At 53.9% G+C, this 115,343-nt stretch carries 101 protein-coding genes and 1 tRNA gene (2 of these 102 only partly in view); 47 read left to right on the top strand and 55 right to left on the bottom strand.

Going from position 1 to position 115,343, the window contains the following annotated elements; translation table 11 throughout:
• Positions 1 to 60, top strand: partial view of a hypothetical protein gene (locus K1V27_RS00320; protein WP_258927530.1) — the end only. The gene continues 4,626 nt to the left of window position 1, outside the view; only the last 60 of its 4,686 coding nucleotides appear in the window; its start codon lies off the left edge, out of view; its stop codon occupies positions 58 to 60.
• A 610-nt stretch (positions 61 to 670) separates the two neighbouring features.
• On the opposite strand, the gene K1V27_RS00325 is transcribed toward K1V27_RS00320, so the two are convergent.
• From K1V27_RS00325 to K1V27_RS00380, 12 genes are all read right to left on the bottom strand, one after another.
• The gene (locus tag K1V27_RS00325) at positions 671 to 1,753 is read right to left on the bottom strand and encodes a hypothetical protein (RefSeq protein WP_258927531.1); all 1,083 of its coding nucleotides are present in this window, start codon (positions 1,751 to 1,753) and stop codon (positions 671 to 673) included.
• Entirely contained in the window at positions 1,723 to 2,469 is a 747-nt protein-coding gene (locus K1V27_RS00330) for a histidine phosphatase family protein (protein ID WP_309573987.1), read from the bottom strand. The genes K1V27_RS00325 and K1V27_RS00330 overlap by 31 nt, the downstream gene beginning before the upstream one ends.
• 151 nt (positions 2,470 to 2,620) lie before the next feature.
• Complete coding sequence (locus tag K1V27_RS00335) at positions 2,621 to 3,349, bottom strand: M48 family metallopeptidase (protein WP_258927533.1); 729 nt, start codon at positions 3,347 to 3,349, stop codon at positions 2,621 to 2,623.
• A gap of 482 nt (positions 3,350 to 3,831) precedes the next feature.
• Complete coding sequence (locus tag K1V27_RS00340; RefSeq protein WP_258927534.1) at positions 3,832 to 6,597, bottom strand: DUF499 family protein; 2,766 nt, start codon at positions 6,595 to 6,597, stop codon at positions 3,832 to 3,834.
• Between the two features lie 14 nt (positions 6,598 to 6,611).
• Complete coding sequence (locus K1V27_RS00345; protein WP_258927535.1) at positions 6,612 to 7,568, bottom strand: DUF8426 domain-containing protein; 957 nt, start codon at positions 7,566 to 7,568, stop codon at positions 6,612 to 6,614.
• A gap of 18 nt (positions 7,569 to 7,586) precedes the next feature.
• Complete coding sequence (locus K1V27_RS00350) at positions 7,587 to 11,294, bottom strand: NADAR family anti-phage protein (RefSeq protein ID WP_258927536.1); 3,708 nt, start codon at positions 11,292 to 11,294, stop codon at positions 7,587 to 7,589.
• The gene (locus K1V27_RS00355) at positions 11,294 to 12,343 is read right to left on the bottom strand and encodes a phosphoribosyltransferase-like anti-phage protein (protein WP_258927537.1); all 1,050 of its coding nucleotides are present in this window, start codon (positions 12,341 to 12,343) and stop codon (positions 11,294 to 11,296) included. The genes K1V27_RS00350 and K1V27_RS00355 overlap by 1 nt, the downstream gene beginning before the upstream one ends.
• Positions 12,344 to 12,404: 61 nt before the next feature.
• Entirely contained in the window at positions 12,405 to 13,793 is a 1,389-nt protein-coding gene (locus tag K1V27_RS00360; protein ID WP_258927538.1) for an ATP-binding domain-containing protein, read from the bottom strand.
• Positions 13,794 to 13,795: 2 nt separating this feature from the next.
• A complete protein-coding gene (locus tag K1V27_RS00365; RefSeq protein ID WP_258927539.1) occupies positions 13,796 to 15,607 on the bottom strand; it encodes an ATP-dependent nuclease in 1,812 nt (603 codons plus the stop codon).
• 14 nt (positions 15,608 to 15,621) lie between these two features.
• Positions 15,622 to 18,873 (bottom strand): helicase-related protein, encoded by a 3,252-nt coding sequence (locus tag K1V27_RS00370; protein WP_258927540.1) that lies wholly within the window; start codon positions 18,871 to 18,873, stop codon positions 15,622 to 15,624.
• 407 nt (positions 18,874 to 19,280) lie between these two features.
• A complete protein-coding gene (locus K1V27_RS00375) occupies positions 19,281 to 20,270 on the bottom strand; it encodes a GTP pyrophosphokinase (protein WP_258927541.1) in 990 nt (329 codons plus the stop codon).
• Entirely contained in the window at positions 20,267 to 21,340 is a 1,074-nt protein-coding gene (locus K1V27_RS00380; protein WP_258927542.1) for a nucleoid-associated protein, read from the bottom strand. The genes K1V27_RS00375 and K1V27_RS00380 overlap by 4 nt, the downstream gene beginning before the upstream one ends.
• A 733-nt stretch (positions 21,341 to 22,073) precedes the next feature.
• Between K1V27_RS00380 and K1V27_RS00385 the strand changes: the two genes are divergently transcribed.
• On the top strand, positions 22,074 to 22,616 hold the full coding sequence (locus K1V27_RS00385; protein WP_258927543.1) for an RNA 2'-phosphotransferase: 543 nt from the start codon (positions 22,074 to 22,076) through the stop codon (positions 22,614 to 22,616).
• 99 nt (positions 22,617 to 22,715) lie between these two features.
• Here the strand turns inward: K1V27_RS00385 and dinB are convergent, their stop codons facing one another.
• Complete coding sequence (gene dinB / locus K1V27_RS00390) at positions 22,716 to 23,756, bottom strand: DNA polymerase IV (RefSeq protein WP_258927544.1); 1,041 nt, start codon at positions 23,754 to 23,756, stop codon at positions 22,716 to 22,718.
• A gap of 198 nt (positions 23,757 to 23,954) precedes the next feature.
• Between dinB and K1V27_RS00395 the strand changes: the two genes are divergently transcribed.
• Both K1V27_RS00395 and K1V27_RS00400 read left to right on the top strand, forming a co-directional pair.
• Complete coding sequence (locus tag K1V27_RS00395) at positions 23,955 to 24,278, top strand: helix-turn-helix domain-containing protein (protein WP_258927545.1); 324 nt, start codon at positions 23,955 to 23,957, stop codon at positions 24,276 to 24,278.
• A gap of 625 nt (positions 24,279 to 24,903) precedes the next feature.
• Positions 24,904 to 25,611: a response regulator gene (locus tag K1V27_RS00400; protein ID WP_258927546.1), complete on the top strand. Its 708-nt coding sequence runs from the start codon at positions 24,904 to 24,906 to the stop codon at positions 25,609 to 25,611.
• On the opposite strand, the gene K1V27_RS00405 is transcribed toward K1V27_RS00400, so the two are convergent.
• Positions 25,587 to 26,072, bottom strand: coding sequence for a helix-turn-helix domain-containing protein (locus K1V27_RS00405; protein WP_258927547.1), 486 nt, complete (start codon positions 26,070 to 26,072; stop codon positions 25,587 to 25,589). The two genes, K1V27_RS00400 and K1V27_RS00405, sit on opposite strands and share 25 nt — an antisense overlap.
• Before the next feature lie 274 nt (positions 26,073 to 26,346).
• On the opposite strand from K1V27_RS00405, the gene K1V27_RS00410 reads away from it, so the two are divergent.
• Both K1V27_RS00410 and K1V27_RS00415 read left to right on the top strand, forming a co-directional pair.
• The gene (locus tag K1V27_RS00410) at positions 26,347 to 26,601 is read left to right on the top strand and encodes a UPF0758 domain-containing protein (RefSeq protein ID WP_258927548.1); all 255 of its coding nucleotides are present in this window, start codon (positions 26,347 to 26,349) and stop codon (positions 26,599 to 26,601) included.
• Between the two features lie 29 nt (positions 26,602 to 26,630).
• Positions 26,631 to 26,900, top strand: a complete 270-nt coding sequence (locus K1V27_RS00415; protein WP_258927549.1) for a JAB domain-containing protein — start codon at positions 26,631 to 26,633, stop codon at positions 26,898 to 26,900.
• Positions 26,901 to 27,038: 138 nt separating this feature from the next.
• Here K1V27_RS00415 and K1V27_RS00420 read toward each other — a convergent pair whose 3' ends face one another.
• Positions 27,039 to 27,863, bottom strand: a complete 825-nt coding sequence (locus tag K1V27_RS00420) for a radical SAM protein (RefSeq protein ID WP_258927550.1) — start codon at positions 27,861 to 27,863, stop codon at positions 27,039 to 27,041.
• Between the two features lie 89 nt (positions 27,864 to 27,952).
• Between K1V27_RS00420 and K1V27_RS00425 the strand changes: the two genes are divergently transcribed.
• The 4 genes from K1V27_RS00425 (at position 27,953) to K1V27_RS00440 (ending at position 31,534) form a co-directional block, all read left to right on the top strand.
• Complete coding sequence (locus K1V27_RS00425) at positions 27,953 to 28,846, top strand: DUF362 domain-containing protein (protein ID WP_258927551.1); 894 nt, start codon at positions 27,953 to 27,955, stop codon at positions 28,844 to 28,846.
• A 793-nt stretch (positions 28,847 to 29,639) separates the two neighbouring features.
• A complete protein-coding gene (locus tag K1V27_RS00430) occupies positions 29,640 to 29,852 on the top strand; it encodes a hypothetical protein (protein ID WP_258927552.1) in 213 nt (70 codons plus the stop codon).
• A 150-nt stretch (positions 29,853 to 30,002) separates the two neighbouring features.
• Positions 30,003 to 30,341, top strand: coding sequence for a helix-turn-helix domain-containing protein (locus tag K1V27_RS00435; protein WP_258927553.1), 339 nt, complete (start codon positions 30,003 to 30,005; stop codon positions 30,339 to 30,341).
• Positions 30,341 to 31,534 (top strand): tyrosine-type recombinase/integrase, encoded by a 1,194-nt coding sequence (locus tag K1V27_RS00440; protein WP_258927554.1) that lies wholly within the window; start codon positions 30,341 to 30,343, stop codon positions 31,532 to 31,534. Before K1V27_RS00435 ends, K1V27_RS00440 begins: the two co-directional genes overlap by 1 nt.
• 139 nt (positions 31,535 to 31,673) lie before the next feature.
• Here K1V27_RS00440 and K1V27_RS00445 read toward each other — a convergent pair.
• From K1V27_RS00445 to K1V27_RS00485, 9 genes are all read right to left on the bottom strand, one after another.
• Positions 31,674 to 31,759 (bottom strand) — tRNA-Leu (locus K1V27_RS00445).
• A gap of 48 nt (positions 31,760 to 31,807) precedes the next feature.
• Positions 31,808 to 32,320, bottom strand: a complete 513-nt coding sequence (gene secG, locus K1V27_RS00450; protein WP_258927555.1) for a preprotein translocase subunit SecG — start codon at positions 32,318 to 32,320, stop codon at positions 31,808 to 31,810.
• Between the two features lie 3 nt (positions 32,321 to 32,323).
• Positions 32,324 to 33,100 carry a triose-phosphate isomerase gene (gene tpiA / locus K1V27_RS00455; protein ID WP_258927556.1) on the bottom strand — a complete coding sequence of 259 codons (777 nt, stop codon included), beginning with the start codon at positions 33,098 to 33,100 and terminating at the stop codon, positions 32,324 to 32,326.
• 196 nt (positions 33,101 to 33,296) lie between these two features.
• Positions 33,297 to 34,499, bottom strand: coding sequence for a phosphoglycerate kinase (locus K1V27_RS00460; RefSeq protein WP_258927557.1), 1,203 nt, complete (start codon positions 34,497 to 34,499; stop codon positions 33,297 to 33,299).
• Positions 34,500 to 34,552: 53 nt separating this feature from the next.
• Positions 34,553 to 35,563: a type I glyceraldehyde-3-phosphate dehydrogenase gene (gene gap / locus K1V27_RS00465; RefSeq protein ID WP_258927558.1), complete on the bottom strand. Its 1,011-nt coding sequence runs from the start codon at positions 35,561 to 35,563 to the stop codon at positions 34,553 to 34,555.
• A 200-nt stretch (positions 35,564 to 35,763) separates the two neighbouring features.
• Positions 35,764 to 37,044 (bottom strand): type I glyceraldehyde-3-phosphate dehydrogenase, encoded by a 1,281-nt coding sequence (locus K1V27_RS00470; RefSeq protein ID WP_258927559.1) that lies wholly within the window; start codon positions 37,042 to 37,044, stop codon positions 35,764 to 35,766.
• A 133-nt stretch (positions 37,045 to 37,177) separates the two neighbouring features.
• The gene (locus K1V27_RS00475) at positions 37,178 to 41,455 is read right to left on the bottom strand and encodes a PEP/pyruvate-binding domain-containing protein (RefSeq protein WP_258927560.1); all 4,278 of its coding nucleotides are present in this window, start codon (positions 41,453 to 41,455) and stop codon (positions 37,178 to 37,180) included.
• 120 nt (positions 41,456 to 41,575) lie between these two features.
• The gene (gene rimI, locus K1V27_RS00480) at positions 41,576 to 42,001 is read right to left on the bottom strand and encodes a ribosomal protein S18-alanine N-acetyltransferase (protein WP_258927561.1); all 426 of its coding nucleotides are present in this window, start codon (positions 41,999 to 42,001) and stop codon (positions 41,576 to 41,578) included.
• Positions 42,002 to 42,116: 115 nt separating this feature from the next.
• Positions 42,117 to 42,560, bottom strand: coding sequence for a PTS sugar transporter subunit IIA (locus K1V27_RS00485; RefSeq protein WP_258927562.1), 444 nt, complete (start codon positions 42,558 to 42,560; stop codon positions 42,117 to 42,119).
• Positions 42,561 to 43,069: 509 nt separating this feature from the next.
• On the opposite strand from K1V27_RS00485, the gene K1V27_RS00490 reads away from it, so the two are divergent.
• Positions 43,070 to 43,570, top strand: a complete 501-nt coding sequence (locus K1V27_RS00490; RefSeq protein ID WP_258927563.1) for a hypothetical protein — start codon at positions 43,070 to 43,072, stop codon at positions 43,568 to 43,570.
• A 176-nt stretch (positions 43,571 to 43,746) separates the two neighbouring features.
• On the opposite strand, the gene rapZ is transcribed toward K1V27_RS00490, so the two are convergent.
• From rapZ to pyrG, 10 genes are all read right to left on the bottom strand, one after another.
• Positions 43,747 to 44,619: an RNase adapter RapZ gene (gene rapZ / locus K1V27_RS00495; RefSeq protein WP_258927564.1), complete on the bottom strand. Its 873-nt coding sequence runs from the start codon at positions 44,617 to 44,619 to the stop codon at positions 43,747 to 43,749.
• Positions 44,620 to 44,875: 256 nt separating this feature from the next.
• On the bottom strand, positions 44,876 to 45,337 hold the full coding sequence (locus K1V27_RS00500) for a PTS sugar transporter subunit IIA (protein WP_258927565.1): 462 nt from the start codon (positions 45,335 to 45,337) through the stop codon (positions 44,876 to 44,878).
• Positions 45,338 to 45,497: 160 nt separating this feature from the next.
• Complete coding sequence (gene hpf / locus K1V27_RS00505) at positions 45,498 to 46,040, bottom strand: ribosome hibernation-promoting factor, HPF/YfiA family (protein ID WP_258927566.1); 543 nt, start codon at positions 46,038 to 46,040, stop codon at positions 45,498 to 45,500.
• Positions 46,041 to 46,199: 159 nt separating this feature from the next.
• Complete coding sequence (rpoN, locus tag K1V27_RS00510; protein WP_258927567.1) at positions 46,200 to 47,633, bottom strand: RNA polymerase factor sigma-54; 1,434 nt, start codon at positions 47,631 to 47,633, stop codon at positions 46,200 to 46,202.
• Between the two features lie 19 nt (positions 47,634 to 47,652).
• Positions 47,653 to 48,396 carry an LPS export ABC transporter ATP-binding protein gene (gene lptB, locus K1V27_RS00515; protein WP_258927568.1) on the bottom strand — a complete coding sequence of 248 codons (744 nt, stop codon included), beginning with the start codon at positions 48,394 to 48,396 and terminating at the stop codon, positions 47,653 to 47,655.
• Positions 48,397 to 48,399: 3 nt separating this feature from the next.
• On the bottom strand, positions 48,400 to 49,017 hold the full coding sequence (gene lptA, locus K1V27_RS00520; RefSeq protein WP_258927569.1) for a lipopolysaccharide transport periplasmic protein LptA: 618 nt from the start codon (positions 49,015 to 49,017) through the stop codon (positions 48,400 to 48,402).
• A 133-nt stretch (positions 49,018 to 49,150) separates the two neighbouring features.
• Entirely contained in the window at positions 49,151 to 49,723 is a 573-nt protein-coding gene (lptC, locus tag K1V27_RS00525; RefSeq protein WP_258927570.1) for an LPS export ABC transporter periplasmic protein LptC, read from the bottom strand.
• Positions 49,724 to 49,874: 151 nt separating this feature from the next.
• Entirely contained in the window at positions 49,875 to 50,429 is a 555-nt protein-coding gene (locus K1V27_RS00530) for a KdsC family phosphatase (protein WP_258927571.1), read from the bottom strand.
• A 14-nt stretch (positions 50,430 to 50,443) separates the two neighbouring features.
• On the bottom strand, positions 50,444 to 51,304 hold the full coding sequence (gene kdsA / locus K1V27_RS00535; RefSeq protein WP_258927572.1) for a 3-deoxy-8-phosphooctulonate synthase: 861 nt from the start codon (positions 51,302 to 51,304) through the stop codon (positions 50,444 to 50,446).
• A gap of 10 nt (positions 51,305 to 51,314) precedes the next feature.
• Entirely contained in the window at positions 51,315 to 52,991 is a 1,677-nt protein-coding gene (gene pyrG, locus K1V27_RS00540) for a CTP synthase (protein ID WP_258927573.1), read from the bottom strand.
• 472 nt (positions 52,992 to 53,463) lie between these two features.
• On the opposite strand from pyrG, the gene K1V27_RS00545 reads away from it, so the two are divergent.
• The 8 genes from K1V27_RS00545 (at position 53,464) to K1V27_RS00580 (ending at position 61,689) form a co-directional block, all read left to right on the top strand.
• Positions 53,464 to 54,072: a CBS domain-containing protein gene (locus tag K1V27_RS00545; RefSeq protein WP_258927574.1), complete on the top strand. Its 609-nt coding sequence runs from the start codon at positions 53,464 to 53,466 to the stop codon at positions 54,070 to 54,072.
• Between the two features lie 387 nt (positions 54,073 to 54,459).
• Positions 54,460 to 56,097, top strand: coding sequence for an acetate--CoA ligase (locus K1V27_RS00550; protein WP_258927575.1), 1,638 nt, complete (start codon positions 54,460 to 54,462; stop codon positions 56,095 to 56,097).
• Between the two features lie 121 nt (positions 56,098 to 56,218).
• On the top strand, positions 56,219 to 57,064 hold the full coding sequence (locus K1V27_RS00555; protein WP_258927576.1) for an MBL fold metallo-hydrolase: 846 nt from the start codon (positions 56,219 to 56,221) through the stop codon (positions 57,062 to 57,064).
• A gap of 92 nt (positions 57,065 to 57,156) precedes the next feature.
• On the top strand, positions 57,157 to 58,284 hold the full coding sequence (locus K1V27_RS00560) for an ABC transporter substrate-binding protein (protein WP_258927577.1): 1,128 nt from the start codon (positions 57,157 to 57,159) through the stop codon (positions 58,282 to 58,284).
• Positions 58,285 to 58,309: 25 nt separating this feature from the next.
• Positions 58,310 to 59,188, top strand: coding sequence for a branched-chain amino acid ABC transporter permease (locus K1V27_RS00565; RefSeq protein ID WP_258927578.1), 879 nt, complete (start codon positions 58,310 to 58,312; stop codon positions 59,186 to 59,188).
• Positions 59,189 to 59,242: 54 nt separating this feature from the next.
• The gene (locus K1V27_RS00570) at positions 59,243 to 60,214 is read left to right on the top strand and encodes a branched-chain amino acid ABC transporter permease (RefSeq protein WP_258927579.1); all 972 of its coding nucleotides are present in this window, start codon (positions 59,243 to 59,245) and stop codon (positions 60,212 to 60,214) included.
• Positions 60,184 to 60,939, top strand: coding sequence for an ABC transporter ATP-binding protein (locus K1V27_RS00575; RefSeq protein WP_258927580.1), 756 nt, complete (start codon positions 60,184 to 60,186; stop codon positions 60,937 to 60,939). Before K1V27_RS00570 ends, K1V27_RS00575 begins: the two co-directional genes overlap by 31 nt.
• A 12-nt stretch (positions 60,940 to 60,951) precedes the next feature.
• Positions 60,952 to 61,689, top strand: a complete 738-nt coding sequence (locus tag K1V27_RS00580) for an ABC transporter ATP-binding protein (RefSeq protein WP_258927581.1) — start codon at positions 60,952 to 60,954, stop codon at positions 61,687 to 61,689.
• A gap of 46 nt (positions 61,690 to 61,735) precedes the next feature.
• On the opposite strand, the gene K1V27_RS00585 is transcribed toward K1V27_RS00580, so the two are convergent.
• The 3 genes from K1V27_RS00585 to K1V27_RS00595 all read right to left on the bottom strand — a co-directional run bounded on the left by K1V27_RS00585 (position 61,736) and on the right by K1V27_RS00595 (position 63,452).
• A complete protein-coding gene (locus tag K1V27_RS00585) occupies positions 61,736 to 62,803 on the bottom strand; it encodes a glycosyltransferase family 9 protein (RefSeq protein WP_258927582.1) in 1,068 nt (355 codons plus the stop codon).
• A gap of 79 nt (positions 62,804 to 62,882) precedes the next feature.
• Positions 62,883 to 63,173 carry a hypothetical protein gene (locus tag K1V27_RS00590; RefSeq protein WP_258927583.1) on the bottom strand — a complete coding sequence of 97 codons (291 nt, stop codon included), beginning with the start codon at positions 63,171 to 63,173 and terminating at the stop codon, positions 62,883 to 62,885.
• Between the two features lie 33 nt (positions 63,174 to 63,206).
• Entirely contained in the window at positions 63,207 to 63,452 is a 246-nt protein-coding gene (locus tag K1V27_RS00595) for a KH domain-containing protein (RefSeq protein WP_258927584.1), read from the bottom strand.
• A gap of 393 nt (positions 63,453 to 63,845) precedes the next feature.
• On the opposite strand from K1V27_RS00595, the gene K1V27_RS00600 reads away from it, so the two are divergent.
• The 7 genes from K1V27_RS00600 to metG all read left to right on the top strand — a co-directional run bounded on the left by K1V27_RS00600 (position 63,846) and on the right by metG (position 71,744).
• On the top strand, positions 63,846 to 64,691 hold the full coding sequence (locus K1V27_RS00600; RefSeq protein ID WP_258927585.1) for a YkgJ family cysteine cluster protein: 846 nt from the start codon (positions 63,846 to 63,848) through the stop codon (positions 64,689 to 64,691).
• Positions 64,692 to 64,725: 34 nt separating this feature from the next.
• The gene (locus K1V27_RS00605) at positions 64,726 to 66,300 is read left to right on the top strand and encodes an ASKHA domain-containing protein (RefSeq protein WP_258927586.1); all 1,575 of its coding nucleotides are present in this window, start codon (positions 64,726 to 64,728) and stop codon (positions 66,298 to 66,300) included.
• Between the two features lie 14 nt (positions 66,301 to 66,314).
• Complete coding sequence (locus K1V27_RS00610) at positions 66,315 to 66,677, top strand: FtsB family cell division protein (RefSeq protein WP_258927587.1); 363 nt, start codon at positions 66,315 to 66,317, stop codon at positions 66,675 to 66,677.
• A 131-nt stretch (positions 66,678 to 66,808) separates the two neighbouring features.
• Positions 66,809 to 67,900, top strand: coding sequence for a 3'-5' exoribonuclease YhaM family protein (locus K1V27_RS00615; protein WP_258927588.1), 1,092 nt, complete (start codon positions 66,809 to 66,811; stop codon positions 67,898 to 67,900).
• A gap of 97 nt (positions 67,901 to 67,997) precedes the next feature.
• A complete protein-coding gene (gene holB, locus K1V27_RS00620; RefSeq protein WP_258927589.1) occupies positions 67,998 to 69,032 on the top strand; it encodes a DNA polymerase III subunit delta' in 1,035 nt (344 codons plus the stop codon).
• Positions 68,992 to 69,792 (top strand): PSP1 domain-containing protein, encoded by an 801-nt coding sequence (locus K1V27_RS00625; RefSeq protein ID WP_258927590.1) that lies wholly within the window; start codon positions 68,992 to 68,994, stop codon positions 69,790 to 69,792. Before holB ends, K1V27_RS00625 begins: the two co-directional genes overlap by 41 nt.
• 20 nt (positions 69,793 to 69,812) lie before the next feature.
• Positions 69,813 to 71,744, top strand: coding sequence for a methionine--tRNA ligase (gene metG, locus K1V27_RS00630; protein WP_258927591.1), 1,932 nt, complete (start codon positions 69,813 to 69,815; stop codon positions 71,742 to 71,744).
• Here the strand turns inward: metG and rsmB are convergent, their stop codons facing one another.
• The 4 genes from rsmB to def are packed head-to-tail and all read right to left on the bottom strand — an operon-like array spanning position 71,745 to position 75,406.
• On the bottom strand, positions 71,745 to 73,091 hold the full coding sequence (gene rsmB / locus K1V27_RS00635; protein WP_258927592.1) for a 16S rRNA (cytosine(967)-C(5))-methyltransferase RsmB: 1,347 nt from the start codon (positions 73,089 to 73,091) through the stop codon (positions 71,745 to 71,747).
• Entirely contained in the window at positions 73,088 to 73,900 is an 813-nt protein-coding gene (locus tag K1V27_RS00640; protein WP_258927593.1) for a DUF116 domain-containing protein, read from the bottom strand. Before K1V27_RS00640 ends, rsmB begins: the two co-directional genes overlap by 4 nt.
• A 49-nt stretch (positions 73,901 to 73,949) precedes the next feature.
• On the bottom strand, positions 73,950 to 74,927 hold the full coding sequence (gene fmt / locus K1V27_RS00645) for a methionyl-tRNA formyltransferase (protein WP_258927594.1): 978 nt from the start codon (positions 74,925 to 74,927) through the stop codon (positions 73,950 to 73,952).
• Positions 74,894 to 75,406 carry a peptide deformylase gene (def, locus tag K1V27_RS00650; protein ID WP_258927595.1) on the bottom strand — a complete coding sequence of 171 codons (513 nt, stop codon included), beginning with the start codon at positions 75,404 to 75,406 and terminating at the stop codon, positions 74,894 to 74,896. Before def ends, fmt begins: the two co-directional genes overlap by 34 nt.
• A 390-nt stretch (positions 75,407 to 75,796) precedes the next feature.
• On the opposite strand from def, the gene K1V27_RS00655 reads away from it, so the two are divergent.
• The 16 genes from K1V27_RS00655 to K1V27_RS00730 all read left to right on the top strand — a co-directional run bounded on the left by K1V27_RS00655 (position 75,797) and on the right by K1V27_RS00730 (position 93,228).
• Positions 75,797 to 76,723, top strand: coding sequence for a glycosyltransferase family 2 protein (locus K1V27_RS00655; protein ID WP_258927596.1), 927 nt, complete (start codon positions 75,797 to 75,799; stop codon positions 76,721 to 76,723).
• Positions 76,720 to 77,016 carry a hypothetical protein gene (locus K1V27_RS00660; protein ID WP_258927597.1) on the top strand — a complete coding sequence of 99 codons (297 nt, stop codon included), beginning with the start codon at positions 76,720 to 76,722 and terminating at the stop codon, positions 77,014 to 77,016. The genes K1V27_RS00655 and K1V27_RS00660 overlap by 4 nt, the downstream gene beginning before the upstream one ends.
• Positions 76,983 to 78,182: a glycosyltransferase family 4 protein gene (locus K1V27_RS00665; protein ID WP_258927598.1), complete on the top strand. Its 1,200-nt coding sequence runs from the start codon at positions 76,983 to 76,985 to the stop codon at positions 78,180 to 78,182. The genes K1V27_RS00660 and K1V27_RS00665 overlap by 34 nt, the downstream gene beginning before the upstream one ends.
• Positions 78,183 to 78,190: 8 nt before the next feature.
• Complete coding sequence (locus K1V27_RS00670; protein WP_258927599.1) at positions 78,191 to 78,970, top strand: class I SAM-dependent methyltransferase; 780 nt, start codon at positions 78,191 to 78,193, stop codon at positions 78,968 to 78,970.
• A gap of 104 nt (positions 78,971 to 79,074) precedes the next feature.
• A complete protein-coding gene (locus K1V27_RS00675; protein ID WP_258927600.1) occupies positions 79,075 to 79,623 on the top strand; it encodes a winged helix-turn-helix domain-containing protein in 549 nt (182 codons plus the stop codon).
• 338 nt (positions 79,624 to 79,961) lie between these two features.
• Positions 79,962 to 80,741 carry an ABC transporter permease gene (locus tag K1V27_RS00680; protein WP_258927601.1) on the top strand — a complete coding sequence of 260 codons (780 nt, stop codon included), beginning with the start codon at positions 79,962 to 79,964 and terminating at the stop codon, positions 80,739 to 80,741.
• An 11-nt stretch (positions 80,742 to 80,752) separates the two neighbouring features.
• Entirely contained in the window at positions 80,753 to 82,015 is a 1,263-nt protein-coding gene (locus K1V27_RS00685) for an ABC transporter ATP-binding protein (RefSeq protein WP_258927602.1), read from the top strand.
• A gap of 425 nt (positions 82,016 to 82,440) precedes the next feature.
• Positions 82,441 to 83,778: a B12-binding domain-containing radical SAM protein gene (locus tag K1V27_RS00690; RefSeq protein ID WP_258927603.1), complete on the top strand. Its 1,338-nt coding sequence runs from the start codon at positions 82,441 to 82,443 to the stop codon at positions 83,776 to 83,778.
• Between the two features lie 176 nt (positions 83,779 to 83,954).
• On the top strand, positions 83,955 to 84,908 hold the full coding sequence (locus tag K1V27_RS00695) for a glycosyltransferase (RefSeq protein WP_258928018.1): 954 nt from the start codon (positions 83,955 to 83,957) through the stop codon (positions 84,906 to 84,908).
• Positions 84,901 to 85,881: a glycosyltransferase family 2 protein gene (locus tag K1V27_RS00700; RefSeq protein ID WP_258927604.1), complete on the top strand. Its 981-nt coding sequence runs from the start codon at positions 84,901 to 84,903 to the stop codon at positions 85,879 to 85,881. The genes K1V27_RS00695 and K1V27_RS00700 overlap by 8 nt, the downstream gene beginning before the upstream one ends.
• Positions 85,882 to 86,215: 334 nt before the next feature.
• Positions 86,216 to 87,319 carry a glycoside hydrolase family 99-like domain-containing protein gene (locus K1V27_RS00705; RefSeq protein ID WP_258927605.1) on the top strand — a complete coding sequence of 368 codons (1,104 nt, stop codon included), beginning with the start codon at positions 86,216 to 86,218 and terminating at the stop codon, positions 87,317 to 87,319.
• A 61-nt stretch (positions 87,320 to 87,380) separates the two neighbouring features.
• Positions 87,381 to 88,304: a glycosyltransferase family 2 protein gene (locus K1V27_RS00710; RefSeq protein ID WP_258927606.1), complete on the top strand. Its 924-nt coding sequence runs from the start codon at positions 87,381 to 87,383 to the stop codon at positions 88,302 to 88,304.
• Positions 88,305 to 88,518: 214 nt separating this feature from the next.
• Positions 88,519 to 89,697 (top strand): glycosyltransferase, encoded by a 1,179-nt coding sequence (locus tag K1V27_RS00715; RefSeq protein ID WP_258927607.1) that lies wholly within the window; start codon positions 88,519 to 88,521, stop codon positions 89,695 to 89,697.
• 12 nt (positions 89,698 to 89,709) lie between these two features.
• The gene (locus tag K1V27_RS00720; protein ID WP_258927608.1) at positions 89,710 to 90,630 is read left to right on the top strand and encodes a glycosyltransferase family 2 protein; all 921 of its coding nucleotides are present in this window, start codon (positions 89,710 to 89,712) and stop codon (positions 90,628 to 90,630) included.
• A gap of 79 nt (positions 90,631 to 90,709) precedes the next feature.
• Entirely contained in the window at positions 90,710 to 92,035 is a 1,326-nt protein-coding gene (locus K1V27_RS00725) for a protoporphyrinogen/coproporphyrinogen oxidase (RefSeq protein WP_258927609.1), read from the top strand.
• A gap of 23 nt (positions 92,036 to 92,058) precedes the next feature.
• Complete coding sequence (locus K1V27_RS00730) at positions 92,059 to 93,228, top strand: glycosyltransferase (RefSeq protein WP_258927610.1); 1,170 nt, start codon at positions 92,059 to 92,061, stop codon at positions 93,226 to 93,228.
• Between the two features lie 82 nt (positions 93,229 to 93,310).
• Here K1V27_RS00730 and K1V27_RS00735 read toward each other — a convergent pair whose 3' ends face one another.
• The 3 genes from K1V27_RS00735 to K1V27_RS22600 form a co-directional block, all read right to left on the bottom strand.
• Positions 93,311 to 93,511: a type II toxin-antitoxin system Phd/YefM family antitoxin gene (locus K1V27_RS00735; RefSeq protein WP_258927611.1), complete on the bottom strand. Its 201-nt coding sequence runs from the start codon at positions 93,509 to 93,511 to the stop codon at positions 93,311 to 93,313.
• 158 nt (positions 93,512 to 93,669) lie between these two features.
• A complete protein-coding gene (locus K1V27_RS00740; RefSeq protein WP_258927612.1) occupies positions 93,670 to 95,793 on the bottom strand; it encodes a hypothetical protein in 2,124 nt (707 codons plus the stop codon).
• A 118-nt stretch (positions 95,794 to 95,911) separates the two neighbouring features.
• Complete coding sequence (locus tag K1V27_RS22600) at positions 95,912 to 96,385, bottom strand: pilin (protein ID WP_353740505.1); 474 nt, start codon at positions 96,383 to 96,385, stop codon at positions 95,912 to 95,914.
• A gap of 541 nt (positions 96,386 to 96,926) precedes the next feature.
• Between K1V27_RS22600 and K1V27_RS00750 the strand changes: the two genes are divergently transcribed.
• Positions 96,927 to 97,577: a hypothetical protein gene (locus tag K1V27_RS00750; protein ID WP_258927613.1), complete on the top strand. Its 651-nt coding sequence runs from the start codon at positions 96,927 to 96,929 to the stop codon at positions 97,575 to 97,577.
• Between the two features lie 248 nt (positions 97,578 to 97,825).
• Positions 97,826 to 98,191 carry a GxxExxY protein gene (locus K1V27_RS00755; protein ID WP_258927614.1) on the top strand — a complete coding sequence of 122 codons (366 nt, stop codon included), beginning with the start codon at positions 97,826 to 97,828 and terminating at the stop codon, positions 98,189 to 98,191.
• Positions 98,192 to 98,363: 172 nt separating this feature from the next.
• On the opposite strand, the gene lspA is transcribed toward K1V27_RS00755, so the two are convergent.
• The 7 genes from lspA to pilB all read right to left on the bottom strand — a co-directional run bounded on the left by lspA (position 98,364) and on the right by pilB (position 108,888).
• Complete coding sequence (gene lspA, locus K1V27_RS00760; RefSeq protein WP_258927615.1) at positions 98,364 to 98,849, bottom strand: signal peptidase II; 486 nt, start codon at positions 98,847 to 98,849, stop codon at positions 98,364 to 98,366.
• A 30-nt stretch (positions 98,850 to 98,879) separates the two neighbouring features.
• The gene (gene ileS, locus K1V27_RS00765) at positions 98,880 to 101,666 is read right to left on the bottom strand and encodes an isoleucine--tRNA ligase (RefSeq protein ID WP_258927616.1); all 2,787 of its coding nucleotides are present in this window, start codon (positions 101,664 to 101,666) and stop codon (positions 98,880 to 98,882) included.
• A gap of 349 nt (positions 101,667 to 102,015) precedes the next feature.
• The gene (gene groL / locus K1V27_RS00770) at positions 102,016 to 103,659 is read right to left on the bottom strand and encodes a chaperonin GroEL (protein WP_258927617.1); all 1,644 of its coding nucleotides are present in this window, start codon (positions 103,657 to 103,659) and stop codon (positions 102,016 to 102,018) included.
• A gap of 58 nt (positions 103,660 to 103,717) precedes the next feature.
• Positions 103,718 to 104,008, bottom strand: coding sequence for a co-chaperone GroES (groES, locus tag K1V27_RS00775; RefSeq protein ID WP_258927618.1), 291 nt, complete (start codon positions 104,006 to 104,008; stop codon positions 103,718 to 103,720).
• 116 nt (positions 104,009 to 104,124) lie between these two features.
• Positions 104,125 to 105,879 carry a two-component system sensor histidine kinase NtrB gene (locus K1V27_RS00780; protein ID WP_258927619.1) on the bottom strand — a complete coding sequence of 585 codons (1,755 nt, stop codon included), beginning with the start codon at positions 105,877 to 105,879 and terminating at the stop codon, positions 104,125 to 104,127.
• A gap of 40 nt (positions 105,880 to 105,919) precedes the next feature.
• Positions 105,920 to 107,137, bottom strand: a complete 1,218-nt coding sequence (locus tag K1V27_RS00785; protein WP_258927620.1) for a type II secretion system F family protein — start codon at positions 107,135 to 107,137, stop codon at positions 105,920 to 105,922.
• A gap of 59 nt (positions 107,138 to 107,196) precedes the next feature.
• Positions 107,197 to 108,888: a type IV-A pilus assembly ATPase PilB gene (gene pilB, locus K1V27_RS00790; RefSeq protein WP_258927621.1), complete on the bottom strand. Its 1,692-nt coding sequence runs from the start codon at positions 108,886 to 108,888 to the stop codon at positions 107,197 to 107,199.
• Between the two features lie 161 nt (positions 108,889 to 109,049).
• Here pilB and K1V27_RS00795 point away from each other — a divergent pair, with 161 nt between their 5' ends.
• The 3 genes from K1V27_RS00795 to K1V27_RS00805 all read left to right on the top strand — a co-directional run bounded on the left by K1V27_RS00795 (position 109,050) and on the right by K1V27_RS00805 (position 111,874).
• The gene (locus K1V27_RS00795) at positions 109,050 to 109,292 is read left to right on the top strand and encodes a PxxKW family cysteine-rich protein (protein WP_258928019.1); all 243 of its coding nucleotides are present in this window, start codon (positions 109,050 to 109,052) and stop codon (positions 109,290 to 109,292) included.
• 369 nt (positions 109,293 to 109,661) lie between these two features.
• The gene (locus K1V27_RS00800) at positions 109,662 to 110,870 is read left to right on the top strand and encodes a transketolase C-terminal domain-containing protein (RefSeq protein WP_258927622.1); all 1,209 of its coding nucleotides are present in this window, start codon (positions 109,662 to 109,664) and stop codon (positions 110,868 to 110,870) included.
• Positions 110,871 to 110,974: 104 nt separating this feature from the next.
• A complete protein-coding gene (locus tag K1V27_RS00805) occupies positions 110,975 to 111,874 on the top strand; it encodes a thiamine pyrophosphate-dependent enzyme (protein WP_258927623.1) in 900 nt (299 codons plus the stop codon).
• A gap of 2 nt (positions 111,875 to 111,876) precedes the next feature.
• On the opposite strand, the gene K1V27_RS00810 is transcribed toward K1V27_RS00805, so the two are convergent.
• From K1V27_RS00810 to K1V27_RS00825, 4 genes are all read right to left on the bottom strand, one after another.
• A complete protein-coding gene (locus K1V27_RS00810; RefSeq protein ID WP_258927624.1) occupies positions 111,877 to 112,881 on the bottom strand; it encodes a beta-ketoacyl-ACP synthase III in 1,005 nt (334 codons plus the stop codon).
• Positions 112,882 to 112,884: 3 nt separating this feature from the next.
• Entirely contained in the window at positions 112,885 to 113,676 is a 792-nt protein-coding gene (locus tag K1V27_RS00815; RefSeq protein ID WP_258927625.1) for an SDR family oxidoreductase, read from the bottom strand.
• A gap of 80 nt (positions 113,677 to 113,756) precedes the next feature.
• Positions 113,757 to 114,494: a tRNA1(Val) (adenine(37)-N6)-methyltransferase gene (locus tag K1V27_RS00820; protein WP_258927626.1), complete on the bottom strand. Its 738-nt coding sequence runs from the start codon at positions 114,492 to 114,494 to the stop codon at positions 113,757 to 113,759.
• On the bottom strand, positions 114,487 to 115,343 hold the 3' portion of the coding sequence (locus K1V27_RS00825) for a DUF1015 domain-containing protein (RefSeq protein ID WP_258927627.1). Its footprint extends 490 nt past the window's final position; only the last 857 of its 1,347 coding nucleotides appear in the window; the start codon falls outside the window, past its right edge; it ends in the stop codon at positions 114,487 to 114,489. Before K1V27_RS00825 ends, K1V27_RS00820 begins: the two co-directional genes overlap by 8 nt.

Raw genomic sequence — 115,343 nt, forward strand, 5'->3', positions numbered from 1 at the left:
AAAATTGTTGCAGGAGTAGGCCCTTGGGCAAAGGAGCCCGGTTCCGTTTCCTGCTCCTGATCAGTGGAGAATATCGAGAGTGGCTTCACCCTCGCGGGCAAGATTTGATCTACCCAGCACTTCAACTGAGCCTTCCTCCGGCCACTTTTCGGGATAGCCTACGATTGCTATGGATTCAATTATGCCGTGCAACTTTAAAGGCCCGGCGTTAAACAGATTGTCACACAAAGCGGCAGGTGACACTCCCCAACCCAAGGTAACATGCGGTCGAAAATTAGCTCCCTTATGCTCGTCAGGCACGTCATCTCGGAGCATCAACGGAGCTACCAACCCTTCTAACATAGTGTGGAGGCCGGACATGTATTGCAATGCCGATCCGGAGGCCGTCAGTTCAAGCCAGCACAGTGAGGGAGATACCGGAACTGGACCTACGAGTAAAACGTCCAGTTGGTGGAAAGCGGCCGTGCTTTTCTTTGTCTGGTACAACAGACTGTGAATTCCATTGGAATTGGCCCAAAATGGACCCCGGAGCGTAACGTGGATGGGAAACCGGAGAGCCAAGCTGTCTCCGGTGCAAACCGAGAGAACCTGTTGATAGGTTCGGATTAGCTCAGCAGTAGAGTGATCAATGAGGCCAAAAATGGCATATCTTTTCACTGCGCCAATAATTTTAGAATATCAGGTACTCGAAGAAACGTTCGGACCAAATTCCTCGGCGTCTGAGAACGAATCGGAGTAATTCGGCGATAAGCGCATCCGAATTCGCTTTCAAATCGGCATACTGTGCTTTGAGATATCTCTCGCCATAGTGTTTTTCAGGATCTTCCTCCGAAGCGATGTGCAATAGCTCTCTAACTCCCTCGTCATTCAACCTTGACAGAAAGACATTGTATAACCCTGAAACTCGAGGAAAGCTCCAATCAAGGTTTTCATGATAGACGTGTGCAATTCTTTCCAGTGGTGTGAGATACAGCCTGTCTTTTAGCCATTGTACTTTGTCAGTTCGTTCTTTACTCGCCTCACCAAGCAAAAACAATAAACCGCTGTACATGATCAAGCGGCTGTGGCGAAGTTTGATGTTTCGTATCGGCCACTTTTGCTTGTCGTTTTCAAAGTCCCACTGGTAATTGACGCACAGTGCTCTGAAATACCTGAGGAGATCGTTCAGTAGAAAAGCCCATTCCTTACGGGGATCAACCTCGACATACCGGCGTGCGTAGCGGCGAACGATGCCATCGATCAAGGTTTTGTATTCTTCTTCATGCAGTAGCGGCTGGGATTCAAGTAATAGCAGAAGCCTTTTGCCAAAAATTCGCAGCTCTTCGATGGCGCTCCCCACTTCTGGGCCGCATAGTTGCCCCTCTGAGCAGGGTGTTGAGAATACCCCTGTTTTCTTGGGTTCTGTCAAGCCAAGCGGGGTTAAGGCTGTCCAAACGCTGTTGAACGCCTTCCAAGCCGTATCTGAGTTTAGATCTGCTCCGTCCTTGAGAACAATGATCAGGTCTGCATCGGATAGCTGTGAGGCCTCCATACGTCCCAGCGATCCCGCTGCTGCGACTGTACGGACTGCGTTGTGCATTTCTGCCCCAGAGAGGGTGTCCCGAATTTTCGATATGGAGTCCTGTGAGGTCTTCCAATTTTCTTCGATTGCAGAGTACCTGGATATGTCAACGAATTCCATTCCCCATTGCCGTTGGTAGGCATAGCTTTTAGGAAATCCGCTTACTCCTTGCCCATTTGAAACTTCGGCCATGCGAAACGACTCCAGTCGTACTTGATGACATCACCGTTTCGGAAAGATCGATTCAGCACGGTGACAGGGTTTGTCTCTTCCTTTAAAATACCTTCCATTATCCTCATAGGACCCATATGGGATGAAATGAGTATCCGCCTTGCTCCGGTTCTTTGGACCAACTCAAAAAGGTCGGTCAAGAAGCTCAGCACCTTTTCGGTAACAGCAAGATAGCTCTCTCCTCCCGGGGGGGAATATGCCAAGTTGCCGGCTGCATATTCGGGCAGGGATCGGGAAGGCCGAAGCTCCAATTCACCCAAACCTCTCTCGTTCAGTCGCGGGTCCTCTTCACATTTGGTAACCCGCACTCGGCCCGCTTCCAGTGCCAACCGAAGCGTCTCCTTTGACCTTTTCAACTTCGAGCTGAACGCAAAGTCATAATGAGGAGATAGCTTAATTCCCGCCTGCTTAGCCTGGATTCTACCCCGTTCCGTCAGCGGAACGTCTCGCGCTCCAGTGACCAATTTCTCAACGTTTGCAACTGTCTCCCCATGGCGAATGATGTGAAGATCCACAGGATGTGGCAACCGCACCGGTATATGAGCAGCAGCGGGGCACAAGGAGCTTGCCGGGTTACTGGTTTGGAAAGGCCAAAACGCGTGTTGGGGAAAACTATTTGGGAGTAACATTTCAACCTCAGGTCGTGCTTGAACACCTATTCTCGAGATCAAATCCATATCACACTAATAACACAGATTAAAGATAATTTCATGCCTCGCCGTAATATTCCTAAGCTCTAATCGTTGTATTCTGTGTTGCCCCTCTTCCGGCCGTCGACGGACATTCTAAGCCGCCTCTTTGATTCCCTGACGGCCCTCCCAAGGTCCACTACAATCTAACCCAACCCGGGACTCTCCCATCAGCTTTTCCCGTTTCCAGATTCAGTCGCCGATAGTTAGGCTCCAGTCGTCCGACCAGCTTCCAGAACTCCATGGAATGGCCGTGGTGCACTGTGTGACAAAGCTCGTGAATCATCACATACCGGACCTCGGGTGCGGTTAAGAAGAGCAGCGCGGCGTTCAAACTGAGCGTGCCCCTGGTCGAGTAGCTTCCCCACCGGCTTTTCTGTGTCCTTATCTGGACCTTGGCTGCCTGTAACCCGCTCTCAGCGCTGAGCCTTTCCAGCCACGGAAGCAGTATTCTTTGGCCCTGGTCCCGCAGCCATTGCTTCAACAAATAGCTGCAATTTGCGTGACCTGAAGTGTCGCCGGTGATCTCAATTTCGCGACTGTCCAAATCCGAGGTTAACCTCAGACGGCCGTCTTGCCATTCAGAGTAGCGCACGCGCCAACACTCCCCATTGGCTTGAAAATATATCTCTCTCGGAAGCAGATTCTCGGGGCTGCCGAGCGATTCGTCCAATGCCTTTTCTCCCAAATGCCGCTCGATCCATTTGCGGTTATCCGCAAGTATTTGGCTGATTCTGCTCCTGTCAAAGCCCTTGGGCACCGTCAGCACCAGGCCGCAGTCCGGCATAAGGCGCAGCAGGACCCGTTTGGCTCTTGCGCTTTCTTTGACGATATAAGCTGGGTTCCAGCTCTTCGAGTTACTTGTCATTGGCTTACCATACGCGCTATTGCGCCATGTCGCTGCACCCTCTTTTTGATGGTAAATAGTCCATGCCAGGCGAAGAGGAAACCGCGCTCCAGGGCTATGCCCTTAAGCGTTGCTAGATGCCTCGAAGGCTTCTTTTATTACTTCCGTCAGAATTTCTTTACTTTTCTCTATTTCCCCGGGCTGCAAGCGGATACGATATCGTCCCCAACGAGTATCGTAATCCATGACATCGAGTCCGGCATTTTCCAGCTTTTCTTGAATTTCCCTGGAATTCCTCAACCGTGGCTCGAACCTTATGAAACCTTTTTGGGTCGGAATATTATGAAGTTGTTCGGCTGACTATTTTTGGTCAGGCCAATATAAAACTTATTGCATTGTGCTCCAAAAAGGACCAAATTGCTAGGCTCTTAGAAAAGCTGGTAAGCTACATGCTTTAATTAGGATTTGCATCGCGCAAAATGCCGTACTTCTGTATTTGACCTCTATAATTCGATTCGTACACGCTCCCTTAGACCAAGATCCTCAAGTATCTGGTTGAGGTCAGTTTTGAAATTATTTTCGAGTCTCCCGTCGATAGTCACCGAGAATTCGATGCCGATCTTGAGATCCGAGCCGCTCCGCAGTTTGGGCAGGATCTTGGTTCCCAGTCGGTTCCAGATTTCGGGGGGGATGTCTCCGCGAATGCGTAACGTTCTTGTGGCTGCGGCTGGTGGGGGTTCCGGCTGCGGCTCGGGGCCCGGTTCTGGAGGTGGTGTGGACTCCGGGCCGGGGACTGGCTCTGGGCCGCCACCGGGGGGCGGCTCCGAAGGGGTCTTGAGCTGGATCGCCTTGGCATTTAAGAGAAGGAAGACGCCGGATTCGAAGGTGACGTCGGCCGGGTCGGTGAACTCGGTTAAGATCACGCGCTCATACCCGCCGTCGGGTTTCTGGCCGGAGGCCAATCCGAAGTCGCCTCTCGAGACGAATTCTACGATCTTGTTTCTGAGTACGGTGTCTGGGTCTATTAGGCGGGTTAGGGATCCATTCAGGAAGCTCTGGCGGAGACTCGAAAGCGGCCAGGCCCCGGATTCTTTCAGTGCTGGGGGCCAGTTCCGCTCGATGTATCCGGCGCCAACGGATTCGTTGAGCAGGGCCTGGGACTTGAGGGCGGTGATCACACGGCCGCAGAGCGTTTCGCTTCCACTCGAGTGGCCGGCTCCAAGGTCAATGGTTTTGAGTCCATCGGACTCTTTCTGATCCGCGATGACCACAAACCGGTAGCCTCCCCAGACTTCGTCCCTTGCGGCTTCTTCCGCATCGGATGCTTTGGACTGAAGCTCCGTACGGTCGCTGCGGTCGAAATCTCCGCCGAGCGTTCCTTCGGCAATCTCCTTGGCCACGCGCCTCCAGGCGAGCCACGTCTCGACCTTGTCGCGGAATTCGCGCCCGGGCTTCTTTATGCACCACACGAGCGAGCCAGGGTACAGTCGTGGGGAGCTCCCTCTCTGCCGGGTCCATTCCGCGATTTGCTGACGCAATTGGCCCGTTCCCGTCCATTCGAGCTCCGGTTCCACCACAACGAGCGTCAGCTTCGGTGTGTCTTGCACGGCTGTCCCGTCTGCGGGGAAGGGCACAATTGGGATACTCGCGCCCCGGCTGAACTCCTTCTGGATCAGCGACCTCATGGAAGGCTTGATTTCGGTATCTTCGTCCAGGGAGGCACGCCGGTCGCTCACCACTTTCTTTAAAGTCGGCTGATGGCTGATCTTGAAGCCATCCGAGCCGATTCGACGGAGAAAATAGGACTTGTCCTCCAGCGTGAATGCGGCGGTATCCACCGAAGTCGTGTCCACTTCCGGCTCTCCCAGGGCGAATCGCAGTTCCGGCAGGTGTGCCACCTTATCGACCTGGCCGCCCGAGGATTCAAAAAGGATCGCCGTTCCCACGCGACGATGGATGTTCCGCAAGGCCCCTTTGGTGTCGGCGTCTAGCGCCCTGGCGTGGGACTGTGCTCCAGAGATGTCGGAGTCGATGGCGGCGACGAGACGAGATTCGCCAAGTTGTCCGAGCACCACGCTCCGGAACTCCGGCACCTCCAGGGGAGCGGAACCGAGCGTGATCAGGGGCTCGCGCCGAGCCTGCGTGAATCCCGTGCGGTATGCCCAGGAAATCCACTGGGCGAGCATGGCGAGCGTCCCGCGCGTCTGCTGATACTGAGAGAGGGCCTGCCACTTTCGTTGGAACACGGAGAGGGTCGCTGGATGAAACGGGTAGCAGACCTCGAACCGGCCCCGCAGGTACTCTTTCGCCTTGGCCTCGGTCACGGTGCTGTCCACGGCCGTCCATTCCCGCGGCAGTTGTGCCCGCCGCTCGAAGCTCCAGTCAGCGTAGGTCTTGGCAACATTCTTGCGAATACGGTCACTGCCGAGATCCTTGAATAGGCGCCGGCGAACCACCTCGCTGATTTCGGCTTCGTCGTTGGCGATGAGGTCCTTGGCTACCCGCCGAACGACCTTGGTGATCTTGTCCTGCCACTGCATGTCCCACTCGGTCATCTCCACCTGGCTGCGCGGAAGGCTGATGACCGCAACACCGTGCGTCGTGCCGGTGATGGCCACGGTGAGGTTTTGGATGAAAGCATGAAAGTGGTCGGCCATCTTGCGATGCCGGTTCATGAAATTGAGCACCTCGTCGAAAAGCAGCAACACGGGACGGCCCGCAGCCGCAAACACGCGAGCGAGGGCTTCGGTCCCCGGTGGGGTGGTCTTGGCCGCCGGTCCGAGCTCCTTTACACCCTGCTCGCCGGCGATCCTCCAGGCCACATCGATCCATGGTGTCTCCCGCCCATCCTGGGGGTCCCATGCGTTCCCCACGAACGCGGCGACACGTGCCTCCGGCACCTTATCGATACCGGCTTCTGAAATTAGGCCGGCTACGCCGCTGTACTCAGCTGCTTTTGCTCCATTGATGGCCAAGTGATAGAGCGCGGTGAGCGTGTGGGTTTTTCCACCTCCGAACTGAGTGATGAGGGTCATCACTGGGGCGGTGTTGACGGTTTCTCCTGAGAGCCGGCGAAGCACCATCCCGGCATGTTCCCGTAGAGCCCGGGTGAAGCAGGTTCGACTGAAGAACTTGTCCGGCTCCCGATAATCTTCAGGGGCCGCCCCGGAGATAACCTGCTCCAGGTGGATGGCGAACTCGTCCGGGTTGAACGATCGGCCCTCACGGACTTCTTTTCGCGGTGTCGCTACCTTGTACCAGGGTTCCATCAGCCGGTTCTCCTCTACGGTTTCTTCAATCGGTTGAACAAGTCGAGCGAGGACAGTTTCAACCGCATCAAGTTCGCGTAAGCGAGCGGCGCAAACTCATTATTGCAGGAATACATGCGATAGCGAATCCCGTCGGTGACAACCACATCGCGCGGCACACCCAGGGATTCCACGTATCCTTTGGCCTGATCGAGCGCACTCTCCACGCCTGCGCCTAATCTTTTTGCCTCAACGACGAACGCGCAATTCTCCGGTGTGCGTGGGAGCGCCGCGAAGACCGCGACATCGATGTATCGCCACTTCACGGCGATTCGCTCGGGCGGCCACCCAAGCGCCCGCAGGAAGGGCACCACGAAGTGCGTGATGAGCTCGTCTTCAGTGGGGTGATCCCCGAATCCCTGCCTGTCCCAATACATCCCAAACAAGTCCCGTGCCTGCGCCACAATGGACTCCAAAGCCCCCGGGGGATCCTCCAAGCTCGGCTCTTCGGGAGGAAGCTCAGGAAGCGGCGCCTCTTGCCAATAGGTCGGTGGAGAGCTCAAGAAACGCCTGGCGAAGTCTATTACCTCGGCCTTCCAGGTCCTCGCGCACCGCGTTGGATTCGCTCCAAAGACCTGGCTGTTGAAGGTGTATTCCTGCGGCAGTGGGCACCAGCGGATACGTCTTGCGTGCTGAAGGTCCCAGCCATTCACATCATCAAACTGGTTCAGATACAAATACTCGCTCGCCACTACTCCCAGGGCAACGATGCCGGCGATGCCGGTTCGGAGCAGGACCACATCGCCCACTTCCATTTCGTCTGCAAAACGACGAACGAAGCCGCCCTCGAACTCGTCATCCTCACGGCTAGGCTTCCATGGTCCGGCATCCCCCGGCCCGATGAGCCCAACTCCATATTTCAGGAAGACGTGGGCATAGGGCCTTGTCGATGGTCCACCGGCCAGTTGCCAAACGGAAGGGTTAGACTTCACTGTTTCCACTTCGTCGACCTATCGCGGTACCGCCAGAAGCATGGCATCCAGCAACCGCTTCTCCTCGGTGCCTGACGGATAAAGTGCGGAAAGTGCATTGGCCAAGCGAAGAAAATCGGAGCCGACATCCTGCTCGGCTTTTATGAGCGCCCGCAGTGCGTTCGCTTGTCCGCCAGCTTGAAGCAGCATCGCCGCATGCACCCGGTCCAGCGTGGTGCTCCCGGGATCCACCTCGGACTGCCTGCCGCCTGTCTCCGCCACTACCCCGCGTCCTCGTCCCCGGGACCGAATCTTGGGAGGCATGCTGTCAGAACGTGCAGGAAAGAGCCTCAATTGAATGGGGCCGCTTGGCTGTTCGTGTATCCAATCAGGTTTGACCGCAGGACCGTCCTCACCAAAGAGTTGCTTCGCACGCTCGGATACGGCCATGAGGCGCACGACGCCTTTTTTCGTTTCGATAATACGACCTTCCCACTTGGGCAGATCTATACCTAAAGGCTGTGCGAATCGTCTCACCACGTCGAAGACCAAGCTATAACCCTTGGCTTTACCCTTTGGTGAGATCTCTTCCTCTTCCTCGTCGCCTGGTTCGACTTGCGAATCCGCTTGTCGTTGACCGTTGGGACTGGAACCGTTCTGTCCATTTGTAGCTTGGAACGTCCAGAGGAAGAGGGCCGTCAAACGAGCATCCTCTTCCAGGACGCCGGTCATGCCGTTTCGCGTGGTGGCTTCTGCCGTGCCCAGAATTTGTTCTAAAGCTGTCCGGCCTACGACTTCCCAGACTTTTTCGAGGTATTCTGACAGTTTTACTTCCCACCCCTCAGCGGTCTCGACCCTAGAGTAGCGGCTGAAAATCTCAAGCGCTGGGCCAATACAGGCGAAGACAAGATCTGCTCCACGAATTCCCTCACCCTGTAGCCGCTCCATCCAGTTGCCAACCCGTTTGGGAAGTTCGCGCAGAACCTCTCTCCAGTCGCCTGTCTGAGCATCGTCGGGGCGCGGGCGGCAGATGAGATGAACACTGGTGGCTAAAGCCGCCGATTCACGCGCCCTGATCCGAGTCCGACTCTCTGTCGCTATGGGCCAAGAGCCAGTAATGGTCCAACCAGCTCGAACCATCCCGGACAAGAGCGCTTCCCATCCTGCTGTGGTCTTGTGGGCAAAGACGACACACCCCACGCCATCGTCACCAAGCACGCGGCGCCCCTCTTTAAATGAATGGTACATCTTCTGTTCATACCACTCAGTCGGCTTCTTCGCGCGCCCGTCAAGATGTTCTTGCATGTCACGAACGGCCTCCCTGGATTTCGGCGTAAGCCGATTTGCTACATCGAAAGGATCCCTTAGAATCGCTTCAGTGGGCAGAGCACGCTTCATCCAAACATAGAAAAAATCAGAAAGATCCGCGTAGGGAACGGAATCGTAGTATGGTGGGTCAGTAAACCAAATGGATGCGGTGTCATCAGGCAGTGGTGAATCGGCCGCATCTGCGATCTGTACCTGACCAGACGACCCCACGTAAGTATGACCAGTCGCGAGTACATCGAGAATACCTTCCACTGCACCATCGAAGTGTTCAGAACGTCCCCCCCAAGGAACTGTCTCCGGGAATGTCCATGTTATCGGCAGCGTTTGCATTCCGAATGCTGGAGCGACCGAGGAATCCGGACGCAGGCGAGCATTCCCATTACAGGACCGCACGAATATACCCAGTGCGCAGGCCATTAAGTGGCGGCAAGGTTCGGGCATTTCCCTGCTGCGTATCTCGTTAGCCAAAGTAACAAGTGCCAACTTCTGGCGCGAATTAAAAAAATCCCCGAATGAGTGCACACCGTATTTTCGTGTGCGGAAACCACCTCCTACGCTTCCAGTACCGTCGCGCGGCGTTGGTTCATCCGGTACCGAGCTAAGACCATTCGCTGTAGTCTTCGCAGCCACTGCAGCAATGCGCCGTATCGCCTTCCACATGACTGCGTAGTCTTGCTGAGAAGCAAGCCGGTAGTAACGGCCTCGCTCTCCTTCTCGGAGAGTGACGACCGCGAGTAGCATTGCCCCTCCAGTGCGCTCGCCTTGATCGTCGATAGCAACATCTGCTCCCCCGTGTTGAACTGATAGCTGCGCACGCACTCGGTCGGGAGGGAGTACGCTGGAGCACACTTGGCAGGTTGCTTTAGCCTGACTCACAGTCCCAGGTGGAACGTCTCGATCGTGCTTCGGCTCGAAGATCTCGAACTCAATGCACAGCGGGCTTCCTTCGCGACACACAATCCGGTGCCGGAGCGCTCGTTTCCTGTCCGCTTTCTTCGAGAGCCAGAATGAGCGCACGAGCGGGATCTCCGCGCCGCAATTTGGAGACTCGCAGCGCACAGTACGTGCCCAGAGGTAAGCAATGGGAATCGCGCCATCCGGATCTTTGGGGTAGAATTCAGCTAGTTCCTCCTGTGCATGACGATTGATCTCTTCTGCGGCTCGTCGCAGTTTCCCAGGGAGTTCGGGCCCATAGCGCTGTATGTCCTCCAGTAGTACTTTGAGGATTAGACATGCGACGGGGTTCAGGTCGCTCGCGAAGGCCTCGCAGCCGAGTCGCGATGCCTCCAGCGGGATCGAACCTCCCCCTGCAAACGGGTCCACCACAAGCGGTGCTTCATCCGGGTGGACTGCCTTTATGAGGGCACGGGCTGCAGAAATGTAGCTGTTGTTCGCTGAGTTGTCCCAATTGGCAAGGTCCCCGATAAAGGTGAGGAGCATTTTGCGTACTCCTTCGTCAGATTTCATCTGTTGGTTTATTCGTGGGGTATTCCAGCCTGGCAGGCTAAGTAGAACTTCCCTCGCCTTGGCTCTGAATTCCACCGGGCAGCACAGGTCGCAGGGATCGGGTAAAAGTAGCGCCATGAGCATGGCGCGGCAGGCGGCCAGCGGCCTCCGCGCCCACCAAAGATGGAGCGTCGACGGATGGCCGTGACGGGCGGACTTCTCCTGAACAGAGTGTTTTGAAACCACTGCGATGGGGAAGTCGACTTCGGCCAGGCGCTTACATTCCTTGGGGATCATATTGCCTCTCCAGAGGTCCTTTTCGGGTGCATTCTCGGATACGGACTCGATTGGTGTTACAGAACGTTCTGCTTCGGCCGTCGCGCTTTGCACGCCGCTTGCCGGATCTCGGATGGGCTCCCCGAGCAGAAGGAAGTTGGATATCCTTGCAGGCGCGGAAATTCTTATGCTGCTCTTGCCCGACGCGCGGAGTTCCTCCCGCAATTCCATGAGCAATCGACCAAGTACGTTTTGACCGACCAACGTGCCATTCTCAGCTGGTTTCGCCCCCCAGAAGTCGTCCTTCCTGGACCTCTCGACTATGGGGCGGTCTCCGGTCTCCAGGAGCAGCTCCGAGAATTTCTCCCAGTTCTGACCAAGCTTCAGCCGGAGGCACCACCGCATGATGGTGACACGCACCTGATCCCAATCCGGCCGTGAACTCTTACGATAGGTCCTGGTGCGCATCTTGGCTGTCATCGGGCTGCGTTCGTCGATTATTAGGCGCTGTACATCCTGCATGTGAGGATACCGGCATGCCTGGTAGAGCGCTTCGGCGGTGCGGATGTGAATACCATTCACAACCAGAGGAAAGCCGGGGGCCATGTTGGACAGGCCGCCAAAGTGCTCGTTGGTCTTCTTGAAGACCACGCTCTCCGAAGCTAGATAGATCCTAAATTGGCTGCGGTCCGCCATCAACCTTTTGCCTTCTTACCCTTTCCTTGAACGAACGATCCGAACAACCGCTTAATAAACGCATCGCTGTTGGTACTCCTTGGGAAGAGGGGATACCAGGGGTAATCTACCCAGAACGCCAAAGGGCAGTTGTTCGGGCAATTTCGGAAGGTCACCAGCAGTGATCCAAAACCCAGTGTCTCCAACACCATGTTCCCAAGGGGGCGCTGATAGACGTTGAGGTTTGGGCACATGGAACGAATCTTCACACCCGCCTTTAGGAACTCCTGTTCCAGCAGATGGCGACCTTCCTCGCTCGAGAAGATTCGCTTTTCGCCGATATTCCCTGGTTTGCGCAAGACCGGTTGGTATTTCATACTCGAAACATAGGCCTGCACATCAGCATCCTCGGGAATGCAGGTAGGACGCAGAACGTCCGAGGTATAGATGTTGTATTTCCTGTCCTCGATCTCAAAGCGGCGCCACCATTCCACTTTGATGTTCTTTCGCACAGCCGCAATAGACTCCTCAATCTTGGTGCGTGCGTAGTACTGTCCGCCCCGGTGAAGAGCTATTGTTACGATCTTCAGCTCGGCGTCATCCGGCGCATCGGATTCTATCCAAGATACCAGATCTGTCCTAACTCGATTACCCGTGAAGATCGCGTCGTCGAGATACAGGAACACAACCGGCTTCTCACCGCAATCGTCCGTTGTGATTCCGAACTCTTCCTCAAGAATGGCATCGAACATAGCCAGCATTTCTCGCTGGCTATTTCCGCCTCCCTGTATTCTTAGGAATTCAACATTCTCCCAAAATGAGCACGGATCATCCCCAGCCAGTTTCTCACCGCGAACCACGGTTGTAAGAAAGTCCTTTACTTTCTCTTTTGAGAAATATGTCTTGTTCAAAACATGGTCGAGCTCCGCCAGAATAGGCTTCTGTACTTCTCGGTCAAACTGCTCAACCCATTTCTCTACGTGCTCCGGAGTCGGCTTTGGGACCTCACCTTCACGATAGTCGGCGATGGTCTCGGCGATGGATTCCAGTAACCTGCTGCGCGCACTCATCTGATGTCCTCCCGAATTCATATGATCGGACGTGTCACCTCGAGCTGTCCTCCGTGGTTCTTCATTTGCGCTTTCCTCCACTGGCAGCCTTCTTTTTGGGGCGAGGAAGAAACGCCGGCTTTGCCGGTCCCAGAAGTGACAGTACTGGATCCTTTTGGACTCTCTTCGAATCACCCCTCACCAAGAGCATGCAGTTTCGTTTGCTGCGAGTTATCGCGTTATAGAGGAGCCGGCGCTTCTGTTCGGAGTCGGATGTGACTCTATACGGCCAAATGATGATCACGTTATCGAACTCACGGTTCTTCGCCCCATGAACGGTGGTTACGACGCGTTTCTGGCTATGTCCACAGTAGGCACGTCGTTCATGTACCACTGAATCGATGTGTCGTGCAACCATGCAGTGGGAGATATCCTGGAGGCCCCGAAGCCTAGCGAATCTCTGGGTCCGAGCGACAATCTGGCTTGCCGCCGGAGTCAGCTCTTCAATGGGTGCAGTCCATCCCGTTGAACCGGGGGCTTCGCACCCCACGCCGAGGCAGTGATGAAGACGCTTCCGCTCTTCACGAGCCCCCACTTCGTGGAACCAGGAGATTCTCTTGAGGTTCCTTTTCTCCAGCTGGCAGTCAAGGGAAGCAAGAACTTCGTTGATAAAGCCATCGTGACTCGGCGTGATGATGGCCGTGGAACCGTGCCAGCTGCGCGCGTTGAAGACCAGCACATCGATGATCTTGTACGCCGCCGGGCCATAGTCTGGGCAGCAAATCACCGGGATCGTTTCTCCTTCCGCGGCAATGTTACTGCGGAGGCATTCAGCAGCTGCAAGTATCTTTTGGACAGCTGTCCTACGGCATCTCGTCAGCTCCTTGCATCGGCAGCCAGAGCCTTCCTCCATGCCCCGCAGCCACTCAACGGCGGGGCATCCAGGGACATTGCTATCAAGAAGCTGGAATTCATCGGCGGCCACAATCAGGGTCGAGCAGCTCGACAGCGCCTTGACAAACTCCAGGAGTCGGCCATGGCAGTCTTGGAGCTCGTCGATCATCACAATCGGATATGACTCCCGGATAACCGCCTTGACGGTCCTGCTGCGCAACAGCTCGGTGCTCTTGATCAGGATTTCCTCGAATGAGGCGTCGGTGCCAAAGACCGTCTCCTGGAATACCGCATCACCTGCGGGTTGAATCGGCCTTGTGTAGCCGAATGATCGGCGCCACCGGTTCAGGATGGACAGAGCAAATCCGTCGATGGTGGTTATTGAGCAGGGAATTGACGGGCAATGTTCCGACAGGTTCGTCTGAAGTCGGCGTCTGGAACCGTGCATCCGAGTGATGGCAAGCACTCGCTGGTGATCGGCCGTGAGGATGCGGGGAGCCAGATCGCCAACCTGTTTCATGAGCCATCTCGTCTTTCCCGTTCCGGCTTGACCAACGACAGCCAGGATATCTTCCACGGTCAGACCCTCCGCACATGTGAGGCAACATGGACCACGGTGCCATTCGGCTCGCTGTGGCTATGCCACCCGGCGTTGGAAGGAGCGCCATTGGAGGCGATGGCGGCAAGATCATGCAGGAGCTCGCAGGCACGCTCGCAACATCCATCCGTCGCCAGGCACTCCCAGACGATGGTTTCCCGCATTTCACGATCCTTCTTCCTGGCGAGGATGGCATTCTGGAGGTTTCGCAAGGTCGCCCTGGAGCCCCCGAGCAGGGACTTCATACCCTCTCTCGGAGAAGACAAAGCAGGCTCAAGGATCCACGCCGACAGACATTCAACGGCTGCCCGATCTCCATAACGAATGATCTTCCCGGGAGCGGGAGAGCCGGCTACGAGATCGGCGAGATACGAGTCACCTGGGCTGTCGCCATCAATGACGGGAACGGCGTCTTGCCGAAACCGTGCGATTTCCCTGAAAGTTTCAGCTACCGCGGCATCACTGGTCGGCAGCATCGAGGTCGGCCGAAGGTCGAAACTCTTCATGGAGTCCCGGTATGACTGGGCAAGCCGCTGCCACAAGGAAAGCCACTCGTAGTCGTACTGCCCCTCGGGCACGAGGACCACGCATCCCATAATTGCCTCGTAAAAGGCCGCGCGATTCACGAGGTAAAGATTCCGGACGCTGTTTCTGCGGATATTGCTCACTGGCTCGGTTCGTAGTCTATCCGCCGTCATCTTCCCGTTGGCATTGGTGACGAAGATAACTTCCTGCGGCTGGTAGCCGGCTGCCACATTTGGCGACTGCGTTGTGACGATCGATTGCACGCTGGCGGAACGAATGCGGTGAACGAGACGCTGATGCAAGGATGGGTGCAGGTGGAGCTCAGGCTCCTCTGCCGCCAGGATGAAATTCTGTCCACTTTCCCGTCTGTGCTCGGCAAAAGCGAGCAACAGGAGAAATGCCTGAAGCGAGACCATTCCGGCACCGTGCTTGGCTACGGGAATCAGAACATCGCCCTGCCCTGCAACATGTGCCACCAGGCTTTGAAGCACGGCATGGGCATCCAGTGTCGTTGGCCGATAGACCATCTTGCTGGATTGGCCGATGAGGAGAAATGATTGCAGCTCCCTCGTAGCCGCTTCCAAAATGTCTGAAAGGGGCGAGGATTCCTCGATTTTGGCAACATCGGTCCGCAACTGCTTCTTCAGAACATCGACAGCTCTGCCCGGAAGTGCATCGTACTCCCGAATGAGCTTAAGGAGTGACGATGACCGAAAGGAGAGGAGCTTGTCCCAGTCGCGATTGCTCGACAAAAGGAAAAGACCCACTTGTCGGAGCAATCGCCACGGCACCATCGAGCACCCATCGGTGAATGGGTCACATTCGCCGTGATAGAAATATCGAATTGTTTCAAACTCACAGGCTTCGTCATCGAAACGGCCGGCCATGGCGACCTGAGCAGCAAGTACCGCTCCTTCCGGAGGGTCAAGCTCCGTTGACAATGTCTTACTCTTCTCATGCCACCAAACGGGTTGGGCCGCCTCTTGCCCGATGAACCAATCCGGTACGGCCGTTGGATCATTGGAGCCAAAATCGGTGAGCGTGGCGATGATGAAAAAGCGACTATCCGGCCTTGGGGCGCCCTCGAAAAAGTCCCAGTCGCTTATGGGACTGACCATCCTCTCGCGTCCGAACAGAAAAGCGAGGGCTTCAACCACGGTGGTCTTGCCGGCGTTGTTCGCACCCAAGAGAACGCCATGCCTCGGTAGAACGACGCACCCCTCGCGAATGCCTCTGAAATTCCGAAACTCGACCTGGCAGATGCGCATCGCAAACTCTCCTATTATTCCCGAGTCTTTCCATACGGCGCGTTGTCTTCCCGAACCATCATAGGCTTTGTCATGGCGTTGATCTCGAGCCGGTAATGAGCAACCTTGGTCACTTCCCTCCAGGGGAAGCGGGCGGGATCCTTGATCGGCTCCTGGAGGATGGGCTCTGTGGCGCAACCGGTGACCACATACAGCCAGTAGCAGTCGCGACGGTCCTCCGCGACGCGCCTTTCGTTGGGCGTGAGAAGGATTGTCCCCGTGGCCGCGGCGAGGCCTTTGACCTCAATGAGGCGCAGCTCGCCGGAGTTGAGGTCCAAGCTGGTGATGTCATAGCCCAGGTTTTTTTCGTGGACGTCGTAGACCTGGAATCCTTGAGACTTCTCGTACTCCATCACCACCCGCATGGCAGTAGCCTCGGTCTCCAGGTTCGGTCGCATGTTGCGAACGTCGGGGGCCTCGCGCTCGGGATGAGGAAGCACAAGAACGCTGGCGATACGTTCGACGGCCTGCAGGGACAAGGACCGCTGACGCTCAAGCTCCTGTCTTCGTCGTTCGCGGCGCGCGAGCAGCTCGGCATGGCGATTCTCGGCCTGAGCCATGCGCCCTTCGGCACCCGTCACACCCTTCTCCTTGTCCTCGCTGGCTTTGCCGATTTCCTCATCCGCACGCTGCAGCAATTCGGTAAGTGAGAGCTCCACGTGCTCGGTGATGCGTTGGACCTCGGACAGCCGCTCCTTGCGTGTCTCCTCGATGAAGGCTTGAAGAACGTTCTTCTGCAGCCACGCGGAGGGCTCAGGCTCGAAAGCAACCGCAGGCAGCGGTTCAGACAACTGGGCCGGTGAGAAGTTCCCCAGCATGTTCGGTTCGCGCAGACAAGGCTCCTTGCCATCAGAAAGCTCGATGGCGAAAAGACGCTCGTGAACCACGTGGCCAAGGCCGTCCACCGCGCGGGCGCGATAGAAGTCGACGCGAGACGGCGTCTCGTGTTGAAGGGAATGAAAGCAGGCCCCCTTGCCGAGGGCTTCCGCAGCCCTGGCATGGGCGTGCCTCCGAAGAGCTTCGAAGAGCGGATGACCAGGGGTAACCCATTCAAGGTTATTCCTTTCGGCCGTGTCGCGGTCGGTCGAGCATCGTGAGTACTTCAATGCCAGACCGGGGAGCTTCCAGTCGGCGTCGCGCTCGTACCGCTGAAGAGCCGGCGGTGTCCGGGCCGGCTCGAAGGTATGGGGGAGATTCTCGATCTTCTTCAGCTTGAATGGAACGTATTCGGCCGCCTCGCGAATGAATCGGGCGATGGTTTCGGGCACGACGCGACGCTCCTGAGCTCTTGCGCGACGCTCGATAAGCATCTCAAGGTTGAGCTTCTTGGCAGCCAGGCCCTCAAGAGCGTTCTGGCAAATGGCACGGAAACGTGATTCATCCACGTTCTCGAGGAGGCGTTCCTCGAGGTCCGCATCGCCGAGCCTGCCCGCGTAGTAGTCCCGGAGGATGCGCTCCACATGGGCCGCGGGGAGTATCTCTCCCACGACATTGAAGACTGCGTCGTCGTCCAGGGCGTCCCGGATTTCCTGAAGCTTCTCCAGTAATCGTTGGAGAACCCGGCCCTCGATGGTGTTCGTGGCCACGAAGGTGAAAATGAGACAGTCTTTTCGTTGGCCGTAACGGTGGATGCGGCCCATGCGTTGTTCGAGGCGGTTCGGATTCCACGGGATGTCGTAATTGAAGAGAACATGGCAAACCTGCAGGTTGATGCCTTCCCCGGCTGCCTCGGTGGCAACGAGAATCTGGATTGCGCCCTCCCGGAACTGCTGCTCCGAGTACAGGCGTGTACCGGGTTCGTCGCGGGATCCTGGTTTCATTCCGCCGTGGATGTAACCGACCGTGAAGCCCCAGGTCTTCAGTCTCTCGACGAGGTAATCGAGGGTGTCCTTGAACTCGGTAAAAAGCAGCAACCGCTTGTCCGGGTGATCGAAAAAACCTTCCTGATGAAGCAACTCCTTGAGCCTCGATAGTTTGGCCTCCGTATCGGTGTCCTCCACGGCTCTGGCCTGTACTTCAAGCCCGCGAAGCTCCACGATTTCCTCGCGTACCTGATCGGCGTTCTCCGCCAGACTGATGGCCTCGAGCATTTCCTCGAGCCTTGCGCGCTCATTCTCCTCCATTTCCTCGATCTCTTCCGGATCGGGAAGGTCGGGAGGAGCCAGCCGTGCCAAAGCTTGCGCCTTCTTTAAGCCGTCTTCCAGTCTACGAGCCCTGTTTTCCAAACTGCGCCGCATGGCGCAGGTACTGGATGCAAGGCGTCTCTGGTAAAGGGACATCAGGAAGCCGACGGCGCGCGCACGGGGATCGTCTCCCTGGGCAGCGGCCTTCGCGCTCTGCCGTTTCACGAAACGGGTGATCTCTCGATAGAGATCGAATTCCGGACCATCGATCTGAAAATCGATGGTGTGCGGAATGCGCTTTGTGAAGATCTTCTCCGCAGCCCACGTGCCGTCTGGACGACGCTCCGGAAAGTAGACCATAGCCTCCTTGGTGCGGCGCAGATAGAATGGGGCTTGACGCCGCTCCATCGCCTCTCGAATGGACCTAACATCCGCATAGGCATCCGGATCGAGAAGCTGGAGAAAAAGGGAAAAGTTGGCCGGATCACCCTTATGTGGAGTCGCTGTCATAAGCAGGTAATGGTCCGAAGTGTCCCGCAGGAGCTCACCGAGAGCATAACGCGCGGTCTTGCGGGCCGGCGGGGACCACGACATGTGGTGGGCTTCGTCCACGATGATGAGGTCCCAATGTACCTGCCTCAATCCCGGCAGGATCTCCGTTCGCTTGGCCAGGTCGAGCGAAGTAATCACCTTATTCTGTTCCAGCCACTGATTGACACCGAACTGGTCGCGGATGTCTCCGCCTTTTAGAACGAGGAATTTCTCATCGAACTTCTCCTTCAACTCCCGCTGCCATTGAAAAGAAAGGTTGGCCGGGCAGACGACGAGAATCCGCTCGGCAAGTCCGCGCAATTGGAGTTCTCGAACGAGAAGCCCTGCCATGATCGTTTTTCCTGCTCCCGCGTCATCAGCGAGCAGAAACCGGACTCGGGCCAGTTTCAGGAGATAATCGTAGATGGCCTCAAGCTGATGGGGCAACGGATCGACACGGGAAATCGATAGACCGAAATAAGGGTCGAATTCCCAAGCGATGCCGAGAGAATATGCCTGAAGGCCCAATCGCAGGAGATGGCCATCTCCGTCGTAGGAGAAACTGGAATCCAAGACAGTCAGTGCTTCTAGGTCATCTGCGCTTAGCGTAACCTTTCGAAAGCGTTCAGACTGGGTACCCACAAGTCCAATGGTCCAAGTACCGTCAGCGGTCGTGCGCACCGTCTCAACACGCATCGGCTCATTGAATAGGGGGCCAGCTACGATGCATCCCTCACGTAATGGATCACTTGAGGTCGTCATTTATTCCTAAGCCTTCGTGTTGCCTTCAGTACAGCGATCATCCATATACGCCAATCCTAATTGGCGCCATTTGCTTGGCTAAATTATGGGCGAAAACGGAAGCTCCACCTCCTTCTAAATGATGTTGAAGCATATACGCTGTATACGTCTACTCTGTTGCTGTTGACATATACAAAGTTGACGTTGACAGTCTCAAACATCCCGGGAGTTGTGTGGAATCAGTCAGACTCATAGCTCTTGCCAAGATCTGAAAAGACCGATTCCAAGTCCCGTTCCCTGCTTCCAAGCGGCCAATGGCCTTTGGCGAATCTCTCTCGGGTGCCCACGAGATAGTAAACCAACAGGATAGTCGCGTGTCGGAACAAATTGTTTCGTTTCATTCGATCCTTTATTCGTTCGACAATGTGTTCCTTTTCGTCAAAGAACTGTTTCAGACGCCCCATTGTTGCATCATCAATCTGCCGTCTGTATGCGTCCACGATAAGCAAATCAGCCTTGTTGGCTCCAGTAGGCTGAGCGCTCAACACCTGAGCGTATAGTTCCCTTAGACCCGCTAGGAAGCCGGAGTCCTTGGGACTGACCTGCTTGATTTTCGCTTTCGCCTGAAGAAATAAATCGTCAGCCGTTTCTATCAGTGCCATGCTGCGAGCTATGAACCGTTTGACTATTGGGTCGGCGGCCACCTTAGGTTTATAGATGGCATCGTGGGTCAATTCGCTGTAGGCGTGCTGCATGAGTGTCCGGATTTGAACCTCGCACGGCGTTCCTAGCTCTATCGTGATTCCTTCGTGATCAATGGATTCCGCAGCGCGAACTATGAAGTGCACGGATTGATAATCGAAATGCTCAGGACGCGAGTTCCTCTCCTCCTCATAATCTCGATCTTTTACTGCCTTCCACCATGGAATGCTCTCAACCAACTCCACCACGGTTTGGATCTCATCTGTCAAGAGCACGACAAATCGAACACCGACCTTATCCGTCAGGTCGTCGTATGGATTCTCGTAGCCCTTGCGGATAAAAGCCTTCTCAATCGCCGATTCCAGTTCCTTCACTCGCGGTCGCACCGGCAGTTTCAGAAACACCTCAAGAGGCTGTTCCACAGCATCGTTCAGTTTGTCGCAAACAGCGCGCGCTACGAACTCACCCCAGGCCTGGAGCATGGGCTCATCTCTCTTAAATCGTTCGGTGAACACCGACTCGTTCATTCTTGTGCCTTTAACGTTCCCTGAACCCTCAGCAGCGTTGACAGGTCATCCCGGCCCTCGATTCGCACGAGCTCGCTGAAACGGTCCGCCGGGGCGCTAAGCAGGACATCGCTGCTGAATCGCACCTGGCGCCTCTTCAGCTTTCCTTTCAGGTAAGTGGTATCCTTCGCGAACGCATTCGTGGGCAATCCCTTCTCCCGCATGAACGTAACGTAGTCATCGTACAGATCCTCATCACCGGAGAGATACGATTGCGCGAACCCCACTACCGATAAGGCCGGGGCTTGATCCACCTTCAAGGTTGTGTATAAGGCGTCAAAGATATCCAGTTTGGCCTCCGGATCAAGATTTGATCCGGATATGAAGCGACGGGTATGCTCGTAGAAATCCTGGGTCAGCTTCTTACCCGAGGGAGAAAGCTCGAAGCCAAGCAAAGTCCTGTGAAAATACTGCGCCGCCGGCCGCGTCTCCGTGGCAGTCATCTTGTGATCGTATAGAAAGGCCATGAAGTCTTTCGCGCTGCGTCCGTTGTTTCCCACCTTTCCGTATCGTGTCTCAAGCAACATTCCTATCTTGTGGAATCTCTGGGCGGGTGTCAGCATCAAACTTGCCAAATATGCGAGCGTCAACTCCTGTCTCGATTCCCGTAAGTCAAAGCCATCATGCAGCTCCGCTTTCAAGGCCATGATGAAGCGCTGTCTTGTGGGGCCGGTTAAGCCGTTCATCACCGCCAATGCTCCACCTGGCAAGTCCCTGGTGGCCTGGGCTTCATTCAACTTGTCGGCAATTGTCCTCGATCTTTCAACGAAGGCTTCATCGTCATCATCCAGCAGTTGGGTGCCGAGATCAAAGAAACTTCTCGCACCAACCTGATCGATACTCATTTCCATACCGTGCGACCCGTGTCCCAACGCCTTCACCACCCTTTCCTCCAGTGTCATGAGCCCCTCTTCGTGAAGCTCAATCAGGCGATCACCGTATCGAGGCGGCACCGGCGTCTTATCGCGTCGCGGGAACACCTTGTGTAACACGACGCGTTGAATCGAGAAACCTTCCAAGAATGTCATCATGACCAACTCCTTAGGTAAGTACAATTATTATATACGATTTCTTCGGTTTCCATCCCCTCCAACTGATTCAGGTGATTAGTTCGATAGAGGATGTATATTGTCTTGGTCGCTCGGTTCCTCCGCCGTCAAATAAAGTAGCCAGTTGTGTAACTCGAATTACTACAATAACTGCCTTGATATTGGTGGGACTTTGAAATGCACCTCGGACTTCCTGAAACTGTTCGAGGCTCGAGTGTCAGAAACAGAAAAACTTGTTTAGACTCGGCTCTATTAGTTTCATCCTGCTGCGATCAGGTTAGCCTAACATATGGGGGAACTCTGCCCAAAACGCTGAAGACCTTCCGGTTATGTGTTTCCCAGTGCCTGATTTGATTCCAAACATGATTAAAGTCTTTTCTGCTTAACCAGAATGGCTGTTCGTACTGGCATGCATGTAACCAACCCCCCCCGGTTGTAAACCACGCAACGCACGGCATTTAAGAAACCCTTACACCTTTTGCTTTTAATCTTCAAGTGTTAGTAAGTAAGATGTAGTAAGCAAAATGTACTTTATTCATCGCGCCCGTTCTTCCCATGAACCCGGAATTCTGAATTCTCGAAAGGACGTTACTGAACTCGTTCAAACGAATCGAAGAGATACTGCTTAACCGACGAATATGCGGAAGAAATTGTATCCGAGCTGCTTTATGTGATCAAAGAGAAAGCCAGAATCGTCTGATAGACGGACTGACTCGTGGACAAGCACCTGATCAAACTCAGCAAATTCTTAAGCCTTGTGCTTCGGCATAAGCTGCGGAAGATCGGCCTTTCCCTTGATGAAGGCGGATGGGCCTCGGTTGACGAGCTTATCCAGAGGGCAAGGGAACATGGCGTGCCCCTCGACTTGGAGACTCTCCAGGAGGTCGTTGAGCAAAACGACAAGCAGCGATTCACCATTAGTGACGATGGCCGAAAGATCAGAGCCAACCAGGGTCATTCCATTCCCGTCGACTTGGGCCTGGAACCCATGCAACCCCCCGATCAGCTATACCATGGCACTTCATCAAGGTTTCTGGAGTCGATCAAGTTGCACGGAATTCGACGGCGAAAAAGGCACCACGTGCACCTTTCTCCCGATCGTGAAACCGCCTTCCGGGTCGGGCAGCGACACGGCTGGCCGGTTGTCCTCACCGTCCTGGCCGGCCGCATGCACCAAAGCGGATACCTCTTCTACCTCTCAGCTAATGGGGTGTGGCTGGTGAGCCAAGTCCCGCCTGAATTCATCGTGTTTCCTTGACCTCACTATGCTGAGGAATCAAGCCCGCCGCCGCGGAAGCAATGAGCCTAATTTGTAAGATCTTTGACGAGCTTGAAGAAAGTGCCCGCCACACGGCTGTTACCGATACTTCGCCCTAATCCTGAGCCCGCTCAACCTGATGCCAATCAACCGCACCCGTTTCTTGAATTCGAATCTTTCTAAGCAGCTCAAGGCCGTGCTCCGGATAATCCCGGCATCATCGATCGCTTCATTCAAGGTCTTTCCCCGCGTATGGGTCTTAAAGTCACTGAAGCGCACTTTAACGGTAACCGTTCTGGACTCGAATCCACCCTTTCGAATTTCCTCGACTACTTCATCTGTGAGATGGATTAGCGTCTCTGCCAGGATCTGTCGGTTACCAATGTCTTTTTCGAAAGTGGTTTCTCTGCTGCTCGATTTCGGAACCCAGTTGGTCACCAGCGGGCGGTCATCGATACCGCGCGATGCCTCGTAGAGATAGTTCCCATGCGAAGCCCCGAACTCACTTACAAGCACTTGGCGAGATGCGGAGGCAATCTCGCCGATGGTGCGAATACCCATGCGCTTGAGGCGCTCATCCGTTTTCGGTCCCACCCCATACAGCTTTTTTGCAGGAAGCGGCCAGATGCGGGCCGGGACGTCCTCCTGGGTGAGGATGGTCAGCCCGTCGGGCTTCTCAAGATCCGATGCAATCTTTGCAAGCAGCTTGTTGGGGGCAATGCCGATGGAGCAGGTGAGCCCCTGAGCCGACCATATCCGGTTTTTTATTCCTCGCGCGATGGCCTCCGATGGTTGCTCTACGCGGGTAATATCCAGATATGCTTCATCGATGCCGCCGTCTTCCATGATGGGACTGAATTCGTGAAGGATGCGTTTGATTTGCTCTGACACCCTTGAGTATTCCTTATAGTCCACCGGCAGAAAAACCGCTTGGGGGCAGAGCTTAAGGGCTGTCCTCAAAGGCATCGCCGAGTGGATGCCAAACTGCCGTGCCTCGTAAGAAGCCGTGGATACCACCCCTCTTTTGGTCGGATCGCCGCGGCCCCCAACCACTACGGGCTCTCCAATCAATTCAGGATGCCGTTTGAGCTCTATGGCCGCAAAGAAGGCGTCCATGTCGATGTGCAAGATACGTTGCATCGGATGAAATCTGTCCCCCGGGAAACCAAGTGCTTCTGTAGAAGCCTCCTCTCTCTCGCCCATCTCCACCCTTCAGCTCGCTGCTCAACACGAATGCCCTGCAGTGGGTAATATAGTACCTAATAATGCAGCAAAAAGAGTCATATGGCTGGTCCACCCCTTTTATTTTGACTCTATCCTAAAAAAATGGGGGATGGAATGGGGGAATCACAGGTCGCGTTCGGAAAACGCATCCGCAAGCTGAGAGAGCAGTTAGGACTCACCCAGACGCAGCTTGCCGAAAAGGCTAATCTTTCGGTCAAACATCTTGGAGAGTTCGAACGAGGTCGGGGAAATCCCACTTTCGCGACCATCGAAAATCTTGCGGAAGCGTTGCATGTCTCGCCTGTCGAAATGTTTGCCTACGACCAGGAACGTCTATCTGCCGAGGAAATTAGAACCGAGATCCATGAGATGATCGATACCATCGACGACGAGAGATGCCGGCTGGTGCATAAGCTGCTCAGGTCGCTGTTCAGATAGCCGGCGGCATTCATGATCGTCAGTTCGGGCGGATAATCGGAAAAAAGACATCCGCTTGGACCTCTCCGAAATCTTGAGGATCGGTATAATTCTAATTTCTGAAAAACTCGACAGGTCCGCTCGCCGCTCGATCGCAAAGTGAAAATACCATCTGGAAAATCCCCGGGAGCACACGCTTTCCTCTAATTTGGCGACTCGTGTTCGTCCCCCGCGCAAGTTTTCTCCTCCTATCTGTATAATGTTAATAGTGTTACCCAATGCATTTTTAGCAATGCCCCGGGGTCCACGAACAAGGCAGGACCGGCGGAATATCCCTGCCTGTTCTGAGCGATTCCAGTGGGGCGTCATCTCGAGGAGTCTTCTCCTTTAACGGGCGACGAGAAATCCTCGGGGCACTCGAAAGATTTATGTCCGGCGCTCAGAGCGCTTTCTCTGCCGCTCTTGTACCGTGGAATACTGAGTGCCGGATCGAAACGACCGAAGCTGAGCGGCATTCTTCCATACTTTTAAGAGCATGATTTAGGCGTGCGGATGGCCAGACCCTGGCACATTCTCAGATGGCGCCGCCTAAAACTTAAAACCTGAAACCTGAAACTTAAAACCTATACAAACAGGGGGGCCACGGATGACGACAGCAATACCTGTATTGATCGTTGACGACGAGGAGTCAATGCTCGACTCTCTGGGCATGTTTCTCGAGGACGAGGGGTACGAAGTCCATCTTGCCACTGACGGCGAGAAAGCCCTCGAGGCTTTCGGCACGGTCGAACCACGCGCCGTGGTGACGGATTTGCGCATGCCCCGGCTATCGGGAATTGACCTCATCCGCCACATTAGATCCAAAGACCCCTATGTTCCCGTTCTCATCATGACCGCCTACGGCTCCCTGGAAGGAGCGGTTGCCGCCATTCGGTTGAATGTTTCCGATTTCATCGAAAAGCCCATTGACCTCGATTACCTGAAAGGGGCCTTGCATCGAGCATGTAATAAGATGCGTGATACCAGTCGGATACGCTTTGAGGACAGCCAACTGCGCGAACAGCTGGCGCTTGTGCAAGGCCATCTGGAGAGATACGAAGAAAGGATGAGTGACCTGAGGTCGTTGGCATTGGCTATAAGAATATTGGCCGAAGTGGTGCGCAGAGCGGATAGCCGTCTGGCGCATCTGCCTTACCGACCTGAGATCCTGGAGATCGCACAACTTGGCGTCGAGGACCTCAAAGCGATGAAGGAAAAGGCACTCTACCTGGAGCAGACCATTCGTTCCATACTGAGGCGGGTTGGCGATTGCGCGGGTTTCCCCGATGATTATCTGGAAGGCGGGAATGATTGAAATGCGCTATTTTTTTCGCTCTTGTCGTCGTCGATCTGCACGTTCTCTATTCCCAGCTTCTCCAACATCGAATCCAGATAGTGGATCATCCTGTCCATTGCTTTCCATCGGATATGCATGGTGGTCTGGTATTCGATAAGGCCCTGGATCGCCTTTAACGCCAAAGGATCCATGTCCACCAGCTTTTCCACCACCTCGGCAAGGCAATCATTGCGGTCCAGCGCAGCCACGATGGGCTCAAACCGGGCAAGTTTGTCGCAACTTTTTAACCCTTGTCCGGTGAGAAGCCACCGGGGAGATATATCAAATTGTTCACATACACGAACGATAAACTCGGCGGTAGGAACGCGACCCCCCTGCACGTAGGCATGGACTGTAGTGTGAACAAATCCAAGCTTGCGTGCAAATTCCCGTATACTCATATCTCCTTGAATTTCTTTCAATCTGTTCGCGATTTGCATCACTTTTTCCTTCCAAGCTACAAACCCCACGGCACAGTGACCCGGCTGATCCTGTCACGTCTCAATGAAAATCCAGTGCCTTGTCGCTTGCTAATAATTTGTTGGCAGTATCAAAAAACCGGCCACCGGGTGCATCAAAATCCATCGTTGCCATCTTGTGTCACCAAAAACGTTGGGGGAAAGACCACATGACTGATCTCAAAAAAAGTGAAAAGGAACTAAACATCTTCAGAGGTTGTGGGAAAAGGGGACCAATGAAGTAAATCGACTGATCGTGCAGGTTCCGTTTGACGAGCATCCCCGGGAAAAGCTGCTGACCAGAGGGCCTGGTGCATTGTCTGATCTTGAGCTCATGGCGATCCTGCTCGGAAGCGGCACAAGCTCCAGTGACGTGTTTGCGTTGGCCGACCGTATGCTGACAGCCTTCAACCTGAAAGACACACATCTGGACGTAAACGAACTGCTAAAAATCGAAGGAGTCGGACCAGCCAGGGCAGCCGCGGTTGCTTATTCAAATAAGAACACCTGATTTGCATTTCCCTGAACGCCGCAAACGAAATGCTTGCCATCCGCACCGTAACGGTTGGCCTGGTCGACCGCGTCCACATTCATCCCCGCGAGGTATTTGCCAATCCGATCACTGATCGAGCCACAGCCATCATCATCGCGCACAACCATCCTTCCGGAAACGTGAAACCGAGCGAGGACGACAAGTTGGTCACCCAGGAGCTGAAAACCGCCGGCAAGATCCTGGGGATTCAACTGCTGGATCACATCATTTTCAACGACAAGGACCACTACAGCTTTCTCGAAAACGGTCGGCTCTGATTTTCAATTGCCGATGAATCTGCCTTTTGCAGTCATCCGATGACATCCGCCCAACGCCACTTGTTGTTCCATGTTCGCCGCAGTGTCTATTGTCAATGCCCACGAAGTGATAAAGGAGGCACGCGACCGGCGTCAGACTCAGATCTGCTCGGGTGGGATGCTGTCGGGGCGGTAGGCTGTGCGATAATTGATTCCGGCCTTCCTCAACCGCTTCTCGACACCCGGGTTGAAGAAGACCAGCTCTTCGATCTCGATTTCCTCCAGCTCCCGCGCTATTCGAGCAAGTCTTTTGCCAAGAGCATCTATGTTCTCCACTGACGAGAAGCTCACCATCACTGCCGCGTGACTGGCCACAACAGCCCGCATGAGATTCTCCAAGGCTTGCAGCTGCAAAGTGAAACCGGCGGGGTTTGCTCCGGTCAGCCGGGAGAATTCTTGCGCCGTGGTACCTTTCAAGCTCACTCTGACATATAGATTTTCATGCCTTGCGAGAGCCTCGGCATAGTGGTCGTCATAGCCGATCAGGATCCCGTTGGTCTCGAGGATAAACTCGAGCTCTTTCGGCATGAGATCGAGCACCTGGAGGAGATGCTCTTTTGCAAGAGTTGGCTCGCTTCCGCTGATCCTCACTTGCCGGAAGCCTTTCTTCGAAGCAATGCCGGTGAGCTTTCGAGCAACCTCCCGAGGGGAGTGGAATTTGCCGCTTTGGTGCGGGCGGGCCACGCTCTCGTACGACCAGCAGAATATGCACTGAAGACAGCAGCCCACGCAGTCCGCCGTGGCAATGCCTCCATAGAACCTGGCCGGCCTGAAGCGCGAATACCTCCTCTCGTCTCCCCGGCAAACGATCCTTGCCGTCTCCATTGCTCTCTTCACGGGATCGAACATAGTATCCCCAACTCCCAATAAATAATAATCGTAAACAGAGGGTGACTCAAAAAGCCCCTTATGATAACTTGCCATTGACGGCGGATCCAATAGTCTCGGGCTGAGCATCCAATCGATGGATTCACCCACGGACAAAGCTTCAGCCGGCCAAGGAGGAGAGAACAATGAGTCGAGTCGCTCTGGTGAGGACCACCCATCGCGAACATGGCGTCAAGGCTTCTATCGCCGCTTTGCAGGTAAATCCGGTGAAAGGAAAAGAGGTCCTGATCAAGCCCAACTTCAATACCGCGGACCGCTGTCCGGGCTCGACTCACAACGACACACTGCTGGCTTTGGTGGACGAGCTCTGGGCGATGGGCGCCAAATCCATCAGCCTGGGAGAGCGCAGCTATCCTCTGACCGCCGAGGTCATGCAGAAAAAAGGGGTTGTTCCCCTTCTGCGGGAAAGAGGCGTTGAGATTATCGATTTTGATCACCTCGCAAAGTCCGACTGGATCGGGTTCCGGCCCAAAGACAGTCACTGGCCCAATGGATTTCGGATCGCGCGTCCCATCCTTGAAACCGAGTGCCTGGTTTCCACCTGCTGCCTCAAGACCCACCAATACGGCGGCACCTTCACTATGTCACTCAAGCTGCACGTAGGGGTGGTTCCGACGTCTCGCCACGGCTTCAACTACATGAGCGAACTGCACAGTTCCCCTCACCAGAGAAAGATGATCGCCGAGATCAACGCCCCGTTCCAACCGAAGCTGATCGTACTGGACGGAATCGATGCCTTCGTTGACGGCGGTCCGATGACAGGCACCCGGGCCAAGGGCGACCTGTTCCTGGCCTCGACCGATCGGGTGGCCATTGACGCGACGGGAGTGGCGGTCCTGAAGGTATTAGGCAGCAATCCGGCCATCATGAACCGTAAAACATTCGACCAGGAGCAGATCGCTCGAGCCGTCGAACTCGGCCTGGGAACAGCATCCCCCGCTGAAATCGAGCTGTTTTCACCGGATGAGGAAAGCGAAGAATTTTGCGCGATGGTTCGCGAGATGCTGAGCAAAGGCTAGGGCAGTCGTTGGCCTTGGTCAGGTTCCATCAATCCCAGTGTGCTTGCACGCATTAATGCATTAATCCCATTCCGCAACTTCCGGCCGCCCCTGTCGGGCGTTCTAACCCGGACAGGCTCCATAGAAATCGAATTGCATCGAGCCCTGCTCCCGGCCGCCGAATCCTCTAGGGGGCAGGTCACAGCCTCTCGTCAGGCAACAGCAAATATAGGCTGTTTAAGTCCTTTCCTTAGGTGCATTGTACTTCGAAGGCAGCCCGCGTTTTTTCTCGGTTGGATCGGCATAAATGATGCGCTCGCGCCTCGCTCTGCCTTTCCTTTCGCCCTTGCTCCGGAGTCCGCTCCACAATGACTCCTTAGGGTCGTTTGCGTACTTTCTCATCAATTTTCTGACTGATACATCAAAATAATGCTTGACATCTGACTCATACGTCAAATAGCCTGAAGACAATGCCCACTTAGACAACGCTGTGAAAACAATCGACCCGCGTAACGCGGTAAATGAAATGATTCCAAAATGCTTTGGCTGCCAGTCCCTTCGAAACAGCCAGAATCTCTGGTCGGAATCAGCGGCAGTAATCAATCAAGGAAACAAGCCGCCCCGAGTTGGGCGGAGCCTGTCCAACTGAAGGTCGAATTGAGCCAATTTGCGTTGCTCAAGTCTCTCTTTTCTATCGGCCACATAACATCAGGGGCTTTGCAAGACTTTGTGTATGAATTTTTCAATCTGTTCTGCCACCCGATTGCTTTTATTGAGTGAGGCAGCGGCAAGCGATACAAAATGAGGTGTGATTATGTGTGAAGCAGAGAACAGGGCGAAAGAGACGAACACACAGCAGCAAATCCGCGATACATACCGCCTCATCGAGGAGTGGTGTGCAAAGAATCCGGGTACGGGGTCCGCTCTTGGCCTCATGCGTCTCGTCCTCTCCCTCTATAACGGCAGGACCTGGTCGTTCTCAGTCCCCGTGTGCATTTGGGACTTGGACGGCGCCCGCGCCGAGTGAGCGAAGACAATCATCATCGATTACCTCAATCGCGGAGAAAGCGACGAACTGCTCGATCTGGGGCGCAAGTTCGCAGCGTTGATCAATTCTCTTCCATCCCCTGCAAGTCACCCGCCCCGCCCGCCAGCCACCACGGATTCATCCACCTAGATGACATCTGCCGATTTCACCGGTTTGCTGTGGTTACACAAGAACAGAGACTGGATTTCGGCAAAGAAAGCTATGCAACAACCTAAACCGAAGATGCAGACAGTCGTAACACCGCGCTATGCCAAAGGATACAATGAGCTTGGCAGCTACCTTGGAGGTGTGACGGAAAACACCTTGCGCAAATGGGTAAGAATGGGTATGCCTGTTTATATGGTTGACGGTGTAAGGCTGTTTAAGCTGTCTAGCATCGATGCGTGGCTTGAGCAGTATTTGGCTGGAAGCACCTCCGAGGCGGATGGCATCCGACTGGATGACATCTTGAAGGAGGTGAATGGGTAATGAGCAAAGAAGATGTTTACCCGGTAATTCAAGGAACTACAGGTCCGATCTGGAAAATAGCAAAGGGGGTGAGAGTCAGAAAAAGCGTTGACGGGACCTTTGAGGTTGAGGTTCCTGAAACCAAAAACGGAAAAACGATCAGAAGAAGAAGGCGAGTTCAGACTCTGGATAGAGCGATCAACGCAGCGGAGCTTTTCGCACTAAAATCAAAACTCGAGCTATATCGAAAGGGGGAAGACAAAGAGCCCCAAAAAATGTACACATTCGAGAATGCCGCCGAAAGATGGTTCGAGATAAACGAGCATAACTGGAGCGACTCGACACAAGAAAGATATCGCGGACTTTTGAGGCAGCACATCTATCCGGTTATCGGCGGTATGCCGATCATCGATACTCCTCATGCCGAGTGGAGAGAGAAGATCAAAATCATGCTGGTCGAATTCCGCAAGATCCAAAGTCCCAAATCGGCCGAGGTCATGCACGCTGTCGTTTCCGGGGTATTTACGGAAGAGATCGACAGCGGTAGGATTCCGAGCCGCATGAACCCAGCCCACGGCCTTCTGAAGCGGGTACTCCCGCCAAAGAAGAGGCGCAACATCTCCAAGCCCGATCCGTTCGCTCCGGAGGACCGGGATTCTGTTGTCGAGGCGGCATGGAAAGAGTGTCGAAAGGATGTGGCCATGGTGGTCGAAGCGCTGGCCTTCTCCGGCATGCGACTCGGCGAGGGTCTGGCGATGCACATTGAGAAGTTGGACATCAAGAATTGCCAATACGATGTTTCGGAGAAAGTAAGGCACGGCAAGTATGGCCCGCCGAAATCCGGCGAGGAGAGGCTCATCGATCTACCGGAGAGCCTTATCATAAAGCTGCAGGCTCACATCAGACGGCTCAAGGAAAAGATGTTTGCTGAAGGCAAGCCGGTTGGGTACCTTTTCCCCGGGCTAACCGAGGGCATAGTTCAGAGATCACTCAAGAGAGCGTGCCTGGCAGCCAGGGTAAGATCGAGAACCCCGCACGACTTGCGGCACACCTATGCGGTTACACTGATCATGGCAGGAGAATCGCCGGAGTATGTGAGAAAGCAACTGGGCCACTCGTCCATCTCCATCACAGTGGATACCTACGGCAAATGGATGCCCAATGTGAAAAACAGAAACCTGGACGAATCACTGAGAACCAAGGAGAGATCATGATTTCGAAGCTGCTTGACGGATTTTCGTCAAGCCGTCAAGGTAGGGTTTTCACGGTTTCGCAGCCCCGCTCAACCTCTCACCTTGACGAAATCTTGACCGATTTGACTTTTGGCACGCTAAGTAGTTGATTTCATTGATATGGTGCCGAAGGCCGGACTCGAACCGGCACGGGTCTCCCCACCACCCCCTCAAGATGGCGTGTCTACCAAGTTCCACCACTTCGGCAATTGGAAGGCCATTATATTCAAATAATCCCTTTTGGCAAGCTTCGAGTTACTGTTTGGCCGCACTCGCGGGAGCTTTTTGCGGCTCAGGTGCACTCCCCGGCTGAGCCGGGGAAGCGGCGGGCGGCTGCGCGCTGCCGGCGACGGCCGGCTGATTTGTCGGGCCTTGTGCCGGAGCAGTGGAAGTCGCCGTTTGCCCTGCTTCAGAGGGTGCTTTAGAACTTTGTTGCGCCGGCGCCGGCTGAGCCGTAGTGGGCTGTACCGGTTTGGCTTCAGGCAACGCCGGCCCCTGCGGCTTCTCGACGGGAACATTTTCCATGATGGACTTGGTGGACGGCCCCCCCGACAAGTAGGTGAGCCCCAGGCAGGTCAACATGAAGATGACCGCCGCCGCGGTGGTCAACTTGCCGAAGAAAGTTCCACCGCCGCTGCCTCCAAAAAGGGTTTGAGACGCACCGCCGAAGGCCGCGCCGATTTCTGCGCCTTTTCCCGTCTGCAGCAAGACAATGAGAATCAGGGCCAGACATGCCAAAACGTGTATAGAAACCACAACCACATACATGAGCTAGTTTTTTCCTCCAGCAACTTGATAATGGACAATGCGCTTGAATGATGCCACTTCGAGGCTTGCTCCACCCACCAGCAGTCCGTCGATATCCGGCCGGGCCATGAGCGCATCCACATTGTCCGGTTTAACCGAACCTCCATACAATATTCTCACGGCGTTTGCAACCCCTTTATCAAACATAGCAGCCAGCTGCTTCCGAATGAACCCGTGCGCCTCCTGCGCCGTCTCAGGGGTCGCCGTCTTGCCCGTGCCAATGGCCCAAACCGGCTCGTAGGCGACCACCAGCTGTTCGGCCAAGGCCGGAGTCAGTCCCGTGACGGCTTGTTTGAGCTGATCCTCCAGAACCTGCAGCGTTTTTCCCGCTTCCCGTTCCTCCAGCACTTCACCGATGCAAAGAACGGGTGTGATCTTATGTTTGAAGGCGGCATTCACCTTCCTGCGGATCATGTCATCGGTTTCCCCGAAGATATGCCGCCTTTCCGAATGGCCGACAAGCACGTAGTCACATCCGGCATCTTTCAGCATGCCGCAGGATATTTCTCCCGTATAGGCGCCCTGCTCTTCCCAGTGGCAATTCTGTGCTCCCAGTTTGAAGTCGTTGCGCTCCATGACAATGCGCACAGCGGGGAGCGCGGTAAACGGCGGAGCAAGGAGAACTTCACGGTCGTCGAAGACGCCCGCTTCCTGCTGCAGTTGTTTGACGTATACGACGGCATCGTGGACCAGTTTGTGCATTTTCCAGTTGGCCGCAATCAGAGTTTTTCTCGGTTTCATAAGTGTTACTCCAAAGCTTCCGTCAACAACGCCCGTTAAGGCGCAGAATTTCTGTTTAACATGCTATTCTGACGGGTTGAAGCGTCGCACACTTAGCGCAGCTTTTCAACCCAGCCTATGCAGTTATGCGGCATTTTTGCCGACATGACGGGCTCGATGCAGCGTCGGAGAGGGGCTTCCAAGCCTGCCTGCCTTGTCATCTGCCCTGGGTGCGCTTTTGGCACTCTTCCAGCGCCGCAATTCCAGGCAGGGTCCTGCCTTCAAGCATTTCCAAAAACGCTCCGCCACCGGTGGAAACATAGCTCACCCTATCGGCAACCCGGGCCTCTTTCACGGCCGCGGCCGAATCCCCTCCACCGACGACAGTGAGCGCATCCAGCTTGCCCAGAAATTCCGCCAGGGCAAAAGTGCCCCTATGAAACGGAGGGGTCTCAAAAGCCCCGAGCGGACCATTCCAGACGACGGTTGCACAATTTTGCAGCACGGATTCAAAAACTCTTATGGTCTCGCTTCCCACATCGAGCATTTTGTCGTTCGCAGGAATCGTATCGACCGAGACTTCCCGCACGTCGTCAGTGCTGTCGAGCCCTGGGGCTACCACCGCATCGACGGGAAGATAGACTTGAACTCCCCTGTTATCCGCCGCCTCCAAAAGTCGCTTTGCCGTTTCTACATGGTCGTCTTCCACCAGAGACTTACCCACGCCTTTGCCCTGCGCCTTGAGAAAGGTGTTGGCCATGGCGCCGCCAATGAGCAGGTAGTCAACCTTTCCCATGAGGTGTCGCAGCACTCCGATTTTAGTCGAAACCTTGGCGCCGCCGATGACCATGGCCACAGGTCGCCTGGGTTTCTCCATGGCCTGCCGATAGTACTCGATTTCTTTTTCCAGCTGATAGCCGGCAACACAGACGGCCACGAACCGGGTGATCCCATGTACCGAAGCATGTGCCCGGTGGGAAACGGCAAACGCGTCATTCACATAGACATCGGCCAACTGTGCGAGCTGTCGGGAAAAACTATCGTCGTTCTTTTCTTCGCCCGAGTGGAAGCGGAGGTTCTCCAGCAGCAGGAGCTCCCCATCTTGCAGTTGGTTCACCTGCCGCTCGATATTCTCTCCCACGCAGTCCGGTGCCAACGGCACTTGCCGGTGTAAAAGTCCGGACAGATATGCTGCAACGGGTCCCAAGGAGAATTCTGCCACCACTTTTCCCTTGGGACGGCCCAGATGCGAAGCCAGGATGACTTTGCCTCCCCCTTCCAACACTTTGTTGACAGTCGGCAGAACAGCCCGGATTCTCAAGTCGTCCGTGACCTGTCGTGCCCTGTCCAATGGCACGTTGAAGTCAACCCGTATGAACACTCGTTTTCCAGCAACATCCACATCGTTCAGTGTTCTCATGCCGCGGTCTCCTTTGGATTTCGGATTACCCACTCGGAATTGCGAAACCGAACTTATTCCAACAGGTTGCCCACAATCACGGCCAGATCGGCGACTCTATTGGAATAGCCATATTCGTTGTCATACCAGCTGAGTACCTTGACCATGCGCTTATCGATGACATTGGTCAAGGCCGCATCCACACTGGATGAAAAGGCGGTGTGGTTGAAATCCACAGAAACAAGCTCCTCGGTAACATACTGTAAGATTCCCTTGAGCGGACCGTTGGCGGCATCTTCCAGCACCTTGTTGACTTCTTCACGGGTGGTGTCGCGCCCCAGCCGGCAGACCAGATCGACCAGAGACACATTGGGAGTGGGCACTCGAACAGCCATTCCGTCAAGCTTGCCTTTCAGCTCCGGAATAACTTCGGCGACCGCTCGGGCGGCCCCGGTAGTGGTCGGAATCATCGACATGGCGGCCGCTCGCGAACGGCGCCTGTCTTTGTGCAAGCTGTCGAGTATGCGCTGGTCCATGGTGTAGGAGTGAATGGTGGTCATAAGACCGTGCTCGATGACGAATCGATCGTGCAGCAGACTCGCAATGGGAGCGAGGCAGTTGGTAGTGCAGGAAGCATTCGAGATGATATGATGCTGCCGCGGGTCGTAAGAGCCTTCATTGACACCGATCACAAAGGTGGCATCCATGCCTTTACCGGGCGCGGTAACGACCACTTTGTGAGCGCCCGAGCTGATGTGCTTCTGACACGAATCTCGATCTCTGTAGCGCCCGCTTGCTTCCAACACAATTTGGACCTTCAGTTCATGCCACGGCGCCTGGCCGGGGTCGGAAACTTTAGTGCATTTGTAGGTTTTTCCATCCACAACGATTTCATCTTCGGTCGCCGAGATTTCATGCGGCCACACCCCATGAACGGAATCATACTTGAGCAAGTAGGCCAGTTCCTCTGGCGAAGCCAAATCATTTAACGCCACCACTTCCAGCGGAAGCTTCCGATCCAGAATTGCCTTGAAAATTGTACGTCCTATTCTGCCAAAACCGTTAATCGCCACTCGACTCGCCATGTGATTCTCCTTTTGATTCCTTTTTCAGTTATCAGCACCGACCCGTCTGATGCCCATGGACCATGTAAACACTAAAGGCTCTCTACCGCCTGTCAAGCCCACCTGTTGCGATCCGCAAGGGAGGTCCGATCGTTCCACAGTCGGTTTCGTATCACACCCTGCCTGCAGAGCAGATATCCATCCGGGGCCAAGCCGCCACTTTAATGCTGCAACAGCCTGGCAAGGCTCACCGTCCGATCTCCCAGCATGTTGGTGTAGCTCCCCAGTTCATTGTCGTACCAGCCATAAATCACCGCCTGAGTCACGGGAATCTGCACCACCTTGCTCTGGGTGGGAATATCCAGTCTTTCCCCACCCTCGGCGATGCAAGCCTTCAGAATACGCTCGGTGTCGAATCGCACCGCTGCAGTCCGCGTATGATTCTCGTGCCCTTCAATCACTGCAGCCGCGCGCGGAAGACCAATGATGTCCGAAGAGACATTTTGCCCTTCGGAATACACCAGGTATCCGTCGGGATACTGTTCCGCAGCCGACTTGTAGATGTCGTTGATCTTCTCGCGACTGATGGGATCTCGCAGGCTCTCATCCTGGAACATCACCACCAGAATGATGAGGGAACCGGTAGTGACCGGTACTCGGACCGATTCCGCGATGAACCCGATGGTCTTCATTTCCGGGATCACCAGCGACAGGGCCTTGGCGGCGCCGGTTGTGGTCAGGATGATGTTGTTCATCACCGAACGGTTTTTCCGCAAATCAGTGGCCTTGGCTTTGGGCGCACGATCCAACACGGGCTGTGAACTGGTTGAGGCGTGCACCGTGGTCATGGAAGCCGACAAAATGCGCTCGGCGCCGAAGCAATCCAGCAACGGCTTCATCATATAGGCCAGGCACGTGGTGGTACAGGAAGCGGCGGAGACAATCACGTGCTTTTTGGGGTCATAATCGGCGTCATTGATTCCCATTATGGTTGTTATGGCATCCGAGGGCATGTCACGCCCCTTGTCCTTGATCTTAAAAGGAGCGGAAACGATGATCTTCTTGGCGCCGGCGGCCAAATGCCCGCGCACGGAGCCTTTTGGATTGTCCGGTGCAAGCGTCGGGTCAAGGAAAGCGCCGGTGGCGTCCACCACCAGTTCTACTCCCAAGTTACGCCAGCCGATATCAGCTGGATTGCGGTGTTGCCGCAAAAACCTCGCCTTGACTCCGTTAATGCGCATGCTGCCTTCGTCTTCATTGAGATCCTCTATGACTCTTTGTGCCCGGCAGCCGTACAGAAAAGCGCTCAAATTCCCGTAAGTCGAGTCTCGTTCCAAAAAGTGAGCAATATCCTGCAGGCTGGAGCCGACTTCACGGCCAATGTTGACGACCAGTTCAGAGAAATACTGACGTTCTGCATGATGCCAAATGGAGAGTTTGGCGATCCTTCCCAGACCGTTCAAACCAAGTTTCATCGGTACAAATTTTTCTTGCTTATCCATCGAACCCTCCTCCAAGCTCAGAGTGCTCAAAGAGACTCACCACGAGTCAGCAGCCTGAAGGCTGCGTACCAATTGGAGTTTTAAACCCAGCCAAAGTGGAATCTTCGCCTTTCGGCATATGCCGGTGAAAGATTCAGTACTCCACCACCGGCACATCCACCAGCTCCGTTTCATGATCGCCGAGGTAAATGGATCCGCTCCGCCCATCAATGGCAATCGTGTCTCCCGTATGGATGACCTGCCCATTGATGATACACTTTCGTTCCAACTCCCATACCCTCATTTTGCTGAAACCGACCACGCAGGTTTTGCCCAACCGGTGAGCCACGATTGCCGCATGGGAAGTCGCTCCACCCCTCCCGGTCAGGATGCCATCGGCAACGGAGATCTCGTGAATGTCGTCCGGAACGGTATCCGACCGGAGAAAAATGATGGCTTGGCCGACATACTGCTGGCGCAATCGTTGAATGGAATCCAAATCAAACGCCACCTTGCCGCACAGGGCTCCCCCGCTGACTCCGATGCCGCTGCCCACATAACTCGATTGAAGTTTATCGGAAATTCTGAATACCGGATAGACTCGTTTGATGCGCGGAGCCATATTTCGGGTCTGGAGTACATACAAGCCCTCTTCACTGCCGCCCTGGAAGGTGAACTCGATTTCCTGCGGCGCCCAGTTTTGCTTATAGATCAGGTTCTTGGCGATGTCCACCAGGCACTCGAAAACAGCAGGAAACAGCGATTCGAGCGAGTGTTCCTGGCGCTCGCCTTCTGCCAGACGCTGCCTTTCCGAAAGCGGTAAAGTTTCCACCAGCCCTCCGACCACATCCTCGCCCTGGTTGCCCAGAGTGAAGTCGCCGGTGGGATCAATTTCATCTTCGGAAGTCCAGGGATTATGAGTGAACATCACGCCGGCTCCGGATCGAGTATCCAGATTGCCGAACACCATCGCCTGGATGGTGACCGCAGTTCCCCAATCTTCCGACAGGCCCATGATTTCCCGATAGGTTTTGGCTTTGCCCGAATGCCAGGATTCCATGACCTGCCGTATGGCGATGAGAAGCTGTTCGCGCGGAGAATCGGAAAAATCAACCCCGTGGTTCTTGAGCGCATCCTTATACGCCAACGCCAGTTCGTGAATTTCCTGCGGGAGAAATTCGCGTTTCACCTGCCGCCCGAAGCGCTTCTTAAACCTGCGCATGATGGCATCAAATTCATCCCTCTGCATGCCGAAAGACATTCCCCAGGATTGCACAAAACGGCGATAGTTGTCCCAGGCGAACCAGGCCTCCCTGGTCTGTGCAATCAGTCCCTCCACGATCTTTTCATTGATGCCCACATTCAAGAAAGTGTTCATCATGCCCGGCATTGAAACGGCGGAGCCGCTGCGCACCGAGAGCAGCAGGGAGTTATTGGGACAGCCAAAGCATTTCCCCGATAACTGCTCCAGTTTCTTGATATGCGCCATCACGCGTTCTTCAAAATCTTCGCTGGCCTGAGAGAAACTTTCGATAACGCTTCGGCAACGGTAATATTCGGTGGTGATGACAAAAGCAGGGGGCACCTTGATGCCGATTGAGTGGAGATTGGCCAGGTTGTAGCCCTTGTTGCCGAGGTGGATGAGATCGTGGGTGAGATGATGCGGTCCATAGATATATGAAATCGTCTTTTCGGGATCGTAGCTGAGCAAAAGATCGAGCTTATCCGCACTCAGAACTTCCTTTTGCCCCGCCAGGGTGGTCAGAATGCTGGTGATGAAATGATCAAAATACTGGAGGCCGAAGGTCCTGGCTATGAGATCCCGCAGGAAGCTCTCAGACACCCGTTGTATTTTTTCCAGTTGAGTTTCACCGCGACTCTCACGGCGGTGTTTCGGCAGCAGGTTCTCCTGCCCCAACTGCTGTATGATCTGGTTGAGATTCGCCTCGTGCAGGGCGTTGTAGTTGGTCTGTATGATCTGCTGGATTGCTTCTGAGAAACCGCGGAATATATCCATGTACTGTGAGTGAGAAAAGCGCCGCACTTCAAGTGCCTTCTCGAAGAGCTCCGCCTGCAGCTCCAATCTGTTCGAAGTGATGCCATCGATTGCCAGAGCCTGCATAAACAGCGGGATGACCTTGGCGATCCTGAAAAAGTAGGCACGCGTGATGAAGCTCAGATCAAATGAGAAGATGATCTCCTCAAACAAAACATTGGCCAGGTTCTCCAGACGAAAAGTCAGTCCCAGAGCATCGAATTTAGGTTCGTTATACGAGCCGTACATGGATGGGATATCCACGGCGATGTGTCTCTTGTAATAAATGTTCTCGAGGATCTTCATCTTGCCCGGCGTGAGGATGACTTCCTTGAGCTCCATCAGGTAATCCAGAATAGCGCTCAGTTTGGTAAAGGCATCTTCACTTTCGAGCACTGCCAGGAGCTTGGAGGGATCGGGCAGACCGAGCTTGGCAGCACGTTCCAGATGGATATGTATGTCCTTGAAGCTTAAGGCGTATTTTTCGTGCAGCATCTGATACAGCTGAATGAACAGAAACGCACGCTGCCGCTCCCGATCCGATATGTTCGGAACCTCCTTGATCAGATCCCAGGCCTCCTCTTCGGACAAATCCAGAAGGTCTTTCACATGCGGGATACTGGTCTGCTCGAATATCCTGACAAAGATGCGGTGAATCTCATTGACCAGCGGTCCGGAAGTGGCGATGGCCCCAAAAATCTCCTGCGGTACGAGATTGCGCAAACGTGATTTGTCGAGTGTCCGCCAGAACTCGATGATGGCTTCCATGAAAGAAACAATGACATTGTTGCTTTCAACGTGGCTCTGCTTGCGGAGAAAATGGATCAGCCGATCGGCTCTTCCGGTCAGTTCGTCCACTTCGGTGGAAACCGAGCGCAGATTTCCTTCCGCACCGATTTCATTGAAATAGACTGGAAAAAGCTTGGTCAACTGCTTGACCAGATTGTACACCGGTCGAATCGGAGCATGCAGGAGCTCGCTCACATCCTTCTGGAACAAGTCGGTATCCCGCACATAAATTCCGCCCAGTGAAAGGTTTACGATAAGAGCTGAAAAAAGCGCTCTGGTCTTGGTCGGACTTTTCTTGATGATCTCCAGCCACACTCGGATATTCAGCAGGTGGGCAGAGTTCACTTCGACCTGCCAGTGCTGAGTGACTCCTCCAAGCTGGGGCGTCTGAAATCCCATGGCGATGATGCGTTTGATGAAAAAATCGATCAGTTCCCGTTCTTTTGTGTCGATCACCTCGAGGCCGATGGTTCGCACACACTGCAAAGCGGCTTCAGGGTAGTTTCGCATGCAGCCGTTCAAGACATCGAATACCTTCTTGAGGAAATCTCTCAATTCATCTCTCGGGCCTTCACGAATCCACTTTGCCACGTCGAAGTTGATTTCCCTCAAGGTCTCTTCGTGAATTCCCTCAAGGCCCCTGGTTTCCATGATCTTGAGTCGAGTCAAAACTCCCAGCTGCAGCGGATCGTTCGGATCTTCGCCGGCCTTCAACTGCTCGGGCAGTTTGAAGAAAAACCGAACAATCTCACGAAAATCAGGCAGTTCCGTCATGCGCCTGACGGCCTCCTTATGGTCCGGCTCGTTTTCCACTTCGCTCTGGAGCGTGCCCAAATAGCCCTGGAAGCGCTGATGAGTGATTGGAGCACAAACCGACTGCAGAAATCCGCTGGGTCCCCCTCCCGCCTGACGCACCAGCCATTCGCAGAAATCTTCCTTCTCCAGCCAAAAGCGGTAGGTCTTATGCGTCAGCCGATACAGCAATGATCGCAATTCACCAAAAGAGGCAGCATCCGGCCAGAGTTCCAACAGCTTCATGGCAAGACGTTTGGTTTGATAAAAGCTGCGCATGACACTCTCGAAAGGTGCTGCATCGAGCCTGCTCAACTCATTGAAATAGAACCGCACAATGCCCTGGTGGCAGGTGTCGATAGTTTCCGGATGCTGTCCAATTTGTTCGATTGTCTTGCCGGCAGGCATGGGTTTGCCGATTTCCTCGGGCATCTCATCAGCAATTTTCAACCAGAAAGCGAGCAGATGGTCGGCGGAGGTGCTGCGCACTTCGGCTCTCTCTGAATTCTTAAGCGCATCCAGAAAGATATGCGACAGTAGATAGATGACCAGTCCGTTTGAAGCATGGTTGCGATACATGCGCAGATTGGCAACAGCATAACGCCATGTTTCCTGAATGACAAATCCCCAATTGATATATTTGTGGTGATATTCGCGCAGCAACTCCCCGGCCTGCTGCTCTTTTCCAGCGTAACCCCGGACGGCTTCCTGCAGGACATTAAACAGGTGTGGCACGACCACTTCCACATTAGTCAGGTCAAGGTTCTTTGTGAGTGCCTCGGATTGTATCTGATCAAGTTCGATCAAACGATTCATGGATGATCCTTATGCGATTCGCCAAGCCAGGCGTTAAACGGCAGTCGAACAGTATTTCCCGCCCCGTCGGCTCAATTTGGCAGCCCGAGTGAAGGCGCCGGCGCCAAAGTCATTGGGACGCTACAGGTCCCGCTCCATTAGAATCGCGGATTCACCGGGACCATAATAGTCCGGGCGCGATCCCACGGCTCTAAATCCCAATGTCGTATAAAACCGTTGAGCCCCAAGATTACCTTGCCGGACTTCCAGTACAGCCACTGTCGCTCCCCTTAGGCTGCCGTAAAGCAAAGCCTCCGCGACCAGGCAGCGACCGATTCCTCTTCTCCGGCATGACCGGTGCACAGAAACATTAAGAATTTGAATTTCCTGTGCAACGTCCCAAAAGCAAATGTAGCCCATCAGGGGCATTTTCCTCTGCAACGCTCTGGCCACCAAAACGTGGGCATGAGGCCGCGTCAATTCCTCAAGAAAAAGTCCCTCACTCCAAGGGTCCGGCTGACTATCCCGTTCGATCGTCAATACCAAGGGAATGTCGCTGGCTGTCATGCGTTGCACAACCCATGTAAGGTCAGCCTCGCAGTTCCTGTGCATCCGTGCCCCTGAATTTTGATTGCGGCCATTGCTCAAGGGGGAGAGGAATTTTCCCTTTTCGGACAAGCCACTAGGAATGTGATTGATTTTGGCCGGAGCGTGCCAACACTTCGCTGGCCAGAGATATATGTCGTTTGCCATATTCCTTGATTATGGATGCGACTTCAGCGAGTGAGTCTGCTTCACGCAAACCGGCCAAGCGAATCAGCATGGGCAGATTCACCCCGCAAATCACTTCAACCCTGGGACCCACAAATGCCAGGCTGATGTTGGCGGGGGTACCGCCAAACAGATCCGTCAAAATCAATACTCCCTTGCCCTGATCAACTTCTTTTATGGCCCCTTTGAGCTGCTTTGTCATTTCTTCAACCGGTTGATGCATATCAAAGCAGATGGTCTTGCAATTGGGCAAGGTCCCTACAATGAGCTCGGCCACCCGCACCAGTTCAGAAGCCAGATCACAGTGCGATATCACAATGATGCCGATCAATTCTTTTCGCTCTTCTCTCGCCATCTCGAGTCTCACTCTCGCTATCCATCATGGATATTCCTGAGTGCCAGGCATGCAGTTCCCGCTTATTGGACCCACAATATTCTAACATAGTTTGAGTCCATGCGCTGACAAATAAAACCCGCCGCCTACACAGCCGGATTTCAGTAAGCGCCCCTTTGAGTCATTTTGATTGACTGTCAGCCATCAATATGATCATTCTTCCCATAAATCAACTGAAGCCAACCTTATCACTTGGTAGATATTATGGAGCGGAGATATCTCAAAATCCCGGCATGAGCCCCCAGGGCTCGTGGTTCGCCGTGGGGGCAGCTCCGTTGCTTGGCTGAAACAATCAGATTGAGCTGGAACAAGACTCGTCACAGGCCGTTTGAACCCACCAAACCTTCGACCACTGGCAATTTATGGTGCCTGAGAAAATGATTTTGGCGCCAAAAACACTATCTCGGAAGCTATAGAAATTGCATGGTGCTCACACCTGAGCCACCTTTCAGCTGCAAAAGGAGCAGGCTATGAAAAGACGCATCACATGGATGGCCGGCATCGCTTTTTCTGTCATGATACTACTGGGAGCAAGCACCGCTTTCGCCTCCCACAGGATCGTGATCCCCTATTCGTATGTAGGCGACGGATGGGATACTGTGCTCATAATCAGCAACACCTCCGGTGAGACTATCAATCCCATAATCTTCGTTCAAAACGGCGATGTCAGTGCTTGCAAGGCCCTGGACTCTTTGGAGGCAGGGCAGATGTTCGTCAGCACATTCGGCGCCATCACCGGGTGGAATGTCAGCCCGCCCATACCGGGTATCTTTCAGGTCTATATCACTGACAGTGGACTGGGGGAAACCGACGCCCCCTTCGGTGCAGCAGTCGCCATCAACAACTCCTCGTTCGGGGGCTTTGGATTTCAGCAGTTCATGTCTGAATACTCGGGAAGCGCAACGTTCATATGTGTCAATTTTATTCCTCCCATCATCCCTATCCCCATCCCCATCATACCCGGGTTTTGACACAGGCCGGCGCTGATCCGCAGTTCCCAGGATATAACCAGGTCAGGTGAAAAAGGCAGGGGCTTCGCCGCTCTGCCTTTTGGGCCTGATGCCGCAGCTGAACAGAGGGGAACACGCCAAGGCTGACTATTGATTATTCGGTAAAGGTCCAGGCGGAGCGGTGATGTTCGAGCCGTTCATTCCAAGTGAATATCTCGGTGAAAGGTATTGATGGGATAACCGTGTTGGCGCAATGCAGCGGCGACTTTTTCAGCGATGACCACAGAACGATGTTTGCCGCCGGTGCACCCCAGGGCAATGGTTAGATAGCGTTTGCCTTCCGTGGCGTAGGACGGGAACAATTTCAGCAGCAATGCGCTGTAGTCGGCAATCAATTCCTGCACGGCGGGCCACTGCATCACCCACGCCTGTACGGCAGGCGAACATCCGTCCTGATGCCTCAACTCCTCCACAAAATAAGGATTGGGGAGAAATCTAACATCCATGACCATATCGGACTCAAACGGCAAGCCATACTTGAATCCGAACGAGAGCACCTGAATACTCATCCTGCCGTTGACTGACACCAGCCCGTAGGATCGGGTTATGAACGCCTTCAGTTGATGCACGGAATAATTGCTCGTGTCCAGTATGCGCGTGGCTCGAGCTCGCAGTGCCTTGAGCTGTGCGCGTTCCTCGTGGATGGCATCGAGCAGGACGGAATCGGACGTGGTGGCAGGGTGCACCCGGCGGGTTTGGCTGAAGCGCCTCTGCAATACGTCGGTGCTTGCCTCCAGAAACAAGATTTCCAAACGATATCCGGAATCATCGAATGACTTGAATATCTTATCGTAGTCCTTAAGGAATTTGCGCTCTCTGATATCGATTCCCAGAGCAATTTTGCACAGATCGGGCATATCCTTTTGAAAAAGAGACAACAAATCGGGCAGAAGCGGGACCGGCAGGTTATCGATGCAAAAGTAATCCAGGTCCTCAAATGCCTTAATGGCCGTGCTCTTGCCTGAGCCGGAAAGCCCTGTGACCACTACAACATGAACTTTTCTTTGCATCGCATGCTCATCCGTTGGGTTGGCTGTTCTTCGACCTGAAAATTTACCCGAAAAACTCACAATATACTGTAAAAATTTTATGCTTATAGGTACTTACCGGTATTTCATGTTGCGCCATGTGCTTGCAGGGCATGGAGGTCAGTCGGAAAAACACCGGACACCAGTGGAATATGGGAGGGATCGCGGATTGACATTGTGCTGATGCCAAACCGGAGGGCACAGACCGCCGAGACATCAACGGGAGACGATAAGTTGATCAAAAGTCTTCATCTTCCAATTGAATGATGGAATAAACTTCCTCACGACCCTGAACATTCCCGAGCTTCTTCCTTACGGTTCCATTTTTGAGCAGCCTGGCTATTTTCGCAAGGGCTCGCAGGTGGATTCCGGCACAATTCTCCGGAGCTACCAGGAGGAAGAAAAGATGCACCGGTTTGCCGTCCATCGATTCAAAATCCACACCCTGAGTCGAGCGTCCGAACGAGAGCACTAATTGGTCCAGATCCCTCATCTTTCCGTGGGGGATGGCTATTCCATCCCCGATGCCGGTGCTTCCCAATCGCTCTCTTTCAAGCAAAACAGTCATCAGCCGATCCCGATCAAGGTGTGGCTTATGCTGCAACAGCGCGTCGATGAGTTCCTCCAGCACCTGTTTTTTGGTTCTCCCCTGGAGCTCAGGAATAATCGATTCTTTAGCGAGTATGTCCAATATCTTCATTGAAATCTTCTCATTCTTTCCAATCTCTTCTTGCTCGAATCAGCGAACGGATCGGCACAAAAAGTATGGGGCGATCACTCACCGCCACCGACAAAACGGTGTGCCCCGCCCCTTAGCATCAATAATCGAAAAGATTCATTCGCCCATTAGCATAACCGCATCATGCCATGGTCTCAATGAGGCCGTAATTGCCATCTTTTCGACGATACAATACATTAATGCTGTTGGTATGGCGGTTGGTGAACACCATGAATTCTCCGTTGGAAAGATCCAACTGCATGACGGCTTCATCGAGATCCATGGGCTTGGCGTAAACCTGTTCCGTTCTTATTACCCGAGCTTCCCGATCAATCCGGACCTCGTCGCTGCCCTCCGCGGCCATTGCCGCAGCAACCTCCCTGGTCGAGTTGGTGGATTTTCTGCCGCGAAATTTTTCTTTATTTTTTCTGACCTGTGCCTCTATGGTATCCGCCAGCGAGTCGATGGCGGAGTACATGTCATCCGTTTCTTCGGAACCTTTGAATCCCATGCCATTGGCTTTGATGGTCGCTTCTGCAATGTGCCGAAATTTCTCCACGGTGAGAACCACATGCGCTTCAATGGGCTCCTCAACATGTTTCTTGATTCTCGAAATCTTGTCTTCCGCGTATTCCTTCAAGGCCGCTGACGGCTCGATATGGCGAAAAGTCACACTGATCTGCATTCTTGTTATCCTCCGTTGTTGTCTATTGGCGGCTCTCTATCCGTTTGCTGCGTTCCTGGGTGTCTATCTGGAAATCCACTGTGAGTTTAAGTGACGCATACCCGGACCGGGTGATTTCATAAAACGGAAACCCTGCGCCGCAAGATTCACGAACACAGCCTAACTTCCCCAAAATGTCTTCCTGCGCTTATTGGACGGCAAAATGCCCAGCATCTCCCGATACTTGGCCACTGTGCGCCGGGCGATATTGACGTTCTCTTTTTTCAAGATAGACACGATTTCTTTATCACTGAATGGCTTGGCTGTATCCTCCTCACGGACGATTTGCCGGATTCTATCCTTAACGCTCTCAGAGGCCACCGCTTCACCCAAAACGCTATTTATGGAGCTGTTGAAAAAATATTTCAACTCAAAAATCCCATGCGGCGTATGCATGTATTTGTTGGACGTCACACGACTGATGGTGGACTCGTGCATCCCCACGTCATCGGCAACATCTCTCAACACCATCGGCTTGAGATTGGCAACCCCCCTTTCAAAAAACTCGTGCTGCAGTTTGATGATGCTCTGTGTCACTTTGTAGAGAGTCCGCTGACGCTGGTGAATGCTCTTGATCAGCCAGGCAGCAGAGCGCAGCTTGGTTTGAATGTAGTCCTTCGCATCGGATCCCAACTGCGCGTCCTGGCTCAGGGCATCCTTGTAATATGAACTTACCTTGAGCTTTGGCATGCCGTCTTCATTGAGCAAAATCACGAACTCGCCGTCGATCTTTAGAACATAGACATCCGGGCTGATATACTGCACGGACTCATCGCTGAACGCGCTGCCGGGACGCGGATCAAGACTGAGGATGACCTCAATAGCACGTTTAACCTCCTCGGGCGAACGCTTGACGGCACGGACCAGTGCCTGATAATTCTTGCTTTCCAGGAAGTGAAGATGATCTTCAATGATGCGAATGACCAGATCGTCCTGTGGTTCCAGGCTGTTCGCCTGGATCAACAGACACTCGCGCAGATCCCGGGCAGCCACGCCGATCGGGTCGAATACCTGGATTCTTGCCAGCACCCCGGCCACCTCATCGACCCCCACTTCCCCCATCGTGGCAATTTCTTCGAGGGTTGCCTCCAAATATCCATCGCGATTGAGGTTGCCGATGATATAGGAGCCGATCTCTTTTTCAGCCTCGCTCATATCGGACAGTCTCAGCTGCCAGATGAGATGATTTTCCAGCGATGCCGGCAGGGTGAGCTTATGATCGTAGGAGGGCCATTCTTTATTGGGGTCCCGTTCGATCAGCACGGGGGTGCTGGTATTGTATTCTTCAAGGTATGATTCCCAGTCGAAATCCTCACGCATTTTTTCTGAAATCTCTACTTCCTGGAAGGATTCTTCAGGAGCGACCTCCGCCTTCTCGGCCTCATTCACTTCATCCTGCACCTCTTCCAGCATAGGATTCGCCTCGAGCTCCTGATTGATCGTTTCCAGGAGCTCCAGTCGCGACAGCTGAAGCAGCTTGATTGCCTGCTGCAACTGAGGAGTCATGATGAGTTGCTGGGTTAGTTTTAACTGTTGCCTCAGCTCAAGAGCCATGCTTCGTTCCTAGCCTAAACTACGATAAACTGAATTGATCTCCCAGGTAAGTCCTTTTGGCCAGATCACTGTTGGCAATGCTGACCGGATCTCCCGCCTCAAGGATTCTCCCTTCGTGCATGATGTAAGCCCAGTCGCACACTTTGAGAGTCTCTCGAACGTTATGATCGGAGATGAGCACGCCAATTCCCTTGTCTCTCAACGATCGTATGAGTCCTTGAATTTCGATGACCGCAATCGGGTCGATTCCCGCAAACGGCTCATCCAGCAGGATAAAGCTGGGCCGGGTTACCAAAGCCCGGCTGATTTCAACCCGTCTTCTTTCTCCTCCTGACAGTCGGTCGGCCTTGTTTTTCGCCAGATGCGTGATATTGAGATCCGCCAACAATTCCTTCAGCCGCAACCGCCGCTCCTGCTTGCCGATATCAAGCGTTTCCAGAATCGCGAGAATGTTTTGTTCAACGGTCAGTTTGCGAAAAACTGACGGTTCCTGCGACAAATAGGTGATTCCCTTGCGGGCTCGCCGATACATCGGCACCTGCAGAATGTTTTCACCATTGAGCAGCACCGCTCCGGCGTCGGGTCGAATGATACCGACCACGCTGTAAAAGGTTGTCGATTTGCCGGCCCCGTTGGGTCCGAGCAATCCGACAATTTGTCCCGGGTGAACCTCCAAGCTCACCTGATCGACAACCCGGCGGCCCTGGTAGGTTTTCACCAGATCCCGCACTTCAAGCTTTTTCCCCGCAGTATCAGCCGGCAAGCTCTACTGCTCCGTCTGCTCGGGATACAGCACCGCATGAACCGGATTGTCCTGCCCCCCTTCCACAACCGTGCGCTGTTCCGGCAAATACAACGTGATCAAACGTCCTTTGATGGTGTCCTGGCCCTGGCTGAACTGAGGTTTACCCATCAAAACGATCTTCTGCTGATTGTGATAATAGACCGCCTTATCCGCCGTAGCGATCTTGTTCTGCTGGGAAATTCGGACATCGCCTTCCACTTCGATCCTGTCAATGCGGTCCGCTTTACTCGATGCCGAACTCTGATCGGCGGCGTTACCCGTATACACCCTCATCTTTTTGCCGGTAATGGTCAAATCCTTCTGCTGTACCACCACATGCCCCTCAAACAGGACAACCTTGGCCTTTTGGTCCACTTCCATGCGGTCGCTGGCAATTTGGATCGGCGCGTCACTCTGCAGCAAACCCTGCTGTCCTGCGGCACTTCCCCTGGGCGGTTGCGATTTTTCCGCCGCGTGGCCGGCTACGCCGAGGAAACCAAGCACACAGCACATCAACAGATAGGTCAGCCATATCCCTGCGGGCGGACGCATTCTCCTGCCGATCGATTTCCTGTGATTGCACTCTCCAAAGTTTATCATTGTGCCTACCTAATCTCGCACTTCCCGATACCTTGCCGGGAACCTGCCCGAGAATTCCCTCTCCCCCGAGGGGGAAGCATCTCCCATTCTCGGACAAGCTCCCGGGGCATCTTGTATTGTGCTGTTCAGGGCTTCATTTGTCAGGCGTCAGGGCCAGCGTCGCCTGCACCCGCCCTTCCAGCGAAGCACGCCGCGCGGGTATGTCATATTTCCAATGCCTGCCCTTCAAGCTGAGATCCGGTCCAGTGACCAAAATCGATGTCTCCGACGATATCAAACTCTGTTCATGATGATAGGTTGCTTTTTCGCTCGACATCTCATAGCCGTTGGGAAATACGGCGTGCACTTTACCCCACAATTCGATGTCTTTGCTTCCCGCGTGCAGAACCCCCTGGCTGCTTTCCAACTGGATCTTCTCCCCATCCTGGAGGAAAAATTGCAGGCGCACCCTGGACAGCGCCGTTTTCTGGTCGTCTTGGTAGTATTTCGCCTCCTCAGCTTTTAACGTCCAAGCCCGGCGGCCTCTTTCCATTTCGGTGTATTCCATATCCGTGAGCTTCATCTCTGCATCGGAGGCTTCGTCAAGGGCGGTTGTCTGCCGCTCTTTCTGACTCTTCTCTTTCCAAGTGCCTCTTACCGCTAACCCAGCAACCAGCAGCACGCAGCCTAACACAGAAAACCATACGATTTTCTTTGAAAACTTCATCAAATGAGGGCCTCTGGCAATGGCTTAACGGCATCGAAGGCGTGTATGCGCCCGTGGACTGCATATTTTTTCATAGTCAAATTAAGTAATTAAGCTCACAAAAATCATAACATGCAAAAGCTCTGCCTGTAAAGGCATTAACAGCCGGGCATCATGTGAATTCGCGCAAATAGCGCTCAGTTACACGCTCCCAACGACCCTGAGCCTGCAGGATCAGTTCGCAGATTTCCCGGCAGGCACCCCGCCCGCCGGGCGCTTTGGTGACGTAATGGGCAAACGGCAGCACATGCCGGCTGGCGTTGGGTACAGCCACCGCCCAGCCCACTCGACGCATAACAGGGATATCGATGAGATCGTCTCCGACAAAGCCAACCTCTTCATCCTTCAAACCCGTCTCCAAAAGAATTTTCTCATACGCTTCCAGTTTGCGCTTAACATCCTGATAGACCCTTTTGATTCCAAGGGCCGCTGCGCGATGTTCCACAGCTCGGCAATAGCGGCCGGTTATCAACGCCGTTTCGACCCCGCCGGCCCTTTGCAGCAGTTTCAGACCATGCCCGTCCTGTACATCGAATTCCTTGAGCTCCGAACCGTCATCGAGATAAATGATGCGCCCGTCAGTCAAGACTCCGTCCACATCAAAAATCATCATGCGGATGGGCAAAATTCTCTCGATGAGCTTTTTGTCCACACTTTCCGGCGACATAACCGCTCCCATTTTCACTGCGCCCTCGAACGGCAGGCATGAGGCATCTGCTGTGGGATGCCTTCCCGCACCATGGCGTAAATGTCGGCGAGCATCTCCAAAAGAGCAGGCACGCTGGAAAGCGCTATAGAATTTGGACCGTCGCACAGCGCCACATCAGGATTTACGTGCATTTCCACAAATATACCGTGGGCTCCGGCGGCCAGGGCAGCGCATGCGAGCGGCTGCACAAACTGCCGCTCTCCGCCGGATGAAGCACCCCTGCCACCGGGCAGCTGCACACTGTGGGTGGCATCAAACACAACCGGGTACCCGGTTTCCGTCATGATCGGGATGGATCGCATGTCCACCACCAGATTATTGTATCCGAATTGGGTCCCACGCTCGGTGAGTAAAATTTTATTATTGCCTGTCTGAGAGACTTTCTGCACCACCTGCCGCATATCCCACGGCGCCAGAAATTGACCTTTCTTGATGTTAACGGGTTTAGCGCTCTTGCCCGCGGCCACCAGCAGATCCGTCTGGCGAACCAAAAACGCCGGAATTTGCAGAACATCCACCACATCCTTTGCCTGTTCGACTTCCTCGATACTGTGCACATCCGTCAAAACGGGCATGTTCAATTTCTCTCTGACCCGCGCAAGAACCTCCAGCCCCGCCTTGATCCCGGGACCGCGATACGATTGGATCGACGTGCGGTTGGCTTTGTCGTAGGAGCTCTTGAAAATACAGGGGATTGCCAACCGTGCACAGGTCTCCTGCAGAAACCCGGCAACCGTCATTGCCAGCTCTTCACTCTCGATCACGCACGGTCCGCCGATCACAAAGAACCGGTCGTGCCCGATTGTCTGCCCCAGCACTTTAAAGCCAGCCATTATCGCCTCCTCAACAGGCGTGCTCAGCAGATTGAAATTTTTCCGGATGTTTGGCGCGGGCCTGCTCCAGGCAGCTTTTCACAAATGCTTTGAAAATTGGATGGGGCTCCATGGGGCGAGACTTGAACTCGGGATGGAACTGGCAACCCAGAAACCAGGGGTGATCACCAAGCTCGATGATTTCCACAAGCTTTTTGTCGGGAGAAAGGCCGGTAAAGCGCATGCCGCTTTCGGCCAAGACCTCCCGATACTCATTGTTGAACTCGTAACGGTGGCGATGCCGCTCGGAAATTTCCACGCATTGGTAGGCATCATGGGCATAACCTTCGGCTTCGAGCATGCAAGGATAGGCACCAAGCCGCATGGTGCCTCCGTAATCAGCGGTCTCATCGCGGCGAATCGGCCGGTCATTTTTGTAATCGAACCATTCCCGCATCAGGTAAATCACCGGATGCGGCGTGTGCTTATCAAACTCCATGCTGTGGGCCCTGTCCAATCCGGCAACATGGCGTGCGAACTCGACGGTGGCCAACTGCATGCCCAGGCAAATGCCCAGAAAGGGAATCTTCTTTTCCCGGGCATATTGAATGGCCTTGATTTTGCCTTCAACCCCGCGCTCTCCGAAGCCGCCCGGCACCAAAATGCCATCGGCCCCCTCGATCAACGCCTCTCCCCCCTCCTTCTCAACGTTTTCCGAATCCACATAGTCCAGCACCACCCTGGCGCTGTGCGCTGCGCCCCCATGCACCAACGCTTCATTCAAACTCTTGTAAGACTCTTTGAGGTCGATATATTTACCAACAATAGCGATGTGCGTCTCTTGTACGGGGTGTTTGATCTTATCCACCAAAGCGGCCCAATGATCCAGGATCGGTCCTCGGGTCCAAATGTTCAGCAAACGGACAATCTTCTCATCCAGTCCTTCCTGATGGAACAGCAACGGAACCTCGTAGATGCACTCCACGTCTTTGGCGGTGATCACGGCGTCGGGTTCCACGTTGCAGAAGTGGGCAATCTTGGCTTTGATCTCCCGGGAGAGGAATTTTTCCGTGCGGCAGAGTAAAATGTCGGGCTGGATGCCGATGCCTCGCAGTTCTTTCACACTGTGCTGGGTGGGTTTGGTTTTGACTTCCCCGGCGGTTTTCATGTAGGGGACCAGGGTAACGTGAATGTAAACGACGTTCTCTCGCCCCACATCGTTTCTAAATTGCCGAATGGCTTCCAGAAAAGGCAGACTTTCGATGTCACCTACAGTACCCCCTATCTCCACGATCACGAGATCCACCCCGTCGACCGCACTGCGGATGCAGGCTTTGATTTCGTCGGTGACATGAGGAATGACCTGTACCGTTCCTCCCAGGTAATCCCCTCTGCGTTCCTTCTTGATCACCGAGTAGTAGATCCCCCCTGATGTGTAGTTGTTTTTCTTGGTCATACGGGCATGAGTGAACCGTTCATAATGACCCAAATCCAAATCCGTTTCGGCCCCGTCGTCGGTTACGTAGACTTCACCGTGTTGAAAGGGATTCATGGTTCCGGGATCTACATTGATGTAAGGATCGAGCTTCTGGATGGTGACCCGCAGACCGCGGCTCTCCATCAGCGCTCCGATGGAAGCTGCAGCCAGACCTTTGCCCAGCGATGAAAGAACTCCACCCGTGATAAAAATAAATTTTGCCTGACGCAAAACGGTACCCCTTGTTCTATTTGAAAGCGGTGATATCGAATCCAAACCCCTTCACCGGTGCTATGCCGCGCAGCCCGCCACCCGCACTTCAGGCTTGCCGTTCCTTCGACCGCGGCGACGCACCAGGAGTGTTCATGGATCCATTCGAAGGTGTGGGCCTTCAGCCCGACGCAGTATGCGGATAAAGACTGATCCAAAGTCAGAGGCAGTATAGCAAATGGCCTATTGAAGTCAATCTTGGCAATGTTCCGTGCAGTGGTCCGGACACTGGCCGTGGAGCGGCGGCAGACGCCGGTGAGAGTGCTTAACCGCCGCACGTGACGTGCAGGCCATAAGTTTCTTCTTGCATTTTTGCCGCACATACCGTAATTTGCCGGAGAACTTTGGGAAATTTTTTGCAATCTCAATCCCGCTTGTTAGCGTACGATTCATTCGTACAACCTGCTTGAACCGCAAGGCAAGGATAAGCCGCGTGACGGTGCGCCAATGGATGACCGCGAATGTGGTGAGTGTCGGTGAGCAAGCTTCCATTCAGGATGCTTTAACACTGATGAAACGCCACTCTATTCGTCATTTACCGGTTGTGGACCCGCAGCAGAATCTTTCGGGCTGGATAACCGACGCCGATCTGCGTGGCGTTTTGATCGCCTCCATGCTGGAAGATCTCACCGTCAAGGATGTGATGGTGCGCAAACCGTACACGGCATCTCCCGCAATGCCCCTGGAGGAGGCGGCACGTCTCATTCTGCGCAAGAGGATCGGTGGGTTGCCGGTCGTCGAGGGCGGCAAGCTGGTCGGCATCATCACCGTAGTGGACATCCTGGCGGCTTTCATTAACGTCATGGGCATGCTGGGACACTCTTCCCGGCTGGATGTGACGGCTTCCGGCCAGAATCCGCCATTGGATGAAATCACTCGCCTGATCAGGCGACACAACGCGGAAATTATCAGCATATGCCAGCTTATTGGCGTTGGAGACCAGAGCCCGATGTACTCCATTCGCTTGAAGAAATGTGACCTGACACCAATTTTAGACGACTTTCGAGCAAAGGGAATTGAGGTAGTATCAGCTGTAGCTTAGCTGCAGGGAATTTTAGTAGTTTCTATTTGTTGATAGGATCGTTGCTTCTCCTCGGAACCTGTTCATTTCCAGCTCAAGAACGCTCGACGAATTTCAAGTGATCGCTGCAGCAGAAGCTGTCGTTGTTGGTTGCGCCTGTTAGTTCCAGTCAAAAGATCCACCCTTAATTAGAGCTAGGATGGCCGGTTTGCTGGGTATCGGTTGACAAACCGGTTACCGCACCCAAATCCATGCGGTCGTGTCACTCATGATTCCCAAATGGATACGAGAAGGGAGGTGGTTTATTTCAGACTTTTGATACATTAGGTCGTGGCCCGGATCTTGAGCCATTGTTACGCAATAGGTGTTTTCTTCCAGTTTAACCCAACCGCAAGGAGGACAAGAAGGATGAGCAAAATACCCGAAAATTATCTTCCCCCGAAAGACACCTGGCCTGAATACCTCGTTCCGGAAGAATTTGCCAACACTCCGGACAAGCTCAATTTGGCCGACTTTCTGCTTGACAGGCATGTCCGTGAGGGCAGAGGGGACAACCCCGCCATCAAGTTCATGGATAAAACGTTCTCCTATGCCCAGGTCCAGCAGATGGTCAACAAATTCGGCAATGCCCTCAAAGATGCCGGGGTAGAGGCTCAAGACCGTGTCGGTATCCGGCTGGTGAATTCGCCGCAAGCCATTGTCGCCATCTTCGCCATCGAAAAGATCGGCGCCATACCCGTTCCCACTTCACCCCTGTGGTCTTCCGAAGAGGTTGCCTTCGTGGCCAACAATGCAGAGATGAAGTATTTCATCGTAAACGCGCCTTTGATGGAGCCGGTTGAAAAGGCCAAGTCCGAATTGAAATTCGGCACCAAGATCATCGTTATCGGGGGTCAACCGGATGAAGTCAAAGCCAATGGCAATCTGGTGTTCGAGGAGATGTTGGACAAGGGAGCCCCCAATTTGGAGGCCTCCATGCTCGACGCCAATGACATCGGCATCATGCTTTATACTTCCGGCACCACAGGCCTGCCCAAAGGCTGCGTGCACTTTGTGAAACCGGCCATCATCGAAGCTCAGATCGTCAATAAATACGTCTACAAGATGAAACCGGGCGATGTGTTGGGCGGCGCCGCTCCGGTTTCCTTTGCTGCCGGCTTCGGAACCTTCACTCTGCTTCCCTTCGAGGGGGGCGCAGCCATCTCCCTCATTCCCAAGTTCACCCCCACGGAAATGATGGAGTTGATTGGCAAACACAAGATCACCGTGCTCACGGGCCTTCCCACGGCATACCGCGGATTGATGAAATTCCCCGATTTCAAGAAGTACGACATCAGTTCCATCCGCCTCTACACTTCGGGAGGCGATGCGTTGGGCAAGGAAACCCTGGACGGCTGGGTAGCACTCACCGGCAAACCCATTTGGGAGGGACTCGGCGGAACCGAAATGCTCCATCTGGTGACTTCCAACACCATGAATCCTGAACCTGTCCCCAACTCCATCGGCAAACCCTTACCAGGGGTCCAGGTGCGCGTCGTTGACGCCGAGGGCAAGGATTGTAAACCGGGCGAGGTGGGCAGCATGATCCTCAAAGGGGCCTCGGGCACGCTTTACTGGAAACCTTACGAAGACAACGAGAAACTTCTCAAATCCCAGAAGAAGGGCGTTGTGAATGGTTGGAACCAAATGGGTGACGCCGTTTACATGAACGAAGACGGCAACATTTTCTTTGTTTCCCGCGAAGACGATATGATCAAGAGCTCCGGCTACCGCATCGGGCCCGCCGAAGTGGAGGAAGCCATTGCCAAACATCCGGCGGTAGCAGACGTTGGCGTGGTCGGCATTCCCGATCCCGACAAGGGCCAGGTCACCAAAGCATTCATCGTTCTGAAACCGGGCTTTGAGGGAGGCGATGCGTTTTTCGATGAGCTCAAGGAATTCTTGAAAGAGCACATTGCCATTTACAAACTGCCGAGGCTCATTGAATATGTGGATTCACTGCCGCGCACCCCGACAGGTAAGCTGCTGCGCCGCAAGCTGCGCTAAACGCCCGTCGGTCGCCATCCGGAGAAGGAGAACCTGAACTTTCCGGTGAGTAATCCCCACTTTTGACTGATCTGACCATACCCCCGCGTCAATGCGGGGGTTATGCATTTGGGAGGGTATCATGACCTGGAAAATCACTGTCTTGTGTGAGAATACCGTCCCCACCCCCGGTCTTCTGGGTGAACATGGATTTGCAGCCTATGTCGAAACTCCCGCCGGGAACCTCTTGTTTGATACCGGTCAGGGATTCACGTTGATACAGAATTCCCTGCGCCTGCAAAAAGATCTGCGGCAGGTGTCCCAACTGGTGCTCAGCCACGGCCATTTCGATCACACGGGAGGCATGCTGGCCTTTCTGGGCTTGCACGGACCATGCGATGTTGTGGCTCATCCCGATGTATTGCTCGAGAGGTTCCGGATGATGCCCATGGGACCCGAAGAAAAGCCGGTTTCCATCGGCATCCCGTGGAAGGAAGCCTACCTCACCACACGCGGCGCGCGCTTCAAGTGGCACACCAGTTTTGCTGAAATCGCCCCCAACGTTTACGTGAGCGGTGAAGTTCCGAGGAAGACCTCCTTCGAGACGGGCGACCCGAAATTTCTCATCAAACAAAATGGGGAATGGGCTCCCGACCCATTCCTGGACGACTACTCGTTGATATTGAAAACTTCGCGCGGCCTGGTGATTTTGCTGGGATGCGCCCACGCCGGGTTGATCAACATCCTGGAGCACGCCATCGCTCAGACGGGTGAAGAACGGATACATTCGATCATCGGCGGCACTCATTTGGGCTTTTCCGCCCAGACACAGCTGGATCACACCATCAGTGCTCTGAAAAAATACCGGGTGGAGCTCCTGGCAACCAGCCACTGCACAGGGCAGCGTCCCATAGCCAGGTTGGCTGCCGAATTTGGCGACGGCTTCGCTTTCGCGCACGTCGGGTTCATCCTGGCCGTATTGCCTTAGTATGATTCATGAACATTTTCAGCAACATATTTAAGCCAATCGTCAGCCTGGTTGTATCCCTCACGGTATCGGTCTGTTCGGCCGGAGCTGCCTTGGGAAATTCCAGCCCAATACGCGTCGGGGAGATTGACCCGCTCACGGGGAAATTGGCAAAACATGGGCAGGAGATTCATGAGGGTATCCTGTACGCCATCGAACAAGCTAATTCCACCGGAGGCGCTGCGGGACGCAAGTTTGAACTGCTCAGCCGAGACGATCAGAGCCAGCCGGAGGTTGCCATCAACCAGGCCGAAGACCTCATTTATCGTGAGCAGGTGGCGGGTCTGGTGGGAGGTTACGTCGATTCCTTAGTGGGTCCGATAAGCGAACTCGCCGCCAAGCATCAGGTACCTTACGTGGCGTCGGCGAGCCTGCAGCAGGGACTCACGCTCGGGCGGCACAATCCGTATTTTTTCAGGGTGGCTCATTTGCAGGGAGTCGTGGAACCCCTTTGCAGCTTTCTGATCCAGGAGCTGAAACCTGACAGAGTGGCTGTTTTGTATGCTTCCACCCCCGGTTCAACAGAATTCGGCCAACAGGTCCGCTCTTGTCTGTTGGACGCCGCCATAGAAATTCCCATTTTCGAGAAGTTCCGTCCGGGCTCGCCCGATTTCTCGGCATTTTTGCTCAAAATACGCCGGTCCCGAGTGGATGTGCTGATTTCGGGAGGCTTCTTTGCGGACCATTTGATCTTGGTGCGTCAAATGAAAGAGCAGAAGATCCCGCTCAGGGCTTACATCGGACCATGGGGGATCGCCTATCCGAGTTTCCTGGAAGCCATGGGGGAAGCAGCCCACGGTTTGTTCGGCATGTGCGCATGGAATCCCGGCATTGCGGTTGCCGGGGCGGATAAGCAATCCCGCGCTTTTGTGGAAGGTTTTACGGCACGCTTCGGCAAGACCCCGAACACCACAACCATGCACGGGTATACCTCCGCCAAAGCCCTCATAGAAGCCATCAGAAGGGTATTGGAAAGCGGAAAAGAATTGACCGGCGACAATATTTGCAGGGCGCTTCGATCCCTTGACCTGTTGCTTCCCATGGAACATCTGCAGTTCGACCTGAAAGGAGACCCAAAGCATTACCAGCAAGTCGTTGTGCAGGTCCAAAAAGGAGAAATGGTGACGGTCTATCCCGCCGACCGAAAAACCGGCGAAATCGCCCAGCCATCGAGCGAATGACGTTGTGTAGAGGGAGTATGAACAGTTGGTTATTCTGCAACTAATCATAAACGCATTCTCTCTTGGCTCGTTTTATGCCTTGGTCGCCCTCGGCTTTGCTCTCATTTTTGGTGTTACCCACGCCTTTAACCTGGCCCACGGTGAGCTCATTCTCCTTGGCGGTTATCTGGCCTACACCCTGGCCGGCCAAATGCAAGTGCCCTTTCTTGGGACTCTGCCCGTTACCGCTTTGGCGATGGTGATTATTGCCATATTGTTGCAGAAGCTGCTGCGTCGCGTCGGTCAGCCTTATGAACTCAACACGCTGGTCGTCACTTTCGGCCTGGCTCTGGTGCTCCAGAACACCATGCTCATGCTTTTTTCAGCCGACTACCGGATCATTCAATCCGCTGCTCCCGCTATCGAACTGCCCTACACTCAACTGCTACTCACACGCACCCAGGTCATCCTCATCGGCACCTCGCTTTTGGCCACAACGGCTCTCTATATCCTGTTGCGCAAGACTTTTCTGGGCAAAGCTCTGCGCGCTACCATACAAGACCGTGAAGCCGCAAAACTGGCAGGAATCAACGTGAGACGGATGAGCCTGGTCGGCTTCGCCATTGGGGGTGCTCTGATCGGATTGGCCGGCCCCCTTTATGCCAGAACGACCTACCTTTATCCTTCGGGGGGCACCGAAGCAAGCCTCATTGCTATCATCATCACCATTTTTGCCGGTGTCGGCCGCATCAGGGGGATTCTCCTAGGAGGATGGGCACTGGGGATTGCCGAATCTACGACGGTCTACGCTCTCGGAACCGGGTGGCGCGAACTGGTGAGCGCTCTGGTTCTGATCTCTCTGCTGCTGCTGAAACCACAAGGCATCTTATCCAGAAAACCGAAAGCGGCAAGGTTGCCGGGATAGATGCAGTCCGCACCGTCGCAATCATAACCCTCGAGAGTAGCCCGAAGAGCCGTCATGATAAGAACCGCAACATCGCCTGCTGTCCTTGGTTTTACAGCCGCCTTGTTATTTTTCATTTTCTCGCCCTTTCTACTGCAGGATAATGCAGTGTATTATCGGGTCATGACCATGACCTTTTTTTATGGAGCCCTGGCTCTCGCCTGGAATCTTTATGCCCTGACAGGAAACATCTCACTCGGCCATGCCGCTTTTTTTGGACTGGGCGCATACGGATCTGCCCTGTTGAGCCATTACTGGCATCTTTCACCCTGGGCGACAGTCCTGTTTGGGGGAATGGTCGGCGCCGTTTATGGTCTGCTGTGGACCGTCGCTTTCGGGTGTTTGCGGGGGGCTCGCTTCGCCTTGGCAACGCTGGCGTCGGTGGAAATTCCCCGGGTCATCATTGACAACTGGGAGAGCTTCACTTTCGGATCTTTGGGCGTGGTGGGGATAACGGGCTTTTCTGCAGTACGTGTCGGAAGCGTCAGCATCGCCCTTGGGGAGAGCCTCAAAGCCCAGTATTACCTGCTGCTCTGCTGTACCCTGGTCATTTTGCTCATCCACCGGCAGTTCATAAAGTCCAAGTGGGGTTGGGCCGTTCGCGCACTCAGGGAAGAAGAGACCGCCGCCTCCATGCTGGGTGTAAACGTTCATTTCACTCGCTCTGTTACACTGCTTTTGAGCGCATTTTTGACGGGTCTGTGCGGCGGCGTCTATGCACACCTGATGGGATTGATTGAACCACCGCTGGTTTTTAGTCTGCATATTTCAGCGCTGCCCCTGGTATTGACCATGTTCGGCGGGCGCTACCTGGTGTGTGGACCGCTTTTGGGAGCCCTGATTCTTTATCCTCTCGATCAAGTTCTATTTCACTCCCTGCTGCCGGTGGGGCATTCTATTCTGTATGGCCTAATCATAATAGTTACATTGCTGTTCTTCCCCCACGGGATTGGATCATGGGTGCAAAGACGCCGAACATTCTCCTGAAATTGGCAGGAATTAGCGTTGAGTTCCAAGAACGGGTAGCGCTGCGGCACATCGATCTGAATGTCGAGCAACAGGAAATCGTCGCTGTCATCGGTCCAAACGGTGCCGGCAAGACCACCCTGTTCAATGTCATCTGTGGTCAGGTGAAGCCCAGCAGTGGGACAATCCACTTTGACGGCAGGGACATCACCCGCTGGTCGTCCCATCGCATCTGCCACCAGGGCATTGCAAGAACATTTCAAATCGCCCGGCCATTTCCCCAAATGAGTACCCGGCAAAACATTCTCATGGGCTTGTGGTTCGGCGCAGGAAAACCATATGGATCGCCCGCAGCACAGGCACGGGCAGAGGAGTTGCTGGAACTGGTGGATCTCTCCCCAAAAGTAGATCTGCCGGCAAAAGAACTGACTCTATCGGAACAACGCCGCCTGGAAATCGCCCGAGCGCTCGCAACCAATCCGCGATTCTTGCTGCTTGACGAAGTTGCGGCCGGGTTAAGTCCGCACGCCATCAAAGAGATGGCCGAGCTTATCAAGACGTTGCGGCAGCAGGGGCTCACCTTGTTGCTGACCGACCATTTCTTAACTCTTACGAGCAAGGTGTCCGATCGACTGGTGGCACTGGATCAGGGAGAAATAATTATGGAAGGGAAGCCGGATCAAGTGCTACAATCCGCCGATGTCATTTCGGCATACCTGGGGGAAAGGAATCAGGAGCGTTCTTAGAGGAAAGAATTCATGCAACGGAAATCGCCCCTGCTGGAAGCGCAGAACCTGTTTGTTTGTTGTGGGAAAACGCCGGTGCTGAAGGATGTTTCCATAACCATCGAACCTCTTCAAATCGTTGCCATAGTAGGTCCAAACGGTTCCGGGAAAACGACCCTCCTCAAGGCGATTGCCGGATTGCTGCAAACTAAGAAAGGGCGAATTTCATTCAAGGGTGAGCGTATCGACACTCTTCCCTTGTGGGAGATTGTTCAGCGCGGCCTGGTCTACGTTCCCGAGGGGATGAGCGTGTTTCCGGATATGACGGTCATCGAAAACCTGGAGGTTGGCGCCTACCTCAATCGAAAAGCTGTCGATCGGCAGATGAAGCTGGTTTTTGAACTATTTCCGGAGCTCTATGATCATAGAAATGCTTTTGCAGAAGTTTTGAGCGGCGGGCAACAGCGCATGGTAACCCTCGGCCGCGGGCTGATGAGTGGAGCTCAGCTGTTGCTCCTGGACGATCCCTTTCTGGGACTCAGCCCAAAAATCATCAAACGATTCTGCGACACCTTTCGAACCATGCGCAAGAACGGCGTCACCTTGTTCATTGCCGGCCAACATGTGCGCCGTATCCTCAATGTGGCCGATGCGGCATTCTTGATTGAGGAGGGAAACATCACCCTGACGGGATCGGGCCATGCGGTCCTGCGCGATCAGCACCTGCAGCAGATTTTGTTCGGGCTCGACACACAATTCCCCGTCGTTTGACACAACAGGACGGATAGATGCCCAGACCCGCCCGACCAGGACGTTTTTAATTGTCTGAGCAGCATGGCGCTTGGGAAGCGCTCTGCGCGACAGGACGGTTTTGGATCTGCAATTGCAGCAACAGCTTCTCCAGGATTACCCGCACTGGCTCCTCCACGGGATCCGGTTCACCGCTGGACGTCCATGTCAGGTTTTCGGGCGCGCACCAGCGGCTCCGCACCACATGGACTTGGGCCCCCTGCGGCGCCCAAATTTCCGGCACGGTAGGACCGAAGATGACTGTCGTCGGAATGCCAATCGCAGCCGCTAAATGGCTCACACCCGAATCATTGCCCACATACATTTGACTCACACTGGCCAGAGCAGCCAGTCTCTCCAGAGCGACGCCCTCCAGAAGGGCCACCCCCAGCCTGTGGGCCGCTTCCAGTGCAAAGGGCTTGAGATGGCTATCAGCGGCACCCAGAACCATGACAATGGGGTGATTATAATGGCTGTGCAGCCACCCGAGCAGGGACCACCATCGGTTCAGCGGCCATATTTTTCCCCGCCCGCCGCTGCCGGGATGAATCAGAATGGGTGCCGGTTTTTGGCTCCAGCCCTGCCCCGCAATCCACGCCCGCACCGCCTCTAGTTCCATCGAGAGCGGCCTTAACCGCGGTTCAACGTATGGAACATTCAAGCCCAAGCACCGCAACTGCTCCAGCAGAAAGCGAGTAACCGGTCGGATGGTTTCGGCGGGAGGGAATGACCTTATCCAGTGAACCGGGCAGCCTGCCAAATGCGCCAGTCGATCGGCGATGATTCGGCTGCCGTCCTGGCCGAATAACAGAACAACATGAGCACTTTCAAAACACGGAACCAGCTGGGTATTTTGCCAGAGATCGGGGTGATAGAGGGACGACGGCAGACAGCCGTCAACGGATAGGGCGCTGCCGAAATAAGGCTTATCAGCGAGCAGGGCCGCATACTCGGGCCTGGAACAAAAGTCAAACAGGGTCCCGGGATAGCGCTGGTGAAGGCCTTCAAAAACGGGAACCGCCAGCAAAAAGTCCCCCAGGGCTCCCTGATGCAGGATCAGCACGTTGCGTGCGGGTGTGTCCAATGGGCCATGCATTTATTGGTTCAGGGAAACTGCAGCACTGATTCTCATGGGATTCATTTCACTGCAGCAATTGACTTGATCAGAAACCTGCTCACTTTTCAGCCATACCGGAAGAGCGCAGCTTCTGATCGGACCAGCGCTTCAGAAAACCGGTCATTTTGGCTACAGCCATGCTTTGCTTCGACCTGGACCCTATGATTCCCTGTTTGCTCAACGCGGACTGCAGGCAAGACTTCAACGCGTCGCAATTGATGCATGCCGTCTGAGGCTGCATGAATCCGTTTTCATCCATGGGACAAACACTCTCCGGATCGCCAAAGCATTCCGGTCGTTCGCTGTGTCCAGGCATGACCTGGTTGTGGAGAGTAGGATTTTCATTCATGCTGTATAGCTACAGTCGATCATCAGACTGAATTTATTCCAGGATTTCTAAAACCGCCCGCTTGCGAAGCTTGGTCGCTGCAGCATTGACAAGGGTGCGCAGGGCGTGGGCGTTACGTCCTTCTTTGCCGATAATTTTGCCCAAATCAGTCTTAGCCGCCCTGAGCTCAATCACAGAAATCTGGTGGCCGATTATCTCCGTGACATGAATCTCTTCCGGGTGTTCTGCCAGCGCTTTTGCGATCACCTCCACCAATTCCTTCACCTGGATATCTTCCATTGTCAACTCCCCTCCATCGGCAGTAACTGCTTCAGGACGATGATAGATTGTAACGGGTTCGAGAACTTTGAGCGTTAGCCGCAAACCATGCGAGAAGATAGATCTCTTTCGTTTTCAGCTGTTCGTTGCAGTAGCGCAAGTCAATCACATGCCATTTTGAAGGAACCAAAGTGCAGTATTTGAATTCGCTCCGCCGTCAATCGAGCACTGACCTCAAAGGGGAGCGCCTTCAGCGAAAGGAAGATCCCAAATGCCTTTCCGCAACAACCTGGGAGCTTATGAGAAAGCAGCTCCGCTGTCAATAAGATGTTGCGGCACAAAGTTGGGGAGAGTGGATCACCGGGAGAAACGATAAATTGCTTTTCTTTTTGCAGTCCATTAGCTAGACATAGGATGGATAACATCAAATTCCAACTTTTCCGACCCGGCCATGATATGAATCTACTGGAAAAACAGCCCGGAAAACCAAGTTACGATGTCGTCATCGAAACTGCGGATTTGCCCGAACAGGTGCTGCAAACAGTGCAGGCTTATCAAAATAAGGTAATCCACTACCTTCACCAAATTGCCTGGTTGGACGGTCTTGCGCGATGGACAATCACAAAGACCCTGCCCTCTCAGTTCATTAAGTACTTTGGCAAGGCCTTGGATGTATACGATGAATCGGTCCACTATTTCCTTGGCTACCTGCGCCGGCAGGGAATTGCCGCGCGCTGCACACCGGGCTGTGCCCACTGCTGCTGCCACATGCCTGTTGGAATCACCACCCCCGAGCTCATTTACCTCTATTACGGCATGCATCGGAGCGGCATTTTCCCAAGGTTCTTTCGTCGCTGCATGGAGGCCGAGGAAGAATGGCGTGAGATCCTGCAGCAATGTTCCTGCTTGCCGCCTGGTGAGACGACAAACGAAGGGATGCGCGAGAGAACTCTGAACAGCTACCATTGCCGCGAGCATTTCTGTCCTTTCCTGCAGAACAATCTTTGCCAGCTATACCCCTACCGTCCCATCGCATGCCGCATGCATTTCAGCCTTTCCTCTCCCCCCTGGTGCAATCCGTCACACTTTCAGCACCAGCACGCTGTGCGCTTCAATCTAGAACCGGGAGAAAATGTTTTCGCCGCCCTGGAACAGATCGAGAATCACTTGCAACTCAAAGTATCTGACACTATGGTGGGAGGCATATTGGAACTGAGTGTCAATGTGATGCGATTTGAGGAGATAAGCTGGATCAATTAGTCGTTGGCTGCATGGGTGGAAAATAGGGGAAAAAATGCGTTCAACTCTGACTTCCTGGCTGCAAGAACAGCCCCTGGTCGAATGCCTGCGATTGCAATTGCCGCGCCCCAGCCTGGAGGACAATACCGGAGATCTCGATCGGTTGGGTCGAGCCGTAAAGCTCAAGGGTTTTACCCCGCTCCAGTTCAATCCGACGAGAATTGGAGAATTCTCGCGCCAGATCCGCCGGGAAGATTTTCACGTGACCGCCGTGTTGGGCCGCGGCGACCGCCACTGGCAGGTAATTGACGTGCTGCCCGGCGATTCCGAACATCACAACCTGGGATTTGCCGTCGACCTTGGGACATCTCAGGTGGCATTCTATCTCATCGACTTGGAACAAAGACAACTACTGGCACAAACGTCTATCGCCAACCCCCAGATCAGTTACGGCGAGGATATCCTCACGCGCATTCTGTTCGCCCGTCAGAAAGAAAATCTCAAGACCCTGCAGGATCTTCTCATTGAGGCATTCAACGCGACAATGCGCACCATGCTGGCCGAAAGGAATTTATCTGCGGCGCACGTCTATTCCATAGCCATCGCCGGCAACACGACCATGAGCCACTTTCTGTTGGCCCTCGATCCCACCAACATCTGCAAGGAACCCTACATTCCCGTGGCCAATCGCTTTCCCTTCTACCATGCCAGGGACCTGGGGCTCATGGTTCATCCGGAAGCGCTGGTTTACGTTTTCCCCAACGTCGGTTCCTACTTCGGAGGCGACCTCATCGCCGGAATTCTTAACTCGGGGCTGCATCGCTCTGAAGAAGTGAGTATTTTGGTTGACGTCGGCACCAACGCAGAAGTTGTTTTGGGCAATCAGGACTGGTTGATCGCCTGTGCGGGAGCCGCCGGCCCTGCCCTCGAAGGGGGTGTGGTGGAGCGCGGCATGATGGCCGCCCCGGGAGCCATAGACCGGGTGCGCATCGATCCGGCGACCCTTGAGCCTTCCTATCATGTTCTTGGAGAACAAAAGCCCGTCGGGATATGCGGGTCAGGCTTGATTGACCTGGTGGCCGAGATGTTTTCCGCCGGCATCTTGACGATTCAGGGAAAAATCAACACCCGGCTCGGCTCGCACCGCATCATCGAGACTCCCGACGGGCCGGCTTACGCAGTGGCTTTCGCCCAGGAAACCGGCGACGGTCGGGATCTCTGTGTGTCAGAGATCGACATCGGCATATTTCTTAAATCCAAAGCCGCCATGTACACCATTCTGACGGTCATCATCAATAAGGTTGGATTGAGTTTCAGCGATTTGAAGCGGTTCTTTGTTGCCGGCACATTCGGCAACTACATCGATCCGGCCATGGCCATTCGCATCGGCATGATTCCCGATTTGCCCGTCGAAACCTACCAAGGACTCGGCAACACGGCAGGGCACGGCGCAGCCATGCTCCTGCTGGACAGATCACTGCTGCAGGATATCGACCGCGTGTGCAATCAGGTCACCTACATCGAACTGAACGTGAACATGGAATTGATGAACGAATTTCGCGGGGCGCTCTTCCTGCCCCATACGGATCCGAGGCTATTCCCTTCCGTGCAGATTCCGGAAAGCAATTGATTAGCGGGTGACACATGAACCGGAAACACTCCACAAAAAATGCCGCACATCCGGGCAATAAGCGCAGGACCGGGCCCCTGCTGCCGGGCCCAAGGGTTTTGCAAATCCTTTGCGGGATTCTTGTGGTCCTCAACCTTTGGCTGCTGTACAGCCTGATCTCGTCGCCCAACGGAATTTTGCACTATCGGCGGCACCGGCAGCAAGTCCAGGACCTTGAAATGAAAACAAAAAACCTGATGACCGAAAATCAAAAACTGTTTAAGCAAATAGAAGCCTTCAAGAACGATCCGGCGGTACAGGAACGGGTCGTGCGCCAACAGTTGGGATGGGCTCGCCAGGGTGAATTGATCATCGAATTTCTGCCACCCGAGAAGTGACACTGTCATTATTTCCAAAGGCAAATTGACTTGCTTCCGGTTTCCTATTAAATATCGTCGTTGCCGGTATCTGCGCACGGAGCGTGAGCTCCGACAAAGTTGACAACTGTGGAAATCAGATCGAGCTGCATGTGGCCAAGTTATATGTCTCTGAAATAAGGTCCGACCAGGAGGTCGAAACCCACCTGGTGGTCGCGGAAAAACAACTCCGAGTGGCGCGCAACGGGACCCGCTTCCTGACTCTCAAGCTGGCGGATAAGAGCGGCGAAATCACCGGCCGCGTTTGGGAGCGCGCCGAAGAACTCATGGCTGCAGTGCCGTCCAGGGGCCCGGTTTTCATTCGTGCCCGCAGCGAGACCTTCCGCGATGAATTGCAGCTCCAGATTCAAGAGATCGTCGCTGTGCCGCGGGAACAGATTGACCCTGCCGACTTTCTGCCCGTCTGCCCGGTAAACATCGATCAGCTGTTTGAAACACTGAAGGGTTACATCGCAACCGTTAAACGCCGCCCACTTCAACGTTTGATGAAAGCTTTTCTGGGAGATCGCGAACTGGTGACCCGTTTTAAGCAAGCGCCGGCCGCCAAATCCATTCACCACGCATACCTGGGCGGATTGCTGGAACACACCGTTTCGGTCATCGGACTGATCGTGAAGATCTGTGACCATTATCCCGCACTGGACAAAGACATGCTGATTGCCGGTGCAATTTGGCATGACGTGGGCAAGATTGAAGAATTTTCCTACGATCTGCAAATTGATTATTCCCATGTCGGCCGGCTGGTGGGGCACATCGGTTTGGGACTGGATATGTTAAACGACAAGCTGCGCACTTTGAAGGCGTTTCCGGCTGCAGAGGCCATGCTGCTGAAACATCTCATTTTGAGTCACCATGGTGATTCCAAGTTCGGAGCCGTCAAGCTTCCCATGACCCGAGAGGCCCTCGTGCTTCATTTTGCAGACGACGTAGATGCGAAAATGAACTACGTGACACGCATCCTCTCTGATCCTGCAGGTCAGGACCAAGCCTGGACACCGTACCAACCCCTGTTTGAACGGTTCTTCTTTCGCGGCCTTCCCGACTCTTTGGAGGAATTGCCCAAAGAACCGGAAGCGGAGGAAGCGCGCGGTTTGCAGCTCAATATCTGGGGGGGCAAGGGCGAGAAGCTGGAAAGCAGAAGGCGCAGGTCAGAAGACGGGGCACAGAAGCGAGAGGACCAGTAAACAGTGCTTGCGGCAGACTCGACAAAGCCGGGAGCGGAGCTGGAATTCGATGTTGTGAATTGCGAACTTTCCCCGACAAGGTAGATGGATTTGATGATTGCAATCGCAAGGCCACGACATGTCCCTTGACGCCGTCCCCGGGCAGATGCGCGCCAAGCGCTTCCTTAAACAACTGATACAGACCGGTCAGATCCCTCATGCCCTGCTTTTCAGCGGCATGGCGGGAATCGGCAAAGCGCACCTGGCAAAGGAGTTTGCCAAAGTTCTCAATTGCCTTGAGCCCGCAGCGGCCGATTCGTGCGACCGATGCGCCTCCTGCCGCAAGATCGATGGAGGACTTCACCCGGATTTGCTTTGGATAACCAGCGAGGGAGTATTCATCAAACTCGATCAAGTGCGCGATTTGCGCAAGAGGATCCAGTACAGGCCGTTTGAAGGGGCGTATCGCGTGATCGTCATGGAGGACGCCCGGAAGCTCAGGGAAGAGGCGGCCAACGCTCTCTTAAAAATCCTCGAAGAACCGCCCAAAAAGCATATTTTCATATTGCTGACACTCGAACCGCAAATGCTCCTCCCTACCATAGTATCCCGCTGCTGCCATGTGCGCTTTCAGCCTCTCGAGGATACGCAGGTCGAACAAGAGTTGATGCGCACCTGCCAGTTGCAGCCGACTCGAGCTCGTGAAATAGCCCGATTGGCCGAAGGCAGCATGGAACGGGCAAAGTGGCTGGTTGAAGAGAATCGTATCGCCCACTGGAAGGAAATCCTCGGACACCTGGAAAACCTGCACAATCTGTCCATGATCGAGTTCTTTGACTTGACGGCCAGGTGGGCAAAGCAGAGTGACGATCTGGAGCAAGATTTTCTGTGTATTAAGCTGTGGTTGAGAGATATTATTCTTGCACGGCTGGTCAAAGATCACCGGCCGGCATTCGAACTGAACCAAATTCCTGCTGGAATAAGAGATACCTCAATGGAATATCTGTTTAGTCTGTACGATCAGATTGAGGAAGCGGTACAGCACCTCCGGGGCAATGCCAACAAGCAGTTGACGCTGGAGGGAGTCTGTCTGGCGATAAAGGATAGTTCCTATGGACAAAGTAGTTGGGATTCGTTTTCGCAAAGGAGGTAAGATCTACCATTTCGATCCAGGAGATTTGCCGCTCTGTAAGGGGGACTTTGTCATCGTTCATACCGAACAGGGGGTCGGTTTCGGCATCGTTTCCGAGGGGCCCTATCCCAGAGATTCCCGGGTGCACCCGGCGGAAATCAAGATGGTGGAACGTCTGGCATCGGAAGAGGAAATACAGAAGCACCTGGAAAATCTGGCTATTGAAAAGGAAGCCAAAGCTTTTTGTCTGGGACGTATTGCGGCCCACAATCTCAACATGAACCTGGTTGATGTAGAATATTTTTATGACCGCAGCAAAATCATTTTTTACTTCACCGCCGACGGCCGCGTGGATTTTCGCGAACTGCTCAAGGACCTGGTGCGCAAGCTCAAGAGCCGGGTCGAGCTGCGCCAGATAGGAATCCGCAACCAGGCGAAAATGGTGGGTGGCCTCGGCAGTTGCGGCCGGCCGTTGTGCTGTGCAAGTTTTCTCAAGAATTTTCATGCGGTCTCCATCAAGATGGCCAAGGAACAGAATCTTAGCTTGAACCCGAGCAAAATTTCCGGGGCGTGCGGCAGGTTGATGTGCTGCCTGCAATACGAATACGATATGTACAAAAAACATCGCAAGGACATGCCTAAAATCGGTAAAAAAATTGAAACTTCCGAAGGTTACGGCAAGGTCGTGCGGCAGAATATCATGGAGCGAAGTATCATTGTTCAACTGGAGGGCGGAAAGGAAATCGAACAGAAGCTCGGGCCCATTGACTCGGACAAATGAAGGGAGCATGACCAGTAATCATGTCTGAACGCTTTTATGTCACTACGCCGATCTATTACGTCAACGCTCAACCTCACATCGGGCACGCCTACACCACGATAGTCGCCGACGTGATGAACCGGTTTCACAAGCTGCTTGGATATAAGACCTATTTTTTGACGGGCACCGATGAGCATGGCGACAAGATCGTCCAGGCGGCCCAGGAAGCGGCCATGGAACCGAAAGCCTACGCCGATCGCATCAGCCGGTTGTTCAGAGAGACCTGGCCCAAGCTCAATATCAGCAACGACTATTTCATTCGCACCACCGATGCCAAGCACGTGCGTGTGGTTCAGCACATTTTGCAGAAGGTTTACGATGCGGGTGACATCTACTTCAGCACCTACAAGGGCCTGTACTGCATCGGCTGCGAACGATTTTATACGGAGCGGGAATTGGTCGACGGCAAATGCCCCGACCATGACAGGGAACCGGTGGAACGTGAGGAAGCCAACTACTTTTTCCGCATGAGCAAGTATCAGGATTGGCTCATCGAACATATTGAAGCCAACCCGGACTTCATTCGGCCGGAGCGCTATCGCAACGAAGTGCTCGCGTTTTTGCGCGAGCCCCTCGAAGATCTGTGCATTTCCAGGCCCAAAGAACGCCTCAGTTGGGGCATCACGCTGCCCTTTGACGAACGCTATGTCACCTATGTCTGGTTTGATGCGCTCATCAATTACGTCTCCGCCATCGACTATCCCGACGGCGAATTATTTGCTGAATTCTGGCCGGCGGCTCAGCACACCATCGCCAAGGATATTCTCAAGCCACACGGCATCTACTGGCCGACCATGATCCGTTCCGCCGGATTTACCCCCTACCGGCACCTCAATGTCCACGGCTACTGGAAGATCAATGAAGGCAAAATGAGCAAGAGCAGAGGCACCGTGGTGGCTCCCCTCGATCTTGTGCCGATCTATGGCCTGGACGCATTTCGCTATTTCCTGCTGCGGGAGATGGTTTTCGGGTTGGACGCCAATTTCAGCGAAGACGCATTGATTCAGCGCCTCAATGCGGATCTTGCAAACGACCTGGGCAACCTCTTCAGCCGAACTTTGGCCATGACCGCCAAGTATTTCGACGGCAGGATTCCTCCCTTCGGGGCGGAGCCTGAAGCGCCGGACCGGGAGCTCAGGGATCAGACCCGTCAGACCATCGAGGTGTATCGCGCAGAAATTCCCAGGCTGGGCTTCCATAAGGCTTTGATATCCATATGGGAAACCCTCAACACCGCCAATAAGTACATCGACTCTGTCGCCCCCTGGACCCTCGCCAAGGAAGCCGGGCAAAGACCCCGTTTGCAGACCGTCATGCGCAACCTGCTCGAAGTCAACAGGACTGTGGCCGTGCTGATTGCTCCCTTCATGCCGGAGACCGCCGAAACGATGCTGGCACGCCTGAGCATCCCCAAGAAAGCTTTGGACTTGAGACTCGATGAAGACAGTCGCTGGGGCACTCTGCATGAGGGGGTTCCTGTGCACAAGGGGGAGGCATTGTTCCCCCGGGTCGAGACCGAGAAAATTGCCCAACTCAAGCAGAAAGGCATGCCCCCGAAGGCCGGGGCGGCAGCATTGAAGGAAGCCGGCATGGAACTGATTTCCTTTGAAGAGTTCAAGAAGCTCGACCTGCGCACGGGAATTGTAAAACACGCGGAGGCCGTCCCGAAATCCAGGAAGCTGTTGAAGTTGATCGTCGATATCGGCGAAGAGCGCCAGGTGGTGGCGGGTATTGCACAGACTCACACAGCAGAGGAAGTCGTCGGCAAACAGGTCATCATCGTCGCCAACCTGCAGCCGGCCAAGCTCATGGGCATTGAATCCCGGGGCATGGTTCTGGCCGTGAGCGATGGGGATCGACTCAGCCTGGTGACCACGGCGGAGCCGGTCAGCCCAGGCCTCCGGGTGTCCTGATCAGTGCCTCCTCCAGCGCGCGGCGAAGAATCCATCCACGCCGTGGCGATGGGGCCAGGTCTTGAAGTAGATCCCGTCCGTCATGGTTCGCCAGTTGCTTGGCAGGTGCTCGCCGGCGGGCTCGGGACCGAATTCCGGGTGGCTTTGCGAAAAGCTTTCGGCCACCTCATCGTTTTCTTCTCTAAACAGGGTGCAGGTGGCGTAAAGAAGGACTCCCCCCGGTTTAACGAATTGTGCGGCGTGGTCCAAGAGCTCCTTTTGCAGGCGGGCAAAGCGCAACGGGTCCTTGGGATGACGGCGCCACTTGATATCGGGATTGCGCCGCAGGGAGCCAAATCCGCTGCAGGGAGCATCCAGCAGCACGCGGTCAAAGCGCCCGGCATCGCGGGGAGAAAGCTCCAGCAGGTCGCAGCTTTGGGTTTCAATGATGCGGATGCCCTGTCTTAGAGCATTTTCCCGCAGTTCTTCGATCTTCCAGGCGGATTTATCCACGGCGAGTATTTCTCCCCTGTTCTCCATCAGCATGCCCAGATGGGTCGATTTGCCGCCGAATCCGGAGCACAGGTCGAGGACCCGTTCGCCCGGTTTCACTGCGAGCAGCCGGGAAACCATCTGGGAAGCTTCGTCCTGCACCTGTACCAACCCTTCTGCAAACATCGGCATTTGGCTCACATCCTTGCGCAGCCCTGCAACTCGAACGGCATCAGCAAGGAGAGCGGACCGCTCCGCTTCGACCTCATTTTCCCTCAACCAGTTGAGAATCGTCTCGCAGTCCGTTTTCAGGGTGTTCACCCGCAGTACCATGGGAGCAATGCTGTTGTTGGCCTGACAGAGGCCGCGGGTTTTATCGAAGCCGATCCGCTCGATCATCAGGCGTATGAACCAGCTCGGATGGGAAGTCATCACAGCGAGATATGCTTCAGGATTTTTTTCAGAAGAAGGCCATTCCCAGGCTTCGCCGCGCCGCAGGGCCGCGCGCAGTAGAGCGTTGACAAACCCGGCCAGGTGAGGGGGTTGAGTTGATTTGACGATCTTCACCGTTTCGTTTACGGCCGCATGCGGGGGGATGCGATCCAGAAAGAGGATCTGGTAGAGAGCCAAACGGAGCGCGATGCGCACGGCGGGGTGGATCTTTTTGGGCTTTATTTTACTCAGCTGGTCGATATGCCAATCCAGCCTTCCCTGCCAGCGCAGCACACCGTACACCAGCTCGGTGGTGAGCGCCCTGTCCCGCTCATCCAATTGGGAATGGCGCTCCAGTATGGCACGCACCAATCGATCGGGGTGTGACGCTTTTTGATCCACGTGGAGCAAAATCTGATAAGACAAAAACCGGGCGCTGATCATGCCCCTTCTCGCTTCATGGCGGTGATTTCCTCGAGCACGGATTCGACCCGGTCGAGAGCGACCTGGGTGTTCAGGCAGGGGCCAAAGGGGCGCTGGTTGAAAATGCCGTAGACGGGAAGCGGGGTGGTGTCCTGAATCCCGCTGGTCAGATCGCGTTCGCAGGCCACTGCAATGATGAGGTCCGGGCGGGTTTCCATCACAATGCGGCGGGCAACGGTGCCGCCCGTTGCCACCGACATGGCTATCCCGTATTTTTCCGAAAGCTCGAGAAGACCTTTGATGGAACATTTTCCGCAGCGCTTACAGTTCTGCGCCCGGTGGGTGATTTTTACCGTACAGTCCTTGTCCTGCAGGCAGTGCGGCATGAGCAGCAGAATTTTTTTCGGAGGGCTGCCGTTGCGGCACTGCGCCATCACCAGTTCATTGTTGACGGCAACAAAGGCGTGCTGCACCTCTTCGCGGTGCAAACCCACCAGCCTCCCGACGAACACCAGGACGGGCAGCAAGTTGCGCACGGCAATGGAACGTAGCGTCCTGGAGAACGGTACATCATGCCCGAGCAGGGTGACGATGATCAACAGACCGATGGAACAGACGATGAAAGCCGCAAGACCGCCCATGATGACGGCCATGATGAATGGCAGGTGCGCATGGATATTGCCGAAACCATAGTAGGGCACCAGGTAAAACAGCGCGATGATGGCAGCAACCAACACCGCGGTCAGGCCGAGCAAGCTGACCAGCGTCATCTTTTCCGGAGTTTTCGTCGGCTTATCGAGATCTGCAAGGTCTTGCTTTTTGTGCGGCATAGTGCGGGAAATCCCACTTCACGGGTTGAGACGCTCTATTCGGTGGTCGCTACTGCAAAAGGGTACCCGGGGGCACAGGATGGCCGCGCAGGAATTCTTTGGCGGGCAGCCTGCGTTGTCCCGCCAGTTGGAGACTCCCCAGCACCAGGGCCTGTCCGTCTCCGGCGAGCACCACCAGCCCCTTTTCGGTTTGGCCGACCACCTCTCCCGGCTCGCCCTCGACCTCCCAGTCGAGCAGTGACGCATCGAAACACTTGAGGCGCACGCCGGCATACAACGCATATGCGCCCGGCCATGGATCGAAGGCACGGACGGCGTTGACGAGTCGCCGGGCGGGATGGTGCCACAACAGGCGCAGTTCCTCTTTGGCAATGGGCGGAGCGTAGCTTGCCAGAGCATCATCTTGTTGGCGAGGTTGAATGCGCCCGGCTTTCCATGCCTTGAGAGTTTCACACAGAAGATGGGCACCCGTCCGGGCAAGTTTGTCATGCAGGGTGCCGGAAGTGTCGTCATCCAGAATTTCAACTTCCTGCTGCGACAGGATCGGCCCGGTGTCCAAACCGGCGTCAAGGAGCATGATGGTCACCCCGGTTTTAGCATCACCGGATAAAATAGCACGCTGGATGGGGGCGGCTCCGCGATGGCGGGGCAACAGCGAGGCGTGCACATTGAGCACACCCAACGGGAACAGATCGAGAAATTCTTTCGCGAGCAGTTGGCCGTAGGCGACCAGCACGGCACACTCCGCGCTGCAGGAACGAATTCTATCGAGGGCCTCCTGCGACTTAATCCGCTCCGGCTGGTACGTGGCAAGATGCAGTCTTTCGGCAGCAACCTTGACCGGGGGCGGGCTGAGCTTTTTCGCTCTCCCTTTCGGTCGGTCCGGTTGCGTGATGACCAGCTTGATCTCTGCCCCTGAAGCGGCCAGCTTGTGCAGGGATGGGACGGCAAAATCCGGAGTTCCCAGAAATATTAGACGGGGAAATTCAGATCCTATGGCGTGTCCTCTTTCAGTTTCTTTTTCCATTTTCTCCTGAACACATCGCGGGCAATGGGGCCCAGGCGGTCCACAAAGAGCTTTCCCGCCAGATGGTCGATTTCGTGTTGCAAAACCACGGCCAGGAGGCCCGAAGCCTCGATGCGCACCGATTTGCCATGCGGGTCGAGCCCGCACACCGTCACTTCTTCAGCACGCTTCACCCGGGCAAAATACTCGGGAACGCTCAAGCAGCCTTCTTCATAGGTGGTTTCGCCTCGAGCCTCGATGATCTCCGGATTAATCAGAACAATGAGACCGTGTTCATACTCCGGGCGCTGCAGGTCAATCACCACCAGCTGCAGCGGCTTTCCCACCTGGTTGGCCGCCAGCCCGATACCGGGGGCTTCATACATGGTCTCCGCCATGTCATCGATGAGACGGAAAAGTTCACTATCGACCTTTTCTATGTGCGCCGCCTCCTGTTTCAGAACCGGATCAGGATACGTGCATATTTCCAGACAAGCCATGGAACGACACCTTCGAAAAATAGTAGGAATCTTGAAAAATGCGCATTAATGGTAAATTCTTGAGACAACTATTTCAACCCAAATGAGGGTTAAAGCCATTTGAAAATGCAACCAGCATTTCGACCCTGTCGAGTGATGCCAAAGCCGGCATGCCCGCGCCCCCCCTGGGCGACCCGTTCAGATTTTGGAATTGGCGCGCCTGTTGACATCCTCATGCTTGTCTGCAACTATGCGCCTGAGACTTGATCTCGCTTCAATGTATTCAAAAAGCACTGAGTTGGACAGGGAATAGCTGCCGGAGCTCATGGGCCGGCCGAAGACTGTACCGGAGTGTTCTCCGCGTTCTCTGTGTGAAAGGCGTAACCATTTCTCCCAACATTCAGGGACCCAATGGATCCGTCAGCCAAGGTCAGCATCATCATCCCCGCATACAATGAAGCGCAAAGCATCGGCAGCGTGGTGGAAGACGTCGCGTCAGTGCTCCGATCCGGTAATTTCGATTATGAAATCATCGTAATCGACGACGGATCATCGGACAACACGGCACAGGAGGCCGCACGAGCCGGTGCAACGGTCTTCCGGCACCCTTACAATATCGGCAACGGCGCCGCGGTGAAGAGCGGCATCCGGGCCGCGCAGGGGGAGGTTTTCGTGTTCATGGACGGAGACGGGCAGCATGACCCCAGCGACATTGCACGAATGCTCGAGCACATTCCGGACTACGACATGGTGGTGGGCGCCCGGTCTTTTGAGGGGCAGGCTTCCTTTTGGCGTGCCTTGGGCAACAAAGCGTTCAACTGGTTCGCGTCTTATGTGGCCAAATTTCGCATCCCGGATCTCACCTCCGGTTTCCGCGCGGTAAAAGCCGACATCGCCCGCAGCTTTGTTTATTTGCTCCCCAACACCTATTCCTATCCCACGACCATAACCCTGGGCGTTCTGCGCAGCGGCAACAGCGTCAAGTACCTTCCCATCCACATGCGCAGGCGTCAAACCGGCAGCAGCCAGGTCAACATGGTGCGAGACGGCGTCCGGTTTTTCATGATCATCACCCGCATCTGCACCCTCTATTCCCCCATGCGCATCTTCCTGCCGGTGAGCTTTCTGATGTTTTTGCTGGGAACCGTCAATTACGCTATCACCTACTTTTCGCAGGGCCGTTTCACCAACATGAGCGCTCTGCTGTATGCCACTTCCATTTTGATCTTCATGATGAGCCTCATCTCTGAGCAGATTTGCCAGATGCGCTTCGAGCGCCGCGCGACCCATCGGCCTGCTGCCAAGCCCTTTCCTGCAAATGAGAACAGGGCTGAATGAAAGTCTGCATTCCGGCCGATGAAAATCATCCCCGTGCTGGAGCGGTCATGCAGCGGATGATTTATCAGCCGACTTCGTCTGCTTTGCCGGAACCCTTTGGGCTTGCGGCGTACAGCGTGCTGGATCGGCTGCAACGGAGGCAATTGTCACGCCGTTCAGGCTATTTACAATCGAAGCTTGCGCAAAGCTCGGGCACGAAACGTGACTTGATGATGTTCTCCTTTGCCCTGTTGGTCTTACTTCTGAATCAGCCCGAATATTGTCAGCAACGCTGCTTTCTTATAAAAACATGAACCAACACCCTAATCTTAAGATTTTGCTGATAACTCGCAACCTTCCACCACTCGTTGGCGGCATGGAACGGCTCTTATACCACATTTATCTTGAACTCAGAAAATCGTTTCAGGTAGCCATTGCTGGACCGCACAGTTCAAGACGTTACATTGCAGCGGGCACACCCTTTAAGACGTTCCCAATTTCCCCTGCCGCAAGATTCTTCCTGTCGTCCATTTGGCAAAGTTATAGACTGGCATCTACCTTTTCTCCGGATCTGATTCTCTCGGGCAGCGGCGTAACATCGTTCGCTTCAGCAGTTGCAGGAAAACTTCTGAAGAGGCCTGTCATATGTTACCTGCATGGGTTGGATTTGGTAGAAAAAAACCCCGCCTATCGGCTTTTCTGTATTCCGGCAATACGATCGTGTGATGCGGTTCTAGTGAACAGCAACAGCACGGCCCAGTTAGCGAAAGCAATCGGCGTTAGAGAATCCTCCATCCAGATCTTGCACCCAGGGGTTTCGTTACCGCATCAAAAGGTATCTTCAACAGATGGGTTCAGAAATCAGCTGGGCGTTGGCTCAAGGCCGATTCTCCTCTCTGTTGGAAGACTGACCCGTCGCAAAGGCATAGTTGAATTCATCGATCGGTGCCTGCCCGATATCATTCGCAGTAATCCAGAAGTTGTTCTTGTGATCATCGGTGAAGAAGCCACGAGTGCTCTGAAACAGGCTCCCGGAGTCCTTAGCGAGATAAGAACAGTTGTCTCCCTTCGCGGGCTCACAGATCATGTGAGACTGCTTGGCCATGTCGATGATGCAACGCTTTCGCAAGCCTATCTTGCCAGTCAGTTGCTTGTGTTTCCAGTTATTGAACGACCCAATGACATCGAAGGCTTCGGCATGGTTGCGGTAGAGGCGGCAGCGCATGGTCTGCCAACGATGGCTTTTGCCTTAGGCGGAGTCATCGATGCAGTAAAGGATGCTGTTTCCGGTTATCTGGTTACCCCAGGCGACTATAAAGAATTAACGCGTTCTATATTGCATCAGTTGCACAGTCCACAGGTGTCAAAATCGTCATGCATTGCCTTTGCAGACTCTTTCTCTTGGGAGAGATTTGGCAACCGATTGAGAGAGATATCTTTGTCAACTGCGGCGCACCACCAAACTCAATTCGGTGAATGATCTACCCATTGGTTATCGAAGAAAGAAACGCCGTGATTAGAGAGTATCAATGGTCATTTTCCCAAAAATATCAAGATGCAGCGCACAATCGAAAACTCAAAGAGAATAAGGCCCAAACCATTTGCGCTGTGATCGAGAATCATGTTGGAAAAAATCTTCAAGACTTATCAGTGCTTGATGTTGGAGCCTCCACCGGAACTATAGCCGATTATCTCAGCGGCAAGGTCAGATATATGGCGGCAGTTGATATCGACGCTCCAGCCATCGAGTACGCGGCAAAAACCTATAGTTCACCAAACCTAGATTTTCTGGTCGGTGATGCGATGAATCTTAGTTTTGGGAGTCATACATTCGATGTGGTCATTTGTGCGCATGTCTATGAACACGTCCCCAGTGCACAGCAAATGACTTCTGAGGTTTACCGGGTTCTAAAAAATGGAGGAATTTGTTATTTCGCTGCCGGCAATAAATTTCAACTCATGGAACCCCACTACCGACTCCCATTTCTGTCGCTCATGCCCCGGCAAAGTGCAAATCTTTACCTAAAGTTCACGAGAAAAGGAGACAATTACTATGAGAAGCACCTTACCTATTGGGAACTTAGGGAGATTCTCCGACCTTTCGAGATTATCGATTACACCAGCCGAATTATCAAAAACCCAACTCATTTCAGAGCTCAATACATGATCCGCCCAGGTTCCAAGATGCAGAAGATTGCCCAGTTCGTTGCAACTCATGCCTATTGGGCGGTACCCACTTATATCTGGCTGTTGAAGAAAACCCGATAAGCAAGTGAAGCTTAATTCCCGATTGGGATACAAAAAGGACTTTACATCGAGCCAGTAAGACGCTATTTTCGAGCAACAAAACTGCTCATAATGATGGTGCACCAATGCTTGAGGGTATCATTACCTCTAAAACCCGCGTTAAGCTGCTCATGCGGTTCTTTTTGAACCCCCATGCCACCTCATATCTGCGCGAGCTTGCTGACCAGTTCGGCGTATCAACCAACGGCATTCGGGAAGAATTGATGCAGATGGTCCAGTCAAAGCTTCTCACGTCCCACAAGGAGGGAAGACAAGTCATTTATCAGGCCAATACCGCTCACCCCCTTTTCCACGAACTGCATTCCATGGTGCAGAAATCTCTTGGCATGGACCGCATCCTCGAAAGTATCATCGAGCGTCTTGGCGACATCGAAGAGGCGTACCTGATCGATGATTATGCCGAGGGGCGCGATACCGGCATCATAGACCTTTTGCTGATTGGCAATGTGAATACCTATCATCTGAGTGATCTGAGCAAAAAAACTGAACGCTATATTGATCGCAAAATTCGTTCATTAGTTCTGACTCGTGAAGAATTCGAGCAAATGGGTCCAAAGCTTAGGAATCGTCCAAACCTGCTGATTTGGAGGAAAGACATTGCGAAAGGGCCATAAGCTTCAGCTTTTTCTAATGAAAAGGCATGAGTGTTGCTTTACTTGATCAGTGCTGAGCTGAGCTTAATCGACTTAATCGATAGGCCCTCACAACAAATACAAAACCAGGCGGGATATCGCGCAACCGCCAAGAAACTAATGCAACCGAGTTGGCGGAGCTGTATCAACAGACCTTTTCAACAAATACTTAAATTTCACTCAAGTCTTCTATATGAAGACAATTCCTTCAAAAAAGAACGGGGCTATCCTTTTTGACATCGAAAGAGTTATCCCAACTCTCGGTAACGGTTTACACCCCGGAATCGGCCCTACGCCATCCAGTTCAGCTGTTGAGCACCATGTTCCGCGATCTAATGGCGTCGCGTGAACTGGCCTGGCAGCTGGCCGTTCGCGACATCAAAGCGCAGTACCGGCAGACCGCGCTGGGCCTGATCTGGGCCTTCATCCTCCCGCTGGCCAACACCGCCGCGTGGCTGATGATCCATAATGCCGGCATCGTCACCGTGCGACATACCGACCTGCCCTATCCCATCTTCGTTTTCACCGGGACCATGCTCTGGGCTATCTTCATGGACTCGGTGAACGCCCCCTTGCAACAGACCATCGCCGCCAGGCCTATGCTGGCCAAGATCAATTTTCCGCGTGAGGCCCTGGTCGTTTCGGGCATCTACCAGACCCTCTTCAATGCGGGCATCAAGCTCGTCGTCACGCTGGCCGCCTTGCTGATCATGGGCGTGGCCCCCGGTATGGGGCTGGCGTTCTTCCCCGTCGCCCTGCTGTCACTGATACTGGCTGGAACGGCGCTGGGCCTGCTGCTCACGCCGATCGGCGTGCTTTACTCCGATATCGGCAAGGCATTGCCCCTGCTCATGCAGTTTTTCATGTATTTGACCCCGGTCGTCTTCCCGATGCCGCAGAGCGGATGGGCCGCGGCGTTGTTCCAGGTCAATCCACTAACCCCACTCATTGTTACTGCGCGCGACCTATTGACCGGCATGCCCCCCGCATACATGGACGGTTTCATGACGGTCAATGCCGGGATGCTAGTGCTGCTGGCTCTGGTCTGGGTGGTCTATCGGGCCGCCATCCCGATCCTGATCGAACGTATGAGTGCTTAGGGAATACGGGGATGACCGACACGCTGATCAAGGTCGAGAATGTCTCGAAAAAGTTTTGCCGCAGCCTGAAAAGGTCACTGCGGTACGGAATACAGGATCTGGGGAATGAACTGATCGGTCGCCGGCATGGTGGTAACGGCGAATTACGCGAAGACGAGTTCTGGGCGGTAAAAGATGTCAGCTTTGAGGTGAAGCGTGGTGAATGCCTTGGGCTTATCGGCCGTAATGGAGCCGGCAAAACCACTCTGCTAAGGATGCTGAATGGCCTGATCAAGCCCGACAAGGGCAGGATAGAGATGCGAGGGCGGGTGGGGGCATTGATTGCACTCGGTGCTGGGTTTAATCCGATCCTCACAGGGCGAGAGAACATCTACGTTAACGGTGCAGTGCTTGGGCTTTCAAAGAAGGAGACAGGCAATAAAATCGAGGAAATCATTGATTTTGCCGAAATTCGAGAATTCATTGATTCACCTGTGCAGAGTTACAGTGCAGGGATGACTGTACGACTGGGATTTGCGGTGGCAGCTGCACTCGATCCACATATCCTGCTTCTTGACGAAGTGCTTGCGGTAGGCGATGTAGGGTTCCAGGCAAAATGCTTAAACACCTTAAGTGACTTTCGGAAGAAGGGCACTGGTTTTGTTCTGGTTTCCCACAATATGCACCAGATATCCCGATACTGTGACCAACTGCTTTATCTTAAGGGAGGTCACGTTGCCCATTGCGGTGACGTTGAGAGTGGCATCAAGCAATTTCTGCAGCACATGGATGCGAATCAGCCAAGCATCGAAACCGAAGCGACTGAATGGTCAAGGGTATACGGTAGCGGCAAGGTCATTTTGAAGAACGCAACCTTTCTAGACAAGGATGGATTGCCCGTCAATCATATCAGAACTGGCGACACCTTCAGTCTGGCCATTGATTACGAATGTCCTGGGGAGTTAGTTAGTGACACGATCTTAGACATAGTTATCAGGGACAAAGAAGGAACTCTGTATCAGGGCACCAGTGCAGACTACGGCGTTGACTTCGGCCTATTATCTCAGGCTGGGAGAATGATCGTTACTTTCGAACATATGCCCGCAAACAGTACAGAGGTCCAGTTCTTCCTTACGTTACTGAACGCAAAAAATGGAGAAATATACGATTGGAAGCGGCATATTCGTCTCAAGATCACCAACAATGCGATACTCAATGGACGGGTCTCTTTAACTGTTAGTTGGGCACTTTCAAACCCGATTTTGAATCAGCTGGAGCACCGAACCAGGATCTGATACGGCTAATACCACAAACGACATTAGGCTATTGGCAGTCGAGTTGGGGCGTGGGGCCTCTTCATATCTCCCAGGGTTCGAACCCCTAAACATTTGGTGGAATGGCGTTCGCATGCTCGTCATTAGTTGGGGCCTTCGCTATCTGCATGAGATGGAGCGTGTCATCAAATCACGAAACATGTTGATTGACAGTTCTGCGTTTCCGGATAATCAAGGTGAGGCAGATATCCTTTTTTTTCAAAGAGTCCACCCACGGGCACCTATATCTATATACAAGAGCGCGAAATCACATGCGCCAAAATCGTTTCACAGAACATCATTTCTTTGTCAACAGGATGTATTTTTTCAGCGTACCTTAAAGCTCAATGCTATGCGGGGGCTAAAGGCAGAGTGATCGTGGTAGACAGAGATGCAGGGAAGCTAGAATGAAAATTCTATTTGTGACTTCGGGAGCTCCTAGTAAAAGTCCTTTTTCGACGACTGAGAAACGCCCTCCTCTCGGCTTAGGAAGCCTGATGGCTGTGACGCAGAAAGCAGGCCACCAAGTTTTCTTCATCGATAACTACCTTCGCCCAAATGACTTCATCCAAAAGGGATTTCTTCAAGATAAGCAAATCGATTATGTGGGTATCTACGCTAACACGATATGCTATCGAGACTCGCTGCGTATGTTCGATAAAATACAAGAGCTACGTGACTCAGGTATATGGACTGGGAAAATTATGGTAGGCGGCCCGCACACCTCTGTAGCCCTTGAAACGATTCCTGACTTCGTGGATCACATAATTCAGGGCGAAGGTGAGCACACCATCTTGGATATACTTGATGGAAAAGAAACGGAGCGAGTGCTGAAGGGACGGCGTGTGGAGGATCTAGACATGCTTCCTTTTCAGCCTTGGCATATTTTTGCCTCGCTCCCCTATGACAATACATGCCCATGGATAGAGCAAGGCTCTATTTTCACCATGAATACAAGCCGAGGATGCCCTTTCGGTTGTTCGTTCTGTTCAGTCGGGTCTGTGTGGGGAAAACAATATGTTGCCCAAAGCGCGGAACGAATCTTGTCGGAAATGGAATACCTCGTGTGCGACTTCGGTGCACAAGGGTTCTACTTTAGGGAGGATCATTTCACACTCAGCCTCAAACGAACAACGAATTTCTGTGAATTGCTCCTTTCCAGAGGAATTAAGACACCGTGGGCATGTGAGACGCGAGTCGACCGAATGACGGAAGACATTGTGAAGTTGATGGCTGCTGCCGGCTGCAAAGCAGTGTATCTTGGGGTGGAAAGTGGTAGTCAAAGGATACTCGATAGGCTAAACAAAAACGTTACAGTCGGCCAGATCGAGAGCGCTATTCGGTGGTGCAAACAAGCAAGGATCAATGTCTATTGCAGTTTAATTACCGGCGTACCGGGAGAAACCTACGAGGATTTCTTGAAGACTGAAAAACTAATACGCCGCCTTCGGCCCCATTCCCATTGCTTCAATATCTTTGTGGGCATCCCAACCAGCCCTCTCTATCGCGAATGCTTGGAGAAGGGTTTGTATGAGTACAAAGATGATCTCGGGCTTCTTTATCCTCCAGGATTTGACATCAAGGCTGAGTACTTCTATGGGCAGGGGAGCTCAACCTTTGTTGATTATCGCTTCCGTCGTAGAACGGCTTTCGACTACAGACTCAAGGCGAGACAGAAACGATCAAGGATACGCAAAACTCTTGGTTCTCGGGTACCGCCAAACATAATGAGATTTTTAAAGTGAATCTGATGAGGTGGAACTCCCACGGAATAGTATTTCAGGTTTTCCGGTTACACTCCAACTCATGCTGGGCTTCATGAACAGTCTAAGATCTGCAAGATGTGGTCTAGAGAAATCGATAAAAAGCCGAGGATTGTGACATGCCCAATGATCCACACGCTCCTCTCATCTCTGTGCTTATGGCCGTTTGCAATGGTGAGCGATTTGTTCGCGAGGCTGTTGATAGTATTGTTAATCAATCCTTTCGTGACTTCGAATTCATTGTCATCGACGATGGTTCTACTGATGGTACCCGCACTATTATAGAATCTTACTCTGATCCTCGTATACGCGCGTTTAGGAATGAGCAGAACATCGGCCTTACTCGCTCGTTGAACAAAGGTCTCGCATTGGCCAGGGGAAAGTATATTGCCCGTCAGGATGCCGATGACATTTCTTATTCTCATCGCTTCGCTTGCCAAACGGCGTATCTGCGTTCACATCCCGAGATAGTAGCCCTGGGTGCACAGCTCTGCTTCATTGATGAGGATGGCTTGCCAATAGGGAATGAAAGCCGCGTGACAAGACATGATGACATCGTCGCTATGCTGATGCGAGGCGAGGGTGCGCTTCCACACCCGGTCGTAATGATGCGTGCGGATGTGATCGGGGAAGTGGGAGGGTATCGGGAAAAGTTCATGGCCGCACAAGATTTGGACCTGTGGCTACGGTTGGCGGAGCGAGGAAGGCTGGCCAACCTTGAGAGTGTATTGTTGAAATACCGTTTGCACGAGCTCCAGGTAGGGAGCGCCAGGCGGGAACTCCAGCTTAAAGCTGCCAGGCATGCCGTCATCGACGCATACGACCGTCAGGGGAAACCTACACCGATGACATTGGAAATCGACGGCCAATTTGCAGTGGCTTCGTGGGAGTTGCATCACAGATGGTCACTCATGGCTCTGCGAGCTGGCAATCGTCTAACAGCCATCAAACATGCGATGATTGGTGTACGACAGGCGCGCCAGTCAGCGACTTCGTGGTGGATACTTTTGACGTCGATATGCCCACGAGTCCAGAGTCGACTGAGAGACATGCGGCAGCACTTTTTGGCAAATTCGCAGCGTAACCAGACGGAGGCACGAACCGGTGACTAACCCGCTGGTCAGCGTCATAATCCCTTGCTACAACCAGGCACGTTTCCTGCCGGAGGCGGTGGAAAGCATTCAGGACCAGACCTATCAGAACTGGGAGTGTCTAATTGTAAATGATGGCTCAACTGACGACACGGCCGAGGTTGCTGCAGGGTTGGCCGCAGCGGACAGACGCGTACGACATCTCAATCAGTTTAATGCGGGGCTATCAAGTGCCCGAAACCGTGGCTTAAAAGAGAGCCGCGGCTGGTTAATTCAATTCCTGGATGCGGACGATAGACTTGAAGCTCTTAAGCTGGAGACTCACACCTCATGGCTGGAGAACCATCGGGAGATAGGAATCGTGTACGGCGAAGCTCGTTACTTCACCAATGAAAATCCGGAACTCCGAGAGTTCGGATTGCTTGGGCCGAACCGGCCATGGCAAGCCGACGAACCCTGGATAGGAAAATTATGGGCATGCGCCATGCCATTGCTCCAAACTGTAATCGAACAGAATATTATGGCCGTCAATTGTGCGCTGATTTGTCGTGAAGTTTTCGAGTCCGTCGGGGGATGGAACGAGTCGCTGGGCGCTTTGGAAGATTGGGAATTCTGGACCAGATGCCTGTTTAGGGGAATACGATTCCAGTACTTGGATGCAGAAGATAGCAAAGCTCTTGTACGTAGTCACTCTGCCAGTATGAGCCGTGACTTTTACCGAATCCACCATGCGACAGTGCAATTCCGTACCATTATCGGGCACTTTCTTCTGGATTCAGAATCTCGATTGAAGAACTACCGGTACGCCAGATGTTCATTGCAGATGTTGCCCCTGGGTAAGCGTCTTAGGGCTACCTTGCCATTGCTTTCTGCAAGTTGGTGTCCGGCAGTCTGTAGAGAGTTCATGGGCGAAATGATTCTTCATCTGCCTCTTGTACGAGAGATTACTCGTACGATACGGTATCTCGTTTCGCACACCGAGCCTTGCGAGTGATCTTGGAGTAGGGAGCTACCTGGAATTCACCATGATGATGGTCAAACCCAGATTGCCTCTATCATTCTGAGATCCTTGCTGGATAATGACGTTCGCCACCGGACATGTTCTTGCCAGTCGCCATGCCAGAAAAAGTATCGTAGGCCCGTCCTTCTACTGGGTATAGAACAGGAACCTATTCTGGATCATATTCTTTCATAGATCCAATGGATTACACATGATTGCGCCCATAAGGCCCAAATTTTAATTGCTCTGAAAGGTCACTCTTTGTCTCGATGGCCAACTGCAACCTTGCCGATGGCGCAACTGGAGGATAAATGACTGGGGAAATGTTATGTTAATAAATTCGAAACAAGCTCGCCTGATTGCATTTTATTTACCCCAGTTTCACCCTATCCCTGAAAATGACGATTGGTGGGGCAAAGGTTTCACTGAATGGCGCACCGTGGCCAAGGCAAAACCGTTGTTCAAAGGGCATTATCAGCCCCATCTACCTGCAGACTTAGGGTTCTATGATTTGCGACTGCCGGAAATACGTGAGGCTCAAGCAGACATGGCAAGGAAATATGGGGTTTTTGCGTTCTGTTATTATCATTACTGGTTCAATGGTCGACGTTTGCTAGAGCGCCCTTTCAACGAAGTGTTATCCTCCGGGCAACCAGATTTCCCCTTTTGTCTTTGCTGGGCAAATGAGAACTGGACGCGAGTATGGGACGGTGGAAACCATCATATCCTCATGTCTCAGAATTACAGTGCGCAAGACGATCGAAAGCATATTGAGAGCCTAATCCCGGCATTTCAAGACCAGCGATATGTCAGGATAAGTGACAAACCGGTATTTCTCATTTATCGTAGCGAATTGTTGACGGACCCCCTACGGACAACGGAAATTTGGCGAGAAGTTGCATATAAAGCTGGATTTGAGGGTCTTTATCTCATAAGGGTAGAAAGCTTCCTCAGGGATGTGGACCCTCAAACATTCGGATTCGATGCTGCGGTTGAATTTTCACCAGACTGGCGTTGCTTGCGGCCTATTAAGAATCGTACAAAGTGGAAATATCTGCTAGCAAAATGCGGCGTTTTTCCTGGAGCTTATTTCGATAATGCAATTGTGGAATATCAATCGATGGTCAATGGAATGTTAAATAAGAAAATGCCCGATTATAAGCGGTACCGGTGCGTCACGCCTATGTGGGATAATAGTGCTCGTAGGGTTAAAGATGCCGCCATCCTCGTTAATTCAACTCCTGAAAAATACCAGGCTTGGCTCCGGGAGGCAGTCGATTGGACACGGAAGAACTATGAGGGTGAAGAGCGGATCGTCTTCATAAATGGATGGAACGAGTGGGGTGAAGGCAATCATCTTGAACCGGATCTCAGGTGGGGAAGGGGGTATCTACAAGCAACGTTGCAAGTGATGAACGAGTCTGCGCAGTAGGGCTTCTGCTCAATCACCAATCACAACGCCTGAACTCGTCTGTTTCCGGCAAAGGTATCAGATGTGCAAAATCAGTGTAATAATAACTACTTATAATCACCGAGACTTCATCCTCGAGACGCTCGATTCAGTTTTCGCACAAACCTTATCTGAATATGAAGTTATTGTGATCAACGATGGCTCTAGTGATGATACGGAAGATCTGCTGCTTCCTTTGGCACGAGCAGGGCGTATTCGCAATATCTTGCAGGATAATTCCGGACCTGGTGCTGCACGCAATCGCGGGATTGCTGAGGCTAGAGGTGAGTTCATTGCTCTCCTCGATGATGACGATATCTGGCCGCCGGACAAACTGCAATGGCAAATTGCTGCGATTCAAAAGGATTCCTCCATTGCAGTTGTGTATGGATTCTTTGAATCTTTCGGACACCCTCCGCTCTGCCGGCATCCGGGCAATTGGGGGCCAGATGGCTGGGTTCTGCAGGAAGTGTATCGTAGGAACTGGATTAAATCACCAGGCCAAACTTTGATAAGGGCATCAGCCGTAAAAAGAGTTGGAGGTTTTGACACCTCCATATGGGGTGCTGATGATTGGGACTTGTGGATAAGGTTGGCAGAGATTGGACGATTCAATTATGTCCCGAAGCTTGCTCTACTCTATAGGCAGCACCACAGCAATGCTTCCAAAGACATAATGAAAATGTATATTAATTCCATGAAAGTGCTTCACAAGAATCAAGGCTCTTTGCCCAATTTTCGAAACTGGCATGCCTGGATTTCAGCCTGGCGCTTCATCTTGAGCTTCTCACGCCGTAATGCCCTTGATTCCATGCAGCAGGCGATTTCTGTCGGTGACTCCAGAAAGGCTGTCCATATGTGGCTTGTCGCACAGCGATTTGCCGCTGCCGGCTCGGGAACGGACCAACTCCTCGGTTTTCTGTCTGGACAGGTGTCTAGAAAACTTTTGCCTAGAACTCGCTCTTAACGCCTCAAAGGGCTTGGTAAGGTGCCAGCTGACTTGCTGCCGCTTCGGCCATGGCTTTGGCGCGAAATCTATGTCCGCTTACCCTTGGATGGAGTGTTGGGACGTATGGCAAGGCTATTCCGGCGACGACGGTGGCGAGCAGATCCGGCATCGAAGTCATCGCCGACAGCAGGATGACGAAACGACAAGATGGCCCCGTCGTGGTGGGAAACCCATGGATAAAGCTGGATATCCGTTGGTGTCAGTCATCATCCCTGCCTACAATTATGCCCGTTTTTTGGCGGCAGCCATTGACAGTGTTAGGCAACAGGACTACCCGCACATCGAGATTATTGTCATCGATGATGGATCGACTGATGACACACCACTAATACTCTCAAAGATTTCAAACATTACATACATCCGGCAAGAAAATCAGGGACTTTCCGCTGCACGCAATCATGGGATTCAGCTGGCTCATGGGAAGTATCTGCAGTTCCTCGACGCCGATGATCTATTGGGGGTTACTTCGATCCGAAAGCGTGTGGATTTCCTTGAGCAAAATCCGGACAAGAGCGCAGTGATATGCCGCAGCGCCTACTTTTCAGTTCGCCCTTATCCAGAGCGTTATGCGTTTCTGAACAAGGAATGGCGGCAGCCGGATCCAAACCATGTGGACCTCGCCTTGTGCTATTTCAATATTGCGCCACCGCACGCTTTTCTTATCCGCAAATCGGAAGTCGATAAAATCTCTCTCCGATTTGATCCACATTTGCGTGCTTGTGAGGACTATGATTTTTGGTTTCGCTTGGCCCAAAGATCCGGTGTACCGGGTGTGGTGCGATCCTGCTGGGTCTACTATCGGCAACATAAGAACAGTATGTCCCGTTCCTACGTGAACCAGTATCAGCACGACGCTGAACTCTGCAAGCGTGTATTGGCGCTTATGGATGACAGCAAAAAGTTTTTTTGCGCCCGTCCAATGGCCGATTATCTATTTGCAATGCTTGCGGCATCGCTATTGACTGCACGTCGGCTTTGGAGGGTAGACCGGTCGTCTTTTGACGATTTCACCTCCTGGCACATCATGCACCTACAAAGAAAACTGTGCGAAGCACAACGCGAATCTCCTCCTACAGCGATGGCCCATCTTTACCTGGCCCTAAGTCGCCTGCACCTCCTCAGGATGTGGTTCCGAGATCATTCCCTGAATTGGGTTGATTATGACAGGCTTTGTGATGTGCTCCCCTCAGCAAAGAGCTATTTTGTTTCGGCGATCAGCAGGGGAGTTGCACTTGTTTCTTTACGCACTACAGCCAGATTGCTCAAGTTCGATGTGCTTTATGCCGCTCTCTTGTTGCGGTCCAAGCTAACTCGTAAGCGAGTGGATTCAAAAGAACCATTTTACATGTGAGCAAACACATCGATGAACGTCACCTCTGTCATCGCCACCTACAACCGCAAGAAATTCCTGTTCGATTGTGTCGACGCCATAAGCAATCAGACGTTGCCGCCGGTATGTATCCTTGTCGTCGACAATGCCTCGACCGATGGTACCCGCGAGGCAATTGTCGAGGCGGATAACTTTGATCTGCCAGATTTCACCTACCTAAGACTGGATGAAAATACGGGTGGGGCGGGCGGTTTCCATGCCGGGCTGGAATGGGCACTACGTAGGCACGACGGCTGGGCTTGGCTGATGGACGATGATGCTGTGCCGGAGCCAGATGCTCTGGAAAATCTGTGCAGGCATGCGCTTGACCCATCCTGCGTCTATGGCTCGGTTGCGGTGTTTCATGAAAATGGGCGGAAGAAGCTTTGTTCTCCGGCAGAGGCGGTGCGCAGAAGAACGGAAGGATACCTGGAGTATCTTGATTCGCTCGAACCGGTTGAAGAAGTGGCCAGAATCCCCTTTCTTGGGTTCTTGATCCACCGGAGCATGGTGGAGCGGATTGGCTTCCCGCGAGAGGATTTTTTCATCTACTGGGACGACCTGGAGTATTCGGAGCGAGTCAAGCGGCATGGCGGCAAGCTTTTCCTGGTCAGAGACAGCATTATCGTGCACCCCGTGCCGCAAATCACAACGTTTCGTTTTCTGAATATGCAAGTGGCCTACCGAAGCCTGCCGCCCTGGAAAATTTACTACGAGGTCAGAAATAAGATCGTCACATCCAAGGAGTACTTTGGGGCTTCACTCTGGTCGAAAACCATGCCGGGGATTATCTTTCGGTTGGTCTTGAGCCTCCTGAAAGAAAAAAATCCCGGGGGTTGCTTACAAGCTTTTGTGCGTGCTATCCGGGACGGACTGACGGGCAGGACCGGCAAGAGATTCCTGCCTCCAGGATGAAGTTTTGATTAGAATGCAACCAAGTGGAGTCAGCCATCAGCATCTATCCCGTCCGCCCAGAACCGGAAGGGCCGGCAATATGGTGAAACATTATCAGTTGTTGATTCTTGGCGCAGGCATGAGCGGACTTGCCGCTGCTATGGCTTCACAGGCGCCTATTTTGGAAAAAGGGGAAGCAGCCGGCGGCATTTGTCTATCCTATTATATGCGGCCCGGCACTGAGGAACGGCTCGCTCAAACGCCAGCCGACGGCGAAGCGTACCGTTTCGAAAATGGCGGGGGCCACTGGATTTTTGGCGGAGAACCGGCTGTTTTAAAAAGCCTGCAAGCGTTGTCACCCCTACGTCGGTATTCGCGGAATTCATCTGTGTTTCTCAACAGTTGTAATCTGTATGTGCCCTACCCGATTCAAAACCACCTGGGATATTTGGGGCCGGAAGTGGCTGCTCGAGCATTGCAGGAGATCATCGCCGCTCCGCACAGCATCCCTGCCACCATGGCGGAGTGGATCGCTCAGAATTTCGGGAGCACCCTTACCGGTCTGTTCTTCGCTCCGTTCCAGGAGCTCTACACCGCCGGTCTCTGGACCCGGATCGCCCCGCAGGACGCTTACAAGACACCAATCGACTTGTCTCTTGTTCTCAAGGGGGCGTTCGGCAGCGTCCCTCCGGTAGGCTACAACGCCACCTTCGCCTACCCTGAATCCGGACTCGACTCTCTGATCGCACGTATGGCAGCACAGTGTCAGATTCATCATGGCAAAGAAGCGATTCGGATCGATACGCGCAGCAAAACAATCCAGTTAGCGGACGGCACGTCGGCCCGTTATGAACATCTCATTTCAACCCTTCCCCTCAACCGCATGATCGAGTTGACGGGAATTTGCATAGACAGAAGGACGGACCCGCATACCTCTGTTCTGGTCCTCAACATCGGCGCGGCGAAAGGCCGGCAATGTCCCGCCGACCATTGGCTCTACACGCCGCAGAATCGCTCGGGATTCCACCGGGTCGGCTTCTACAGCAATGTGGACCCATCGTTCCTGCCGGTTTCCAGCAGAACCAGAGCGGATCGGATGGCGATCTACGTCGAACGATCCTACCCGGGTAACTCAATGCCAAGCTGGGACGAAATCCGGACGTATCGCGATTGCGTTGTTCAGGAGTTGCAGGAGTGGCAGTATATCGAAGAAGTGGAAGTTGCCGATCCCACCTGGGTCGAAGTCGGTTACACCTGGGCGTGGCCCGGCTCCCGCTGGAAGCAGGAAGCTATGAGCGCGCTGGAAGCGGTCGATATCTTTCAGGTCGGCCGCTATGGCCGGTGGACCTTTCAGGGCATTGCTGACTCCGTTCGCGACGGCTTCATTGTGGGAGCGGCACTGAAAGCGACGAGTCGGCGGCAATAACAGCCCACGTGCAGGATTCGAGCATGAACCCGAAAGCACTGCGCGTGCTGGTGCTCACCAAACGCCAGTACATGAAAAAAGACCTGCTGGATGATCGGTACGGTCGCATGCGCGAACTGCCGCTCGGTCTCGCCCTTCGAGGCCACCAGGTGCGAGGGCTGTGCTTGAGCTATGCACACCGGGAAGAGAGTGATCATTACGATGGACCGGTTCACTGGACCTCCATCAACGCCACTGCACTCAAGGCACCAGGGCTTGTGCGCTTCATTCATGATGCGGCGTTGCTTGCACGCCACTGCGACGTGATCTGGGCGGGCTCCGATTCCTTTTACGGCGTCATCGCCTGTTTGCTCGGCCGACGGTACAAGGTGCCCGTGGTTTTTGACCTGTATGACAATTTTGCTTCTTTTGCAGCGGCAAAGCTCCCCATCCTAAAGCAGCTTTACCGCTGGGCCCTGCGGGAATGCGCCGGCGTCACTTGCAACGGATGGGCCCTCGCCCGCCTGATTCGATCCTCCGGACGTCGCAAACCGATCACGGTCATCGAAACCACTGCAAGAACCGATCTTTTCAAGCCGATGGACCAGACACTATGCCGAGCAAGGATGCAATTGCCGAAAGAGGCTTTGCTGGTCGGCTATGCGGGGGCCATATACCAAAACCGCGGCGTTGATCTGCTGTTCAAGGCTTTCCACCAGCTGCAGCAGAAATATCCTCAGCTTTGCCTGGCCGTTGCCGGGCCGCGTGAACCGCAGGTGCGGATGCCGCAAAGTCCACGCCTTTTTGACCTGGGGATTCTCCCGTTCAAAGAAATCCCTTATTTCACCAATGCCCTCGATGTGGCAGTCATTTGCAACAGTGACAACGATTTCGGCCGCTACTGCTTCCCTCAGAAAGCCTGGGAAATCATGGCCTGCGACGTCCCTCTGATCGCCGCGGGAGTCGAAGGGATGCGCGAGTTTTTCGAGCATCACCCGCAGTGGCTCTATGCTCCAAACGACAGCAACGAGCTAGCTCTCGCGCTGGAGAGACGCCTGCAGGACCGCAGCACAGACTATCCGCAAGCTCCTTCGTGGTATGAATGTGCCGGAAAACTTGAAGAAATCATGGAAAAGTCTGCAAGCCGAAGGTTATACGTGACAGAGGAAATTCGATCATTCTCGGGCCTGGCTGACGGCGGGAAAGAATTTTAATGTGATCACCATATGGACTGGCTTGATCCTGGAAACACCAAGTCATCACAACGGAGGTGTCAATCACAAAATCATCTCCCATTCATCGCCTTCCCTCTTCAATCATATCCCGGATAGAAAGCCCTTCGAGAGCATGCTTTTTGCGGAATTCCCGCAGTTCAGCAATAACCTTCCTGGGTTCCGTCTTCCTTGAAGGCTCCGCCGGCTGCAACACGGCTACCGGTACGCCGTGCTTGGTGATGGTTATACGCTCTCCCTGTAGATAGTAGATTTCGTCATCCAACCTGCATGACTCCCACCATCGGTTTTCCAACCGACGAAATGACCGCTCCACTGCGCTGGATTGGGCGCAGCGATACCCAGCAATTACGACCGCAAGGATCCGCTGCATATGGTCCCTTGAAAGGTTTTCTTGTTGGGTTTCATTGCATTCAACCCACCCTACCCGGCTGCCCTTGGTGATCCGGGTTTCGCTCGGCCCGCCTCTTGCTGCAAAAAATCATTCATCAATTGTGCCGCCTCCGTATGCTTTCCGGCTGCGATGTATGCCTTCAGCGTCTGAACTTGTGCAAGGAGCAGGCGTTTATCCGTATCGCAGCCGTTTTTCAGACAAATGTTCCTGTCGATCGCTTCCCTCAGGATCGATTCGAGAAGTGTCAGGAAATTTTTCTGGTCGGCGAAGGCACTGTTCTTGTGCCGGCTGTTACGCAGCCCAAGGACCACCATTGCATAGGCCTTTGGGAGCTGGCCTGACCTGCGGTGCACCTGCGCGAGATTGATGAAAAGGGCCGACAGTCCCCCTCCATCGCATGGATCGGGGCGATTCTTGACATAGTATTCGCCTCGCTCCATCGCTTCCTTATCCCTGCCCAAACCCACCAACGATGCGACAATGGCATTGGCGGCAACAAAATACGCCTCGAAGCGCGGCTTGCCGAGATCAATGGCCCTTTCGGCATGCTTGATGGCTTCCTCATAATGGCCTTCCCGCCCCAGACCGGCAGCCAAATTGGCATGGGCACGGGGGTTGAGAGGCGCCTTGGCAGCGGCGTCACGGTAGATGCTCACCCCGGTCTGCCATGCTTCGTTGCGCGCAAAGGTGAGCAGTGTCAAGCACGAACCAAGGATTGCAAAGACGCAGACGGTCATTTTGCGCAAGTCATCGGCGCTGTAGCTGTGCAGCAGCAAACGGAGCGCGTTCACCAAGCCTGTCACGACAATCATCGCAACACCGACAGAGGGCAAATAGAGACGGTGTTCGAAAATGAGCTCCAAGGGAACGACGGTGGATTCGATGGCCAGATTCACCAAAAACCACAGCATGCCGTAACTGGCCAGTGGATGCCTGCGCCTGAAGTGCGCAACGGCCCAACACGCAAGGGCAATCAAGCCGATGGCCGGCAAAGTGGTCCAGGGATGAAAGAACGATGTGGAGACGGCTACATCATGTTCTATGGAAAGGCGGGAAGGCGCCGGCCACAGGACCAGCGACAGGTACCAGACAACGATGCGTGCTTCGGTGAGGAGCCGCTGCGGCATGGTGAAGTGCCGATTGTTATAGCCGGGTAAAAACTTTGCAATGCAGACCGCCAAAACAAATGCGGCGACTATCGAGCCCAGGCATAACGCTGCTTTGATCGACCAGTGCGACGTTCGAAGCCATTTCCAGGCCCTAACCGGCAGATCGGGCTGGAAAAACCAGATTTCCGTGGCAAGCAGCATAACCGGCAAAGTGGCGGAGTTTTCCTTGGACAGAAAAGCACAGCCGGCGCTCAGCACGGCTCCCAGATAGTACAGCGTGCCACGCCAGCGATAGGCACCGTAACGTGCCGCCCGTAAACGGCAGGGCAACACACGGAACAGGGAATGATTCCTCACCTCCGGGTGCATTTCCAAACCTGCGCGATCATTTTCCGCGTCGCCTTGCATCCGATCAGCATGTGAACCGCCGTAGCCAAAATGAGCTCTTCTTCCCGCCACGTAGAGGGCCACGCTCGTGAGGTAAAAGAAAGCCTGCAGGGAAGCCATGCGCTGGACGATGTAGGTGACGGCATTGGTTTGTACCGGGTTGAGCGCCCATATGCCGGCAATTGCCAGGGCATGGATATGCAGGGGAATAGTATCGGGCATGGCGCCGCCCGGACGGCTTTCACCGCGGATTGTTCTGTTGATCGCCAGGAGTTGACAGGCCAGGAAGAAGACGGCAACCGTGCACAGCAGGTGGATAATCAGATTGGTCAGGTGAAAATAGAAGATACTCCCCCGGCCGACCCTGTGGTCCAGGCTGAAGGTAAACATGGGTATCCAACGCTGCCAGCCGAAAAAAGTGTTTGCCAGCGAAACCAGGCTGTCGACTGAAAAGTCCGATAGATAAACATTGGGTTGATAAATGAAGGAATGGTAATCATCGAGTATGGGGGGACTGTAAAAGGTGTTGCAGTAGGCCGAAAGAATCAGTACCCCGAGAACGATGGAGGGAATGGTCTTTGTGATTTTGCGCACAACTTTTGCTTTGAGATGCAGGCTCGAATGGATGCACAGCGGCATCTGCTCAATGAGCGGCACAATCACTCACGCCGCCGCTCATTGAGCAGTCCGACGAGCTTTCAACTAATTATGTTACAAGCACAGCAAAGATCTCTTGTTGGGGAGCTTGCTCAGAGAAGCTCCCAAACTATCCCAATCACGGTGCAACACTGGTGAATCCCGCGTTGTAAGCGAGCGTACCCCGGTATTCGAAAACTAAAGTCTTCTTTCCTCCTTCCTCCGTTACGTAGGGGTAAATATGGAGCACGGGATCACCCAGCGCGTCTGTGATACCTTTGAGAGGAAAACTGTCTTCATTGTCGCGCTGGTGGTTATCAACGGCAATGGTAATGGTCAGAAAGTCGCCCGTCTCGGCAACTTCATCGAAGAAATAAGTGTCCGCATCGCTAAAACAGATGGCTTCCGTCAAATCCTCCGGTAGAGTGTTACGGATGGCAAACTGGGTGGCCACACAGTTCTCCCACATATGAACAGGAGGCATTATATATTTGTTCAAGTTAGCCTTCGCAATGTATTTTTGATAATAAGGCACCGCAACTGCAGCCAAAATACCGATAATGGCCACGACAATCATCAATTCCACCAACGTAAAACCCTTGTTTTCTCTCATTTTGATCAACATGCTTGATACCTCCCATTGCTTTTAAATTGATGCCGGCTGCCATCCCAAGGCAAAACACCCTATGCTGTCTCTGCAAGCCACTCTCCGAATATTCCCCCCTCCTTTCACAACACACATTGGAAATATTGCTTGATTGTAGAAAGAGCAAAGATTGTGCCGATCCTTGGAGGCTGCCAACAAAAGGCCGTTCTCGGGCGCAGGCAAAACCTTGCAGGGAAATTCCTGGCGGTTTTTATCAGCAACTTTATGCTTGTTGACCGATATCCCCCGGGAAAAACCCGGCTGACGACGGACTGACAAAAATTGTCACTCGTCTGACATTCTTTGGCAGGATGCAAGATTTCACCCATCAACCGACGGAAAATGTGCATGCGAATCACGCTGATCGCTTGTTCCGAGCCGATTTCATGTTGCTCAAGCTCAGAATTTGTGCCAGGATTCAATACCTTGATTGATTTTGGCGTTACTTGTCGATGGGTCAGGGGGGCTGCCCCTTTTCTATCGGCCGTTTAGCTTGGGGAATGCCAACATGAAATCGTTAGTCTTATGCATCGCTTTGTTTTTGACGGTGATCGCCCCTTGCCCATGGGACCCTCCGTTTGCCGCACCTCAGGACTCCGGCAGGCCCGACAATCCCGTTTCGACGCCGCAGAGTGAGGCTGGTTCCCAAACAGATAGTGAAGACCAGGGCTCAGCGACAGCGAAAACGGCGCCCGCCGCTTTCTCCCCGGAAGCTCTGTCGCTCAAGGAAAAGATTTCCCGGGAGCTGCTGCAGGAGACCTTCACTTATGATCCGAAGCAGCTGAACGACCCGTTTGTCTCTTTCATCAAACCCCCGGAACCCCCTCCCCCGCAATTGCCGCCCGAGGACGAAACGCTGCCGCCAGAATTGCAAAAACCGCTGACGCCTCTGCAGAAAATGAATATCGGCGAGATCGAAAAGGGGTTGAGGGCCATCGTCTGGGGAGGACTGGGCAGAAAAGCGATCATCCAGGATGCGGCGGGCAAGGGTTATATCGTGAGCGTCGGGACTCCCGCCGGTGGGCCCACAGGTGTGATCGTGCAGATATTCGATGATCGCCTGGTCATTCAGCGACAGCTCTGGGACGGGAAGCTGAAAAGGATGGTGCTGAGAAACGACGTGGTCAAACTGCGCAAGGGAAAAGAGATCGAAGGGTAGGTGACAATTTTTGTCACACGCGGGAATTAGCCGCAGATCAACGCTTTTTTTTCTGGCTAGATCTGCGTTTATCAGCGTGCATCGGTGGCTGTCAGATTCGATGGCCTCAGGGTTTAAAGCTATCAGCCGCAGATACACGCCGATGAACGCTGATGTTTCTTTATTTCTTTTTATCCGTGTTTATCGGCGTGCATCTGCGGCTGTTATCCTTGAATTCTTGTTGAGCCATGTGCATCAGAGGCTGAGCAATGAGTGATGACCTGACGCGAGAGATTATCAGAGCAGCCTTTGTAGTCAGCAATACTCTCGGGGCCGGTTTTCTTGAAAAGGTTTACGAAAACGCCCTGGCTCACGAGCTCAGAACATCGGGTTTGCAGGTCAAACAGCAGAGCCCCATTGCGGTTTACTATGACGGCATCATGGTTGGAGATTACTACGCCGACCTGGTTGTGGAGGGGAAAATCATCATAGAGCTGAAGGCGGCCAAAGGCATCGAAGATTTGCACCTCGCTCAATGTATCAACTACTTGAAGGCAACCGGTTTGAAGGTAGGATTGATTCTCAATTTCGGCAGGCCGAAGGTCCAAATCAAGCGAGTAGTGAACGATTATTAGCCGCAGATCAACGCTTTCTTCCTGTCCATATCTGCGTTTATCAGCGTGCATCGGTGGCTGCCAGATTCGATGGCCTCAGGGTTTAAAGCTATCAGCCGCAGATACACGCCGATGAACGCTGATGTTTTCTTATTTCTTTTTATCCGTGTTTATCGGCGTGCATCTGCGGCTGTTATTCTTCAACAGCGGTTCCATGGTTTTTGGTTTTGAGCAGACACAGCAACAGCATCACGGCCCCGATGCTGATGGCGCTGTCGGCCACATTGAAAGCCGGCCAGTGGTACTGGCCCAGGTAAACATCCAAAAAATCAATCACTTCCCCCAGGCGCAGCCGGTCTATGAGATTCCCCACGGCGCCGCCGAAAATCAGCCCAAGAGAGATCCTCGCCCAGCGATCTTCTTTTTTCAGGCCCCTGTACACAAAGAGTATCACCGCGATGCCGATGAGGCTCACGGAAACGAAAAATATCTGGCGCCAGCCGGAATAGCTCCCGGCCAAAAAGCTGAAGGCTGCGCCGGTGTTGCGCACATGCACCAGGTTGAAAAAGCCGGGGATGACCGCCACCGAGGAATGCAGGGGGAGCAGGTACACCACCAGAATTTTGGTCAACTGGTCGAAGATGACGATGCCGCCCCCGATCAGGAACAGATTGAACATTGGCTGCTTTCCTTTGGCTGAGTACGGACACTAAGCCGGGTTCAGTATATTGTGGCAGCGGTCACACAGGGTCGCATCCTCTTTAAAGGTTCCGACACTTTCGGAATGCACCCAGCAGCGCTCGCATTTTTCACCGGTTGCAACGGACACCTCAATTTTCGCCCCGACCACTTCCACCCCCTCGACTCCGCCGCTCAATTCAGCAGCCGAGCGCAATTCCACCTGGGAAACGATAAACACCGACCGCAGCAGTTCTTCGCTGCCATTGAGCATCTGCTGTACCGATTCGGGCAATGCGACACTCACCTTGGCATCCAACGGGTGGCCGATGATTTTTGTCTGCCGGGCAGCTTCCAGAGCGCGCGAAACATCGCTTCTGAGCGCAAGGATGGTTTGCCAGCGATCATTTAACTCCGCATCGCGAAGGGCTGGATTTTCCTCCGGAAAATCCTCCAGATGGACACTCTCCCCGCGGCTTCCCGGCAGATACAACCAGGCCTCCTCAGCGGTAAAGGAAAGGACCGGGGCCATGAGCTTGAGCAGTGCAGTGACAATTTCATACAACACCGTTTGGGCCGAGCGGCGCACCTTACTCGCAGCGCTGGAAATGTACAGCCGGTCCTTGAGGATATCCAGATAGAATGCACTCAAGTCGACTACGCAGTAATTGTGCAGCGCGTGGTACACCCGGTGGAACTCGAACCGGTCGTATGCGCTGCGTATTTTTTTAACCAAATCCTGCAGTTGATGCAGGGCAAAGCGATCCAGTTCCTCCATCTGTTCGTAGGGAACGGCGTGCCGATGGGGGTCGAAATCGTTTAAATTGCCGAGCAAAAACCGGGTGGTATTGCGAATACGCCGGTAGGCTTCGCTCAGTCGCTTGAGTATGTCCGGAGAAATTCTGATGTCATCCCGGTAATCCTCGGCGGCGACCCACAGGCGAAGAATTTCGGCGCCATATTTGTCGATGATTTCACCCGGAGCGATGACATTGCCGAGCGATTTGGACATCTTGTATCCCTGCCCGTCGACCACAAAGCCATGCGTGAGAACGCTCCGGTAGGGGGCCATGCCGCGCGTGCCGACCGCTGCCAGCAGGGATGAATGGAACCAGCCGCGGTGCTGGTCGCTCCCTTCCAGATACATGTCGGCGGGGAAGCTCAAATAGGGCCGCTGTTCCAGCACAGCCGCATAAGAAGTCCCGGAATCGAACCAGACATCGAGTATGTCCTTTTCTTTCTCGAAGTCGCTCCCTCCACAGTTCGTGCAGGCCGCCCCCGGGGGCAGCAGCTCCTGGGCTGTGAGCTCGAACCAGATATCGGCGCCTTCCTTCTCGAACAGAGCCACCACGTGATCGAACACTTCCGGGGTCGCCAGCAGTTCGCCGCAGCCTTTGCAGGTGAAGACGGTGATCGGCACTCCCCAGGAGCGCTGGCGCGAGATACACCAGTCCGGCCGGTTGGCAATCATGTTGCGGATGCGCTCCTTGCCCCAGGACGGAATCCACTCGACCCGCTCGATCCAGTCCAGCGTGTTCTTGCGCAGGTCGTTCTTGTCCATGGAAATAAACCACTGTTCGGTGGCTCTGAAGATGACCGGCTGCTTGCAGCGCCAGCAATGCGGGTAGCTGTGGCTGATTTCCTTCTCCAGAATCAGACGGCCCACTTCCTTGAGTTTGGCGGTAACGTTCCTGTTGGCATCGAAGACGTACTGCCCGGCAAAAAAATCCACATCCCGGGTGAAGCGCCCGTTGTCATCAACCGGAGAATAGACATCCAGGCCGTATTCGAGGGCCATGTCGTAGTCCTCGCGGCCATGACCGGGAGCGGTATGGACGCAACCGGTTCCTGCTTCGAGAGTCACATGGCCACCCAGGATCAGCACGGAGTCCCGCTCGAGGAACGGATGGCGACACTTGAGCCCCTGCAAATGGGAAGCTTGGAACGTTTTCACCACGGTGTAATCTTGAATGGCAAAGGCCTTCATGCAGCTTTCCAGCAATCCCTCGGCAACAATCCAGATTTCCCCGCCGACGTCCACCGCGACGTATGCGAAATCGGGGTGCAGGGTGATGGCAAGGTTGGCGGGAAGCGTCCAGGGAGTAGTGGTCCAGATGAGCACGGAAGCGGGCTTGACGGCCAACTCCGGATATCGAGCCTGCTCTTCAGCCTGCAAAGGGAATTTGACATAAATGGAAGGCGACACGTGGTCGTGATATTCGACTTCGGCTTCGGCCAGCGCCGTCTGGCAGCTGGAGCACCAATAGATGGGCTTCTTGCTGCGAATCACCCCGCCTCGGCTGAAAAATCGCCCCAGTTCGCGGGCGATGGAGGCTTCGTAGGGATACGCCATGGTGAGGTAGGGATTTTCCCATTCCCCCAGTACTCCCAGCCGTTTGAATTCCTGCCGCTGAATGTCGATGAAGCGCTCCGCGTAGCGACGGCAGTGGCGACGAATTTCGACCTGGGTCATGGATTGTTTGCGCTCGCCGAGTTCCTTATCCACCTGGTGCTCGATGGGCAGCCCGTGGCAATCCCAGCCGGGCACGTAAATGGCGTCCAGCCCGCTCATCTGGCGGCTCTTGATGATCATGTCCTTGAGGATCTTGTTGAGGGCCGTTCCCAGGTGGATATGGCCGTTGGCATAGGGGGGACCGTCGTGCAGGATGTATGTTTGGCGCCCTTTGCCGCGTTTTCTCAAAAGATCATATAAGCGCGATTCATCCCATTTGGCGAGGATTTCCGGCTCCCGTTTGGACAGATTGGCCTTCATGGGGAATGAAGTCTGGGGCAGATTGAGGGTCTTCTTGTAATCCATTGTTCGGTTCCTTTTAAGGAAGCTGCATCGCTTGGCGTTTTATCGTCACCGGCAAGCGCGAAGAGAGTCCGCTTGCTCTGCTGTCGCTTTCACTCATAAAATCAAGACTAATTAGCATACCGCATGGACAAGTCAAGACAGAAGTCCGGAGTCGGGAGGGCGGAAGACGGACGGCAGAATGGCTGCTGCAAAAAAAAAGAAAAGCCTCTTGATTCAACGAACGAACCAAGAGGCTTGATCAGCAAAACTTGTCAAGGAACGGCTGCCGCTCGGCTGCCGCTCCTTTGCTCACGGCCGGCGGTCCATGCGGGATTCAGCCGGACGGCGCATCCGGCATCGGACCCGCGTCTTAATACATGCCGCCCATACCGCCCATACCACCCATGCCGCCGCCGGGCATTGCAGGCATATCCTCTTTTTCCTTGGGAATCTCTGCAACCATGCATTCGGTGGTGAGCATCAGCGCTGAAACGCTGGCGGCATTCTGCAGTGCGGTGCGTGTCACTTTGGTCGGATCGATGATGCCGGCTTCCAGAAGATCGACGAATTCACCGGTTTCGGCGTTGTAACCGAAAGCGTCCTTTTCTTCCTTGAGCTTCTGCACGATCACCGAGCCCTCTTCGCCTGCGTTGAAGGCAATCTGCCTGGCCGGTTCTTCCAACGCACGCCGGACAATGTTCACGCCCAGCTGCTCATCGCCTTCCAGCTTGAACTCCTTGATACCCGGCAGGCAACGCAGATAGGCCACTCCACCACCGGGAACAATGCCTTCCTCGACGGCCGCTCTGGTGGCGTTCAGAGCGTCTTCCACGCGGGCTTTCTTCTCTTTCATTTCCGTCTCGGTAGCCGCTCCCACACTGATCACGGCCACACCACCGACCAGCTTGGCCAGCCGTTCCTGCAGTTTTTCCCGATCGTAATCGCTGGTGGTTTCCTCGATCTGGGCACGGATCTGACGAACTCTTCCCTCCAGCGCCTGACGGTCGCCGGCACCGTCGACGATGGTGGTGTTGTCCTTGTCAATGCGCACCGTCTTGGCGCTGCCCATGTCGTTCAGGCTGGCGGCTTCCAGCTTGAGACCCTTTTCTTCGCTGATCACCTGGCCGCCCGTCAATACCGCGATGTCTTCCAGCATCGCCTTGCGACGATCGCCGAAACCGGGCGCCTTAACGGCACAAACGTGCAGGGTGCCGCGCAGCTTGTTGACTACCAGAGTCGCCAGGGCTTCGCCTTCGATGTCTTCGGCAATGATCAGAAGCGGTTTGCCCATCTTGGCGATTTGTTCGAGAATCGGCAACAGGTCTTTCATGTTGCTGATTTTTTTATCGTAAACCAGAATCAGGGGTTCATTTAGAAGAACCTCCATCTTTTCGGGATCGGTGACGAAATAGGGAGAAATGTAGCCGCGGTCAAACTGCATGCCTTCCACCACTTCCAGAGTGGTTTCCATGCCCTTGGCTTCTTCGACGGTGATCACGCCTTCCTTGCCGACCTTGTTCATGGCTTCGGCAATGATGTTTCCGATGGTGGTGTCGTTGTTCGCCGAGATGGTTCCAACCTGGGCGATTTCTTTCTGATCCTTGGTCGGCTTGGTGATTTTTTTCAGTTCATCCACCACTGCCTTGACGGTCTTTTCAATGCCGCGCTTGAGAGCCATTGGATTGGCGCCCGCGGCTACGAGTTTGGATCCTTCGTAGTAGATGGACTGGGCCAATATGGTTGCCGTGGTGGTCCCGTCACCGGCAACATCACTGGTCTTGCTGGCCACTTCTCTGACCATCTGGGCACCCATGTTCTCGAATTTGCCTTCGAGCTCGATTTCCTTGGCAACGGTCACGCCGTCCTTGGTTACGGTGGGGCCCCCGAAGCTCTTCTCGATGACCACGTTGCGACCCTTGGGACCGAGCGTTACCTTGACCGCATCGGCGAGTGTGTTGACACCATTGAGCAGCGCCTCGCGGGCTTTGACATCGTAAATCAGCTGTTTTGCCATTATGATTTCCTCCTAGTTGTTCTGTTCGCTGCGATTATTTCTTACGGACTCGGGGAAGTTATTTTTCGATGACTGCGAGAATATCGTCCTCGCGCATGATCAGGAGCTCTTCTCCTTCGACTTTGATATCGGTCCCGGCGTACTTGCCGAATAAGACTTTGTCACCTGCTTTGAGATCGAGCGGCCTGCGGGTGCCGTCTTCCATCAGTTTGCCACTGCCCACTGCCAGCACTTCGCCCTGGATCGGCTTTTCCTTGGCTGTGTCGGGAATGATGATACCCCCGGCGGTTTTCTGTTCCTCTTCGGTGCGCTTGACAATGACACGATCGTTGAGTGGCTTAAGATTCATGCGTGCAACTCCTTTCTTTGACAAAATTAAAATGTGCGGGGCGGCTCGCGCGTGCGCCCACCCCAGATCAATCTGTTAGCACTCGTCTGTTGTGAGTGCTTATAGTCATTTCAAAATCACTTGGCAAGAGGAAAAGGGGGACTAATGGGAAAAAAAAGTGAAAAGGTCGTACCGGAGTCCTCGTGGTGGGTCACTTCGATGCGGCCCGCGGAGTTTTCTACCAGCTGGTAGACGATGCTGAGGCCGAGGCCGGTGCCGCTTGTCTTGGTACTGAAAAAGGGCTCGGTCACCTTAGTGCGAATGCCTTCGGCAATTCCGTTGCCGGTGTCGCGGATGTCGATGCGCACGTTGCTCGATTCAGCGGAGCTTGCCTCAGGGCGCACATGAATCGACAGTTCCCCCCCTTGCGGCATGGCTTCGAGGGCATTGGTCACCAGGTTCCAGATGATCTGGCGGAAATGGTGCGCATCGATAAAGATAAGGGGAGCGATTTCAAAAGAAGTTCTGATGCGGTGAGACGGGCCAAATTTTTTACGATTCTGCAGCAGCGCCAGTATTTCCTGTAAATTCTCCACAACGGCAACCGCTTCTTTCTTGACCGACTGCCTGGCGCCTCGCGCCAGCCACAGAAAATCGGTGACCAAATCATCAATGCGCTGCACCTCCCGATGCATGATGCCGAACAAACGCATCTGCTCGGCGTCATGTTGGACCGTGTCCTGGATCAACTCGACGGCCCCGCTGATGGATGCCAGCGGATTTTTGATCTCGTGGGCTATTTCCGCGGCGATGTTTCCCGCTATGGCCAGACGCTCCATGCGCCTCATGTGTTCTTCCATGGCTTTCAACCGGGTGAGATCCTGAAAGATGAAAATCCAGCCGGATGAGGCACCATCATCTCCAAGGAGAATGGAGCCGGTGTAGCCGAGACGGAGTTCCTGCCCATCAGGCCGCCGGTAGACAATTTCATTGCGGCTCCCGTTGGAAAGTGGGTTCTTGTCGGAAGTAAGCCCGTCATGCGACCCTGAAGATATCGCAACGGAGGGGAAGATGTCGCTCACATGACAGCGTTCCAACCGGTCTCTGGGCAAACCCAGGATTTCCTCGCAGGCAGGATTGCAGAACCGGATGACACCGTCTGCGCTGATGGTGAGGAGCCCGCTGGTGATGCTCTGCACAATGTTGCGATGCAGCGTTTCCAGCTCCTGGAAATCCTTTTTGTGCTCGAGAATCAATTGACTTGATTTTTTCAGTTCCTCCGCAAGATAGCCGCTCAGATAGGCCACCAGATAAAATCCGGCAATGTTCATCAAAAGGCTTTGAAGATAGAACTCACTCTCTCGATAAAACGGCGTTCCACCGATCACCTGTAATGGAACAATCCAATCGAAATATTGCAAATCCAGCAAGAGACCGTAGGAGAGACTGCACAGAGAGGCCACCCAGAGACTCCCCTTGCGGTTGAGCAGCAGCGCGGCGCTGATGATCACCGGCATGTAGAGAAATGAAAAGAGGCTCTCTACCCCTCCCGAAAGAAATATCAGGACGGTTACGGCTTCTACGTCAAAAAACAGCTGGAGGTAGGCGAATCGGACCAGGTTGTCAATATGTTTGAGGCTGAGAGCGGCAACGATAGTGAACAAGAAAATAACTATCGAAAAGAAGTACAGGGGCTGAAAATGGGCCGAGAGAAACTCCCATCCGTGCCGAGTCTGGGCGAATATGGTGAGCAACAGGAAGAACAGGCCGAGCAGCAGTCGAAACAGCAGAAGCAGTCGAATCTTGCGGGCCAGGGACGGATCCGTAAGGTTTGCAATTTCGGAATCACGAATTGCGGACTCAAAATTCGTGCCTGTCTGTTCTCCCTGCATTGCTACCCCGCCTTCTTCCCCTTTCCTTCCCACCCCGGCCTTATGCGCCTCGGCCCACCACGTCCGCCAGTTGGAAGATGGGAAGATACATGGCGATCAGCAATCCTCCCACCGTAACCCCGAGAAATACGATGAGGACGGGCTCAAGAAGAGCCGTCAAAGATTCTACAGTAGTGTCTACTTCTTCATCATAAAAGTCGGCGATTTTCCCGAGCATGTTGTCCAGAGCACCGGTCGCTTCCCCCACTGCGATCATCTGCGTAACCATCGCAGGAAACATCCCGGTTTCAGCCAACGGCTCCGCCACCGGATGACCTTCTGCAATGGCGATGCGCGCCTTGCGAATGGCTTTCTCGATGACTTTGTTGCCGGATGCTGCGGAAACGATCTCCAGGCTGTCAAGAATGGGAACCCCGCTTTCCAGCATGGTGCCGAGGGTACGGCTGAAACGCGCTATGGCAACTTTGCGCAGCAACATGCCAAAGACCGGGAGTCTCAACAAAATCTGGTCGGTCCATTCACGTCCTCGGGAAGTAGCGCGAATCCTCCGAAGAGCAATGACCAACAATATGAGGGCAACGATGAACCAATGGAAATAGGACTGGGCGAAGGCGCTCACGTTCATGACAAACAAAGTCAGTGGCGGAAGACTCACGCCGGCATCATTGAACAGCCGAGCAAAAACCGGGATGACATAAACCAGGATCACGGCAATGACGATCACGGCAACACCCACTACAATGGCGGGATAGGTCATCGCCCCTTTGATCTTCTTTTTCAGGCCGGCCATCTTTTCAATGTAGACCGCGAGCCGATTGAGTATCACGTCCAAAATGCCGCTGACTTCGCCTGCGGCCACCAGGTTCACAAACAGGTTATCGAAGACTTTGGGATGCTTTCTGATGGCATCGGAAAAGGTGGCCCCTTCTTCAACATCCCGCCTGACTTCTTTGATGACCCGTTTCAGAGTCGGATTGCTTTGCTGATCGCGCAGGATTTCCAGGCACTGCATGATGGGAAGCCCGGCATCGATCATGGTTGCAAATTGCCTGACGAACACCACCATGTCCCTCTCTTTAACCTTGGGCTGTAACAGGGGGATGTACTCGGAAATGTCCTTGGGCTTCGCCTTGACGCTCTTGACGTTCACCCCCTTGCGCAGCAACAGCTGGCGCGCAATGGTCACATTGTCCGATTCAATTTCGCCCTTCTGTTTGACTCCCTTGCGGTCGGTTCCCTTCCACAGGTAAACGGGCATGGTTCGCTCCAGTTATTTTATGGTGACGGTGTTTGGTGGCTGCAATGAAAATCAGCCTACTAGTCCCGCGCAGAGGATCGTATCACTTCTTCAAGCGAAGTGATGCCTCTTTTCAGCTTCTGAATGCCGCTCTGGCGCAGGGTCGTCATGCCAAGATCGATGGCCTGCCTTTTGATTTCAGCGGCAGACGACCCGAGCAGCACCATCTCCCTGATTTCTTCAGTCATGGGCATGACTTCATACAGAGCCAGCCGTCCTTTGTAGCCCGTATGGCTGCAGGAGGGACAGCCCCTTCCGCGATAGCAGTCAAATGTTCCCACATCTGCATCCCTCACCCCTAAATCCGCCAAAGCTTCCGGGATCACTTCTTCCTTGACTCTGCAGTCCGGACAGAGCCTCCTCACCAGCCGTTGCGCCAAAACCAGATTGACCGCCGATGAAACCAGGAAAGATTCGACCCCCATGTTGAGAAGCCGGTTTACCGTACTCGGCGCGTCGTTGGTGTGCAGGGTGCTCAGCACCAGATGACCGGTCAGGGCGGCCTTAATGGACACTTCCGCGGTTTCAAAATCCCTCACTTCTCCCACCATGATGATATCCGGGTCCTGCCTCAGGAATGCCCGCAATGCTGAGGCAAAATTCAAGCCAATTGCGTCGTTCACTTGCACCTGATTGATGCCGACGAGATTGTATTCAATGGGGTCCTCTGCCGTGGATATGTTCTGACTGATCTTATTCAGTTCCGCGAGGGCGCTGTACAGGGTGGTGGTCTTGCCGCTGCCGGTGGGGCCGGTGACCAGTACCATCCCATAAGGGGCATAGATGGCTTCGCGAAATTGTTTGAGCTGTTCTTCATCAAATCCAAGCTTGGTCATGTCGAGCTGCAGGCTTGATTTGTCAAGCAGACGGAGCACCACCTTCTCACCGAAAAGAGTGGGCAGAACCGAGACCCGGAAATCCATCTCGCGCCCCTTGTAGCGCAACTTGATGCGACCGTCCTGGGGCAGGCGTCGCTCGGCGATATCCAGGCGACTCATGATTTTCAGCCTGGAGATGATGGCATTTTTCATCTGCAGAGGCGGACGCATGATCTCATAGAGCACCCCGTCGATGCGGAAGCGCACACGCATCATTTTTTCGTAGGGTTCCAGGTGAATGTCACTGGCCTGCTTGCGAATGGCATCCATCAGGATCAGGTTCACCAGCTTCACTACGGGAGCCTGCTCCGCCGCTCCTTCAAGCGATGTCAGGTCGGAATCCTCAACACTTTCAAAAAATTGGGTATCCGCCTCCTCCCTCAGAATTCCCAGAACTTCCTCGAAATTTTCATCTTCATAGTAGCGGCCAATGACCTCCCGGATGGCACTTTCCCGGGCAACATGCGTCTGGATGGTTTTGCCCGTCAGGAAGCGGACGTCTTCGATGATGAACAGATCTCCCGGGTCCGCCACAGCAACATTGAGGGTATTGCCCATGACTCCGAAGGGCACGGCGTGATACTTCTGCACGATGTTGAGGGGGACGAGATTCAAAACTTCCTTGGGTATGGACAGTTGGGACGGATTCACAGTGGGCACATGAAACTGTCTGGCAATGGCTTCCACCAAATCATCTTCGGTGATGAACCCAAGTTTAACCAGGATCGAACCGATCCGCTCACTCGTGTGCTGTTGCTCATCGAGAGCACGTTTGAGCTGGTCGGGCTTGAGCAACCCTTCTTCCATCAAGAGCTCACCGAGTTTTTTCGCCACCTGCTGTCACCTCGTCGAAAATTTTACGAAAATGCTTGACATAAAAAATTCCCTGGTTACTATTCGGGCGGTTTTTGTGGGATTCAATTTCAATGCTATCAGATTTGGAGGTGGTTGTCATGATTTGTGAAACAGTGAAGGCCGGTACGGAGTGTGCCTTCATGACGAAAGCCGGCTGTGGTTACAACGGAGGTTCTTGCTACACGATCGTTGATCAATGCGAAGGTTGTCAAAGGGTCATGGACTTGGAAGTGGGAAGGTATTGTTCCAGTTACCCCAATCCCGCCATCAAGTGGAAAACCAGCCATTGCAATTTCGCAACCCACACCAAACAGGATGTTGCAGCGCAACAAGCAAAAATCAACCCGCTCAAGGCTTCCAAGAGAGCCACGAAGAAAAAATAGCTGCGGTTGGAGCGTATGAGGGCAAGCGTCTGATCGAAGCCGATCAGCATCTTGCTCTCACCGCCAATGCGACCCCGCCGGCATTGCCCGCCCTTCCCCCTGCCCCTGATGCAGCGGTCCCCCGAACAGGTCAACTGGGAAAACCCGAGCACTCATCTTTTCATTTGACTTCTCAAATAGTGGTCGCTATTGGATTAACCGCGATTCACCGTGAAACACTCCTGGATGACGAGCATTGGAAAAAATACAGTGGCTACTGGAAGGGGCCATCATCCAGAATGATAATTGCTGCGGATGCCGTGCTGCATTTAATGTGCTATAGTGTGCGTGGTATTATTGCTGTTTTATATGATTAAGGGAGCCGACGCTGTGGAACAAACTCTCATTTTGACCGGAAATCAGGCCGCTGCTTTGGCCGCCAAATTATGCCGCGTGCAGGTTATCGCTGCCTACCCCATCACGCCGCAATCGAAGATCCCTGAAGTTCTTTCGGAATACGTGGAACGAGGCGAATTGAAGGCGGAGTTTGTCAGGGTGGAAAGCGAGCATTCCGCCATGGGTGTGTGCATATCTGCATCGCTGGTCGGCGCCCGGGTTTTCACCGCCACTGCAGCCAATGGCCTGGCCTACATGCACGAGCAGTTGCACTGGGCCGCGGGAGCCCGACTGCCGATAGTCATGCCGGTAGCCAACCGCGGATTGGGAGCTCCCTGGACCATTCTCAACGATATGCAGGACAGCATTGCCCAGCGTGACACCGGCTGGATGCAGTTCTATTGCCAGGACAATCAGCAGATTCTCGATCAGGTCATCCTGGCGTACAGGGTTGCCGAGCAACTTTTGATTCCCATCATGGTCTGCTTCGATGGATTTCGCCTCTCTCATACCATGATGCCCGTCAGCATTCCGTCGCAGGAACAGGTGGACGCATTTTTGCCGGCATTTCAGCCGCCCTATCTCCTGGACCCGGAAAGGCCCGTAAACATCAATCCCGTGGTGATGACCGATCCCATAGCGGACCCTCAAGGCAATCTTTGCCCTGGTTACATGGGGTTCCGACGCCGCCTGCAGGAAGACCTCGAGGCCGCTCTACCGGTTGTGGTCGAGGCGAGCACAGCCTTCGAAAAGGCCTTCGGACGCTGTTATCAGGATCCGTTATATCGCTACCAGACGGAGGACGCGGATTTCTTGTTTGTGACCATGGGGTCGCTCTCCAGTGAAGCCAGCGAAACCGTGGATCTGCTGCGCGATGAAGGGATCAAGGCGGGAGTTGTCGGGTTACGCGTCTTCCGACCATTTCCCGCCGAGATTTTGTCCCAGGCGGTGCAGCGCGCGAACTGCCTTGCCGTCATTGAAAAGGCCATCAGTTACGGTTATGAAGGCGCACTGAATACTGAGCTCAAGGCAGCGCTGTTCAGCCATAACGGCCATAGGCCTACCATTTTCAACTACGTGGTTGGATTGGGAGGCAAAGACGTCAAACCGGCAGACCTTGTGGAATCAGCCCATGAAACCCTGCACGCGGCGCAAAACGGTACCCGGCAGGAGCACCCCAGGTGGCTGGGCCGCGAAGTGTAGCCGGAGGGCAGAGAAGGATATCGAGAGCTTATGCGGTCAAGGTATTTTGACGGTTACGACGAAACCCACCCACTCTCAAAGTGAAAAAGGAATGATCAAGCATCATGGCAACAGCGATTTTGGATCTCCCTGAACAGGAATTTGTGATGCCGGGAACCCGCACCTGCGCAGGTTGCGGACTTCCCATAGCCTACCGCTACATCTTGAAAGCTTTGGGTCCCAAAACCATTGTGACTCTGCCGGCCTGCTGCCTTACCATACTGCACGGCATTTACCCCAAAACGCCCATAGCCGTCAACGCCGTGAACAACACCTTTGCCAGCACCGCTGCTTCCGCCTCCGGGCTGGCCGCAGGATTAAAGGCGACCGGGCAGGATGACTACACGGTACTGGCCATGGCAGGCGACGGCGGGACCTTCGATATGGGAATTCAGGCTCTCAGCGGTGCGGCTGAGCGGGAGACCAATTTCATTTACGTTTGCTACGACAACGAAGCCTACATGAATACCGGAGTGCAGCGTTCCAGCGCCACGCCGACCGGCGCCTTCACGACCACCACGCCGGTCATCCCCAAAGAGCAGCCGAAAAAAGATTTCATTCAGATCATGGAGGCCCATCATCCGGCTTACCTGGCCACCACTTGCTCATCCTACCCGGGAGATCTCTATAACAAATTCGTCAAAGCCAAGAGCATCAAGGGAACGCGCTTTGTGCATCTGGCCATTCCCTGTCCGGCCGGGTGGCTATTCCCCACCAAAGACACCATTAAGATAGGGCGGCTGGCCGTAGAAACCGGAGTGGTAGTGTTGTACGAGGTGGAAAACGGTGTGTTGCAGCTCACCGGAAAAACTCTGAGTCTGGCGCGCAGCGGGCGTAGAAGGCCTGTCGAAGAGTACTTGAAGCTGCAGGGTCGGTTTAAGAAAATCCTTCCTGAGCAGATGGAAAGCTTCCAGCAGCAAATCGATTTGCGTTGGGAACAGTTGCTTGGCAGGGCAGGCTTTTAGTGTTACTGCCACCAGCGCAGGAGGATGCTTCCCCAACTGAAACCGGCTCCAAAGGCCGACATTAAGAGGTAGTCTCCCTTGTTCACACGCGGTTGCTCTACACAAATATCGTACAGACAGAGCGGAATGGTTGCCCCGTTGGTGTTGGCATAACGATCGATGTTGACAACCACTCGATCCATTCCAATGGCGAGCCGAGCTGCACAAGCTTCGATAATCCTGAGGTTGGCCTGGTGCGGCACGAAGAGGGCCAGATCTTTTCCGTTCAGATGGTTGTTTGCCAACACCTGCAAAGACACATTGGCCATTTCTGTTACGGCACGTTTGTACACCTGCCGCCCATCTTGAAAAACAAAATGTAATTTATTTTTCACCGTTTCAATGCTTGCCGGCATACGGCTGCCGCCTGCTTTAATATTCAAGAATTCGGCACCGCTGCCATCCACCCGGTGAACAAAATCCAGGATACCGTAACCCGCTTCGGGCACACGTTCCAGCAACACCGCTCCAGCTCCATCTCCAAACAGCACGCAGGTGTTGCGGTCTGCGTAATCGACAACGCTGCTCATCACGTCGCTGCCAATCACGAGAACTTTTTGTGAACGACCCGACTCGATCATCTGAGCGCCAACGGTGAGGGAAAAAATGAACCCCGAGCAGGCACTCGAAAGATCAAATCCCCATGCACGGCGTGCACCGAGGGCCTGCTGCACCAGGCCGGCGGTCGAAGCAAACGGCGTGTCGGGCGTCACCGTTCCAACGATGATAGCGTCCAGATCGATGGGGTTGACGTCGGCTCTTTCCAGACATTCCCGAGCGGCTCGGATGGCCATGTAGGAATTACCCAGCCCCGGTTCCAGAATCCGCCGTTCACGTATCCCTGTGCGCGCACGGATCCACTCGTCGGAGGTGTCGACCATTTTTTCCAGATCTTGGTTGGTGAGTCTCCCTGCGGGGACAAATCTTCCAACAGACCGAATATAGGCGTTCCCATAGGGCGTTGGCAAAATTTACATTACTCCCTTATACCATCCTCCATCAATCTGGATGGAGGCCCCGGTGATATAGCTTGCCCGCTCCGAAGCAAGAAAAGTCACCAGAGCTGCAAATTCCTCGGGGGTCCCGATACGTCCCATGGGGACCTCGGATTCCCACCCTTTGATCACGGCTTCCGGAGTGGTTCCCTGTTTCTCGGCCGTCACGATGGCAAGCTTTCTTACCCTTTCGGTCATGGTGTAACCGGGACATACATTATTGACCGTTATGTTGTAGGGTGCCAACTCATTGGACAGAGTCTTTGCCAGGCCGATGACCCCGGATCGCACTGTATTGGAGAGGATTAACCCGTCGATGGGCTGTTTCACCGCCACCGAGGTCATGTTCACGATCCGCCCCCAGCGTTTTTCCATCATGATCGGAACGGCTTCGCGGGTCATGAGGATGGTGCTCATCAGGTTGAGACGTACCCCGAAGTTCCACAGGTCGTCGTCGATTTCAAGAAAAGTCTTGGAAGGGGGGCCACCGGCATTGTTTACCAGGATGTCAACCGTTCCATAATGCTCGACGGCCTTGCGGATGAACTGTTTTGCGTCCTCCGCATTAGTGACGTCTACCGGAATTCCCAGAATTTCCCCGCCGGCAACTGTGCCGATTTCTTCCACCGCTTTGGGCAGTTCCGGGTCATCGAGAGCACCTATGGCCACTCTTGCACCCTCTCGGACCATCTCCATGGCGACCGCTTTCCCCAGTCCCTGACTCCCACCAGCAATAATGGCAACTTTCCCCTGCAATCCCAAATCCATAATTCTCTCCTTAAATTATATTAATAACGCAGCAGAACCTCATGCAGCGACACGGCATCGTTCCCGTGCCGGCAGGCACCCTATTCCTGGTAAAATCGCCGCATGGCCTCCGTGTACCCGCCCTCTTCCCGATAGATGTAGAAGGGCTGTTCGATGCGCAACTGCGGCCCCGCTCCCTTGCGGCATTCCAAATGGACCAATTTGGCCGGGCCTGCCCCGTTGGTATAAATGACCGTGAGCACTTTGGGACTCAGCCCCTGTTCGTGCGCGACACTCATGAGATGATCCAGCCTTTCCGCCGAGTAGATGATTGTCAGGCGCCCCCCAGGTGAAAGCAGGTGTTTGGCGGCAGCACAGACGTCACGCACGGAGCCGCAGATTTCGTGCCTGGCCATTGCCCGCTGACGATTCGGATTGATGCGACCCGAATGCATGCGACGATAAGGCGGATTGCTGACTACCAGGTCAAAGGATTCCGCCGGAAAATGCTTCCTCACTTCACGAAAATCCATTCCCAAAGGCGTGATCCGGTCTGTCATGTGATTATGTTCCACATTTCTCTGCGCCAGCTCTACCAGCCGTGGTTGTATTTCGATAGCAACATAGCTGGCTGCGGGCTCTCTGCGGCACAAAATGAGTGACACCACCCCGCAGCCGGTGCCCAGATCCATCACCCGATCCTGTGCTTCCACTCTGGTGAGCCCGGCCAGCAGGACGCTGTCTACGGAGAAGCGATACCCCTCCCTTTCCTGATAAACGGTCAGTTCTCCATCGAAGAGAGAATCGCTGGTCAACAAAGACGCTCCCCCCTCAGACATAAACCTCTTCATCCGGATAAAGTGGATTGATTACCAGACCGCTTCCCACCTTGGGATAAAAATAAGTGGATTTATGCGGCATTATGAGGCCGGCGGTGGCCACATCCTGGACCTGTTCAATGCGAGTGGGGTTAATGAAAAAACCGGCCTCATATTCCCCCGATTGAACCTGCAGAAGAGCCTCCAACAGGTCGTGCTTGAAGTGGATGTTGTTTTCATTTCCCAGCAGAGCTTCGGACAGACCCAGCAAATGTCTCAGGATGACCTCATCCAGCACAACCACATCGAGATCCTGCAGGACCTTAGGGATGTCGCGCCCATCCAGGTAGGCCGAAACCGCCCTCCGCCTGGCATGCAAAAGATAAAATGCATCTACCTTGCGACTATAGAACCCAATGGCGGTTTCTTTGCTCACCTTCGCCGCTTCCAGTTTGGAACGCCATTGCCGCTGTCCCTCCTCACTCGCCGGGTATCTCGAAATATCGAATAAGGTCTGGCCTCGCTTCAGAAACAGCTCTGGATTCCAAGAGTTGACCGTGCGCAGCAACCGGTGTGTTGGCAGAATTGTCAAACCGCCCTGATTCATGTTGGACAAATAAACCATGATGTATTCATAGGCCGCCTGAGGACTTCCGGATGGATACCGTTCCCTTTGAATGTTCCGGTAGTTGAGGGCGGTTTCATAACGATGATGGCCATCGGCAATAAAAATCGCCTTGTCGAGCATCAACGACCTCACCTGCCGCAGCACCTTTAGATTTCTTACCCGCCAGAGCCTGTGCTCCATCCCATTTTCATCCTTGAAAGAAAAGAGCGGCTCTGTTTCGCGTCCATCCTTCAAATGATGGT

Source organism: Desulfoferrobacter suflitae, assembly GCF_022603395.1.
In the GTDB taxonomy this organism is placed as follows: domain Bacteria; phylum Desulfobacterota; class Syntrophobacteria; order Syntrophobacterales; family Syntrophobacteraceae; genus Desulfoferrobacter; species Desulfoferrobacter suflitae.

Bases quoted from the DNA above. Each gene is read 5' to 3' on its own strand.
- K1V27_RS00680 (WP_258927601.1), top strand. From the start codon at position 79,962: ATGTTCCGCGATCTAATGGCGTCGCGTGAACTGGCCTGGCAGCTGGCC.
- K1V27_RS00350 (WP_258927536.1), bottom strand. From the start codon at position 11,294: ATGGCGGACCGCAGCCAATTTAGGATCTATCTAGCTTCGGAGAGCGTG.
- fmt (WP_258927594.1), bottom strand. From the start codon at position 74,927: ATGGAAAAAGAAACTGAAAGAGGACACGCCATAGGATCTGAATTTCCC.
- K1V27_RS00785 (WP_258927620.1), bottom strand. From the start codon at position 107,137: ATGCCCGTTTACCTGTGGAAGGGAACCGACCGCAAGGGAGTCAAACAG.
- K1V27_RS00570 (WP_258927579.1), top strand. From the start codon at position 59,243: ATGATAAGAACCGCAACATCGCCTGCTGTCCTTGGTTTTACAGCCGCC.
- lspA (WP_258927615.1), bottom strand. From the start codon at position 98,849: ATGTTCAATCTGTTCCTGATCGGGGGCGGCATCGTCATCTTCGACCAG.
- K1V27_RS00490 (WP_258927563.1), top strand. From the start codon at position 43,070: ATGAAAAGACGCATCACATGGATGGCCGGCATCGCTTTTTCTGTCATG.
- K1V27_RS00400 (WP_258927546.1), top strand. From the start codon at position 24,904: ATGACGACAGCAATACCTGTATTGATCGTTGACGACGAGGAGTCAATG.
- kdsA (WP_258927572.1), bottom strand. From the start codon at position 51,304: ATGGCTGGCTTTAAAGTGCTGGGGCAGACAATCGGGCACGACCGGTTC.
- K1V27_RS00705 (WP_258927605.1), top strand. From the start codon at position 86,216: ATGTTAATAAATTCGAAACAAGCTCGCCTGATTGCATTTTATTTACCC.
- K1V27_RS00725 (WP_258927609.1), top strand. From the start codon at position 90,710: ATGGTGAAACATTATCAGTTGTTGATTCTTGGCGCAGGCATGAGCGGA.
- K1V27_RS00750 (WP_258927613.1), top strand. From the start codon at position 96,927: ATGAAATCGTTAGTCTTATGCATCGCTTTGTTTTTGACGGTGATCGCC.
- secG (WP_258927555.1), bottom strand. From the start codon at position 32,320: ATGTATGTGGTTGTGGTTTCTATACACGTTTTGGCATGTCTGGCCCTG.
- K1V27_RS00355 (WP_258927537.1), bottom strand. From the start codon at position 12,343: ATGAGTGCGCGCAGCAGGTTACTGGAATCCATCGCCGAGACCATCGCC.
- K1V27_RS00415 (WP_258927549.1), top strand. From the start codon at position 26,631: ATGCTTGCCATCCGCACCGTAACGGTTGGCCTGGTCGACCGCGTCCAC.
- K1V27_RS00640 (WP_258927593.1), bottom strand. From the start codon at position 73,900: ATGCCGCACAAAAAGCAAGACCTTGCAGATCTCGATAAGCCGACGAAA.
- K1V27_RS00585 (WP_258927582.1), bottom strand. From the start codon at position 62,803: ATGCATGGCCCATTGGACACACCCGCACGCAACGTGCTGATCCTGCAT.
- K1V27_RS00330 (WP_309573987.1), bottom strand. From the start codon at position 2,469: ATGGATTTGATCTCGAGAATAGGTGTTCAAGCACGACCTGAGGTTGAA.
- K1V27_RS00730 (WP_258927610.1), top strand. From the start codon at position 92,059: ATGAACCCGAAAGCACTGCGCGTGCTGGTGCTCACCAAACGCCAGTAC.
- K1V27_RS00420 (WP_258927550.1), bottom strand. From the start codon at position 27,863: ATGGCAAGTTATCATAAGGGGCTTTTTGAGTCACCCTCTGTTTACGAT.
- K1V27_RS00685 (WP_258927602.1), top strand. From the start codon at position 80,753: ATGACCGACACGCTGATCAAGGTCGAGAATGTCTCGAAAAAGTTTTGC.
- lptA (WP_258927569.1), bottom strand. From the start codon at position 49,017: ATGATAAACTTTGGAGAGTGCAATCACAGGAAATCGATCGGCAGGAGA.
- K1V27_RS00430 (WP_258927552.1), top strand. From the start codon at position 29,640: ATGTGTGAAGCAGAGAACAGGGCGAAAGAGACGAACACACAGCAGCAA.
- K1V27_RS00675 (WP_258927600.1), top strand. From the start codon at position 79,075: ATGCTTGAGGGTATCATTACCTCTAAAACCCGCGTTAAGCTGCTCATG.
- K1V27_RS00550 (WP_258927575.1), top strand. From the start codon at position 54,460: ATGAGCAAAATACCCGAAAATTATCTTCCCCCGAAAGACACCTGGCCT.
- K1V27_RS00470 (WP_258927559.1), bottom strand. From the start codon at position 37,044: ATGGATAAGCAAGAAAAATTTGTACCGATGAAACTTGGTTTGAACGGT.
- K1V27_RS00475 (WP_258927560.1), bottom strand. From the start codon at position 41,455: ATGAATCGTTTGATCGAACTTGATCAGATACAATCCGAGGCACTCACA.
- K1V27_RS00720 (WP_258927608.1), top strand. From the start codon at position 89,710: ATGAACGTCACCTCTGTCATCGCCACCTACAACCGCAAGAAATTCCTG.
- K1V27_RS00425 (WP_258927551.1), top strand. From the start codon at position 27,953: ATGAGTCGAGTCGCTCTGGTGAGGACCACCCATCGCGAACATGGCGTC.
- K1V27_RS00395 (WP_258927545.1), top strand. From the start codon at position 23,955: ATGGGGGAATCACAGGTCGCGTTCGGAAAACGCATCCGCAAGCTGAGA.
- K1V27_RS00595 (WP_258927584.1), bottom strand. From the start codon at position 63,452: ATGGAAGATATCCAGGTGAAGGAATTGGTGGAGGTGATCGCAAAAGCG.
- groES (WP_258927618.1), bottom strand. From the start codon at position 104,008: ATGAATCTTAAGCCACTCAACGATCGTGTCATTGTCAAGCGCACCGAA.
- ileS (WP_258927616.1), bottom strand. From the start codon at position 101,666: ATGGATTACAAGAAGACCCTCAATCTGCCCCAGACTTCATTCCCCATG.
- K1V27_RS00500 (WP_258927565.1), bottom strand. From the start codon at position 45,337: ATGAAGATATTGGACATACTCGCTAAAGAATCGATTATTCCTGAGCTC.
- K1V27_RS00580 (WP_258927581.1), top strand. From the start codon at position 60,952: ATGCAACGGAAATCGCCCCTGCTGGAAGCGCAGAACCTGTTTGTTTGT.
- lptC (WP_258927570.1), bottom strand. From the start codon at position 49,723: ATGAAGTTTTCAAAGAAAATCGTATGGTTTTCTGTGTTAGGCTGCGTG.
- K1V27_RS00660 (WP_258927597.1), top strand. From the start codon at position 76,720: ATGAAAGTCTGCATTCCGGCCGATGAAAATCATCCCCGTGCTGGAGCG.
- rpoN (WP_258927567.1), bottom strand. From the start codon at position 47,633: ATGGCTCTTGAGCTGAGGCAACAGTTAAAACTAACCCAGCAACTCATC.
- K1V27_RS00380 (WP_258927542.1), bottom strand. From the start codon at position 21,340: ATGATGACATTCTTGGAAGGTTTCTCGATTCAACGCGTCGTGTTACAC.
- K1V27_RS00815 (WP_258927625.1), bottom strand. From the start codon at position 113,676: ATGGATTTGGGATTGCAGGGGAAAGTTGCCATTATTGCTGGTGGGAGT.
- gap (WP_258927558.1), bottom strand. From the start codon at position 35,563: ATGGCGAGTCGAGTGGCGATTAACGGTTTTGGCAGAATAGGACGTACA.
- rimI (WP_258927561.1), bottom strand. From the start codon at position 42,001: ATGACAGCCAGCGACATTCCCTTGGTATTGACGATCGAACGGGATAGT.
- K1V27_RS00325 (WP_258927531.1), bottom strand. From the start codon at position 1,753: ATGGCCGAAGTTTCAAATGGGCAAGGAGTAAGCGGATTTCCTAAAAGC.
- K1V27_RS00460 (WP_258927557.1), bottom strand. From the start codon at position 34,499: ATGAGAACACTGAACGATGTGGATGTTGCTGGAAAACGAGTGTTCATA.
- K1V27_RS00625 (WP_258927590.1), top strand. From the start codon at position 68,992: ATGGACAAAGTAGTTGGGATTCGTTTTCGCAAAGGAGGTAAGATCTAC.
- K1V27_RS00405 (WP_258927547.1), bottom strand. From the start codon at position 26,072: ATGCAAATCGCGAACAGATTGAAAGAAATTCAAGGAGATATGAGTATA.
- K1V27_RS00605 (WP_258927586.1), top strand. From the start codon at position 64,726: ATGCGTTCAACTCTGACTTCCTGGCTGCAAGAACAGCCCCTGGTCGAA.
- K1V27_RS00820 (WP_258927626.1), bottom strand. From the start codon at position 114,494: ATGTCTGAGGGGGGAGCGTCTTTGTTGACCAGCGATTCTCTCTTCGAT.
- rsmB (WP_258927592.1), bottom strand. From the start codon at position 73,091: ATGATCAGCGCCCGGTTTTTGTCTTATCAGATTTTGCTCCACGTGGAT.
- K1V27_RS00440 (WP_258927554.1), top strand. From the start codon at position 30,341: ATGAGCAAAGAAGATGTTTACCCGGTAATTCAAGGAACTACAGGTCCG.
- K1V27_RS00435 (WP_258927553.1), top strand. From the start codon at position 30,003: ATGACATCTGCCGATTTCACCGGTTTGCTGTGGTTACACAAGAACAGA.
- K1V27_RS00340 (WP_258927534.1), bottom strand. From the start codon at position 6,597: ATGGAACCCTGGTACAAGGTAGCGACACCGCGAAAAGAAGTCCGTGAG.
- K1V27_RS00590 (WP_258927583.1), bottom strand. From the start codon at position 63,173: ATGAATGAAAATCCTACTCTCCACAACCAGGTCATGCCTGGACACAGC.
- K1V27_RS00485 (WP_258927562.1), bottom strand. From the start codon at position 42,560: ATGGCGAGAGAAGAGCGAAAAGAATTGATCGGCATCATTGTGATATCG.
- K1V27_RS00755 (WP_258927614.1), top strand. From the start codon at position 97,826: ATGAGTGATGACCTGACGCGAGAGATTATCAGAGCAGCCTTTGTAGTC.
- K1V27_RS00530 (WP_258927571.1), bottom strand. From the start codon at position 50,429: ATGTCGCCGGAAAGTGTGGACAAAAAGCTCATCGAGAGAATTTTGCCC.
- dinB (WP_258927544.1), bottom strand. From the start codon at position 23,756: ATGCAACGTATCTTGCACATCGACATGGACGCCTTCTTTGCGGCCATA.
- K1V27_RS00715 (WP_258927607.1), top strand. From the start codon at position 88,519: ATGGATAAAGCTGGATATCCGTTGGTGTCAGTCATCATCCCTGCCTAC.
- K1V27_RS00365 (WP_258927539.1), bottom strand. From the start codon at position 15,607: ATGCGCATCTGCCAGGTCGAGTTTCGGAATTTCAGAGGCATTCGCGAG.
- K1V27_RS00375 (WP_258927541.1), bottom strand. From the start codon at position 20,270: ATGAACGAGTCGGTGTTCACCGAACGATTTAAGAGAGATGAGCCCATG.
- K1V27_RS00780 (WP_258927619.1), bottom strand. From the start codon at position 105,879: ATGCAGGGAGAACAGACAGGCACGAATTTTGAGTCCGCAATTCGTGAT.
- hpf (WP_258927566.1), bottom strand. From the start codon at position 46,040: ATGCAGATCAGTGTGACTTTTCGCCATATCGAGCCGTCAGCGGCCTTG.
- K1V27_RS00655 (WP_258927596.1), top strand. From the start codon at position 75,797: ATGGATCCGTCAGCCAAGGTCAGCATCATCATCCCCGCATACAATGAA.
- K1V27_RS00690 (WP_258927603.1), top strand. From the start codon at position 82,441: ATGAAAATTCTATTTGTGACTTCGGGAGCTCCTAGTAAAAGTCCTTTT.
- K1V27_RS22600 (WP_353740505.1), bottom strand. From the start codon at position 96,385: ATGAGAGAAAACAAGGGTTTTACGTTGGTGGAATTGATGATTGTCGTG.
- tpiA (WP_258927556.1), bottom strand. From the start codon at position 33,100: ATGAAACCGAGAAAAACTCTGATTGCGGCCAACTGGAAAATGCACAAA.
- metG (WP_258927591.1), top strand. From the start codon at position 69,813: ATGTCTGAACGCTTTTATGTCACTACGCCGATCTATTACGTCAACGCT.
- K1V27_RS00695 (WP_258928018.1), top strand. From the start codon at position 83,955: ATGGCCGTTTGCAATGGTGAGCGATTTGTTCGCGAGGCTGTTGATAGT.
- rapZ (WP_258927564.1), bottom strand. From the start codon at position 44,619: ATGCAAAGAAAAGTTCATGTTGTAGTGGTCACAGGGCTTTCCGGCTCA.
- K1V27_RS00600 (WP_258927585.1), top strand. From the start codon at position 63,846: ATGGATAACATCAAATTCCAACTTTTCCGACCCGGCCATGATATGAAT.
- K1V27_RS00805 (WP_258927623.1), top strand. From the start codon at position 110,975: ATGGCAACAGCGATTTTGGATCTCCCTGAACAGGAATTTGTGATGCCG.
- groL (WP_258927617.1), bottom strand. From the start codon at position 103,659: ATGGCAAAACAGCTGATTTACGATGTCAAAGCCCGCGAGGCGCTGCTC.
- K1V27_RS00795 (WP_258928019.1), top strand. From the start codon at position 109,050: ATGACGAAAGCCGGCTGTGGTTACAACGGAGGTTCTTGCTACACGATC.
- K1V27_RS00335 (WP_258927533.1), bottom strand. From the start codon at position 3,349: ATGACAAGTAACTCGAAGAGCTGGAACCCAGCTTATATCGTCAAAGAA.
- def (WP_258927595.1), bottom strand. From the start codon at position 75,406: ATGGCTTGTCTGGAAATATGCACGTATCCTGATCCGGTTCTGAAACAG.
- K1V27_RS00610 (WP_258927587.1), top strand. From the start codon at position 66,315: ATGAACCGGAAACACTCCACAAAAAATGCCGCACATCCGGGCAATAAG.
- K1V27_RS00710 (WP_258927606.1), top strand. From the start codon at position 87,381: ATGTGCAAAATCAGTGTAATAATAACTACTTATAATCACCGAGACTTC.
- K1V27_RS00555 (WP_258927576.1), top strand. From the start codon at position 56,219: ATGACCTGGAAAATCACTGTCTTGTGTGAGAATACCGTCCCCACCCCC.
- K1V27_RS00575 (WP_258927580.1), top strand. From the start codon at position 60,184: ATGGGTGCAAAGACGCCGAACATTCTCCTGAAATTGGCAGGAATTAGC.